The following is a 114,124-nucleotide window of genomic DNA, read 5'->3' on the forward strand; positions in this document are numbered from 1 at the left end:
CCATCGCGGACAGCGTTCCAGGCGATGGCGGACACGTTGCGCGGGTGTCCTGAGTGACGCTCAAATCGTAGCCGAAGTGTCCGCCATCAGCGTGGAATGGCGGTCGGCGCGGCCGGCTCAGACGGCCTTGGTGAGCTTGCGCATCGACTCGCCCTTGAGGGCTATCTTGTGCGAGCCGTGCACGATGCGGTCCAGGATGGCGTCGGCCAGCGTGGGCTCGTCCAGCCAGGCGTGCCAGGCCGTCACCGGCAACTGGCTGGTGATGAGCGTCGAGCGCGTGCCCACCCGGTCGTCCAGCAATTCCAGCAGGTCGTTTCGCTCGTGCGCGGCAATCGGCGCGATGCCGAAGTCGTCCAGGATGAGCAGGTCCAGCCGCGCCAGTTGCGCCAGCCGTTTGCCCAGGCTGCCATCGCCGTGGGCCACGTGCAGCTCCTGCAGCAGCCGTGGCGCGCGGGTGTAGAGCACCGAGAAGCCCAGGCGCGCGGCCTGCTGCCCCAGTGCGCAGGCGAGCCACGTCTTGCCGCACCCGGTGGCGCCGGTGAGCAGCACGTTGTGGCCATGGCGCAGCCAGTCCCCGCCGGCCAGGCTGGTGATGACCTCTCGGCTCAGGCCCCGGCTGGCGCGCCAGTCGATGTCCTCCAGGCAGGCACTGGAGACCTTCAGGCGGGCCGCCTTCAACAGGCGCTCCAGGCGCTTGCTGTCACGCCAGTCCACCTCGCGCTGCACCAGCAGCGCCAGGCGTTGTTCAAAGGGCAGCTCGCTGGCCGTGATGTGGGTGGCCGCGTCGCTGAGGGCGGCCACCATGCCGTCCAGGCGCAGGGCGCGCAGTTGGTTCAAGGTCTGTTCGTTGAGCATGGTTCTTCCTTGTTAGGTTTGCTTGCACGTTGGAGTTCAGTGGTAGTAGCCCGGCCCGCGCACGTTCTCGTGCAGCGGCAGGCTCGCCTGTGCGGCCATCGGCGCATCCAGCGGCCGCTGGTCCAGGCCGCAGCCCAGGATGGAGGCGATGCTCTTGTAGGACGGTGAGCGAATCGACTGCGCCCGCGCACAGGCGGCCTCCAGCCGGTCAGCCCCGTACTCACGGCCCAGGCGCATGAGGCCCAGACAGGAGCGGTAACCCTGCTCGGGATGCTGGCGGTGCTCCATCTGCCAGCGCACCACGGCGGCGGTGGCCGCGCCCACGCGCTCACCCCAGGCGATGAGCTTGGCCGGCGTCCACTGCAGGTGCGCCCGGTGCGAGGCCGGCATGTGCTCGGGCGTGGTGGTGTGTGCACCCCGTCGGGGATTGAGGGCGTGGGCGGCCACGCGTTTGCTGCCGTGCAGGACTTCGAGCGTGCCGGCCGTGATGCGCAACTCCACCGGCTCACCCACCAGGGCGTGGGGCACCGAGTAGTAGTGGCCATCGAGCTCAACGTGGTAATCGATGTTGACGCGGGCGGGTTTGAAGCGCGCGATGGGCATGCGCACCGGCGGCAGGGGGCGCAGGGCTGGCCGGTCGAGTTCGGCGAAGGCGCTAGTGCGGTTGCCCGGCAGCTTCTTGAACGCGCGCTGGTTCAAGTCCACCAGCAAGGCGGCAATCGCCCGGTTGAGCTCGGCCAGGCTGAAGAAGGTCTGGTGGCGCAGCCTGGCCAGAATCCAGCGCTCGACCACCTGCACAGCGACCTCCACCTTGGGTTTGTCGCGTGGCTTGGCCGGGCGCGCGGGCATCACGGCCAGGCTGTAGTGCGCACAGAGCTCTTCGAGCAGGCGGTGCGCGGTGGGCTCGTAACGGTCGGGTCGGGCCATGAGGGCGCGCGGCTGGTCAGGCACCAGCAGGCGGGGCACGCCGCCGATGAACTCCAGCGCGCTAATGATGCTGGCCACCCAGTCGGTGGCCTTCTGGCTGGCGGTGGCGCAGGCGTAGGTGTAGTTCGATGCGCCCAGCACGGCCACGAAGACCTGGGCCTGGCGTATCTCGCCAGTGTCAGCATCCACCACGGGAACGGTCTGGCCGGCGTAGTCCACAAAGAGCTTGTCACCGCCCGTGTGGGTCTGGCGCATGGAGCGCTGCAGGCGCCGGGCCCAGGCCTTGTACTTCTCGCAGAAGGCGCTGTACTTGTACGCCTGCCCGCTGTGCTGTTGCTGGTATTCCTCCCAAAGCAACTGCAGCGTCACGCCAGGTCGGCGCAGTTCGCGGTGGATGTGGGCGTGGTCGGGTTCAAGGTGCCGGGACTCGCGCGCCACGGGTGGCTTGTAGAGCCGGGCCTGGAGTTCGTCGTCGTTCAGGCTCTGGGCCAGTGCCCAGTCCACGCCGGCCACGCGCGCGTAGCTGGCTATCTCGCTGACAGTGGATTTGGAGATGCCGAGAGCGGCACCGATTTGACGGGTGCTCAAGGCCCCGCGGTGCAGCAGTTGCAGTGTGTGTCGTAGTTTGCTCATGGTGACCCTGGGTGTGGGCATCGCTGGTTCCGGTCAAAAAACCGGGCAGCGTATGCCGCGTTCGGGTCACTCGGAACACCCCGCAGGTGTCCGCCATCAGTTTGGAATGCTGTCCGCCTTCAGCGTGGAACGGTGTCCGCCATCACGCTGGAACACTGTCCGCCATCAGCATGGAATCGTGTCCGCCATCGCGTGGAATACGCAGCTGGGGGAAACCGTGCGCGGCACCTGCACCCTGCCGGATGCGCCCGTCCTGGCCCTGCCGCACCCCAGCCCGCGCAACAACGGTTGGCTCAAGCGCCACCCGTGGTTCGAGTCCGAGTTGCTGCCGCTGGTGCGGGCACGCGTGGCGACCGTGCTGGCGGTTTAGAGCAAAACAGGGCTCTAGCGCTTACCCCATAAGCGCTAGCAGCTATCGAAACAGAAGCATCTACTGCGAGAGCACATCCGCCCCCGCGGGCGGCTTGAACTGGAAGGTGCCTGCCGGCAGCGCCGGGTTGAGCTGCATGCCGGTGAAGCGGATCAGCGAGCGCTGCCCAAAGCTGTCCAGGATGTCCAGCGCCGCCAGTTGCTCCCCCGCGAAGCCCACGCGCACGCTCTTGAGCTGGCCGTCCTTGGCCTTGGGCGTAGCCAGCACCCACTGCAGGCCGTCCTGCTCGGGCGCCGACTCCAGCGCGAAGTCGGCGCGCAGCGCCGCCAGGTCGGGCGCGGACGCGAGCAGCGCCGCGGGCGTGCTGCCCAGCGCCTTGGATTGCGTGCGCTGGGTCACCTGGTTCAAGTCAGCGTCGTACAGCCACAGGGTCTGCCCATCGGCCACGATGAGCTGCTCGAACGGCTTGCGGTAATGGAATTTGAAGCGCCCTGGACGCTGGAACTCAAAACTGCCGCTGGAGGTCTTGGTGCGGCCCGCCTGGCCGTCCTTGGGCGGCGAGGTCACGGTCTGCGTGAACTCGGACCGGCCGCTCTGTGCGGACTTCATGAAGGTTTCAAGGCTTTTCAGGCCGTCAGCCCAGGCGCAACCAGCGCCAGCAGCTATCAGAATCGCAGCAATTATTTTCTTCAACACCATTTCTCCATGCAAGCGGTTGCGTGGACAGCGGGCCAGGGAGCGTGCCCAGGCAGCTTTACTCGCTGCGCGCGGGCACCAGCACCTCGCGCTGGCCGCTGGCGGTGAGTGCGCTCACCAGGCCGGCCTTCTCCATGTCTTCGAGCAGGCGCGCGGAGCGGTTGTAGCCAATGCGCAGCTTGCGCTGCACGTAGGAGATGCTGGCCTTGCGGTCTTTCAGCACCACCTCCACGGCCTGGTCGTACATGGGGTCCTTCTCGCCGCCGCCTTCGCTGTCGCCAAAGCCGAAGCCGCTGTCGTCGCCCTCGACGGTACCGCCTTCCAACACCCCTTCGATGTAGTCCGGCTCCCCTTGTTCCTTCAAGTAGCTGACGACGCGGTGCACCTCGTCATCGGAGACGAAGGCGCCGTGCACGCGGATGGGCAGGCCCGTGCCGCTGGCCATGTAGAGCATGTCGCCCATGCCCAGCAAGGCCTCGGCGCCCATCTGGTCCAGGATGGTGCGGCTGTCGATCTTGCTGCTGACCTGGAAAGCTATACGCGTGGGGATGTTGGCCTTGATCAGGCCGGTGATCACGTCCACGCTGGGGCGCTGCGTGGCCAGAATCAAATGGATGCCGGCAGCGCGCGCCTTCTGCGCCAGGCGGGCGATGAGCTCCTCGATCTTCTTGCCCACGACCATCATCAGGTCGGCCAGCTCGTCGATCACCACCACGATGTGCGGCAGCCGCTCCAGCGGTTCCGGGCTCTCCGGTGTGAGGCTGAAGGGGTTGGGGATGTGCTCCTCGCGCGCCTTGGCGTCGTCTATTTTCGTGTTGTAGCCCGCGAGGTTGCGCACGCCCAGCTTGCTCATGAGCTTGTAGCGGCGCTCCATTTCGGCAACGCACCAGTTCAGGCCATGGGCGGCCTGCTTCATGTCGGTGACCACCGGCGCGAGCAGGTGCGGAATGCCCTCGTAAACCGACATTTCCAGCATCTTGGGGTCGATCATCAGCAGGCGCACGTCGCGCGCCTCGGCCTTGTAGAGCAGCGACAGGATCATGGCGTTGATCCCCACCGACTTGCCCGAGCCCGTCGTGCCCGCCACCAGCACGTGCGGCATCTTGGCCAGGTCCGCCACCACGGGCGCGCCCACGATGTCCTTGCCCAGGCCCATGGTCAGCAGGCTCTTGGCGTCGTGGTAGACCTGCGAGCCCAGGATCTCCGACAGGCGGATGGTCTGGCGTTTGGCGTTGGGCAGTTCCAGCGCCATGAAGTTCTTGCCAGGAATGGTCTCGATCACGCGGATGGACACCAGCGACAGCGAACGCGCCAGGTCCTTGGCCAGATTCACGATCTGCGAGCCCTTCACGCCCGTGGCGGGCTCGATCTCGTAGCGCGTGATCACCGGGCCGGGCATGGCGGCCACCACGGTGACGTCCACGCCGAAGTCCTTGAGCTTCTTCTCGATCAGGCGGCTGGTCATCTCCAGCGTCTCGGGCGACACCGTCTCCTGGCGCGCCTGCGCGGCGTCCAGCAGGTCCACCTGCGGCAGGTTGCTGTCGGGCATCTCGCTGAACAGGGGTTTCTGGCGCTCCTTCACCACGCGGGTGCTCTGCACCACATCGGACAGCACGGGCTCGATGATGGTGACAGGCTGCGGGTGCTGCACCTCAATCTCGTGGCGCTCTTCCTGCACCACTTCCTCGCGCTCGCGCGCGGCGCGCCGTCCCACGGCCACGTCCTTGGCCTTCTCGCGCCGCGCCCGGCCGCGCTGCACCAGCGCATCGATGCGCCCACCCAGGCGCTCGGCCAGATGTCCCCAGGAGAAACGGAACACCAGCGCCGCGCCCAGCACGACCACCACCACGCCGGCCAGGCCCGAGCCCGTGAACCCGAGCCAGCGCACGGCCAGCGGCCCCGTCATATAGCCCAGCATGCCGCCCGCATGGCCGGGCAGCAGGGCTTCGAACCGGTACAGCCGCGACCATTCCAGTGCCGTGCTGGCGCACAGCAGCAGCGCCAGGCCGCCCCAGAATACGCCGCGGCGCTGCCACGGCGCGTGGCCTGCGGCGCCATCGCCGCGCATCCAGCGCGCCAGCGACGCAAACCAGGCGCGCACGCCCGCGGCGACGCACCACCAGACGGAAAAGCCCAGCACGAAGTAGCTGCCGTCGGCGAGCCACGCCCCGAGCCTGCCCACCCAATTGGACAGCGGCTGTCCATTGCCCGCACCCGATGTGGACCAGGCCGCATCCTGCGCGGAATAGCTCACGAGGGCCAGCAGCCAGAACACCAGGCCCAGCAGGCCCAGCACCAGGCCGATCTCATGGCCGAAGCGCGCCGCGCCGGTGCGTGGCGCCGACTTGCTGGAGGAAGAAGCGTTCAGGGTGTTGAGGGAGTACGTCATGGGATAAGAGCGCGCAAGCTTACCCCATGCCGACGACGCGTCTGTGCGCCGTGCGCTGCGTGCGGCAGCCCGCCCCAGGCCTGCCGGCTGCGCGCCTTTTTGTCACTGCGCTGCGCCAGCGCAAAGGCCGATACGCCCGCCCCGGCCGTGTTATTCATGGCTTCTTACAATGGCCGCGATTGAAAACCCGACCGCAGGCGCCCGCGCGGACCGGTTGATACTGGGGGGCCCGGCCCCAGGTTCTTACGGGGCACGCCGGTCGCCCGGCATAACAAAACCTTACTTTTCAGCCATGTCCACTACCCAACACGCCAAAGTCATGATCCTCGGCTCCGGCCCGGCGGGCTACACCGCCGCGGTGTACGCCGCGCGCGCCAACCTCAACCCCGTGCTCATCACGGGCCTGGCCCAGGGCGGCCAGCTCATGACCACGACCGAGGTGGACAACTGGCCCGCCGACGTGCACGGCGTGCAGGGCCCCGAGCTGATGCAGCGCTTCCAGGAACATGCCGAGCGCTTCAAAACGCAGATCGTGTTCGACCACATCAGCCAGGTGGACCTGTCCAAGCGCCCCTTCACCCTTACGGGCGACAGTGGCACCTACACCTGCGACTCCCTCATCATCGCCACGGGTGCATCGGCCAAGTACCTGGGCCTGCCCTCCGAGGAAGCCTTCATGGGCAAGGGCGTGTCCGCCTGCGCCACCTGCGACGGCTTCTTCTATCGCGAACAGGACGTGTGCGTGGTCGGCGGCGGCAACACCGCCGTGGAGGAAGCGCTGTACCTGTCCAACATCGCTCGCAAGGTGACGCTGGTGCACCGCCGCGACAAGTTCCGCGCCGAGCCCATCCTGATCGACAAGCTCATGGAGAAGGTGGCGGCCGGCAAGATCGAGCTCAAGACCTTCTTCACGCTGGACGAAGTGCTGGGCGACGCCACCGGCGTGACCGGCATCCGCCTCAAGCACACCGAAGACGGCCATACCGAGGACATCGCGCTGCAAGGCTGCTTCATCGCCATCGGCCATGCGCCCAACACCGACATCTTCCAGGGCCAGCTGGCGATGGAAAACGGCTACATCGTGACGCAGGGCGGCCTCAAGGGCTTTGCCACGCAGACCAGCGTGCCGGGCGTGTTCGCCGCCGGCGACGTGCAGGACCATGTGTACCGCCAGGCCATCACCAGCGCCGGCACGGGCTGCATGGCCGCGCTGGACGCGCAGCGCTTCCTGGAACAGCAGGAATAACGCACTAAGCCCTGCCCACCCGGCTCCTGCAGGTTTCGGCATGCAGGGGCTTTTTGATATTCGGGCTATAATGCGCGGCTTTGCCAAATCCTGCGCCTGCAAATTGCAGCGCAAAGGCTGCGGCGACCGGGTTACCGCCACCCGTTCAAACTGGCGAGGTGAGGCTGACCGGCACGCTCCTGCTCTCGCGGGACTTCAGCGCCGGCAGCCGTTGCAACTATCGGAGTGTCCTGATGGCACGCGTATGTGAAGTAACGGGCAAGAAGCCCATGGTGGGAAACAACGTCTCCCACGCCAACAACAAGACCAAGCGCCGTTTCCTGCCCAACCTGCAGTACCGCCGTTTCTGGGTGGAAAGCGAGAACCGTTGGGTGCGCCTGCGCGTGTCCAGCGCCGCTCTGCGCCTGATCGACAAGAACGGTATCGACTCCGTGCTCGCAGACATGCGTGCCCGTGGCCAAGCCTAATTTCCTCAAGGAGAACAACCATGGCTTCCAAAGGCGGACGCGAAAAGATCAAGCTGGTGTCCACGGCCGAAACCGGTCACTTCTACACCACCACCAAGAACAAGAAGACGATGCCTGAGAAGATGTCGATCATCAAGTTCGACCCCAAGGCTCGCAAGCACGTCGAGTACAAGGAAGCCAAGCTGAAGTAATTCGGCCCGGCTCCTGTCAAAAAGCCGCCCGGCGTTGCGCCCGGCGGCTTTTTTCATGTCCAGCGTGGGCATAAAAAACCGCGGCACCCTTTCGGGTCGCCGCGGTACTGCGGTCAGAAGAGCCAGCCGCCGCGTCGCTCAGGCGTGGGCCGCGCGCAGCTTCAGCGAAAACTCCTTGAGCGCCGCGATGCCGCTGGCCTCGGCCCGCTGGCACCAGGCTTGCAGGTCTGCGGTCAGCTGATCGCGCGACTGCGAGGTGTTGAGCCAGAGCTGGCGCAGCTCCTCGCGCATGGTGACCATCTTGTCGAGTACGGGGTGCGCCGCACGCACTTCGGCCAGCGTCGGCTGTGCCTGCGCAGGGACCTTCTCGGCGTCGCGGTGCAGCCAGCGCTTGGCGCGCTTGAGGGCCGACACGTCGGCCTTGCGCGCCTTGAGCGCGGCGATCTCGTCCTTGCAGGCCTGGCGCACGCCGCGTGCATAGCCAGCCATGACCTCGTAGCGGTTGGCGATGAGCGCCTCCAGCGTCTTTTCGTCGGCCACCGGCTTCACGGCGCCCAGGCGCAGCTTGGGCGGCACCTTCTTGACCTTGGCCCAGCCCAGGCGCTGCAACGCGCTGATGTAGAGCCACCCCACGTCGAACTCGTACGGCTTGACCGAGAACTTCGCGGCCGTCGGATAGGTGTGGTGGTTGTTGTGCAGTTCTTCACCGCCAATCACAAGGCCCCAGGGCACGAGGTTGGTGGAGGCGTCCTGCGCCTCGAAGTTGCGGTAACCCCAATAGTGGCCCACGCCGTTGACCACGCCCGCGGCCCAGAACGGGATCCACGCCATCTGCACGGCCCACACGGCGGCGCCCACGGCGCCGAACAGCACCAGGTTGATGACCAGCATCAGCCCCACGCCCTGCCAGGTGAAGCGGCTGTAGACGTTGCGCTCCATCCAGTCGTCCGGCGTGCCATGGCCGAACTTCTTCAGCGTCTCGGCGTTGGCCGCCTCGGCACGGTACAGCTCGGCCCCGCGCCACATCACGGCGCGCAGGCCGCGCGTCTGCGGGCTGTGGGGGTCGTCGGGCGTCTCGCACTTGGCGTGGTGCTTGCGGTGGATGGCCACCCATTCCTTGGTGACCATGCCCGTGCCCAGCCACAACCAGAAGCGGAAGAAATGCGCAGGCACAGGCCCCAGGTCCAGCGCACGGTGCGCCTGCGAGCGGTGCAGGAAGATCGTCACCGCCGCGATCGTGATGTGGGTGGTGGCCAGGGTGTAGAGCACGATCTGCCACCAGGCCAGGTCCCACACGCCATGCGCCAGCCAGTCGAGCGCGGTATTCCACGCGGCGCTATCAAACAACATACAAACCTCGATCCACTATCCAATACCGCCGCACAGCCGGCGGCGTTCCACATTGTCGGGAGCCGTCCCCGCGGACCGGAACATGCCCGGCCGCCAGGATGGCTTCGCGTTGCGTGCCAACGCGTAGGAAAGTTACGCGCGGCGGGTCCAGACGGCAGCGAAGAAACCGTCCGTCTGGTGCAGATGAGGCCACAGCCGCAGATATCCAGTGCCGCTGGCGCCGCCATGGCACAGGCGTGCGGCATCGGGCACCTTCAGCTGCGTGAGCAGCGCGCCGGCGTCCTGCGGCTCGAAATCGGCATGCGCCGCGCCGAAGGCTTCGGCAATGGCCTCGTTTTCCTGCGGCAGCACGCTGCACGTGGCATAGACCAGCCGCCCGCCAGGTTTGACCAGGCGCGCCGCGCTTTCCAGGATGGCGGTCTGCTTGCCGGCCAGCTCCCGCAGCGCCTCGGGCGATTGGCGCCACTTCAGGTCGGGGTTGCGGCGCAGCGTGCCCAGGCCCGAACAGGGGGCGTCCACCAGCACGCGGTCGATCTTGCCGGCCAGGCGTTTGACGCGCTCGTCGCGCTCGTGGGCGATGGCCGCGGGGTGCACGTTGGACAGGCCCGAGCGCGCCAGGCGGGGCTTGAGCGCCTCCAGCCGGTGGGCCGACACGTCGAAGGCGTACAGCCGCCCCGTGCTGCGCATGGCCGCGCCGATGGCCAGCGTCTTGCCGCCGGCACCGGCGCAGAAGTCCACCACCATCTCGCCGCGCTTGGCGTCCAGCAGCAGCGCGAGCAACTGCGAGCCCTCGTCCTGCACCTCGATGGCGCCGCGCGTGAACGCGTCCAGCTTGGTGAGCGCAGGCTTGCCGGCGATGCGCAGTCCCCAGGGAGAGTAGGGTGTCACTACCGATTTGATAGCTGCTTGCGCAAGCTCCTTCTGCACCTGGTCGCGTTTTTCCTTCAAGGCATTGACGCGCAGGTCCAATGGCGCAGGCTGCGCCAGGCTGTCGGCCAGGGCCCAGAAGCCGCTCTCGCCCAGCTGCTCCTTGAGCGGCGCCACCAGCCATTCGGGCAGGTTGTGGCGGTGCGGCGCCAGCAGGTCTTCAGGACGCACGGCGTCGCACTGGTCCAGCCAGGACTTTTCCTGCTCTGTCAGCGCGCTCTTGACGAAGTCGCGCGGGCCGTGAAAGCCCAGGATGGCCAGGCGCCGCTCCTTGGGGCCCGCGCCCGAGCGCGCCAGCTGCTCGAACAGCAGCTTCTTGCGCAGGACGTTGTAGACGGTTTCGGCCAGCGTGGCGCGCTCGCGCGGGCCCAGGCCGCGGTGCTCGCGGAAGTAGCGCGAGACCACGGCGTCGGCCGGGTGTTCAAAAGTAAGGACCAGCCTGACGAGTTCCGCGCAGGCGTCCACAAGGGCTTTGGGATGCATGGCGTGATTGTCCCATCTCGCGCCCGCATCATCCGCCGCCGCCTCAAGCCCCTCCGGGCCCGGCGTGCACGGGCTCAAACGCCTGGCGCTCGATGTCCTCCAGCGCCGCCGTGTCACCGGCCGCGAGCACCAGCAGCTGTCCCGGCAGTTCCAGCTCGCTCTCCAGACGGCGGCACAGGGCAAAGCGCGCCTGCGCATCCAGACCGTGCAATTGCACGAACAGCAGGTAGGTGCGCCGCTGGGGCATGGCGCGCAGTTGCTTGCACACCAGCCAGGCGCGCGCCACCGCGCGGTGCAGGGCCAGTTCGGCCTGCAACTCGCCGAGCTCGAACGCGCTCAGATCGTGGCGCGTCACGCGCTGGAAGAAGGGCGTGTCGTACAGCTCCTCCAGGGCGGCATCCTCCACCTCCTCCGCCTGGCGCACGCGCTCGCGCCAGCGCTTGAGGGCCTCGGCGTCATAGTCCCCACCGGCCTCGGTACGCTGCTCCAGCGCCTGCACCGCGCCCCGGGCCGCACCCCAGCGATGGGTGGGACTGCCGTCCCACAATGCCTCGCAACAGCGCAGGCGCGCCGCGGCGTCCTGTGGCGGCAGACTGTCGGCCAGCCCGAGCAGCGCACCCACATGGGCGGGTTCGCGCGCCAGCACGCGCTCGTACAGCGGCTGCACGGCGGCCTGCGGGTCCAGCCGGCGCATCAACCGCGCCAGCTCCACGGTCTCGGTGGCGCTGTTGCCGGCCTGGGTGGACTGCAGGGTGCGCACGCGCTCCTGCGCCCGCTGCAGGCGGGCGTGGTGCTGCTTCCACACCGTGGCGTTGGCCTTGCACCACTGGTCATCGAAGTGCGCCATCCAGCCGCGCGCCTGCGCCCCCAGCAGCGACAGCGCCCCGCGCTGCGACCACGGCGGCAGCGTGGGGCGCCCACCCGTGAGCGCCTGCACCCGGTCGCGCAGCACGGGATGGGTGTCGTCCACGCCACTCAGGCGCCGTACCGCTTCGCGCAGCGCCATCTGGGCGAAGGCCGGCTCCGGCGGCAGTGCCAGCAGGCGCTGCATGGCGCCGTAGGGCCCGGCGGGCAACGGCTGGGACAGCGCGCCCTGCCAGTGCTGGCGCCAGAACTGCTCGCCCAGCCAGGCGCCCTTGATCTCGACCTCGGTGAGCGCGGCGGCCACCTCATCCTGGCCCAGCAGGCGCGCGGCGATGCGGTCGGCCTCGTATTCGTCCTGGCGGGCCAGGGCGAAGGTCTTGGCGGCAAAGCGCGGCCAGTACCAGTCCAGGAACGCCCGCGTGGCCACGGCCATGGGGCCCTCATCGTCCTGCATGCCCTCATGCAGGCGGCGCCAGCTCAGGCGGGTGCGGTAGATCCAGGCCGCAAATCGCCCGTGGTCGCCACGCAGGTGGCCGTACTCGTGGGCCAGCACCGCCAGCAGGCGCTTTTTGTCCAGCGCCATGAGCAGCGGCAGACCGAGCGTGAGCTGATTGCGCGCACCGCCCAGCACACCCCAGCGGGGCTCCTGGCGGATGCTGGCGTTGAAGTCATCGTCCAGATACACCTCGTGGATGGGCGGCCCCTTGATCTTGCGGCGGATGCGCTCCAGCGCATCGAACAGCGCCGGCGCCTCACGCGCGGTGATCTGTACGCCCTGGGGCGGGCTGCGCGGCACCCACAGTGCACGCAGGCTCAGCCATAACAGGCCGCACGCGGCCATCACAATCCATACCCAGGCGAAGCGGAACTTGCCGTGGAGGAGTTGGGGCACCACCCACACCAGCATGCCCACGGCCAGCGCCAGGCAGCCCAGCACCCAGGCGTAGCCCAGCGCCGCAAAGGCGGCCACGCCGCGGCGGTAGGCACGGCTGTCGTCGGCGCTGGCCATCTCGCTCATGCGCACCATGTGTATGAAGTCCGCCTTCTCCATCAACCGCCCTCCCGTTGTGATGCGTATTTTTTCCACCGCGAATGCTATCCATGAACGATGAACTGCCACCCCTGGTTTGCACACCCCCCGGCCGCTATCGCCACTACAAAGGCGGGCTGTACGAGGTGCTCGGCACGGTACGCCACAGCGAGACGCTGGAGCCCATGACCCTGTACCGCGCGCTGTACGGCGAGCAGGGTCTGTGGGTGCGCCCGGCCGCCATGTTCAACGGGACGGTGGTGGTCGATGGCCGCGAGCAGCCGCGCTTCGCCGCGTGCGTGGGCACACCCGAGGATTGAAGACAAATACGGCCCTTGCGCTTATCCATCAAGCGGCAGCAGCTCCTCTTTCAATAGCAAACACCACCTACTGGCTGCGCGCGCGGCCCGGCACCCCGGCCCTCCCTTGTCCTACGCCGGCGCCCAAAGGCGGGCACTACGGTGTAGTCAGGACGACAAGCGGCGGCGTGCGCAGGCGAGCCCCGTGCGCCGCGGAAAGGAGCCTTCCATGGACTATCTGCTGCAGGGAATGTTTGGCGAGCGGTCGCTGACCAAGGTGGCCGCCGTGTTCAACGACCGCGCCGACGCGCAGGCGATGGTGGCGCGGCTGCAAAGCCTGCCCGGTATGGCGCCCGGCCAGGTGCGCATGCTGGGGCCGGAGGATGCGCGGGAAGACCATGCCGAGCACTTCGGCCGCACGCTGGAGCCGGAGCAGCGCGGTATCTTCCGCACGATGATCCGCGCCCACGTGGTGACCGGTTTCGCGGGCGGCGTGCTCGGCCTGCTGCTCTACGCGTGGCTGCTGCGCTCGGGCACCCCGCTGATCGCCAGCAGCCCACTGCTGGCCTGCATCACGGTGGTGGGCTTTTGCACCACCTTCGGCCTGTTGGCCGGCGGCCTCGTCACCATGCGCCCCGACCACGTGGGGCTGATCGCCGAGGTGCGTGAAGCCCTGGAGCAGGGCCACTGGGCGGTGGTGGTGCACCCGACCGACACCGCACAGACACGGCAGGCGCGTGCGTTGCTGCAGGATGGCGGCGGCGCGCAGGTGGCGCGCACGCTGTGAGCGTGCCGCCCGGGCGGCTTGCAAGCAAATCACGCTCCAGCGCACGCCCCATCAGCGCTAAAAGCTATCGATTTGCGAGCAAATGCGCCAGCACGGCGCGTGGATAGATCAGGTGTTCCTGCGTGAGCACGCGGGCGGCCAGCGCGTCGGCCGTATCACCCGGCAACACGGGCACCACCGCCTGGTCCAGGATGGGGCCCACGTCCAGTTCTGCCGTGACCTCGTGCACCGTGCAGCCGGCGAACCTGCATCCAGCGTCGATGGCGCGCTGGTGCGTGTGCAGGCCCGTGAAGGCCGGCAGCAGCGAGGGGTGGATGTTGACCAGCCGGCCCGCGAAGTGGTCCACGAACCCGGGGGTGAGGATGCGCATGAAGCCGGCAAGCACCACCAGGGACGGCTCGTAAGCGTCGATGGCCTGGGCCAGCGCGGTGTCGAACGCCTCGCGCGAGGGATAGGCCTTGTGGTCCAGCACCTGGGTGGCAATGCCCTGCTCGCGCGCCAGCGCCAGGCCCTTGGCATCGGCCTTGTTGCTCAGCACCGCGGCCACACGGATGCCGTGGCGGCCCGCCCAGTCCTGCTGCTGCGCGGTGCGCACGATGGCCGCCATGTTGGAGCCGCCGCCGGAGATCAAAATCACGATGTTCTTCATTTGCCGGAAATTATCCCCTGCCCATGCCCTTTGACGCCCGCACCCGCCCCCTGACCGCGCCGCAAGCGCGCGTGCTTGCCACGCTGCTGGAAAAGTCCCGCACCGTGCCCGACAGCTATCCCCTCACCCTCAACAGCCTGCTGGCCGGCTGCAACCAAAAGAGCAGCCGCGATCCGGTCATGCAACTCACCGAGAGCGAGGTGCAGCAGGCGCTGGATGATCTGCGCCAGCAGACGCTGGTGCTGGAGATCGGCGGCGCGCGCGTGGCGCGCTGGGAGCACAACTTCACCCGCGGCGTGGGCGTGCCCGACCAGTCCGCCGCGCTGCTGGGCCTGCTGATGCTGCGCGGCCCGCAAACCGCGGGCGAGCTGCGCATCAATGCCGAGCGCTGGCACCGGTTTGCCGATATCTCCTCGGTCGAGGCCTTCCTGGACGAGCTGCAGTCGCGCTCCGATGACAAGGGCGGGCCGCTGGTCACGCTGCTGCCGCGCGCACCGGGCGCGCGCGAGCCGCGCTGGGCTCACCTGCTGTGCGGCCCTGTGGATGCCAGCCTCGTGCAGACAGCCAGCCTGCCCGCCACGCGCAATGAGGAAGACGGCGCACTGGCCCCGCGCGTACAGGCCCTGGAGGAAGAAGTCGCCACGCTGCGCGCCACGGTGCAGCGCCTGTGCGAGCAACTGGGCGTGGCCGAGCACTGACCTCGCCAAGACCCCGCCCCTGTCACGGTTCGGACAGGGCTGAAAAGCACGCCCGTGCTACAACGGCGGCTTCACAGGAGACAGCACATGGACCTTGCATTCACCCCCGAAGAGCAGGCATTCCGCGAGGAAATTCGCGCCTGGGTGCGCACCCACCTGCCCCAGGACATCGCACACAAGGTGCACAACGCCCTGCGCCTGACCAAGGACGACATGCAGCGCTGGGCCAAGATCCTCGGCGCCAAGGGCTGGCTGGGCTACGGCTGGCCCCGGGAGTTCGGCGGACCCGGCTGGAACGCCGTGCAAAAGCACTTGTTCGAAGAGGAATGCGCTCTCGCCGGCGCGCCGCGCATCGTGCCCTTCGGGCCGGTGATGGTGGCGCCCGTGATCATGGCCTTTGGCAGCAAGGAGCAGCAACAGCGCTTCCTGCCCGGCATCGCCAGCGGCGAGGTGTGGTGGAGCCAGGGCTACAGCGAGCCGGGCTCGGGCTCGGACCTGGCCAGCCTCAAGACCCGCGCCGAGCGCGTGGGCGACAAGTACATCGTCAACGGCCAGAAGACATGGACCACGCTCGGCCAGTACGGCGACTGGATGTTCAACCTGGTGCGCACCAGCACGGAGGGCAAGCCGCAGACGGGCATCAGCTTCCTGCTGCTGGACATGAAGTCGCCCGGCGTCACCGTGCGGCCCATCAAGCTGCTGGATGGCGAGTGCGAGGTCAACGAGGTGTTCTTCGACAACGTCGAGGTGCCTGCCGACCAGCTCATCGGCGAGGAGAACAAGGGTTGGACCTACGCCAAGCACCTGCTCAGCCATGAGCGCACCAACATCGCCGACGTGAACCGCGCCAAGCGCGAGCTGGAGCGTTTGAAGCGCATCGCCAAGGCCGAGGGCGTGTGGGACGACATGCGCTTTCGCGACCAGATCGCGCTGCTGGAGGTGGACATCGTCGCGCTGGAGATGCTGGTGCTGCGCGTGCTGTCGATGGAAAAGAGCGGCAAGAACCCGCTGGACATCGCCGGCCTGCTGAAGATCCGCGGCAGCGAGATCCAGCAGCGCTATGCAGAGCTGATGATGCTGGCCGCCGGCCCGTTCGCCCTGCCCTTCATCGAGGAAGCCATGGAAGCCGGCTGGCAGGGCGACTTCCCTGGCGGCGTGGCCGCCAACGCCCCGCTCGCCTCCACCTACTTCAACCTGCGCAAGACCACCATCTACGGCGGCAGCAATGAAGTGCAACGCAATATCGTCGCTCAGACCGTGCTGGGTTAAGGAGATAACCATGGATTTCAATTTCTCCGACGACCAGCAGCAACTGCGCGACGCCGTACGCCGCTGGGTGGACAAGGGTTACAGTTTCGAGCGCCGCCGCGCCATCGTGGCCGCGGGCGGATTTGACCGCGCCGCTTACAACGAGCTGGCCGAACTGGGCCTCACGGCCCTCACCGTGCCCGAGGCCCACGGCGGCCTGGGCCAGGGCGCCGTGGATGCCATGGTGGCCATGGAAGAGCTGGGCCGCGGCATCGTGCTGGAGCCGCTGGCGCATGCGTTCATTGCGGCCCGCGTGCTCAGCGAGTGCGCCGACGACAACGTGCAGTCCGCCTGGCTGCCGCGCATCGCCAGCGGCGAAGCCCTGGTGGTGCTGGCCCACCAGGAGCGCAAGGCCCGCTACCGCCTCGATGTTTGCGAGGCAAAAGCGGCTGCAGCGCCCGGTGGATATGCGCTCACAGCTATCAAAAGCGTAGTTCCAGCGGGCGACCAGGCGGACGCCTTCCTCGTGCCCGCACAGCTCGATGGCCGCATCGCGCTGTTCCTGGTGGAACGCAGCGCCGCCGGCGTGGCCACGCGCGGCTACCTCACGCAGGACGGCAGCCGCGCCGCCGAACTGTCGCTGACCCAGGCGCCCGCCACACTCGCCACCGCCGACGGCCTGGCCGCGCTGGAGCTGGCCGTGGACACCGGCATTGCCGCCGCCTGCGCCTACGCCGTGGGCGCCATGGAGCAGACCCTGGCCATCACCGCCGACTACATGAACCAGCGCAAGCAGTTCGGCGTGCCCATCGCCAGCTTCCAGGCGCTGCGCCACCGCATCGCCGACATGAAGATGCAGCTGGAACTGGCGCGCTCCATGAGCTACTACGCCAGCCTGAAGCTGGGCGAGGAAGCCGGCGAGCGCCGCCGCGCCCTGGCCCGCGCCAAGGTGCAACTGGGCCAGTCCATGCGCTTCGTCGGCCAGCAGGCGGTGCAGTTGCACGGCGGCATCGGCGTGACAGACGAGTACATCATCAGCCACTACTTCAAGACGCTCACGCAGCTGGAGATGTCGTGGGGCGACACGCTGCACCACCTGGGCGAGGTGAGCGCGCGCATGCAGGACACGGCGGGGGTGTTTGCCTAAGGGCCCGTCCTCAACCCAAAACGCGGCCCCTGGCCGCGTTTTTTCGGATGCTGCCTGCGTCAGCTCAACAGCCGCGACGACTTGGGCACGTGGGCCATGAGGAACTCCATCTGGTCGGCCAGGATGCGCCGGTTGCGCAGGATGAAGTCTTCCCACAGGCTGGGTACGTAAGGCGTGTACAGCAGCGGCATATGCGCCTGCTCGGGCGTACGCGGGCCCTTGCGGTGGTTGCAGGGGCGGCACGAGGTGACCACGTTCATCCAGTGGTCCACGCCGTTCCTGGCAAACGGCACGATGTGCTCGCGGGTCAGGTCCTGTTCCTGGAAATGCCCTCCGCAGTAAGCGCACACGTTGCGGTCGCGTGCGAACAGCTTGGCGTTGGTGAGGCTGGGGTAGAGGTCGAAGGGGTTGATGTTCGGCACGCCACGCGTACCGATGATGCTGCTCACCGCGATCTGTGACTGCTCGCCGGTGATGGCGTTATGGCCACCGCGAAACAGCGCGACCTGCGCGCCGATCTCCCAGCGCACCTCGCCCGCGGCGTAGTGCGTGACCGCCTGCTCCAGCGTTATCCAGGATTGCGGCAGCCCCTGGGCCGACAGCTTCAAGACCTTCACAACACGCCTCCTGCCATGGAACACAAGAATCGGAACGTTGATGTCTCGCCGGTCGCACTGTGCAGCGCAGCCGGTAGCGCACAATATACTCTTTTTCATGACAAATTGGCGTCAAGCGCTTGATGGACTTGCGCCAGCCGCTATCAAAAGAAAAGCACTGCGATGAAGATCTTCCGCGGCTTCCATCACCCGGAGGTGGCACCGGCCTGCGCCCTCACCATCGGCAATTTCGACGGCGTGCACCGCGGCCACCAGGCCATGCTGGCCCTGCTGAACAGCGAGGCGCAGCACCGCGGCGTGCAAAGCTGCGTGCTGACCTTCGAGCCGCATCCGCGCGACTACTTCGCCGGGGTGCACAAGCGCCCGGATCTCGCGCCCGCGCGCATCGGCACGCTGCGCGACAAGCTGTCCGAGCTGGCGCGCTGCGGCGTGCAGCAGACCATCGTGCTGCCGTTCAACGAAAAGCTGGCACGCCAGGCACCCCAGGCCTTCATCGACGATGTGGTGGTGGGCGGCCTGGGTGCGCGCTACCTGCTGGTGGGCGACGATTTCCGCTTCGGCGCCCAGCGCGCGGGGGACTACGCCATGCTGGACACCGCCGGCCGCGAGCGCGGCTTCGAGGTGGCGCGCATGAACAGCTACGAGGTGCACGGGCTGCGTGTTTCCAGCTCTGCCGTGCGCGACGCCCTGGGCGCCGGCGACATGGAGGAAGCCACTCGCCTGCTGGGGCGCCCGTACGCGATCTCTGGCCACGTGGTGCATGGACGCAAGCTGGGCCGGTCGCTGGGCCGCTCCGCCGCCAGCGGGCCCCACCAGGACGGCTTTCGCACGCTGAACCTGCGCTTTGCGCACTGGAAACCGGCCGCCAGCGGCATCTTCGCGGTACTGGTGCACGGGCTGGACGCCGAGCCCCTGCCCGGTGTGGCCAACCTGGGCGTGCGCCCGTCGCTGGACCCGAGCGACGTGAACGGCGGGCGCGTGCTGCTGGAGACGCATTGCCTGCAGTGGCCCGCTCACCTGGGGGCCGAGGGGGCCTACGGTAAAATCGTGCGCGTGGAACTCCTGCACAAACTGCACGACGAGCTGAAGTACGACAGCCTGGGCGCCCTCACAACCGGCATCGCCAAGGACTGCGATGACGCCCGCGCGTACTTCGCATCCTCCCACGCAGAGACCCGTCGCCAGACCACCCGCGACCGAATTTGACGGGGCCGCCTTCGCCCCGCCAGCGCTTGGCGGGCCGCGCCAGCCCCGCCCTTGTCCTGCCCCCGTGTTTGCCTTTCGGGCCACGCCCGGAACGCCCTTGACCTGAAGGTTCCCATGTCCGACTCCAACCCCAAGAACGCCCCCGCCAGTGCCTACCGCGGCACGCTGAACATGCCCGACACGCCCTTCCCCATGCGCGGCGACCTGCCCAAGCGCGAGCCGGGCTGGGTCAAGGAATGGGACGACAAGGGCATCTACAAGAAGCTGCGCGACGCGCGAAGCGGCGCGCCGAAGTTCATCCTGCACGACGGCCCGCCGTACGCCAACGGCCAGCTGCACATCGGCCACGCGGTAAACAAGATCCTGAAGGACATGATCATCAAGGCGCGCCAGCTCGAGGGCTTTGACGCGATCTACGTGCCGGGCTGGGACTGCCACGGCCTGCCGATCGAGAACGCCATCGAAAAGCTGCACGGCCGCAACCTGCCGCGCGACGAGATGCAGGCCAAGGGCCGCGCGTTTGCCACCGAGCAGATCGCGCAGCAGATGGTGGACTTCAAGCGCCTGGGCGTGCTGGGCGACTGGGACAACCCGTACAAGACCATGAATTTTGCGAGCGAGGCCGGCGAGATCCGCGCGCTCAAGAAGGTCATGGAGCGCGGTTTCGTGTACCGTGGCTTGAAGCCCGTGTACTGGTGCTTCGACTGCGCCTCGTCGCTGGCGGAGTTCGAGATCGAATACCAGGACAAGAAGAGCCAGACGCTGGACGTGGCGTTCAAGGCACATGAGCCGGCCAAGCTGGCCGCTGCCTTCGGCCTGCCCGCCCTGTCCAAGGACGCCTTCGCGGTCATTTGGACCACCACCGCCTGGACCATTCCCGCCAACCAGGCACTGAACCTCAATCCCGAGCTGCCGTACGCACTGGTGGACACCGAGCGCGGCCTGTTCATCGTGGCCGAATCGCTGGTCGAGGCCTGCATGACGCGCTGGGGCCTCACGGGCCAGGTGCTGGCCGTGGTGCCCGGCGAAAAGCTCGCGGGCCTGGAGTTCGAGCATCCGCTGTACGACATGGACGCGGGCTACCGGCGTCTGTCGCCTGTGTACCTGGCCGACTACGCCACTGCCAGCGATGGCACGGGCCTGGTGCACTCCTCGCCCGCCTATGGCGTGGACGACTTCAACTCCTGCGTCGCCCACGGCATGGCCTACGACCAGATCCTGAACCCCGTGCAGGGCAACGGCACCTACGCGGCGGACTTTCCGCTGTTCGGCGGCCAGCACATCTGGAAGGCCGTGCCCGTCATCATCGACGCACTCAAGGTCGCCGGCCGTCTGCTGAACACCACCACCATCACCCACAGCTACCCGCACTGCTGGCGCCACAAGACGCCCGTGATCTACCGCGCCGCGGCGCAGTGGTTCGTGCGCATGGACGAGGGCGAGGGCGTATTCACCGACCCGGCGCAGAAACCCGCACAGACCCTGCGCCAGATCGCGCTGGAGGCCATCGAGCACACGGCCTTCTACCCGGACAACGGCAAGGCCCGCCTGCGCGACATGATTGCCGGGCGGCCCGACTGGTGCATCTCGCGCCAGCGCAGCTGGGGCGTGCCGATCCCGTTCTTCCTGCACCAGGACTCGGGCGAGCTGCACCCGCGCACCATGGAGATCATCGACCGGGCCGCAGAGATCGTCGAGCAGGGCGGCATCGAAGCCTGGAGCCGTGTGACGGCCGAGGAGATCCTGGGCGCGGAGGACGCCAAGCACTACACCAAGAGCACCGACATCCTGGAAGTGTGGTTCGACTCCGGCTCCACCTTCTGGCATGTGATGCGCGGCACCCACCCCACCATGCACCATGACGAGGGTCCCGAGGCCGACCTGTACCTCGAAGGCCATGACCAGCACCGCGGCTGGTTCCACAGCTCGCTGCTGCTGGCCAGCGCCATCTTCGGGCGCGCACCTTACCGCGGCCTGCTCACGCACGGCTTCACGGTGGACGGCCAGGGCAAGAAGATGAGCAAGTCGCTGGGCAACACCGTCTCGCCGCAGGAGGTGAGCGGCAAGCTGGGCGCCGAAATCATCCGCCTGTGGTGTGCCGCCACCGACTACTCGGGCGACCTGGCGATCGACGACAAGATCCTGGCACGTGTGGTGGACGCCTACCGCCGCATTCGCAACACGCTGCGCTTCTTGCTCGCCAACGTGAGCGACTTCGACCCGGCCCAGGACGCCGTGCCGTTCGAGCAGCTGCTGGAGATCGACCGCTACGCCCTCTCGCGCGCGGCGCAGCTGCAGCAGGACATCCTGGCGCACTACAAGGTGTATGAGTTCCACCCCGTGGTCGCCAAGCTGCAGCTGTACTGCTCGGAAGACCTGGGGGGCTTTTACCTCGACGTGCTCAAGGACCGCCTGTACACCACGGCGCCCAAGAGCCTGGCGCGCCGCAGCGCGCAGACCGCCCTCTACCAGATCACCCATGCCATGCTGCGCTGGATGGCGCCGTTCCTGTCCTTCACGGCCGAAGAGGCATGGAAGGTGTTCGGCCAGTCCGAGACCATCTACCTGGAGACCTACCAGACCATTCCCACGGCCGACGAGGGCCTGGCCGCCAAGTGGGAACGCCTGCGTGAGATCCGCGACGCGGTGAACAAGGAGATCGAGACCGTGCGCGCTGCCGGAACCGTGGGCTCGTCGCTGCAGGCTGTGGTCACGCTCACTGCCGCGCCCGAAGACCATGCGCTGCTGGCCAGCCTGGGCGACGACCTGAAGTTCGTGTTCATCGTTTCAGCTACACATTTGGTAGCTGGAAGCGCCCTGCAGATCAGCGTTGCGCCCAGTTTCGATGCCAAGTGCGAGCGCTGCTGGCACTACCGTGCCGACGTGGGCCAGAATCCCGAGCACCCCACGCTCTGCGGGCGCTGCGACAGCAACTTGCATGGCGCCGGTGAAAACCGGGTGCACGCCTGATGGCGCGCGCCGCCGTATCCCGCAGCGCCAGCCTGTGGCCCTGGCTGGCCTGGGCCGTGCTGCTCGTCATTGCCGACCAGTTCACCAAGACGCTGATCCTGGGCTACTACCGCCTGGGCGATGCGACCTACGTGACCAGCTTCTTCAACATCGTGCGGGCGCACAACACCGGGGCGGCGTTCTCCTTCCTGGCCGATGCCGGGGGATGGCAGCGCTGGCTGTTCACGGGCATTGCGCTGGCAACGGCGGTCTTCATCCTGTGGCAGCTGCGCGCCCACCCGGGGCAGAAGCTGTTCTGCTTCGCGCTGTCCAGCATCCTGGGTGGTGCCATCGGCAACGTGGTGGACCGCTTGCAGCATGGCTACGTCGTGGACTTCCTGGACTTTCACCTGCGCGGCTGGCACTTCCCCGCGTTCAACGTGGCCGACTGCGCCATCACCGTGGGCGCGGCCTGCCTGATCCTGGACGAGCTGCTGCGCGTGCGCCGCACCGGCTGACACCCGCCTGGGCGCCACCACGGCGCCCGTTCGCGGGTATGCTGCGCTGTTTCATGGTCGCACGACGACCCGTTGGAAGAGCCCAAGCCCACCCATGAAACACCTGCTGAATCTGCTGGCCGCCATTGCCCTGCTGGTCTGGGGCACGCACCTCGTGCGCACCGGCGTGCTGCGCGTGTTTGGCGCCAATCTGCGCACCATGCTGGCGCGCAGCATGGGCAACCGCTTTTCCGCCGCGCTCTCGGGCATGGGTGTGACGGCCCTGGTGCAGTCCAGCACCGCCACCTCGCTCATGACCTCGTCCTTCGTGGGCCAGGGGCTGATCACGCTGCCCGCGGCGCTGGCCGTGATGCGCGGCGCCGACGTGGGCACCGCGCTCATGTCCGTGCTGTTCTCGCTGGACCTGTCGTGGCTGTCGCCGCTGTTCATCTTCGTGGGCGTGGTGCTGTTCATTGCACGCCAGGCCGGCACCGCCGGGCGTGTGGGGCGCGTGCTGATCGGGCTGGGGCTGATGCTGCTGGCGCTGGAGATGGTGATGCAGGCCAGCGGCCCCATGCTGGCCTCGCCCGTCATCAAGATGGTGCTGGGCTCGGTGCGCAGCGACATTGCGCTGGAGATCATCCTGGGCACGGTGCTGGCCGTGCTGGCCTACTCCAGCCTCGCCATCGTGCTGCTGATCGCGGCCATGGCCGCCTCGCACGTGGTGCCGCTGGACGTGGCCCTGGGCCTGGTGTTGGGCGCCAACCTGGGCAGCGGCCTGGTGGCGGTACTGACCACCGCCAAGTCGGCCGTGGAGGTGCGCCAGGTCACCGTGGGCAACCTGGTGTTCAAGGTCATGGGCGTGCTGCTGGTGGCCCCGTTCATCGGGCTGTGGCTGCGGCACCTGCAGCCGCACATGCCGGGTACGGCCCAGGGCGTGGTGCTGTTCCACCTGGCCTACAACATCCTCATCAGCGTGGGCTTCATCGGCTTCACGCAATGGGTGGCGCGCGCTGTGGCGTGGCTGCTGCCCAAGCCCGAAAGCGCGCAGCGCCGCCGCCCGCAGCACCTGGACCCGTCCGCGCTGTCCACGCCCTCGCTGGCCATCTCCTGCGCGGCGCGCGAGGCGCTGTACCAGGCCGACGTGGTGGAGACCATGTTGCTGGGCGTGCTGCAGGTCATACGCCACAACGACCAGGACCTGGCCGAACGCCTGCGCAAGATGGACGACGAGGTGGACGAGCTGTACTCCGCCATCAAGTACTACCTGACGAAGATCTCGCGCGAGGCCCTGGGCGAGGAGGAAAGCCGCCGCTGGGCCGACATCATCAGCTTCACCATCAACATGGAGCAGGTGGGCGACATCATCGAGCGCGTGCTGCAGGACATCGAGGACAAGAAGATCCGCAAGGGCCGCGACTTCTCCGAGGCCGGCATGGCCGAGATCACCGAACTGCACCAGCGCCTGGTGGACAACCTGCGCCTGGGCATGAGCGTGTTCCTGAACGGCAACCTGCGCGACGCGCAGCGCCTGCTGGAGGAGAAGGTGCGCTTTCGCGACCTGGAGCGCGCCTACGCCGCCAGCCACCTACTACGACTGTCGGACGGCACGGTGCCGGCCATGGAGACCAGCTCGCTGCACATCGACCTGATCAGCGACCTCAAGCGCATCAACTCGCACATCTGCTCCATCGCCTACCCCATCCTGGAGTCGGCCGGCGCGCTGGCCCCCAGCCGCCTCAAGGCCCTGCGCGCGGCGCCCGCGCCGCAGAACGATCACCCCTGAGGCGCTGCCGCCTGGGGACGGCGCGCATAGCGCTGCGCCAGCACCGCGCACACCATGAGCTGCATCTGGTGGAACACCATCAGCGGCAGCACGATGGCGCCCGCGGCCTCCGAGGGGAACAGCACCTTGGCCATGGGTACGCCGCTCACCAGGCTCTTCTTGGAGCCACAGAACACGATGGTGATCTCATCCTCCTTGGAAAAACCCAGGCGCCGCGCCAGCCAGGTGGTGGCGGTGAGCGCCAGGCCCAAGATCACCGCGCACACCACCAGCAGGCCGGCCAGCGCGGGCAGCGGCAACTCGCGCCACAGGCCGCCCACCACGGCTGCGCTGAATGCGGTGTAGACCACCAGCAGCACCGAGCCCTGGTCCACGTACTTGAGCGTCGCCGCGTGGCGGCCAATGAAACCGCCGATCCACGGCCGCAGCAGGTGCCCCGCAACGAAGGGCAGCATCAGCTGCAGCATGATGCGACCGATGCTGCCCAGCACATCCTGCTGCACCGCGCCCGAGGCCTGCGGCAGCACCACGCCCACCAACAGCGGCGTGATCACGATACCCAGCAGGGTGGAGGCGGAAGCGCTGCAGATGGCCGCCGCCATGTTGCCACGCGCCACCGCCGTGAACGCGATGGCCGACTGCACCGTGGCCGGCAGCACACACAGGAACAGCACGCCGGTGTACAGCTCTGGCGTCACCAGCGGCTGCAGCACCGGCCGCAGCACTAGGCCCAGCACCGGAAACAGCATGAAGGTGCTGGCCACCACCAGCAGGTGCAATCGCCAGTGGCCGATGCCTGCGATCACGGCCTCGCGCGACAGCTTGGCGCCATGCATGAAGAACAGCAGCGCCACCACGCCCACGGTGGCCTTCTCGAAAAACGCGCCCACGGCGCCGGATGCAGGCAGCAGGCTGGCCAGCGTGACGGTGGCCACGAGGGCAAGGGTGAAGTTGTCGGGCAGCAGACGGGAACGGGCCATGGTGTGCGAGGAGCGGTGGAGAAAGCGTGCCGTAGTGCGGCGAGCCTGCCGGCGCAGGCATGAGGCCTGGATTGTCGGGCATGTGCCCCTAGGGCGTCGGCGCGCCGCATGTTCTCCAGTCCGCTGCACAGGCAACCGCCGCGGCGGCGCTTCACTAACGAATGAAATCGCTGTCTAACGCTTGTCCATTATGCGGTAACAGCTATTGTTTTAATAGCAAATCACCACCCATAGAAACCGGCCAGCACCAGCGCCGCCTCCGGCGTGAACGCCCCTTGAGCCAGGCGGTCGTGCACCTCGCCATGGGTCAGGCATTCGAAGTGCGCCACTTCGCCATCCTGGTTCACCGGCACCACGCCCTCGGGCACGGTGGCGTGGAACCAGTCGATGCGCTCCACCATGTAGCCGGTGCCACCCGCCTCGCTGCTGGGCTGCGCAAACTGCACATGGCCGCCGGCTGCCAGGGCCTGCAGTTGCTCCAGGCGCAGCCCGGCCTCCTCCCATGTCTCGCGCGCCAGGGCTTCATGCAGGCTGTCGGCCGCGGACACCATGCCGCCCATCAGCGTGTCCCACTGGCCGGGGTTGTTGGGCTTGGTGAAGGAGCGCTGCTGCACCCACAGGGCGCCCCCCGCCGTGCAGCCCACCAGGTGCACGGCCTGCGTGGCCAAACCCAGCACGCGCACGGCCCCGCGCTCCACGGTCGCCAGGCGCCGGCCATTGGGCGTGCACACGGCCAGTTGCTCGTCGCGCCAGGGGCCGCAGCGGCCCGCCGTGCGCAGCGCATGGGCCAGCGCATTCAGCGCCGCCGTGGCCTCCTGCGCCGGCAGGGCCCAGGCGGGTTGCCCTTGATGCTCTACTTGTGATAGCTGCCAGCGCTTGTCCAGCAATCTCTGAATGCCAATCTGATCAAAAACCGCGGCATCCACCGACCCCACGCACTCGCGCCCCAACAGCAGCGGCACGCGCGGTGCCACTGGCGGGCACTGCGCCTGTCGGCGTGCGGCGGCCACCCAGGCGGGCGCCGGCTGGCTGGGCGCCGTCATTCCAGCGTGAGGATGGTGGAGCCCGTGGTCTTGCGCGCCTCCAGGTCGCGGTGCGCCTGCTGCACGTCGCGCAGCGCATAGCGCTGGGCAATGTGGATCTTCACCTGGCCGCTGGCCACCACGGCGAACAGGTCGTCCGCCATGGCCTGCGTGGCCTCGCGCGTGGTGATGTGGCTGAACAGCGTCTGGCGCGTGACGTACAGCGAGCCCTTGGCGCCCAGCATACCGGGTGCGAACGGCGCCACGGGGCCCGACGCGTTGCCGAAGCTGGCCATCAACCCGAAGGGACGCAGGCAATCCAGCGACTTGTCCCAGGTGTCCTTGCCCACGGAGTCGTACACCACCTTCACGCCGCGCCCGCCGGTGATCTCCTTGACCCGGGCGGCGAAGTCTTCCTTGGCATAGTTGATGGCGTAGGCCGCGCCGTTGTCCAGCGCCAGCTGGCACTTGGCGTCCGATCCTGCGGTGCCGATGAGCTGCAGGCCCAGGGCCTTGGCCCACTGGCAGGCGATCAGGCCCACGCCCCCCGCGGCCGCGTGGAACAGCACGAAGTCGCCGGGCTCCAGCCCTTCGACGGGGCGGGTTTTCTTCAGCAGGTACTGGGCGGTCAGGCCCTTGAGCATCATGGCCGCACCGGTCTCGAAGCTGATCGCATCGGGCAGCTTGCACACGCACTTGGCGGGCATCACGCGCACTTCGCAGTAGCTGCCGGGCGGCTGGCTGGCGTAGGCCGCGCGGTCGCCAACACGCAGGTGCGTGACGCCCTCGCCCACCGCCTCGATCACACCCGCGCCCTCCATGCCGATGCTGGCCGGCATGTTCAAGGGGTACAGGCCGGTGCGGTGGTACACGTCGATGAAGTTCAGGCCCACCGCGCGGTGGCGGATGCGCACCTCGCCCGGGCCGGGCTCGCCGACCTGCACGTCAACGATCTGGAGTTCTTCGGGGCCACCGTGCTGGCGGATCTGAACGGCGAGGGTCATGGGAATGGGTCTCCTGGAATGATTGCAAGCGAACGCCGCAGATGCTGCCATGATTTGCCAGCCCTTGCCGTGCGCGGGACACACACGGGAGGACGCCGACTGTCACGTCTTTCGCTTACAGTTGCTGCCCCTATGACCCAACGACTCTCACCGGGCACGATTGCGATGCTCGTGGCCGCGCCGCTGCTATGGGCCGGCAATGCCGTGGTTGGCCGCGCGCTGAACACGCTGATCCCGCCCATCACCCTGAACTTCGTGCGCTGGCTGCTGGCGTTTGCGTTGCTGCTGCCGCTGGCCTGGCAGGTGCTGCGCCCCGGCAGCCCGCTGTGGCCGCACTGGCGCCGCTATGCGCTGCTGGGCCTGCTGGGCATCGGCAGCTACAACGCGCTGCAGTACCTGGCACTGCAGACCTCCACGCCGCTGAACGTGACGCTGGTGGGCTCGGGCATGCCGGTATGGATGCTCATCATCGGCGCGCTGTGCTTCGGCGTGCCGGCCTCGCGCAGGCAAATAGCGGGGGTGCTGCTGTCGGTGGCCGGCGTGGTGCTGGTGCTCAGCCGCGGCAGCTGGGAGCAGTTGCTGGCACTGCGCCTGGTGCCGGGCGACCTGTACATGGTGGCGGCCACCATCTCCTGGTCGTTCTACAGCTGGCTGCTGGTGCGCACCAGCGAGCCGCGCGAACTGCGCGGCGACTGGGCGGCCTTCCTCATGGCGCAGATGATCTTCGGACTGGGCTGGTCGGGCGCCTTTGCGGGCGTGGAATGGTCACTGGGCGCCACGCAGATCACCTGGGGCTGGCCGCTGGCTGCTGGCCTGGCCTTCATCGCCGTGGGCCCGGCCATCCTGGCCTATCGCTTTTGGGGCGTGGCGGCGCAACGCGCGGGGCCGGTGGTGGGGGGATTCTTCATCAACCTCACACCGCTGTTCGCGGCAGTGCTGTCCACGGTCTTCCTCGGCGAAGCGCCGCACCTGTACCACGCCCTGGCGTTCGCACTGATCGTCGGCGGCATCGTGGTGTCGTCGCGCAGGGCCTGATCGGCTAGGGCCGCGCACAGGCGTCAGTGCGCTGCTGCGGGCTGCGCCTGCGGCGCGTCGCCGAAGCGGGCCTGCAGCACCTCCACCGGCATGGGGTGCGCCAGCAAGTAGCCCTGGTACACGTCGCAGCCATGCAGCGCGAGAAAGCTGCGCTGCTCCTCTGTCTCTACCCCCTCGACCACCACTTCCAGCTCCAGGTTGCGCGCCATGCCCAGGATGGTCTGCACCACCACATCGTCGCTGCGACTCTCGCCCAGGTGGTGCACGAAAGTGCGGTCGATCTTCAGCCGATGCAATGGCAGCCGCGTGAGGTAGGCCAGTGAAGAGTAGCCCGTGCCGAAGTCGTCCACGGCGAAGCGCACGCCCTTGGTGCGCAACTGGTGCATCTTGGCGATGGAGTCCTCCACGTCCTCCAGCACCAGGGATTCGGTGAGCTCCAGCTCCAGCCGGTGGGCCGGTGCGCCGCTGTGCTGCAGGAGCTGCGCCAGCTGCTCCACGAAGTCGGGGCTGCGGAACTGGCGCGCGCTCACATTCACGCTCAGCGACAGGTCGCGCAGCCGCGGCGATGCCTGCCAGCGCGCCAGCAGCTCGCAGGCGCTGGCCAGCACCCAGCGGCCCAGGAGCACGATGAGCTCGCTGTCCTCCGCCACGCTGATGAACTCCGCAGGCAGCACCAGGCCGCGCTCCGGGTGCTGCCAGCGCAGCAGCGCCTCGACCCCCACCACGGCGCCGTCGCGCGTGAACTGGGGCTGCAGGTGCAGCAGGAACTGCCCTTCGCGCAGCGCAGCCTGCAGGTCCGACTCCAGCCGCGCACGCGCGCTCAGCGCCACCTGCATGCGAGGGTCGAAGAAGCACACCGCGTTGCCGCGCTGCGCCTTGACCTGGTACATGGCGATGTCCGCCTGCTTGAGTACTTCGGCCGCGGTCTGCAGCACGCTGCCGAACAGCGCGGCGCCCACGCTGCAGCTGCCGTGGTAGCTCTGTCCCGCGATCGGATAGGGCTGCGCCAGCAGTTGCACGACCTTCTCGGCCACAGCGCGCACCTGCTCGCGGGCGCGTTCCGCCTCGGTCGCCAGGCCGGCCAGCAGCACCACGAATTCGTCCCCGCCCAGGCGCGCCACGATGTCGCCCACGCGCACGCCGCTTTCCAGGCGGCGGGCGACCTGCTGCAACAGGTAGTCCCCGATCTCGTGGCCCAGGGTGTCGTTAAGGGTCTTGAAATGGTCCAGGTCGATGAACAGCACCGCGCCATGCGTGCCCGTACGCACCGCCGATGCGCTGGCGTCGCCCAGCTGATCCAGCAGCAGGCGCCGGTTGGGCAGGCCGGTGAGCTGGTCGTAGAACGCCAGGTGTTCCACTTCGGCCGTGGCCAGCCGCAGATCGGTCACGTCGTGGTAGATGATGACCACGCCGCCATCGGCCGTGGCGCGCTCGGTGATCTGCACGTAATGGCCATTGGGCAAAAGCTGCTCCACCCCGCCTCGCGGCGTGCACTGCTGCTGCAGGCGCTCCTCCACCCACGCGCGCTTTTCCTCCGCGCTGGCGCCGGGCAGGTGGTAGTGCACAGTCGTCTCCAGTACGCGGCGAAACGGCACGCCCTCCCCGATGGTGCTGACGAGCCAGGGGAACATCTCCTCGAAGCGCAGGTTCCACTGCACCACGCAGCGCTGTGCGTCCAGCAACACGAAGCCGCTCACCATGGCTTCGAGCGCCTGGTCCAGCGTGGCCTTGGAGCGCGCCACCACCCGCCGCGCACTGTGCATGCGCCGCAGGTACAGGGCGACCACGCTTCCCGCGGCCACCACCGTGGCCGCAAACAGCAGCGCGCCGAACAGCACCGTCAGCGCCTCCTGCCGCCAGCCCGCCAGCGCCGCGTCGCGCGGCAGGCTGACGGTGGCCCACAGATCGGGGTAGATGAGCGGACGCGCCACCACCATGGCCGGCTTGCCCGACAGCCGTGCGCTGGCCTGCCATGCGTGCACGCCATCGTCCGCGCCGCCTTCCTGCAGGGCCGGCGCTGCGCGCTCCTGGCGCTCCACGGTCCCCTGTGGCGCCTCCACGCCCAGCAGCAGCACGCCTTGCGTGCGCTCCAGCGTCACTTCCATGTCGGGAACCTCCAGCCCCTGCATCAGCACCGCCACCAGTGCTTCCGTCGGCACCTGCGCGACGACCAGCAGCGGCGTGCCGTCGCCCATGCGCAACTGGCGCGCCATGTACAGCACCCGCTCGGAACTGGTAGGACTCACCACGGGTTGGCTGACGGACAGCGTGGCCACCGCAGGCGCGAGGGCGGCCGCCAGGAAGCCTTCGGGCAGCTCCACGCCGCCCAGTTCGCCGGTGGACGCCGAAGATGCCAGCACGGCGCCCCGCGCATCGAGCAGCGCCACGTAGCGCAGCAGGAGGTTCTGCCGCGCCACGCCGCGCAGCAGCGTGTCGGCCCCCGCCACGTCAAGGCCTGCACGGTCGCGTGCGCGCAGGTCCAGCAGCTCTTCCGTATGCGCCAACAGCACGTCGAAAGAGAGCAGCGTGCGGTTCATGCCCGCCTCCGCCCCCGCGGCGAAACGGGTGACGCGCGCCTCGGCAACGTCCAGCGCGTCCGCGCGCGTATGCCACAGCAGCACGGCCACCGCCACCGCCAGCCCCGCGAGCAGCGCAGCCACCACCCCCCAGGTGATCAGGTGCAGGCGCCTGCCGGGCATGGGCTTCATGGCTGCACCGGCGCACTCATGCGGCGCGCAGGACCGATGGTGCGATCCCAGATATCGCGGCAGCGGGCTCCGCAGCGCCGGACCCAGCGCGGCAGCACCACGGTGTTGAAGATGGTCTCGCGCCGCGCCTCGTCCTGCGCGCGCACCGGCACCAGCGCCATGGCGCCCTGGCGCCCAGTGGTGCAGCTAGGGCTCCCGACATTGCAGGCCAGGCCCTGCTCGGTCTCGCCCAGGGCACTGAGCCACACGGCCGTCTCCAGCTTGGGCAGCTCGGCCTGCAGCAGCTGGCGCAGATCGGCGGGCAGCGCCTGCCAGGCCGCGCGATTGGCCGCAAACACCGCCATGCCCCAGCTGATGGGCATGGGGTAGAGATAGGCCGCATGTGCGTGCAGACCGAGGATGTTGCCCGACATGCTGGCGGTGACGGCGCATTCGCTGGCGCCCGTCTCCATGCTCTTGACCACTTGCGCGAAGGGCACGCGCTGGGGCTTGGCGCCCAGCGCCGCAAAAAAATCGCCCTGCGCGGCCGAGGACACCCGCACATGCCGCCCGCGCAGGTCATCCAGGCCCAGCAGCGGGTCCTTGCAGAACAGCACCTGCGCCGGGTAAACGTAAACCGCCAGCAGCTCCACGCCATGCTCCTCGCGCAGGGCTTTCTCCAGGTACGGACGGAAGGCCGCGAGCGAAGCGCGCAGCGTCGCCAGGTCCGGATTCAGCCCCGGCAGGTCCACGGCGGTGTACTGGGGGTACTGTGCCGACAGGGAGCTCATGAGCACCGTGCCGAAGGGCACCACGCCCAGTTGCAAGAGGCGCAGCATCTCCATGCCCGGAACACCGGCACGGTCGAAGGGCACGATATCGGCGCGGTAGCGGCCCTCGCTCAGGCGCGGCAAATCGCGCGTCCAGAAGGGCGCCTCCAGTTGCGTGTACTGCGTGACGCCGGCCAGCCCTCCCACCACGCGCAGGCGCAACGGCGCGGCATCGGCCGCGGGCGTGTCCGGCGCGCCGGCGTGCGCGGCCGCGCACAGCAGCGCCGCGCCCCACAAGGCCAGCCGCCCGCGCAGTGCGGGGCAGCGCATCCGTCGTCCCAGCAGTTGCATGCAACACCCTTTCGGCACCTGAGCCCTGCAGCCGCCCGCCCCCATCGCGGCGCGGGGCATGGCGGTCGGTCGGAGCGTTCTCGCCCGTTGTGGTCTGGCGCGTTCCTCAGAAGGTGCCGGGATAGGCACCGCCGTCGGCCAATACGTTCTGCCCCGTCATATAGCCCGCGTGCACGCTGCACAGGAAGGCGCAGATGGCGCCGAACTCCTGCGGCGTACCAAAACGGCGCGCCGGGATGGCGCCTTGCTGGGCGCGGCGCACTTCATCGAGGCTCTTGCCGGTCTTGCCGGCCGCGGCCTGGAGGGTGCCCGCGAGCCGGTCGGTATCGAACTTGCCCGGCAGCAGGTTGTTGATGGTGACGCCCTGCGCGGCAATGGTGCTGCGCGCCGCGCCGGCCACAAAGCCGGTCAAGCCGCTGCGCGCGCCATTGGACAGGCCCAGGATGTCGATGGGGGCCTTCACTGCGCTGGAGGTGATGTTGACGATGCGGCCAAAGCCCCGCTGCGCCATGCCGTCCACCGTGGCGCGGATCAGTTCGATGGGCGTGAGCATGTTGGCATCCACCGCGCGCATCCAGGCATCGCGGTCCCACTCGCGGAAATCGCCGGGCGGGGGGCCGCCGGCGTTGGTGACCACGATGTCGAAGTCCCGGCCTGGCCCGCCGGCTATGGAAAAAACGGCTGCGCGCCCCTCTGGGGTGGTGATGTCGGCCGCCGCAGCCAGCACCGTGGGTTGGCTGCCATTTTGGCCTCCAACGCCCGATGCATCTGCGCCAATAGCTATCAAATCAGAAGCGGTGCGCTGCAATTCGCCGGCATTGCGGGCGTTGATCACCACGTTCACGCCCTCGCGCACCAGCGCTTCGGCGCAGCCGCGGCCCAACCCCTTGCTGGCCCCGCAGACCAGCGCCCATTTACCCGCGATACCCAGATCCATACCGTGCTCCATCGCCGCCGGAGGCGGTTCCTGTAAAACAATTTGAAACGATCATAGTGGACCCTGCCCACACCCGCATCAGGACCACCGCCCGCGTCGAACACCGCGCGGGGCACGAAAACCCGTCCTCCGTCCCAGGGAATGACCATCAACCGAACCGTCAGACGCGCGCGGCCATGACGGGTGTTGCACCGATCATGCTCCTGTGTGCCGCCATGCCAGGGCCCGTGTGCTGGAAGGCGATTCTCTGCGGTGCGCCTGAGCAGCGGCTGCAGCGCCGTCGGGTGCCGCCCAGGCAGCCGGCGCTGGCGTCCAGTACCTGCTCCTTCTGCGTTTTCACCCGATGCGTCGCCGCACCAGCCCGCCACTGTAGACGAGATACACCGCACCGCCCGCCAGGAAGACCGGCGACCGCGGCATCGCAGCGGGCCGGCACCGCGCGGCGGTTGTCGGCGCGACACGCGGCTGCGTAGCCGGCAGCTACGTTGGAGGCAGGCCGGAACGCGCCTCCCACCAAAGCATCCCTCACCCTTTCAACGCTTGTCGTCCAAGCGCCACCAGCGCCCCTTTCAGGAGCATCTGCGCCATTACCCCGTCGCCGCCACGCATAAAAAAAGCGCCCCGGAAAGGGGCGCCTTGCAGGGGGTGCCCTGGCACATGCCAGGGCGGCCATCTGCGTCAGTCCTCGACGAACGCTTCCTCGCGCTTCTTGCTCACCGCGGGCAGCAGCACGATGACCAGCAGCAGGGCCGCGGCCGCCAGCAGGCCGGCAGAGATGGGGCGCGAGACGAACACGCTCCAGTCGCCACGCGACAGCAGCAGCGCACGGCGCAGGTTTTCTTCCATCATCGGGCCCAGGATGAAGCCCAGCAGCAAGGGAGCGGGTTCCACCCCCAGCTTGTAGAACAGGTAGCCGATGACACCGAATCCGCCCACCATCCACACGTCGAACGTGTTGTTGTTGGTGGAGTACACCCCCACCGCGCAGAACAGCACGATGGACGGGAACAGCCAGCGATAAGGCACGGAGAGCAGCTTGATCCACATGCCGATCAGCGGCAGGTTCAGGATCACCAGCATGGCGTTGCCGATCCACATCGAGGCGATCAGGCCCCAGAACAGCTCGGGGTTGCTGGTCATCACCTGCGGGCCGGGCTGGATGTTGTGGATGGTCATGGCACCCACCATCAGCGCCATCACGGCGTTGGGCGGAATGCCCAGCGTCAGCAGCGGGATGAAAGAGGTCTGCGAACCCGCGTTGTTGGCCGACTCGGGAGCCGCCACGCCGCGGATGTTGCCCTTGCCGAACGGAACCTCACCGGGATGGAGCTTGGTCTTCTTCTCGATCGTGTAGGCCGCGAAGGCCGACAGCAGCGCGCCGCCGCCGGGCAGGATGCCCAGGGACGACCCCAGGGCCGTGCCGCGCAGCATGGCGGGGAGCATGCGCTTGAAGTCCTGTGCCGTGGGGAACAGGCCGTGCACCTTGGCGGCAAACACTTCGCGCTCGTCGTCGGGCTTGGACAGGTTGGCGATGATTTCGCCGTAGCCGAACACGCCCATGGCGATCACGGTGAAACTGATGCCGTCGGTCAGCTCGGGGATGTCAAAGCTGTAGCGGGCCACGCCGGAGTTCACGTCCGTGCCCACCAGGCCCATCAACAGGCCCAGCACGATCATGGCGACGGCCTTGAGCAGCGAGCCCGAAGCCAGCACCACGGCACCGATCAGGCCCAGCACCATCAGCGAGAAGTACTCGGCGGGGCCGAACTTGAAGGCCACTTCCGTCAGCGGGGGCGCAAAGGCCGCCAGGATCAACGTACCCACGCAGCCCGCGAAGAACGAGCCAATGCCGGCAGCCGCCAGTGCCGGGCCTGCACGGCCCGCGCGCGCCATCTGGTAGCCGTCGATCACGGTCACCACGGAGGACGACTCGCCCGGCAGGTTCACCAGGATGGCGGTGGTGGAGCCGCCGTACTGCGCGCCGTAATAGATGCCAGCGAGCATGATCAGCGCGGCCACGGGCGGCAGCGCATAGGTGGCGGGCAGCAGCATGGCGATGGTGGCCACGGGGCCCACGCCGGGCAGCACGCCGATCAGCGTGCCCAGCAGACAGCCGATAAAGCAATAGATCAGGTTCTGGAACGTAAACGCGACGCCAAAACCCATCGAGAGGTGTTCAAACAATTCCATGGTCTAGATCTCCGAATCAACCCACGATGAAGCTAGGCCAGACGGGGAACTGCAGAGCCAGCCCCCAGATGAATGCCACGTAGCTGCCCACGGCCAGGATGGTGGCCAGGATGAACACTTCCTTGAAGTGGAACTGGTTGCCCGCCAGGCTGGCCACGAAAGTCAGGCCGTAGATGGCAACGATCAGGCCCATGGCCGGCACGCCGAAGCTGGGCAGGCCCGCCAGCAGCACGCCGAACAACAGGTTGGCGGAAATGATGAAGAAGATCTGCTTCCACGCCCACTTGCCGATCTTGTCGCCGTCCACCGTCTCAACCACGGCGGCCTTGAACATGATGGCCGCGCCGATGATGCCCAGCAGAATGCCCAGCAGCAGGGGGAAGTAGCCCGGGCCCATGCGGGCGCCGGTTCCTACGCTGTAGGTGGTGGCGCCCCAGGCAAAACCACCGCCGACGACGAGGAACATGAGGCCGGAAAAGAAATCTTTCTGACTCTTGATTTTCACGAATGTCTCCCAAAAGGAACGCGACGGGCGATTGTGGAGTGTCGGGCAGCGTTTCTCGATGTGGATTCCACCTACCGGTAGATACAAGTTTTCCCTAGAGGCAACACCCCCGGAACTGCCCTTAGCACGGCACCGACCGCTGCGCGGCGTCGAAGGTGGCGCGAGGGCCCTGGTCAGGCCGGGCCTGCGCCGCAGGAGCGCGGACATACCGCCTTCCACCGCGTTGTGAAGGATGGACGCGCGCCTGATGAATGCGGCGGAACGACGCATCTGCTGCGCCGCGATGGCAGAGATCGAGGCGCTACTCCAGCGGCGGGGTGGCGGCGATGACTTCCTCGAACGTGGTCACGCCTTCGGCCGCGCGCAGCGCGCCCGCCAGGCGCAGCGGGCGCATGCCGTCCTGCACGGCCTGGCGGCGCAGCGCGTCGATGGAGGGCGATTGGTTCACCTGGGTCTTGAGCGCCTCGCTCACGGTGAGCAGTTCATAAAGCCCCATGCGGCCGCGAAATCCCGTCATACGGCACTCCACGCACCCCACGGGCCTATAGGCGCGATAGCCCCCGTTGATCTTCCAGGGGCGGATCATGTCGGCCAGCGCCTCGGGGTCGGCTGCCTCGTCCACCTGCCGGCAGTGCCGGCACAGCGTGCGCACCAGGCGCTGCGCCAGTACCCCCAGCAGCGTGGCGTTGATGAGGTACGGCGGCACGCCCAGCTCCATGAGTCGCGTGACGGCGCTGGGCGCGTCGTTGGTGTGCAGGGTGGAGAACACCAGGTGACCGGTGAGCGCGGCCTGCACGGCCATGTCCGCGGTGGCCAGGTCACGGATCTCGCCCACCATGATCACGTCCGGGTCCTGGCGCATGAGGGCACGCAGCCCTTCGGCGAAGGTGAAGTCCAGCTGCGGCTGCACCTGCGTCTGGTTGAAGCTGGGTTCGATCATCTCGATCGGGTCCTCCACCGTGCTCACGTTCACCTCCTCGGTGGCCACGCGCTTCAGGGTGGAGTACAGCGTGGTGGTCTTGCCCGAGCCCGTGGGTCCGGTCACCAGGATGATGCCGTGCGGGCGCTTGACGAGCTGCTCCCAGCGCTGCGCATCGTGCGCGGTGAAACCCAGCGCGTCCAGGTCCTTCACGGCGTTGTCGGGGTCGAAGATGCGCATCACCATCTTCTCGCCGAAAGCGGTGGGTAGCGTGGACAGGCGCATTTCCACCTCGTCGCCACGCGGGTTGCGCGTCTTGATGCGGCCGTCCTGCGGGCGGCGCTTTTCCACCACGTCCATGCGGCCCAGCAGCTTCACGCGCGCCACCATGGCATTGAGCACGCCCATGGGCATCTGGTAGACGGCATGCAACACGCCGTCGATGCGAAAGCGGATCACGCCCTGCTCGCGGCGCGGCTCCAGGTGGATGTCGCTCGCGCGCTGGTCGAAGGCGTACTGCCACAGCCAGTCCACCACGCGCACCACCCCCTGGTCGTTGGCGTCCAGTTGCTTGTTGGTCTTGCCCAACTCCACGAGCTGCTCGAAGCTGCTGCCCGCGGCGCCGCCGCCGGCCTTCTGCGCCTCGCGCACCGACTTGGCCAGCGCGTAGAACTCCGCCGTGTAGCGCGTGATGTGCTGGGGGTTGGCCAGCACGCGCCGCACCGTGCGCCGGGACTGGCGCTCCACCTCGGCCACCCAGTCATGCAGGAAGGGCTCGGCCGTGGCCACCACCACCTCCTTGGAGGTCACCTGCACCGGCAGCACCTTGTGGCGCTCGGCGTAGCTGGCACTCATGGCGTCGGCCACACGGCCCACGTCCACCTTCAGCGGGTCGATGCGCAGAAACGCCAGGCCGCAGCGCTGGGCCACGTATTCGGTGAGGATGTCCACGTCCAGCGGCTTGCCGTCGCTCGCGCGCAGCATGGCCACGTTGCCCAGCCGCACCAGCGGGTGCTGGCTGCTTTCGGCCTGCGAGCAGCGTGCAATGGTGCGCTGCGCCTGCTCGGCGGTGATCACGCCATCGGCACGCAGCCAATCGACGATGAGCCGCCACTGCAAGGGGCCGGTGGGCCCGCCGGCGGCCGTGGGGGGGGATGCGGGCAATGCTTCGGCAGTCATGGTGCGAGTGGCGGCAGAGGTCAGGCGACCGGTTTGAATACGCGCAGCCACTTGGTGGCCGGCAGGTCCCAGCGGGCCTGCACGCTTTCGGCGCGGGCCAGCAGCTCGGCACGTTTGGGCCGCGTGGGCGTGCGCTGGGCCAGCACCACGGTATTGCCCTCGCGCGTGGGCTTGAAGGCCCAGAGCGCGTCGGCGCCAAAGGCCTCGGCGAGCTTGTCCAGGCTGCGCTCGTAGCTGGAGGCGCGGCCGAACAGGTTCACCGTGAGGCAGCCGTCCAGCGTCAGCAGCGCGCGGCAGTCGGCATAGAACTCCGCGCTGTCCAGCACCGGCGCGGCGGCCTCATGGTCGTACAGGTCCACCGCCAGCGCGTCCACCGTGCCGTGCCATTCGGGTTTCTTGATTTCCTGGGCCGCGTCGGCCAGCACCACACGCTGCATGGGGCCGTCGGGTGGCAGCTTGAACCAGGCGCGGCAGACGGCCTCCACGCGCGGGTTCAGCTCGACCACGGTGCAGCACATGCGCAGCTTCTTGCGGCAGAACTTGGTGATGGCGCCGGCCCCCAGGCCCAGTTGCATCGCGTGGCGCTTGGCCACGCTGGCGGGCTCCACGAACAGCAGCCAGGCCATCATGCGTTGCACGTATTCCAGTTCGATCTCGAACGGCTGCGCGATGCGCATGGAGCCCTGAATCCACGGCGTGCCCAGGTGCAGGTGGCGCACTTCACCATCATCGGAGACGCTCACCTCGGGCAGTTCGGTGGCGGCGGTTTTCTTGCGGGTCAAATCGTTATACCAATCCAAAAGTCGCCAGGGCCTCGCCCCAGGCGTGCAGTTTTTTCTCGAAGCTCCACGACGCGTTGGCCGGGCTGGTGGACGGCAGGCGCAGCGATGGCATCGGCGCATCTGCCTTCAGCCCCAGGCTGGCGCGCACGGCCTTGGCGTGGCGGAAGCTTTCCCCGCCATTGTGGGCGATGGCGGCCAGCCCCGGCGCGCGGGCATGCAGGCCGGCGAAGTCGTTGACCTGCGCGTTGCGGATGCTGGTATCCAGGCTGCCCTCGCGCTCGCAGGCGGCATACACGTCCCACAGGCCCAGTCCGCGGGCCAGCAGCCAGTCGCAGCGCGCGGCGTACTGGTCGCGGCCCGGCAGCGGATGCTGCGGCCACAGCGCCGCCAGGATGCGCCAGAAGTGGTTCTGCGGATGGCCGTAATACTGCTGCGCGGCGAGCGATGCCACACCGGGGAAGCTGCCCAGCACCAGCACCCGCGTGCCGGAGCCCACCACGGGCGGCAGGCCGACCAGACGACCGGCAGACAGCACTACCGTTTTTTTCTGCGCAGCCACAGGCCCTCCATTACTATTGTTTATATAGCTGCTAGCGCTTTCTGCATAAGCCTTTGAGCCCGAAAGCACTCAAACCTATGCCAACAGTTCAGCCAGCCGTGGCAACGCTGCGCAAGCGTTGGCGCGCGTGGCATGGGCCAGTTCTGTGCTGGAGATGCCGCGCAGCTGCGCCACCACCGCACCGATGCGCGGTAGCTGTGCAGGCGTGTTGCGTGCGGGCGGGCGGCCAGCGGCGCGCTCGGCCGCGGTCACGTAGAGCCAGTGCGGCGGAATGTCGGGCGCATCGGTCTCCACCACCAGCGCGTCCAGCGGCAGTTCGGTGGCCAGGCGGCGCAACTGCAGCGCACGGTCGAAGGTGACCGCGCCGCCAAAGCCCAGCTTGAAGCCCAGATCGATGAAGGCCTGCGCCTGCTGCAGGCTGCCATTGAAGGCATGGGCAATGCCGCCGCGCACCGGCAGCTCGCGCAGCGCCTTGAGCAACTGGTCCGCCGAGCGGCGCACATGCAGGATCACGGGCAGGTCGAACCGGCGCGCCAACTGCAGCTGCGCCCGGTAAAAGTGCTGCTGGCGCCCCGTGTCCAGATGGGGCACGAAGAGGTCCAACCCGATTTCGCCGACGGCCACCAGGCGCGGGTCATCCTGGTACTGCTCCAGCGCGCGCGCCAGGGCGGGCAAGTCTTCGTCGCCGGCGACGGGAGTGAACAGGGGATGGATGCCCAGCGCATAGCTGTCGCCGTGGCGGTGCGCCAGGTCCCGCACGGCTTGCAGATTGGCGAGTTCCACCGCGGGCAGCACGCAGTGGGCCACGCCGGCCTGCGCGGCGCGTGCACGCTCGGCATCTGCGAGCGCTGCGCCGCCGTGATCTGCAAATTCATCCAGGTGGCAATGGGTGTCGATCCAGACGTCCATGCGCCGGATCATGCCACCGCACGCCCCCAGCGCCGGCCCGCAGTGTCTCAGTGCGTTTCAGCGCCAATACTCTGCGGATCGGTCGGCGGCGCATCGGCGCCGCAGGAGCTGCTGTGCCCCATCAGCCCTTCTTGCTCAGCGGGCAGGTGTTCATGCCCAGCAGCGAGTACGCAGGGCAGGTGCCCGCCAGGCCGGTCAGCAGTGGCACCACGCCCAGCCAGCCCCACCAGCCCACGGTGCCCGTGGCCGCCAGGCCGATGAGCACCAGACCCACCGCGATGCGCAGCCCGCGGTCCCAACCCCCAACGTTGTGTTTCATGACACTTCTCCTAGTTGACGAAAAAACGGTACCTCTGCGCAGCGACGCGGCCGCTCAGGGGCAGAAGATGTCCTTGAGCGCAGCCACGAGCTTTTCCGCCGCCGGGTCGGCAATGCGGTAGTACAGAGTCTGCGCGTCGCGGCGGAAGGTCACCAGCCCCTCGTCGCGCATGCGCGCCAGGTGCTGCGACAGCGCGGACTGGCTCAGGCGCACTTGCTCCAGCAGCGTGCCCACGGAGGCCTCGCCCTGCTCGATCAGCAGGCACAGCACGAGCAACCGGTGCTCGTTGCCCACCGCGCGCAGCAGCGCGGCAGCGCGCGCGGCGCCCTGCTGCATGAATTCCAGGTCGGCGGTAGTGGCCACCTGCGCTCCTTGTTGATAAATATCTAAATTAACGTATTCTAATTTAGTAGATACTAATAAACGTGTCAACAGCGCCGAGCAGGCGCATTCCTTTCACCACCAGGAGTTCCACCATGACCTCGTCCACCGACTACAAGGCCCTCACGCGCGAAATCTCTAGCAACGTCAGCGAGCTGCGCAACAGCGTTCCGCAGGTGATGCAAGGTTTCAACGCGCTGGGCAAGGCGGCTCTCGCGGGCGGCGCCATCGACGCCAAGACCAAGGAGCTGATCGCGCTGGGCATTGGCGTGGCCGCGCGCTGCGATGGCTGCATCGGCTTTCACACCCAAGCGCTGGCACGCCTGGGCGCCACGCGCGCCGAGGTGCACGAGGTGCTGGGCATTGCGGTGTACATGGGCGGCGGCCCCGCCCTGATGTACGCAGCCAATGCCGTGGCCGCGTTCGACGAGTGCGCACCCGCGCAGGCGCCCGCCGCGACGGCCTGATTTACTATTGAAAATATAGCTGCCAGCGCTTGTCCAGCAAGCGCTGGAGGCCGTTTTAGCTCAAAGCACCGGAGACCAAGCGCACGACGCGGTCGCACCGCGCGGCCAGCGATTCATCGTGCGTGACCATCACGAAGGCGGTGCCCTGCTCGCGCGCAAGCTGCAGCATGAGGGCGAACACGGCATCGGCGGTCGCGCGGTCCAGGTTGCCAGTGGGCTCGTCGGCCAGCACGCAGGCCGGCTGCGTGACCAGCGCCCGGGCAATGGCCACGCGCTGGCGCTCGCCACCCGACAGTTCCGCCGGGCGATGGTGCACACGCTCGCCCAGGCCCACGGCCTGGAGCATGCGCACCGCCCGCTCGATGCACTGCGCGTACGGCTCGCGGCGGATGCGCAGCGGCATGGCCACGTTGTCCTGGGCGCTGAACTCGGGCAACAGGTGGTGGAACTGGTAGATGAAGCCCAGGTGCGCATTGCGCAGGCGCCCCTGTTGCGCGGGCGATAGCGCCTGCAGCGCCTGCCCCTGGAGCGTGACGGTGCCGGCGCTGGGCGCGTCCAGCCCCCCCAGCAGATGCAGCAGCGTGCTCTTGCCCGAGCCCGACGCCCCAACGATGGCCAGCGTCTCGCCGGCGTGCACTGCCAGGTCCACGCCCTTGAGCACGGTGACGTCCAGCCGGCCCTCGGTAAAGCGCTTGGTCAGGCCTTGCGCCTGCAGCACCACTTGCCCATTACTCATAGCGCAGCGCCTCCGCGGGGTTCACGCGGCTGGCGCGCCAGCTCGGGTACAGGGTGGCCACGAAGGCCAGGATCAGGGAAATGACGGCAATGGGCGCGATGTCGCTGCTTTGCGGGTCGCTGGGCATCTTGCTGATGAGGTAGATGTCCTTGGGCAGGAAGCTGGCGTTCAGCGCCCGCTCGATGGCGGGCACGATCACGTCGATGTTGAAGGCCACGCCCAGGCCCAGCAGCAGGCCGGCCAGCGTGCCGATCACGCCCACCATGGCGCCCTGCACCATGAACACACCCATGATGCTGGCGGGGCTGGCGCCCAGCGTGCGCAGGATGGCGATGTCCGCACGCTTGTCGGTCACGGTCATCACCAGCGTGGACACCAGGTTGAATGCCGCCACCGCAACGATCAGCGTGAGGATGATGAACATCATGCGCTTTTCCAGCTGCACGGCCGCGAACCAGGTGCGGTTCTGCTGCGTCCAGTCGCGGATCAACAGGTTGCCCGAGAGGCTGTGCGCCAGCTGCTGCGTGACTTCGGGTGCGTCATGCAGGTTCTTGAGCTTCAGGCGCACGCCGGTCGGCCCTTCCAGGCGGAAGATGCGCTCGGCATCCTCGTGGTGCAGCATCACCAGCGCAGAGTCGTATTCATAGTGGCCCGAATTGAAGGTGCCCGCCACCGTCATCTGCTTGAGGCGCGGCACCACGCCCGCAGGCGTGACCTGGCCGGCCGGGGCAATCAGCGTGACCGCATCACCCGCGCGCACGCCCAGCTGGCGCGCCAGCTCACTGCCCAGGATCACGCGGAACTCGCCCGGCACCAGGGCCTTCAGGCCCTCCAGATTCTCGGCGGCCAGGTCGGTCACCTCGGCCTCGTGCGCGGGGTCGATGCCGCGCACCAGCGCGCCCTTCATGTCCTCGCCACGCGCCAGCAGCGCCTGGGCGGCGACGAAGGGCGCGGCGCCCACCACGTTCGGATTGGCCCGCGCCTCGGCCAGCGTGCGCGGCATGTCGGGCAGCGCTGCACCGCCCGGCGCGAAGATCTCGATGTGCGAGACCACGCTGAGCATGCGGTCGCGCACCTCTTTCTGAAAGCCGTTCATCACGGACAGAACGATGATGAGTGCCGCCACCCCCAGCGAGATGCCCAGCATGGACACGCCCGAGATGAAGGAGATGAAGCCGTTGCGCCGCGTGGCCCGGCCTGCCCGGGTGTAGCGCCAGCCCAGGGCCAGTTCGTAGGGAATTTGCATGGAATCGCGATTGTGTCATCGACCCGGGCCCGCGGCGCGGGCCCAGGGCAGCAACGCGCGGCGGCCTCAGCGCAAGCCGGGTGCAGCAGGGGCTGACGCGCCAAGGCCGCCTGCCCTGCGCGGCGCCGGCCCGCGGCTCAGCGGCCCGTTTCCGTCAGATAGGCCTTGCGCGCAGCCACCGCGGTGTCGGCGAAGTCGGAGAACACACCATCCACGCCCAGGCGGTAGAACTGCAGGTACTCGGCCTGGGGGTCGCCCTTGTAGTCGAAGGCCAGGCGGCGGTTTTCGTTGCGCATGGTCCAGGTGTGGACCATCAGGCCCAGCTTGTGTGCGTCGGCCACCAGGCTGGTGGGGGTGCTGCTGGAAGCGTCGGCGTAGTTGACCACGCCATCCTTGTTCACGTCGACCATCTTGCCGTCGGCGCCAAAGGTGCCCTTGACCGGCACGATGTAGGGCTTCCAGGGGCCCACGCCGTCGGCGTACTTGGCGATCTCGGCCAGGCCCGCCGGCGTGACCATGGAAGCGAACAGGTCCTTGCGGCCCGCGCGTGTCCAGTCGTAGGGGCGGTCATATGGCGCCTCGAAGGTGACCGCGCCGGTCTTGAAGTCGTAGTCGTTGCCATCCACCAGTTGGATGAGGCGCAGCTGGGTCTTGGTGCGCAGGTACTTGAGGTTGGCCGTCTCGAACGACTGCAGGATGACCGGCGAATCCTTCTTGGTGTAGCCGTACTCGGCCAGGATGGCCAGCAGGCGGTCTTCGAGCTTGAGGCCCGCATCTTCATGGTAGGTGGGGTGCTTGGTCTCGGGATAGACGCCGATCACGCGGCCCACCTTGCCGCCCTCGGTCTTGGCCAGGTCCAGCACCTCGCGCAGCGTGGGGATCTGGAACTTGCCGTTATAGGACTGGTCGCGCTCGGCCAGCGGCTGGATGGCGCGCAGGGTCTTCAGTTCCGCCAGCGTGAAGTCGGTGGCGAACCAGCCTTCTTCTTCCACGCCGTCGACCATGCGCTTGGTCTTGCGGCTGGCGAACTCGGGGCGGCTGGCCACATCGGTGGTGCTGGTGATGTTGGGTTCATGGCGCGCCACCAGGTGGCCGTCCTTGGTGGCTACCAGATCGGGCTCGATGAAATCCGCCCCCATCTGGATGGCCAGCGCATAGCTCTCCAGCGTGTGGTCCGGGCGGTAGCCCGAGGCGCCGCGATGCCCCACCACCAGCGGAGCCTGGCCGCTCAGCGTCGGCAGCGGTGCGGGGTCGTCGCCGCCGCCACAGGCGGTCGCCAGCAGGGAGGCACTCATCGCAATGATCAAGGGAAGACGGTGAGAAGACATGGGCATCCTTGGCCGTAAAAGTGAGCGATCCAGTCTCTGTTGCACTTGTGACGCTTGCATGACGCTGTGGGTTTTGCGCCCACCGTCATCGGGTGCATCCGGGACAATACACCCCTATGTCGGACATGCCCCATTTACTCATCCCGCTGGCCGCCAGCCCGGCCCAGGGATGCCAGCAGGCGCTTGAAGGCCTGGAACTGCCCCAGTTGGACCGGCTGTTGGCCCGCCTGTCCAGCACCGGCCTGGACGCCGGCGCCGAGACGGACTTCGCCCCGCCCCACGAACGCGCCCTGGCCCGCCACCACGGCCTGCCCGCCACCAGCGAGGGCACCACGCCCTGGGCCGCGTGGCACCAGCACCAGCAGTTCAGTGCGCCCGGCACAACCACCAGCGCCTGGGCCTTCATCACCCCTTGCCACTGGCAGGTCGGTGCCGACCATGTCACGCTGGGCGACCCGGCGCGGCTGCAGCTGGACGAGGCCGCCTCGCGCGCGCTGCTCGCCATCGTGGCGCCCTGGTTTGCCGAGGACGGCATCACGCTCGCCTACGACCAGCCGACGCGCTGGATCGCGCAAGGCGCAGTGTTCGACAACCTGCCCACCGCGTCGCTGGACCGCGTGATCCAGCGCGACGTGCGCGCCTGGATGCCCGACCCCGCTCGCGCGCGCCTGCTGCACCGCCTGCACAGCGAGATGCAGATGCTGCTGTACACCCACCCCTTCAACGACGCACGCGCGGCCCAGGGCCTGCCGCCGGTCAATGCCTTCTGGGTGCACGGCGCAGGCGCCCTGCCCCAGCCACCCGCCCCCGTGCCAGCGCCCGAGATGCCCACCACCCTGCTGGACGCTGCGCTGCGCGAGGACTGGCACGCCTGGCGCCAGGCCTGGGCCGCGCTGGACGCCGGCCCCGTGGCGCGCCTGGCCGCGCATGTGGCGGGCGGCGGCGCGGCGCGCCTCACGCTGTGCGGCGAACGCGGCGCACAGTCCTGGCACACGGCGCCGCGCAGCCTGGGCCAGCGCATTCAGAGTCTTTTCAAGCCCCAGCGCTTTTCCAGCGTGCGCGAGCAGCTATGAAAATAGTAGCTAGAGACATCCCGCCGCGCGTGGTCTGGGCGCTGGAGCAGGCCGGCGTGCACCCGCTGCTGGCACGCCTGTACGCGGCGCGCGGCATCCGCGCCAAGGAGGAGCTGGACGACGCTCTCGCCCGCCTGCTGCCGCCAGACACGCTCATGGGCGTGCGGCAGGCCGCGGCGCTGCTAGCCGACGCCATCAGCCAGGAACGGCGCCTGCTCATCGTGGCCGACTACGACTGCGACGGCGCCACCGCCTGCGCGGTGGGGGTGCGCGGCCTGCGCCTGCTGGGCGCACGCCATGTTCAGTATTTGGTGCCCGACCGCGTGGTGGACGGCTACGGCCTCACCGCCTCCATCGCGCAGCGCGTGCACGAGCGCGGCGCCGACGTGCTCATCACCGTGGACAACGGCATCGCCAGCATCGAGGGCGTGGCGCGCGCCAAGGCGCTGGGGCTGACCGTGCTCATCACCGACCACCACCTGCCCGGCCCCGAACTTCCCGCGGCCGACGCCATCGTCAACCCCAACCAGCCGGGCTGCGGCTTCGAGAGCAAATCCATCGCCGGCGTGGGCGTGATGTTCTACGTGCTCATGGCGCTGCGCGCCGAGCTGCGCGCGCGCGGCGTGTTCGACAAGGCCACGCAACCCAAGCTGGAGCCGCTGCTGCCGCTGGTGGCCCTGGGCACCGTGGCCGACGTGGTGCGCCTGGACAACAACAACCGCCGCCTGGTGGCGCAGGGCTTGAAGCGCATCCGCGCCGGCCAGATGCAGCCCGGCATCCAGGCCCTGTTCGACGCGGCCGGGCGCAAGGCCCCCGTCGCCACCACCTTCGACTTCGGCTTTGCCCTTGGGCCCCGCATCAATGCCGCGGGGCGCCTGGCCGACATGACGCTGGGCATCGAATGCCTGCTGACCGACGACCCGGCGCGCGCCGCCGACCTGGCCCGGCAACTAGATGCCATTAACCGCGAACGGCGCGAGCTGGAGGGCGGCATGCGCGAGCAGGCCCTGCTGCTGGCGGAGAGCCTGTTCGACGAAGGCGAGGAGCCGCCGCCCGCCATCAGCGTGTTCGACCCCGACTTCCACGAGGGCGTGGTGGGCATCGTGGCCTCGCGCCTCAAGGACAAGCTGCACCGCCCCACCTTCGTGTTCGCTGCCAGCAGCGCGCCGGGCAAGGAGCATGAGCTGAAGGGTTCGGGGCGGTCCATCCCCGGTTTTCACCTGCGCGACGCGCTGGACCTGGTAGCCAAGCGCCACCCCGGCGTGATCCTGAAGTTCGGCGGCCACGCCATGGCGGCCGGCTGCACCGTGGCCGAGGAGCATTTCGACCTCTTCGAGCAGGCCTTCGCCCAGGTCGCACAGGAATGGCTGGATGCCGCGACGCTCACGCGCCGGCTGGAGACCGACGGCCCGCTGGCCCCGGAATACTGTCGTGCGGAACTGGTGGACACGCTGCACCGCGAGGTCTGGGGCCAGGGCTTTGCCCCGCCCACCTTCAGCGAGGAGGTGCAGGTGCTCAGCCAGCGCCTGGTGGGCGAGGCGCGCAACCACCTGTCTATCAAGCTGCTGCACCAGGGCCAGCCCGTGGACGCCATCTGGTTCGGCCACACCGACCCGCTGCCCGAACGGGCGTTGCTGGCCTTCCGGCTGGACGTGAACGAGTGGCGGGGCGAGCGGCGGGTGCAGTTTCTGGTGGAGGGACTGGAGTCGCCTGCAATGTGACGCTCGGAGCAGCCTAAACGCAACAAAATGTGAATTTTGTATGCATTAAGCCGTATGATCCAGCGCCATTCCTGGACTCTTATTGGTTTTCCCCATGAATGGTTCTCTCTGGCGTTGCCACGCCCTCGTCATTGCAGTCGCCGCCCTGACTGCCGGCTGCGTGACCACCGAGCAATCGCGCACCCTCGAAACCCCCAAGCCCACGGCGTCCGCGCGCGCGTACCAGGGGGTGCGCAGCCCCATTTCCATTGGCAAGTTCGCCAACCGGTCCAACTTCCAACGCGGAATCTTTTCCGATGGTGTGGACCGTCTCGGCGGTCAGGCGCAAACCATTTTGATGACGCACCTGCAGCAAAGCGGACGCTTTAACGTGCTCGACCGCACCAATATGTCGGAAACGCAGCAAGAGGCCGCCCTCCTCAAGCAAGCCCAGACACTCAAGGGGGCGCAGTTCGTCATCACGGGCGATGTCACCGAATTCGGTCGCAAGGAAGTCGGGGACCGGCAGCTGTTCGGGGTGCTGGGGCGCGGCAAGGAACAGGTGGCCTACGCCAAAGTCAGCCTGAACGTGGTGCGCGTACAGACCGGTGAAGTCGTCTTTGCGACCCAGGGGGCCGGCGAATACAGCCTGTCCAGCCGCGAGGTCGTAGGTTTTGGCAGCCGCGCAGGGTATGACTCCACCCTGAACGGCAAAGTGCTTGACCTGGCCATCCGCGAAGCCGTGGACAAGCTCGTGAGTGGTGTCGAATCTGGCGCATGGGTGCCCGCACAATGAGCCAACACACCACCACCCGCTTGGCGCTTCCCATCGCAGCTGCGTTGGTCATGACGGGCTGCGCCACCACATCCCATCAGCCGCTGTACGGCTGGGACGGCTATCAGCCTCAGGTGTACGAATACCTCAAAAGCAGCGGCAATGCCGATGCTGAACAGCAAGTGGCCAAGCTGGAAGAAGCGCAGCAGAAAATAGAACAGCGCGGCCAAGCCTTGCCCCCCGGCTATCGCGCCCATATGGGCATGCTGTACGCCAAGGCGGGGCAGGACGAAAAAAGCGTCGCAGCCCTTACCGCGGAAAAGGCCACCTTCCCCGAATCGGCGTCTTTCATGGACTTCCTTTTGCGCACACTCACCGGAAAGGCCCCGCAATGATTTCCCGTATTGGCGTTCGCACTGCCGTGGCAGCCGGCGCCGCCGCCATCCTGCTTTTGAGTGGTTGCGCGACCCCTCAGCCCTACGACTATTCAGCGTTGCGTCAAGCCAAGCCCCAGTCCATTCTGGTACTGCCTCCATTGAACCAAACGCCCGAAGTGACCGCGCCGGCGGGCGTCCTCTCACGCGCCACGCTCCCCCTGGCGGAGTCCGGCTATTACGTGCTGCCAGTGGCCGTGACCGAAGAGACCTTCAGGAACAACGGCATCATTTCGGCCCAAGACGCACAGGAATTGCCCGTGGCCAAGTTGCGGGAAATTTTTGGTGCGGATGCGGCGCTCTACCTGGACGTGCGGCAGTACGGCTCGGTGTACGCCGTCGTGAGCAGTGAAACCCGGGTAACGCTGGCCGCCCGCCTCATGGATCTGCGCACGGGCGAGCAACTGTGGTCGGGCGAGGCAACAGCCTCGAGTGCAGAAAACAAGCGTTCAAGCGGTGGCTTGGTGGGCATGCTGGTGTCTGCGCTCATTGACCAGATTGTGGAAACCTTGTCAGACCGCAGCGTGCAGATCGCCGAGGTCGCAAACGGCCGACTGCTGTATGCCGGCCGTCCGGGAGGACTATTGCATGGGCCTCGCTCTCCCAAGTACGGAGCAGACAGCAAGCCATGACCACGTAACGTCCAAAGCGGCGTATAGATGGCGAAAAGCGCGGCACAGGCCGCGCTTTTTTTGTCCCGACTGGGGACGGGCCGTACCAATGACGCTATTTTTTAGAGCTTAGAAGCTCTCCCATTCGCCATCCGCATCCGATGCCGCAGGCGTCTTGGCCGGCGCGATCTGGGGGGTGGACACCTTGGCGGCAGCCTTTGTCGGTGTGGGCTTGGCCAGCGTCGCGCGCGCCGGCGTTGCGGCCGGTGTCTTGACCGGGGCGGGCGCTACCGCTGGCGGCGCCACGCGGGCCGGGCTGCGGGGCGCCGCGACGGCGCCATTGCCCACATTGAACACGGCCACTACCTGCGCCAGGCGCTGCGCCTGTTCATGCAGGGCGGCGGCGGCGGCGCTGGACTCTTCCACCAGCGCGGCATTTTGCTGCGTCATCTGGTCCAGGTTCGCCACGGCCTGGTTCACCTGGCCGATGCCGTCGCGCTGCTCGGTGGACGAAGCGGTGATCTCGCCGATCAGGTCGCTCACGCGGCGCACGCTGTGCACGATGTCCTGCATGCTCTGGCCGGCCTGCTCCACCTGGGCTGAGCCCGATTGCACGTTGTCCACGCTGGTGGTGATGAGCTGCTTGATCTCCTTGGCGGCCTCGGCGCTGCGCTGCGCCAGGCTGCGCACTTCGCCCGCCACCACGGCAAAGCCGCGGCCCTGCTCGCCCGCGCGTGCGGCTTCCACGGCGGCGTTCAGCGCCAGGATGTTGGTCTGGAAGGCAATGCCATCGATCACACCGATGATGTCGGCGATCTTGCGGCTGGATTCGGTGATCTGCTGCATGCTGGTGACCACCTGGCCCACCACTTCGCCGCCACGCTCTGCGGCCTGCGCGGCGTTGGCGGCGAGTTGGTTGGCCTGGCGCGCGGTGTCGGCCGACTGGGTGACGGTGGCGGTGAGCTCTTCCATGCTGGCGGCCGTCTCTTCGAGGTTGGCCGCGGTCTGCTCGGTTCGCGCAGACAGGTCGTGGTTGCCCGTGGCGATCTGGCTGGACGCCGCCGAGACCGATTCCACGCCCGAGCGCACTTCGCCCACCACGCCGCGCAGACGTGCTCCCATGGCCGACAGCGAGCGCAGCAAGTGGCCCAGTTCGTCACGACGGTCATCGTGCACGTCTTGCGTCAAGTCGCCACCGGCAATCGCGTTAGCCAGCCCCACGGCCCGCTCCAGGGGATGCGTGATGGAGCGCACGAGCAGATTCGCCAGCACCAGGCCCAAGACCACCACCACCGCGGCGATGCCCGCGCCCATCCACATGGCGCGCTGGCGCAAGGCCTGGGCCTCTTGCTTGGCGGCGTCGCGCTGGCGTTCTTGCAGTTGGACGAAGGCGTCCTGTTCGCCCACATAGCGCTCCACGGCGGGCAGCAGTTTGCTGTCCACCAGGGTCAGCGTGCGGGCGAAGTCGCCTTCGGCCCGGGCCTTGGTGGCCTCCGCCAGCGCGTCCAGCACCACCTTGCGGGCGGCGGCCACGCGTTCCATCTGGGCCTTGTCCTCCGCAGAGAAGGCCACAGCCTCCACCTGTTTTTGCAGGGCATTGATGGCCTCGATCCCCTGCTTGGCTTTCTTCTGCAGGCCCGACGCCAGGGTCTCGTCGGCCGAGGCCAGCGCGCTCACGGACTGGTCCACGGCCAGCGTGGTCAGCCCTTTCCAGCGCAGGGCCAGGCTGATGCGGTCTTCGTTGGCCTGCACGATGCGCGCCGCCTCATCATCGAGCTGGGCGGTGTAGGCCAACAGGCCCGCCAGCAAAAGCAGCATGGAGACCAGCAGCCCCAGGACGAGTCCCCACAGTTTGCGGGCGACGGGCAAATGGTTGAAATTCATGTTCTACGCAATCAAGGGCGCCAGGCGCCGTGGGCTGTTGAGGGCCGTGCTGCGATTGGTCGGCAGCAAGGGTAAACCCCCATATTGTCTCATTTACACACATTTAATTACAAACTATCGATCACCGACGCCTCACAACGCCTTTGTCACCCGGTTGTAACCACCACGACAACATGCCCTGCTGGCTCCCCCTAAAATGAAATCGTGTCCATCCTCCTCAATGCCGACCTCCACTGCCACTCCGTGGTGTCTGACGGCACCCTCACCCCCGAAGCGCTGGCAGCCCGTGCGCATGCCAACGGTGTAGCGCTGTGGGCGCTGACGGATCATGACGAGATCGGCGGCCAGCACCGCGCCGCCGCCGCCGCGCACGCGCTGGGCATGGACTACCTCACGGGCACAGAGATCTCGGTCACCTTCGCCGACACCACGGTGCATATCGTGGGACTGGGGTTCGACCCGGACAATGCACAACTCGCCCAGGGCCTCGCGGCCACGCGCGGCGGGCGCGGCGAACGGGCACAGGAGATGGCGCAGCAACTCGCGCACGTGGGTATCCGCGGCGCATTCGAAGGGGCGTTGCGCTACGCGGGCAACCCTGAACTGGTCTCGCGCACGCACTTTGCCCGCTTCCTCGTGGAGACCGGCGTGTGCCATGACACCTCCGAAGTGTTCCGGCGCTTTCTCACCGAGGGCAACCCCGGCTACGTACCCCACCGCTGGGCCACGCTGGGCAATGCGGTGCGCTGGATCCGCGAGGCCGGCGGCATGGCCGTGATCGCCCATCCTGCACGCTACCGATTCACGGCGAATGAGGAATACGCCTTGTTTTCCGAGTTCAAGCAGCACGGCGGCCAGGGCGTGGAAGTGGTGACCGGCAGCCATACGCCATCCGAATATCCCGTGTACGCCGCCATGGCGCAGGAGTTCGGCATGGCCGCCTCGCGCGGCAGCGACTTCCACAGCCCGAACGAATCACACACCGATCTGGGCGCCCTGCCGGATTTGCCAGGCCAGCTCACCCCCGTGTGGGAGCTGTTGTCCGATCGCATCCTGCGCGCCCCCCGCACCACTGCCGGCTGACCGCCGCGCCCCTCCATGGCCCAATATTTCGAGATCTACGCCGACAACCCGCAGCCGCGCCTGCTCAAGCAGGCCGCCACGCTGCTGTCGAGCGGCGGCATCCTGGCCGTGCCCACCGACTCCAGCTACGCGCTGGTCTGCCGCCTGGACGACAAGGACGCCGTGGACCGGATTCGTCGTATTCGACAGATCAACGACAAGCACCACCTCACCCTGCTGTGCCGCGACCTGTCGGAGCTGGCCAATTACGCGCATGTGGACAACCGCCAATATCGCCTGCTGAAGTTGGCCACGCCGGGGCCTTACGCCTTCATCCTGGACGCCACCAAGGAAGTGCCGCGCCGCGTGAGCCATCCGCAGCGCAAGACCATCGGTCTGCGCGTGCCCGACCGCAAGGGCCTGCAGATGCTGCTGGAGCTGCACGGCGCGCCGCTGCTGGCCACCACACTGATCCCAGCGGGCGAAAGCGAGCCGCTGAACGACCCGCAGGAGATCCGCGAGCGCTTTGAAAAGCAGCTCGATGGCATCCTCGACGCGGGCGGCTGCCCGCTGGAGCCCACCACGGTACTGGACCTCACGCCCATGAATACCGGCGGCGACCCCATCGTGGTGCGCGAAGGTGGTGGCAGCCTGGCCAAGCTGGGGCTTTAAGGGCACGCGCCCGGGCTTGGTGCGTGCCACGGCGGCGCAATGCGCCGACGGAAGATTCAGAACGTTTAAGGCCTCTAGCGCCCATCCAGCAAGCGCCAATAGCTACTAAAACAGTAGCAATCAGTCACACCACCACCAGCCGGCGCAGCCATTGCAGCAGCACCTGCGGCAGTTCCTCGGGCCGGGGCAGCAGCGCGTAGTGATGGGCACCGAACACCGTGGGCAGATAGCGGGCCGCCTGGCGATCGATGGTCAGGCAAAACGGCGCAATGCCTTGCAGCCGCGCCTCGGTCACGGCCTGGCGCATGTCCTCCAGTCCATAGCGGCCTTCATAGGCGTCGATGTCGTTGGGCTTGCCATCGGACAGCAGCAACAGCAGGCGGTGCGCGGCCGGCTGGCGCATCAGCGTGCTGGTGGCATGGCGCAGCGCGGCGCCGGCGCGCGTGTAGTGCTCGGGCTCCAGACCGGCGATGCGCAGCGCAGCGTCCCGCCCGTAGGGCTGGTCAAAACGCTTGACGTTGCGCACCACCACCCCCTGCGGCCCCTCACCGGAGAACGCCTGCACCGCAAACGGCGCGCCCATGCCGTCCAGCGCCATGCTCACCAGCAGCAGCGCCTCACGCGCTACGTCAACCACCCGCCGGCCCGGCGCCACCCAGGCGTCGGTGGAGCCGCTCACATCCATGAGCACCAGCACCGCCAGGTCGCGGTGCAGGCGGCGCTCGCTGCGGTACAGGCGCTGGGGCAGCGGCAGGCCCGCGGCAAAGTCTGCGCGCGCCTCGATGCAAGCCTCCAGATCGATCTCGTCGCCGTCGAGCTGGCGGCGCACGGCCACGCGGCGGCTGCGCAATAGCTCGAACCGCCTGCGCACGGCGTGCAGCATGGCCCGGCGCTCATGCAGCGTGGCTTCCAACCAATCGGGCGCGCCCAGGGCTGCGTCGTGCACCCACACGGCGGCGCCGGGGCGGCGGTAGCTGCCGCTGGCGCCGTCCCACTCGGGGTAGTACAGAACGTCGACGCCCGGCGCGGCGGCCGCACCACCGCCCGCCCGCGCCTGGCGCGCCAGATGCTCCGGCGGGTCATCGGACAGCAGCACCTCCTTCGGACGGCCGGGCGTGGCCACGAGGCGCGCCTCGGGCAGTTCGGACAGCGCATCGGCGAACTCCTCGGCCGCCGTGTTGGCGTCGCGGTCGCTCGGGCGCTGCATGCCCATGGGGTCCGCGGCCTGTTCGTGCGGCTGGGCGGTCTGCACCATCCAAGCGCCGGGACCGTTCGCATCGTCCTCATCGGGAAGCGCCTGGCGCACCTGCGGACGCCGCGCCAGACGGGCAGCATGGGTCGTCCCAGAGGCATCCTCTGCGCCGTCCGCCGTGGCGTGCGCAGGCGCGGGGGTAGCCGGCGTGCGCAGCTCGCCCAGCCACGCGTCGGCCATGCACCAGCGCTGCTGGCGCGCGGGGGCCGCGGCCGGGCGCAGGCGCGAAGCGAGGGCACGTGCATGCGCCAGCACCTGTGGCGCCGGGGCCGGCAGCGATGGCATCAGGCCGGGAGGCCCGGCGCCCGCGGGTGGGCCGGCCAGCAGGGCGTGCGCCAGCGACTCCAGCGGTTGCAGGTGCGGCGGCAGCGCCGCCACGGCCGGGCGCGCTGCCAGCATGGCCTGCCGCAGGCGCGCCAGTGGCGCGGCCATGCCCGGCAGGCGCAGGGCCAGCGCGTGGTCGGCGGCATGGGCTTCAAGCAGTGCAAACAACGCCCGCTCGAAACCGTCCACCGCCTGGGCAGCGTATGCCGGCGCCCCCCGCACTGCGCGCATACCGTGCACCAGCGCGAGCGTGCGGTAGCGCTCGTCGGCGGGGAGCGCGCCTTCCTTCCCCGCTTGCGCGCCGGGTATATCCGTCAGCGCGGGGGGCAGCCACAGGTTGGCGCCGTCGGTGGCGGGCACGGCGTCGCGCTGGCTGGGGGCCTCTGCTCGCTGCATCCAGCGCGAGAGGAAGGTGGGCGGCGCAGGCGGTTGCGCCGCGCGCAGCTGCAGGCGGATGCCCAGCGCGGCGCTTACCAGCAGGTCCAGGCGTGGCGCCACATCGGCCAGATGCAGCCGGGGTGGGCCGGCCGGCGATGGGCGGTGGCGGCGCCACAGCGCCTGGGCATAGATCGTGGCATGCCGCGCCGCGTCGGTGATGACGTCCTCGGCCTCGGCCATGGTCAGACGAAGGTGGCGTCGACAAGGTCGCGCATGGCGCCCACCAGCGATGCCTCGTCCGACAGCGGCGCCACGATGGCGTGCAGGCAGGCGCGGCGCAGGTCCACGCCGCGCACCGCCAGCTGCGCGGCCGCCACCAGCAGCCGCGTACTGGGCACCTCGGCCAAGCCACGGTCCTGCAGTGCGCGCAGCCGCGTGGCGAGCTGCACCAGCGCGCGCGCCTCGGGCTCGGCAATGCCGCTTTCCTGCGCAACGATGCGCGCCTCTACCTCAGGCGCGGGAAAGCCGAAGTCCAGCGCCACGAAGCGCTGGCGCGTGCTGGGCTTCAGGTCCTTGAGCATGCGCTGGTAGCCGGGGTTGTATGACACGATGAGCCCGAAGCCGGGCGCGGCCTCGACCACCTCGCCCGTCTTGTCGATGGGCAGGATGCGCCGGTGGTCGGTGAGCGGGTGCAATACGACCACCGTGTCCTGCCGCGCCTCCACCACTTCGTCCAGGTAGCACAGCGCGCCCTCGCGCACAGCGCGGGTCAGCGGCCCGTCGTGCCACACGGTGCCGCTGCCCTGGATGAGGAAGCGGCCGATCAGGTCGCTGGCGCTCAGGTCGTCATGGCAGGCGATGGTGATGAGCGGGCGCTTCAGGCGCCAGGCCATGTGCTCTACGAAGCGCGTCTTGCCGCAACCTGTGGGCCCCTTGAGCATGACGGCCAGGCCCTGTGCGTGGCACTGCGCGAAGACCTCGATCTCGTCGCCGCTGGGCAGGTAATAGGGGGGCTCCGGCGCAGGGGACGTTGCCGGGCGGGCCATCCCCGCCCCGCCCTGTAGATCAAATCGCTGCAGCACGGTGCGTATCGAGGGGACGGTCCACCGGATCGCTGGCGTTGACCTCCAGCCGCAGCGGGTGGCGGAAGAAATCGATGATGAACAACGCAACGCCAATCGCGAAGATGGACGCAGTGATGACCAGCATGACAAAGTGCACCTGGATCTTGAGTTGCGCATCCAGGTAGCCCATGCCCATGATGCGCTCCAGGTACACCTGCCCAATGCCCGCGGTGGCGAACGACAGCGTCATGCCGAACATGCCCGCCAGCTGCATCCAGAACGACAGGTAGCCCATGGCGGTGCCTTCCTCGGGCCTGCGTGTGAGGGCCGGCTGCGCATAGCTGATCATGGCCATCACGATCATCGCGTAGGCTCCGTAGAACGCCGCGTGCCCGTGCATGGCGGTAATGAGGGTGCCGTGCGTCCACTTGTTCACGCTGGGGAAAGTGTGGGCCAGGCCCAGCAGGCCGGCACCGAACAGCGTGAACACGGCGCTGCCCACCGTCCAGTGCAGCGCCAGCTTGTTGGGGTGGGCCATGCCCGAGCGGCGCATGGCGAAGTAGGCATACATGGCCATGCCCACCAGGGCCACGGGCTCCAGTGCGCTGAAGAAACCCCCGATGGGCAGCCAGTACTGCGGCACGCCCACCCAGTAATAGTGGTGCGCCGTACCCAGGATGCCGGCAATGAACACCAGCCCCACGATGACATAGAGCCACTTTTCCATCACCTCGCGGTCTGCGCCCGACAGGCGGATCAGCAGGTACGCGAGGAAGCCGCCCTGGATCATCTCCCACACGCCCTCCACCCACAGGTGAATGGTCCACCACCGGTAGAAGATGGCCACGGTGTAGTTGTGAAACTCCAGCAACGCCGGCAGGTACAGCACCGCCGCCAGGCCCAGGCCGCCCAGCAGCACACCCTCCGGTGTCGTGAAACGGCCGGACTTGCGGATCGTCATGCCGACGTTGTAGAGGAACATGAGCATCACGATCACGATCACGATCTTGGAGGGCAGCGGCTGCTCCAGCAGCTTGTTGCCCGTGCCCCAGCGAAACAGGTAGCCCACTACCGTGGCCACGCCCATCACCGTCCACAGCACGAGCTGGATGTAGGCCAGCCGTGTGCTGTGCAGTTCGGTGCGCGACTCGTCGGGCACCATCCAGTACGTGGCCCCCATGAAGCCACACAACACCCAGACGATCAGGATGTTGGTATGGATCATCTTGGTCACGTCGAACGGCAGGATGTACAGCAACGGGTCCGGCCCCAGGTACTTGGTGGCCGACAGCAGGCCGAACACCAGCTGCAGCCCGAACAGGGCCACGGCCACGGCGAAATACCAGTAGGCGACGGATTGGGACTTGTATCTCATGGCGGACTCCGGCGATGGCTGCGGGCGTGCTTACTTCATGGACATCAGGTAGGCCACGAGCTGGTCGATCTGCTCGGCCGTGAGGTCCTTGGCGTAGGTCGTGGGCATGAAAGAGGTCCCATCAGCCGAGTACATGGGCCCGGGCACCAGGTGCGCGCTGGGCGAAACGATGGACTCATGCAAGTAGGCCGCCACATCCTTGGCCTGGCCCTTGTAGTCGGCCGAGCCCAGCAGTGCCTCGGTGCGGCCCTTCACACCTGCGAGGGACGGCCCGGCCATATTCACGCCAGGCGCGGTGGAGTGGCAGGCGGTGCAGGCGGGCGTGGCCGTGCGGAATACCCGCTCGCCCAGGGCAATCGGGTCTTCGTTGCCCGACAGCGGGCGCGCACCGGGGGGCGCAGCGATGCCGCCCCGTTCGATCTTCGCGTCGTCCGCCTGCTGCGCGGCGCTGCGGTCAGCCCCCGGCAGTGTGGAGCCCGTCACGAGGATGGGCCGCGGCGGCCATCCCTGGTTGTCCACGTTGCTGACCCAGTCGAAGAAGGCGATGAGTCCGGCAATGTCCTCGTCGCTCAGGTCTTGCTTGGGCATCAGGCGACGGTGGCGCTGCTCGTCGTAGAACTTGGAAGGATCCTTCAGGTAAGCCTTCAGATAAGCCTCGCCGCGCAGCTTGGTGATCTTGGTCAGATCGGGCGCGTAGTAGGCGCCTTCGCCAAAGATGGTGTGGCAGTTGATGCAGTTGTTCTTGTGCCAGACATCCTTGCCGTGCACAACCGCAGGAGTAATGGACTCGGCATTGGTCAGCGCATCGAACTTGCGGTGGCTGTCAAAAGTGAGGAGGAGGAACACCGCCGCCGAGATGCCCGTGGCGACGATGGCGAAAAGACGCGTCTGGCGCTTGTTCATGGGGCCCTCCCTTTCACACGCCGATGCCAGACCAGTACATGACGGCCATGGTGCCGGCGTAGGCCATGGCCACGACCATCAGCAGCACCACAACGAGCGCAAACACCTTCACAGGCAGATACCAGGCATGCATGGGGTGGCCTCCTCTAGCTTGTTGTTTGCGCGCCGTGGGAGCGCGCGCCACTGCCGTGCATGGTGACGGCTTGTCCAGCATGCGGCTGTCGGACAACTGCCCGTGCGCTGTCAGACAGGAAGCCGCAGCGCGCATGGGCGACAATCGGCGGGTGCCCATGACCGACCTTATCCAGACCGTCCTCATCTACGCCCTGCCGGTGCTGTTTGCCATCACCGTGCACGAAGCCGCGCACGGCTATGCCGCCCGGCACTTTGGCGACAACACCGCGCTGATGATGGGCCGTATCACGCTCAACCCCCTCAAACACATCGACCCCGTGGGCACCGTGCTCATGCCGCTGCTGCTGTATTTCGCCACCTCGGGGGCGTTTCTGTTTGGCTATGCCAAGCCCGTGCCGGTGAACTTCAGCCAACTGCGCCACCCCAAGCGCGACATGATCTGGGTGGCGCTGGCGGGCCCCGCATCCAACTTCATCCAGGCCATCGGTTGGGCGCTGCTGCTGGTCGCGCTGGTCGCCGCCGGCACACAGGAGCGCTTCTTCCTGGAGATGGCGCGCGCCGGCATTGCCGTCAACCTCGTAATGTGGGCGTTCAACCTGTTTCCGCTGCCGCCGCTGGACGGAGGCCGCATCCTCGTCGGCCTGCTGCCGTGGAAGCAAGCCCATTTGCTCTCGCGCATCGAACCCTACGGCTTCTTCATCGTGCTCGCACTGGTGGTGGCGGGCATCGTGGGTGCGCTGTGGCTGCGTCCCCTGATGGCGCTGGGCTACAGCGCCATCAACCTCATGCTGTCGCCACTGGTCGCGTTGCTGCGCTGACCGGCTCCTTCTCTGATCCCCCTCATGCCAAAGACCATCCGCTTCCTCACCGGCATCACCCCCTCGGGCACGCCGCACCTGGGCAACTTCGTGGGCTCCATCCGCCCCTCCGTGGCCGCCAGCCGCAACGCAGGCGTAGAGAGTTTTTACTTCCTGGCCGACTACCACGCCCTCATCAAGTGCCAGGAGCCCGAGCGCGTACACCGCTCCACGCTGGAGATCGCCGCCAGCTGGCTCGCCGCTGGACTGGACCCGCAGCAGGTCACCTTCTACCGTCAGTCCGATATCCCTGAAATTCCTGAGCTGCACTGGTTGCTGACCTGCGTGACTGGCAAGGGGTTGCTCAACCGCGCCCACGCCTACAAGGCCGCACAGGACAAGAACCAGGAAGCCGGCCGCGACCTGGACGACGGCGTGAGCGCAGGGCTGTTCATGTACCCCGTGCTGATGGCGGCCGACATCCTGATGTTCAACGCCCACAAGGTGCCCGTGGGCCGCGACCAGATCCAGCACATCGAGATGGCCCGCGACATGGCGGCCAGCTTCAACCACCTCTACGGCGAACACTTCACGCTGCCCGAGGCGGCCGTCGAGGACAACGTGGCGCTGCTGCTGGGCCTGGACGGGCGCAAGATGAGCAAGAGCTACGACAACACCATTCCGCTGTTCTCGACGCGCGAGCAGTTGAGGAAGCTCATCGGCTCCATCGTCACCGACTCGCGCGCCCCTGGCGAGCCCAAGCAGGTGGAGGGCTCGGCTCTGTTCCAGATCTACCAGGCCTTCGCCACACCCGAAGAGACCGCCGCCATGCGGCGCGCCTATGCGGACGGCATCGCCTGGGGCGACGCCAAGCAGATGCTGTTCGAGCGGATCGACCGCGAAATCGCGCCCATGCGCGCGCGCTATGACGACCTGATGGCCCATCCCGAGAAGGTGGAGGCCGCCCTGCAAATCGGCGCCAAGCGTGCCCGCGCCATCGCTGCCCCCTTCCTGCAGCGCCTGCGCGCCGCCGTAGGCCTGCGCGGCCTGAGTGCCGTCGCACACCCCGCACCGGCCACGCAGAAGACCAGCAAGGCCACCCTGCCCGCGTTCAAGCAATACCGCGAGGCCGACGGCAAGTTCTACTTCAAGCTGGTGGCTGCCGACGGCCGCTTGCTGCTGCAAAGCACGGGTTTCGACGCCCCGCGCGACGCCGGCCAGTCCATCGCTCGGCTGCAAAAGGAAGCCGGCGCACTGCAGGCCCTAGCCCCCCTGTTGACGCCGGTGGACGGCGTGCCAGCATCAGAGGTGGAGGCAGCGCTGCTGGCTCTGGCAGCTGCGCAGGAATGAATCCCGGCGCCCGTTGCTATTATTTAAATAGCTACTGGCGCTAGCTCAGCAAGGCCCCGGGGGCAAAATCGCTCGAAATTTGGTCACAAGAGCTGGCCCCAGAAGGGACGCACCAAGAAAAAAGCCTTGCAGGCGACTGGCTTGCAAGGCTTTTTAGTTTGGCGGAGAGGGAGGGATTCGAACCCTCGGTGATGTTGCCACCACGCCTGATTTCGAGTCAGGTACATTCGACCACTCTGCCACCTCTCCTGTGTGTCGAAGCCCGCGATTCTAGCAGGAAATTTCAGACCGACAGCGTGGCTTGGCCGCCCATGTAGGGGCGCAGCACCTCGGGAATGGTCACGCTGCCGTCCTCGTTCTGGTAGTTCTCCAGCACCGCTACCAGCGTGCGGCCCACTGCCAATCCCGAGCCGTTGAGGGTGTGCACCAGCTCGTTCTTGCCCTGCGCGTTCTTGAAACGCGCCTGCAGGCGGCGGGCCTGGAAGGCTTCGCAGTTGCTCACCGAACTGATCTCACGGTAGGTGTTCTGGGCGGGCAGCCACACTTCCAGGTCGTAGGTCTTGGCGGCGCCAAAGCCCATGTCGCCGGTACACAGGCTCATCACGCGGTAGGGCAGGCCCAGCTTCTGCAGTACAGCCTCAGCATGGCGGGTCATTTCCTCCAGCGCCTCGTAGCTCTTGTCGGGATGCACGATCTGCACCATCTCGACCTTGTCGAACTGGTGCTGGCGGATCATGCCGCGCGTGTCCCGGCCGTAGCTGCCGGCTTCCGACCGAAAGCAGGGCGTATGGGCCGTGAGCTTGAGCGGCAGCTGGGCCTCGGCCAAGACTTCGTCGCGCACGAAGTTGGTCAGGGGCACCTCGCTCGTGGGGATGAGGTACAGCTGCGCGTTGTCGGGTACGGGCTCAGCGTCCTGACCGCCCTTCTGGGCCGCGAAGAGGTCGCCCTCGAACTTGGGCAATTGGCCCGTGCCCTTGAGCGAGTCCGCATTGACGACGTAGGGCACGTAGCACTCGGTGTAGCCGTGCTCCTGGGTCTGCACATCCAGCATGAACTGCGCCAGGGCCCGGTGCAGGCGCGCGATGCCCCCCTTCATCACCGTGAAGCGCGATCCCGAGAGCTTCACGCCCATGTCGAAGTCCAGGCCCAGCGGCTCGCCCAGGTCCACATGGTCCTTGGGGGTGAAGCCCAGGCTGCGCGGCTGTGGGCCATCGGGGCTCCAGCGGCGCACCTCCACATTGGCGCTCTCGTCCGAGCCCACGGGCACGCTCTCGTGCGGCAGATTCGGGACGGCGGCCAGCATCGTTTGCAGTTCGCCCTGGATCTGATCCAGCCGGGTGGCAGAACCGTCCAGTTCCGCCTTGATCGCGGCCACCTGGGCTTTCGCAGCCTCGGCGGCGTCCTTCTCACCCTTGCCCATGAGCATGCCGATCTGCTTGGACAGCTGGTTGCGCTGCGACTGCAACTCCTCGGTGCGCATCTGGATGGTCTTGCGCTCGGACTCCAGGGCCTGGAACGCCTCCACATTCAGGAAGGCCTGGGGCTTCTTGCGGGTTTCCAGCCGTGCGACGGCCGATGCGAGGTCTTTGCGAAGGAGGAGGATGTCTAGCATAGGCGGCGATTTTAGTGGCGCAGCCCGGCATGCTAAGAGCGTACTGGGGCGAAAGCCGCGGCGTTTCGCGCCGATAACATTGCAATGCACCACCAATGCGGGTGCATTGGCCAGGGGTCAGGAGGCAAAGCCATGTTTTTCGTGTTCGGCCCTTCGGGGCAAATCTACCGGGGTGGACCGGACAAGCTGGCGCAGGTGGCGCCGGTGCGGCGCGTGCACCGCCCCCAGGCCTTGCGCACACGCGCCCTGGACAGCGACGCGGCACCTGTTGCGACCGCAGCACCTCACGCCACGGCGCAGACGGCGACGCCCAAGCCCCTGCGCCTGCTGGAGGCCGTATCGGCCTATGTACAGACCGAGCAGGGGCCCGTCCAACCGCGTCAGCCGTTGTCGCGCGTGGGCGACGTGATGACCAGGGGCGCGCTCACGGTGGCCCCCGATCAGCGCGTGAACGATGCATGGCAGACGCTGGCCGAGCACGAAATCGCACAGGCCCCCGTGGTGAATGATCAGGGCCAAGTGGTGGGCCTGCTGCTGCGCGCCGACATGGCGCCCCTGGACCTGCTGCCCGAGCCCGGCGCGGTCAAGCAGGCCATTGAGCTCGCGCGCCGGCCGGTCTCCGAAGTGATGGTGAGTCCCGTGCCCACGGTGGCTGCGGACACGGAACTGCGCCGCGTGGCGGGCGTGCTGCTGGACACCGGCCTGCCCGGCCTGCCGGTGACGGATGAGCGCGGGTTGCTCGCGGGTTTCATCTCGCGCACCGACATCCTGCGCGCGGTGGCGGCGGACCCGCCGCTGGACCTGTGGAGTTGAGCCTCAGTCGCCGCTCGCAGGATCGGCGCTGACTTCCTCATCGGGCAGGCGGGAGGCCAGCACCTTGTCGATGGTCTTGCCATCCATGTCCACCACCTCGAAGCGCCAGCGCTCCCATTGCACCGTGTCGGTGACCTTGGGCAGCTTGCCGGTCAGCAACATGACCATGCCGCTCAGGGTCTGGTAGCGGCCGCGGTCCTCTTCGGGAACGGTGGACAGTTGCAGGCGGTCCTTGAGTTCGGGCACGGGAATGTGGCCATCCAGCAGCCAGCTGCCGTCCTCGCGCTCCACGGCCCAAGAGGTTTCAGGGTCGCGCGGCTGGAACTCGCCCGTGATGGCCTCGATGATGTCCTGCACGGTCACGATGCCCTGCACCTCGCCGTACTCGTCAATGACAAAGGCCATCTGCACGTCCGACAGGCGAAAGTTGTCCAGCAGCTCCCGGGCGTTGATGGTCTCGGGCACGTACAGCGCCGTCTGCAGCGGCTGGGTCGTCAGGTCGCGCGCCTGGGCATCGCGCACCGTGCGCGACAGCCACTGGCGCGCGTTGAGCACGCCCAGGATGTTCTCCATGCCGCCGCGCACCACGGGAAAGCGCGCATGGTCGGACTCCTCGATGCGCCGCAGGTTCTCCTCGAAAGGCTCCTCCACATCGAGGAACACCACGTCCGCGCGCGGCACCATGAGCGAGCCGATCTGCCGATCATCCAGGCGGAACACGTTGCGCACCATCTGGTGCTCGTGCGACTCGATCACGCCGGCACTCGTGCCCTCGGCCAGCACGGCGTGGATTTCGTCCTCCGTCACGGCACTGGCGGAATACTCCTTCACCCCCAGGGCGCGCAGCAGCCCCTCGGTGGAGATCGACAGCAGGCGCACGAAGGGCTTGGTGGCGAGTGCCAGCCAGTTGATGGGGCGCGCCACGACGCGCGCCACCGTCTCGGGGTAGCTCTGGCCCAGCCGCTTGGGTACCAGCTCGCCGACGACGATCGAGAAGTAGGTGATCAGCACCACCACCAGGCCCGTGGCCAGGTAGCCGGCCAGTTGCGGCTCCACCCCCAGGCCCAGCAGCCACTCGCCCAGCGGCTTGGCCAGGGCCGACTCGCCCACGATGCCGTTGAGCACGCCGATCGAAGTGATGCCGATCTGGATGGTGGAGAGAAAGCGCGTGGGGTTCTCACCCAGCTTGGCCGCGGCGATCGCCCCGCTATCGCCCTCATCGATCAGCTTCTGCAGGCGCGTCTTGCGCGCGGAGACCAAAGCCAGCTCGGACATGGCGAACACGCCATTGAGCAGGATGAGGGCGAACAGTATTGCTATTTCCATATGCAGGGGGCCCAGCGTGCCCCCACGGTGTGAAGAAGCGGAAATTGTAAAGAGGCCCACATTCTGCGGGGGATTGGCCATCCGGTGCCACATGCCCCACCCACGCGCAGGCATTGCCACATAGATGCCAAATATGCCTCCAGCGCTTATCCATCAAGCGCGAGTAGCTATCAATAATGAAGCAAAGCTGTCGCAGACAGGGTTTGTGCAGCCCCGCGACGCCCGGCTTTAGCGGGCGAAGAAGTGCGTTCAGTGTCCGCCCGGTCCGGTTTCGGGCGGGCGCTCGGTGATCTCCAGGCCCGTCGCGGTGTCCAGCTTCAGGCCCTTGGGCAGCGGGAATTTCACGGTTTCCTCGATGCCGTCCAGCTTGCGCACGGCCACCGCACCCAGTTCCTTGATCCGCGTGATCACGGCCTGCACCAGCACCTCGGGTGCCGACGCACCGGCCGTGAGGCCCACGCGGGAGATGCCGTCAAACCACTCGTGGCGCAGCTCGTCCACGCTGTCGATCATGTAGGCCGGCGTGCCCAGGCGCGCTGCCAGCTCGCGCAGGCGGTTGCTGTTGGAGCTGGTGGGGCTGCCCACCACGATCACCAGGTCCACCTGCGGGCTGAGCAGCTTCACCGCGTCCTGGCGGTTCTGCGTGGCGTAGCAGATGTCCTGCTGCTTGGGCTCGCGGATGGAGGGAAAGCGCGCGCGCACGGCGGCGGTGATTTCGGCCGCGTCGTCCACGCTGAGCGTGGTCTGCGTGACCACGGCCAGCTTCTCGGTCTGCGCGGGCTGCACACGGGCCACGTCGGCCACGTCTTCCACCAGGTGGATGCCATGGTCCAACTGGCCCATGGTGCCCTCTACCTCTGGGTGCCCCTTGTGGCCGATCATGATGAACTCGTAGCCTTCCTTGGCCAGCTTGGCCACCTCGACATGCACCTTGGTCACCAGCGGACAGGTGGCGTCGAAGATGGTGAAACCCCGCGCGCGCGCCTCGTCCTGAACAGCGCGGCTCACGCCGTGGGCCGAGAAGATCAGCGTGGCGCCGGGCGGCACCTCGTCCAGGTCCTCGATGAAGATCGCGCCCTTGGCCTTCAGGTCGTTCACCACGTAGGTGTTGTGCACGATCTCGTGGCGCACGTAGATGGGCGCGCCGAACTTGGCGATGGCGCGCTCGACGATCTCGATGGCCCGGTCCACCCCCGCGCAAAAGCCGCGCGGCTCGGCCAGAACGATTTCCTGGGGTTTTTGCATGGCGGCGTCCCGTTCAGAGCACGCCGATGAGCAGCACTTCGAAGGTGACGGGCACGCCCGCCAACGGGTGGTTGAAGTCAAAGCGCACGGCGCCGTCTTCGCGCACCTCCAGCACCACGCCGGCGTACTGGCCCGTGCCGTCGGGCGTGGGGAACTGCACCACGTCGCCCACGGTGTATTCCTCGTGGGGGTCGCCCAGCTCGTTCAGCAGCTTCTTGGCCACCCATTGCTGCATGTCGGGGTTGCGCTCGCCGAAAGCCTCGCCCGCGGCCAGCTCGAACGTGGCGCGAGCACCCTCGGGCAGGTCGATCAGGCGCTGCTCCAGCGCGGGCGAAAGCTCGCCCGTGCCGACCGACAGCGTGGCGGGCTTGTCCTCGAAGGTATTGATCACGTCACCCGCCGGGCCGGCCAGGCGGTAGTGCAGCGTGAGGAACGAGCCCTGTTGCACTGTGGGCACGGAGGACGAGGATGCGAAGGCGTCTGCGGTCATGAAAGCTCTCGATAAACTGCCGGCATTGTAGAAAACCGGGCAAGCCCCCACGGCCGTATGCCGGGGCGGCGCCCACCGCGCCATGCCCCTCAAAGACCTGCCGCTGGATGCCCAGCCCCGCGAAAAGCTGCTCGCACGCGGCCCCGCAGCACTGTCCGACGCCGAACTGCTGGCCATCCTGCTGCGCACGGGCCTGGCGGGCAAGGGCGTGCTGCAGCTGGCCCAGGAGCTGCTGGATGATCCCGTGCGCGATCCCGCCACGGGCCGCAGCGCCGGCGGCGGCTTTGGCGGCATTGCCGGGCTGCTGCACGCCAGCAGCCAGGACCTGCAGCGCATCAAGGGCCTGGGCCCCGCCAAGCGCGCCGAGCTGATGGCCGTGCTGGAACTCGCCCGCCGCGCCATGGCCCAGCAGCTGCGCGAGCGCGAGGTGTTCGACTCGCCGCAGGCCGTCCAGCACTACCTGCAGCTGCACCTGGCGGGGCGCACGCACGAGGTGTTCGCCGTGCTGTTCCTGGACAGCGGCAACCGCCTGATCGCCATGGAAGAGCTGTTCCGGGGCACGCTCACGCAGACCTCGGTCTACCCTCGTGAAGTGGTGCTGCGCGCCCTGCACCACCATGCCGCCGCCGTGGTGCTGGCGCACAACCACCCCAGCGGCAGCGTGCAGCCCAGCCGCGCCGACGAGGCGCTGACCCAGACCTTGAAGGCCGCGCTGGCGCTGGTGGACGTGCGCGTGCTCGACCATGTGATCGTGGCGCCAGGCGCGGCCCTGTCCATGGCCGAGCAAGGGCTGGTGTGAGGGCACCGGGGCGCGCGCGGCGCGTACTGGCCCAGGCGCTGCTGCTGGCCATGGCGGGTTGCGCCCCGCTGGCCACGCGCCTGCCGCCCCCGCAGCCGCCGGCCCAGGCCCCGCTGCTGCGGCTCATCGGCACCGCCACCGTGCCGCCGCTCACCCGCTATGGCGGCACCACGGTGGGCGGCCTCTCCGGCATCGACTACAACGCCGCGCAAGACACCTACCTGCTCATCAGCGACGACCGCTCCAGCCATGACCCGGCGCGCATCTACACCGCCCGGCTGCGCTACGACGCCACCGCCCTCGCCCCGCCCGAATTCACCGGCGTGCATACGCTGCTGCATGCCGGCGGCCGGCCCTACGCGCCGTGGCTGAGGGCGCACCCCGGCATGGACGTGCCCGACGCGGAAGCCGTGCGCTGGCTGCCTGGCGGCGCGCAGTTCGTGTGGACCAGCGAGGGCGACTTCAGCCGCGGCTTCGGCCCGCAACTGCGCGTAAGCCGCGCCGACGGCGCGGCCGTGCGCGATGTCGCCCTGCCCGCCCGCTTCGCGCCCCAGGCCGGCAGCGGACCGCGCAGCAACGGCACGCTGGAGGGCCTCGCCCTGGCGCCCGATGGCCGCACCGCATGGCTGTCCATGGAACTGCCCTGGCGCCAGGACGGCCCCCCGGCCACGCCCGCATCGGGCGGTGCGCCGGTGCGCATCACGGCCATCGACCTGGTCAGCGGCCAAGCGCTGCGCCAGATCGCCTACCCGCCCGACGCCGTGCCCCAGGCCCGCCGCCTGCCCTGGGGACCGCAGATGAACGGCGTGAGCGAGATCCTGGCCGATGGTGCGCACCACCTGCTGGTGCTGGAGCGCGCCTACAGCGCCGGCGCCGGCTTTGCCGCGCGGCTGTACCGCATCGACACGCGCGCGGGCAGCGACACGCTGGCGCTGGATGCGCTCACCCCCGTCAACCACCACAGCCCCCCCAAGACCCTGGTGGCCGACTTCGCCGCCCTGGGCCTGGATGTGGACAACCTGGAGGGCATGACCTGGGGCCCGTCCCTGCCCGGCGGTGGCGCAGGCGGCAGCACGGCGGGCAGCTGCGTGCTGGTCTTCGTGAGCGACGACAACTTCAACCCCGCGCAGGTCACGCAGTTCATTGCCGCCGAATACCTGGACCCCCAGGGCGGACATGGACGATGCGGTACAACCGCCCCCAGCCCATGAACGCTGCCCTCACCGCCCGTTCCTTCGCCGACCTCAAGCCCCTGCGCCGTGCGTTGCAGGAGGCCGCGCAGCAGCGGGCCGAGCGCGAGCGCCTGCGCCGCGAGGCCGAGCGGCGCGCCCGCGCCGAGCGCCACCTGTTCGCCGATGCGGTGGGCCCCGTGCAGCCGCTCAAGCGGGGACACGAGCGGCGCTGGTCCACGCCCGAGCCGCCCGAGCCCCTGCCCGTGCAGCGCGCGCTGGACGAAGAGCGCGTGCTGCGCGAGTCGCTGAGCGACGAGTTCGACGTGACCACGCTGCTGGACGTGGACGACCAGCTCAGCTTTCGCCGCCCGGGCATCGGGCTGGACGTGACGCGCAAGCTGCGCGGAGGGCATTGGAGCATCCAGCGCCAGTTGGACCTGCACGGCCTGCGCACCGACGAGGCGCGCGAGGCGCTGGGCGAGTTCATCCGACTGGCCCATCGCACGGGCCTGCGCTGCGTGCGCGTGGTGCATGGCAAGGGGTTGGGGTCGCCCGGCCGCACACCGGTGCTCAAGGGCCGGGTGCAACGCTGGCTGGTGCAAAAGAAAGAGGTGCTGGCCTTCGTGCAGGCGCGGCCGCTGGACGGCGGCGCGGGCGCGCTGGTGGTGCTGCTGCAGCCCGGGCGGCGCAGGCCGGGCGGCTGACGACCAGCACTACAAGCCAAAACAGCCTCCAGCGCTTATCCATCAAGCGCCAGCAGCTATTGTTTTAGAAGCAAAAGGCCCACGAGGGCGTGCACCACCGTGGGCCCGCCCCCGTGCGGGGGGACGCGCAGCGCTTACTTGGACAGGTCGATCTTGTACTTGGCCATGCCCTTGCCCGAGCCGTCATCGGCCGCGAGCAGCGACACGCCGGCCAGCCCCGCGGCCTGGGCCACGGGCAGCGCGTCCGCGCCGGAGCTGAACACCACGTCGCCCGCGGTCGACACCTGGGTGAAGCGCCAGCTCTTGGCCGCGCCGTTGGCCACGCGCGTGACCTGCGGGTTCTTGCGCACGTACTCGATGACCACGTCACGGTTGGCATCCGGCGAGGCCCAGATGGTGGCCGAACCGTCCAGCTTCGGGATGAAGCTCTTGCCGCTGGTGGCGCGGTAGTTGTTGGTGGCGATCACGAACTCCTGCGCCGGATCGATGGGCTGGCCCTTGTAGGTCAGGCCCTTGATGCGGCTGCCCACGGGCTGCGTCACGTCGATCTCGTACTGCACGTCCGCGGTGGTGAACATGTCGAAGTTGTAGCCGGGGAAGGTGCTGATGAGCGCCTGCTCGCCGGCCTTGGCGGGGTCGATCTGGTTGAAGCGCTTGGCGGCGGCCTCCAGCCAGTCCTTGATGTCGGCGCCGTTCACCTTCACCGCGTACACGGTGTTGGGGTACAGGTACAGGTCGGCCGCGTTGTAGATGGCCAGCGGGCCGGCCGCGACGTCGGTGAAGTCCTTGCCGCCCTGGAAGCCCGACTTGAACGGCGCGCTCACCGACAGCACGGGCAATTGCGCGTACTGCGGCAGGTTGGCCTGGATGTAGGCCGCCACGTAGGCCTGCTGCGCCTGGTTGACGATCTGGATCGCGCCGGGGTCGCCCACGTCGGCAAACAGCGTGCTCATGCGGAAGTCGGTGTTGCCGATCGGCGTCTTCACGTAGTTGATGGCGGCCTGGTGCTGGCTCTCGATCAGCGGTGCCACGGCGGGGTCGGCGGCCACGAATACGTTGGCGCCTGCGGCGTCCTTGGTCTGGATGTTGCGCAGCTCGCTCTTGCTGGCCGCCTTGTCCACGCTCCAGGCCTTGCCGTCCCACTTCAGCGCAAGCTGGATCACGCCCAGCGACTTGCCCCAGGAGCTGGCCATCACGGCAGGCACGCCATTGATGGTGCCGGCCTTGTTGTCCACGCCAGCCTGCGTGAAGGCGGGCTTGGCCGACAGGTCCGGGAACACGCTGTGCTGGTGGCCCATGACCATGGCGTCGATGCCCGGCACCTTGGACAGGTGCAGGCCCGGGTTCTCCATGGTGGGCGAATAGCTGCTGGCGTCCAGGCCGCCGTGCAGCAGCGCGACGACCAGCTGGGCACCCTTGGCACGCAGCTCGGGCACGTACTTCTGCGCGGCCTCCACGGCGCCTTCGGTGTAGACCTTGCCCTCCAGGAAGCGCTTGTCCCAGTTCATGATGCCCGGCGTGGTGAAACCGATCACGCCGATCTTGATGGGCAGCTGGACCTCCTTGCCGTCGCCGGACTTGGCCACCAGCGTGCGCTCCAGCACCGTGTAGGGCTGCACCAGGGGCTTCTTGGTCTTGCTGCTGTACACGTTGGCCAGCACGGCGGGATAGCCGTTGCCCGCACATTTCTTGGTGGCGTCCACGCCGTCCACCTCCAGGCCGCCGCCCAGCACCTGGTTCAGGAACGGCAGGCCGTAGTTGAACTCATGGTTGCCCAGCGTGCCCGCGTCAAAGCCTAAAGCGCCCATGGCCTTGTACATGGACAGCTGCTGCGTGCACGGGATGGGGCTGACCGTGGCCTCGTAGTCGGCCAGAGCCGTGCCCTGGATGGTGTCGCCGTTGTCCACCAGCAGGGTGTTGGCGAACTCCTTGCGCGCGGCGCGCACCAGCGTGGCCGTGCGCTCGAAGCCGTAGGTCTTGTCCTCAGCCAGCTTGAAGTAGTCGAAGCTGCGCACGTTGAAGTGCAGATCGGTGGTTTCCAGCACGGCCAGCGTGGCCGTGGCGGGCGTGGCGGCGGAGCTGTCGCCATCGTCGTCGTTGCCGCCGCAGGCTGCCAGCAGCGCGGCACAGGCCAGCGCGCCCAGCGCATGGCGACGGGGGAAAACAAAGGCAAGGCGCGTGGCAAATGGCTGGCCGCGCAAGAAAGTGTCCTGCATGGAAGACCCTGGTGGTGGATAAAACGCCAGAGTCTGTAGGGCGGGTTTGACAGGCATGTGACGCCGCGGGTCCACATGTCGCATCCGTCTTCACCGCCCTTGCCACCAGCGCCAATAGCTATTGAATCAATAGCTATTTCAACCGCCGCGGTTGCGCATCCAGTCGGCCGTGCCCATGAAGCTCTCGTTCAGGCGCGCGCGCAGGTCGTCGGGCACGTCCACTTCCCCCATGGCCTGGTCCATGCAGGCGACCCACTGGTCCCGCTCCAGGATGCCGATGGAAAACGGCATGTGGCGCGCGCGCAAACGCGGGTGGCCGAAGCGGCTCTGGTAATGGTCGGGCCCGCCCAGCCAACCGCAGAGGAACCAGAACAGCTTGTCGCGCGCGTCATCCAGCGTAGTGCCGTGGCTGGCACGCAGCTCGGCGTAGCCGGGCTCCAGGTCCATGAGGTCGTAGAAACGGTCCACCAGTTGACGGATGCGCGGCTCGCCGCCGATCCGCTCGAACGGTGTGGCAGGCGTGGGGGCGGACGGCGCGGGATCAGGTGCTGACATACGCGCCATTGTAGAAAGCGGGCCGGCGCCGGCGCCGCTTCCTCAGGGCTGTCAACGCTCGCCGCGCGCCTCGGCCTTGGACTGGCAGGCAATGCAGCGCGCCGCCGCGGGCTGGGCCAGCAGGCGGGCCACGCCCACGGGCTGGCCGCAGTCAGTGCACTCGCCATAGCTGCCGTCGGCCAGGCGTGCGAGCGCAGCGCGCACCGCCACCAGCTCGTCGTGGTCGCGCGTGGCCTCGGCGTCGCGCACGGTGGCTTGCGCCATGCGGTCGGCCTGGTCCTTGCGGTCGTCCAGCCGCTCGGCATCGGCGCGGTTGGTGGCCACGGCCAGCGTGTCGCGCTGGGCCTCGCCCAGTTCGGCCAGCAATTGCTGCTTGCGCTGCTCCAGCGCACCGCGCAGCTGTTCGCGTTGGGAATCGGAGAGAGGGGTGGTGTTCATGGTTTCAGCATGCCACTGGCGATACGGGACATGTTGACACACATCAAGCACCACCCTCCGCGCCACGGCCCGCCGCCTGCCAATGGCGCCACAGCGCCACCGCATCCCATGCCCGGTCGGTGGCCAGGTCCAGCACCTGTGCCTGCTCGTCGGGCGCCAGTGGCTCGGCGCTGTCCTGCTGGCGCGCGAGCACGGCCAGGCTAGCTTCCGACGGGTCGGTGCCGGCCGCGCTGCGGCGCAGCACGCGCTCGCGCAGTTGCTGTGGGTCCGCATGGCAATGCAGGATGGTGAACGGAACGCCCAATTCGCTTGCCAGCGCGCGAAAGGCGTCGCGCTCGCGCCGGTGCAGGAAGGCCGCGTCCACGATCACCGGGTAGCCTGCCTGCAGCACGGCGCGGGCCTGCTGGCGCAGGTGCGCGAAGGTGCGCTGCGAGGCCTCGGGGGTATAGATGTCCACGCCCCGCGCGGCGGAGCGGTCCAGCGCCGCCAGGCCATACAGGCGCTTGCGCTCTACATCCGAGCGCAGGCGCACGGCACCTTGCTCCAGCAGCGCGGCGGCGACGGTGGACTTGCCAGACCCCGACAGTCCGTAGGTGATCAGCAGGCGGGGGGCCAGCGGCGCGGCCAGGCGTTCGGCGCAAGCCAGATAGTCCGGCCCCGATGTCCCCGCCAGACCCTGCGCGGCACGCAGACGCGCGGCCATGGCCCGCACCAGCGCGCGGTAGATCTCGTAGGGGCGCAGCACGGCCAGGCCGGCATAGTCGCCCGTGACCGCCAGGTAGCCGTCCAGGAAGCGCCAGGCCAGGTCCGACCGGCCATGGGCATGCAGGTCCATGCTGAAGAAACCCGCGTCGGCCAGCGTGTCGATCCAGCGCAGCGGCGGGCTGAACTCGATGCAGTCGAAGGCGGTGAGCGCACCCGCCAGCAGCACCACGTTGCCCAGGTGCAGGTCCCCATGGCCTTCGCGCACATGGCCCGTGGCGTGGCGCACGGCCCAGCACTGGGCCAGCGTGGGCTGGCGCGCGCTGAACCACATGCGCAGCGCCGCCAGCCGCGCGCTCTCGGCTTCGCCGAGCAGCGGCGCCAGCGTGTCCAGCACGCCGGTGATGGCCTGCTCCACCTGCACGGCCGTGCCCCAGCCGCCATCCGGCGGTGCCACCGGCGCGCCGACGTGAAAGCGCGCGAGATGCACGGCAAACGCGTCCACCTGCGCGGGCAGCAGCGCGCCGGCGCGCACCAGGGCGTCGGCCTCGCTGCCCGCGGGAAAGCGGCGCATGCGCAGCACCCAGTCGATAGCGTTGCCGGCTTGCTCCACGCTCCCCAGGCGCGGCGCCTTGGCGCTGCCCACCACCGGCAGTATGTCCCGGTAGAGCATGGGCGCCAGGCGCTGGTTCAGGCGCAGTTCCTCGCCGCAGAAATGGCGCCGCGCCTGCAGCGTGCGGAAATCCGCAAAGGGCAGGTGCAGCGGCTTCTTGAGCTTGTAGGCATGCGTAGGGGTCAGCAGCAGATGCGACAGGTGCGTCTGCACATGCTCCACCGGCCCCCCCTCGGCCACGCCCAGGGCCCGACACAGCGCGGCAGCCAGATCGGCACTCTCGTCTGCGTCAATAACCAAATTGGCCTCCAGTGCAATACCAGCAAGCGCTGGCAGCTATTAAAATCATTGTTGACGAAGGCGCAGCGAGGCGTCCCAGGCCGGGTTGGGCAGGCCCTGGCCGGCGTACTGCTGGTTGCGCGAGTTGGAGCGCCACACGCCGCCGCCCACACCCACCTGCGGCTGCGTGCGGTACCAGTACCAGCGCCCGTCTTCGTCCTGCGCCAGCCAATCCCAGCCCTCGGGCGCCTGCGACCAGTCGGGTTCCCAATGCGGCGTGTCGTGTTGCGGCATGGCCCTCCTCACTCCTGCGCTGCGCTGCGCAACGTCTGTACCACGGGGCGGCGCAGCACCTCGCGCAAACCCCACCAACCCGCCGCCAGCGCCAGCAGCGCACCCGCCAGCGCACCGGCGATCGGCACCCAGAACTGGGCCGTCCAGCTGAAGTCGAACACATAGCGCGCCAGCGCCCAGCCCACGGCCACGGCCACACAGCTGGCCAGGAAGCCCGCCAGCAGGCCCACGCCGGCCAGTTCGGCACGCTGCACCTGTCGCAGCAGGCTGGCACGCGCGCCCACGGCTCGCATGATGGCGAATTCGCGTGCGCGCTCCTCGCGCGTGGCGGTGACGGCCGCGAACAGCACCACCAGCCCTGCCGCCAGCGTGAAGGCAAACAGAAACTCCACCGCGCGGATCACCTGCGCCAGCACCCCTTGCACCTGGGCCAGCGTGGCGCTCATGTCCACGTTGGTGATGTTGGGGAAGGCATGCACCAGCGCGTTGTCAAAGCCCGGCTGCTGCGGTGCGCGGTAGGCGGCCAGGTAGGTGTAGGGCACGTCGGGCATCTGCGCCACCGGGTACATCACGAAGAAATTGGCACGCATGGAACTCCAGTCCACCTGACGCAGGCTGGTGATGCGCGCCTCGCTCTGCACGCCGGCGATGTCAAAGCGCAGTCGATCGCCCAGCTTGAGGCCCAGCGTCTTGGCGATACCCTCCTCCACGCTCACGGCGCCGTGCTCGTCAGGGGTCCAGCGCCCGCCCACGATGGGGTTGTGCTCCGGCGCGTCGTGGGCGTTGGAGAGGTTGAACTCACGGTCCACCAGGCGCTTGGCGCGGTCGTCCTCATAGTCGTCCATGCCCACCGGGCGGTCGTTGATGGCCACCAGGCGGCCGCGGAACATGGGGTACCAGTCGTACTGCGCCACGCCCGCCCGCTGCAGCATCTGGCGAAAGGCCTCGGCCTGGTCCGGCAGGATGTTGATCACGAAACGGTTGGGCGCCGTGGCCGGCGTGGCACGCTGCCAGCTGGCGATGAGGTCCGTGCGCAACAGCACCAGCAGCACCAGCGCCAGCAGCCCCACCGCCAGACTGCTGACCTGCACCACGGCATAGGCGGGGCGCGCGGCGATCTGGCGCGTGGCCAGCACCAGCCAGCGCGGCGCCGTGGTCTCGCGCACACTCTTGCGCAGCAGCCCCACAGCCGCCCAGGCCAGCGCGGCAAACAGCAGCGCGGCTGCGGCAAAACCACCCACGGCGATCGCGCCCAGCTTCCAGTCGCGGCTGACCACCAGCAGCAGCGCCGCAAACCCCGCCACGCCCAGGCCCAGCACAGCCAGGGACGTGGGCCGCACATTCCCCAGGTCACGCCGGATCACGCGCAGCGGCGGCACCTGCGCCAGCTGCAGCACCGGCGGCAGGCCGAAGGCGCACATCAGCGTGAGGCCCACGCCCACGCCGAAGGCCACGGGCCAGAGGCTGGCCGCAGGCAGTGCCGATTCCACCAGCCCCGCAAGCAGCAACACGAACACATGGTGCACCGCAAAGCCCAGCAGCACACCCAGCGCGCTGGCGAACAGGCCGACCAGCGCGAACTCCATCACGTAGGCGCCGGCGATCGTGCGCTGGCTCTGGCCCAGCACGCGCAGCAGCGCGGCGGCGTCCAGATGCTCGTTGGCGAAGCCGCGGGCGGCCAGCGCCACGGCCACGGCCGAGAGCAACGCCGCCAGCAACGCCACGAGGTTCAGGAACTTCTGCGCGCGGTCCAGCGTCTGGCGCATCTCAGGCCTGCCGCTGTCCAGCGACTCCACACGCACGCCGCGCATGCCCGGCTCGGCCGCCGCCGCACTGGCCCAGGCGGTGAAGCGCTTGACGGCGTCCGGTGTGCCGGCCACCGCAAAGCGGTAAGTGATGCGGCTGGCGGGCTGCACCAGCCCGGTAGCGGGCAGATCCATCGCATTGAGCATCACGCGCGGGGCAAAGTTCATGAAGCCCGCCCCGCGGTCGGGCTCCAGCGTGATGATGCGCGTGATGCGCAGTTGCGTGTCCCCCAGCAGCAGGAAGTCACCCAACTGGAGCGCCAACGACTCCAATAGCGGAGCGTCCACCCAAACCTCGCCCTGCGCCGGAATGCTCTGTGTGGGAATGCCGGGGCGCTGCGGGGCGTCCGCCACCTGCAGGCGGCCGCGCAACGGGTAGCCCGGCTCCACGCTCTTGAGCGCCACCAGCCGGCTGGCGCCGCCCTGCAGGTCGGGCGCGCGCCCCATGGTGGGAAAGCTCAGGGTGGTCACGCCCGTCAAACCCAGCGCCCGTGCCTGCTCCACAAACGCGACGGGCGTGGGGTTGTCGCTGGCCACCACTGCGTCGCCGCCCAGCAGTTGCAGTGCGTCGCGCGCCAGGCCACCCTGAATTCGATCCGCAAAGAAACCCACCGAGGTGAGCGCTGCCACGGCCAGCGTCACGGCGACCATGAGCAGGCGCAACTCGCCAGCGCGCAGATCACGCCAGAGCGTGCGCCAGCCCAGGCGAGCCCATGGCACAGCGATGCGGCCGGTTGGCGAGTCTTGCGAAGATGCGGAGGCGGGGGATGCGGGCATGGCGTGCATCATGCCACCGGCACTATGTGTGCCTCAATGACCGCCATTGGCCACATAGGGCCCCTTGCGCCGCTACGCAGCGGGTACAGGCGGCGCCTGTGCCAGCTCTGGCTGCAGCACCAGCCGATCCGCCCCGCTGTAGCAGAGAAAGCGCCGATTGGTCGCACGTCCGATGGCGCACAGCCCCAGTTGGCTGGCCATGGCATGCCCCATTTGCGTCATGCCGCTGCGCGACACCACGATGGGCACCCCCATCTGGGCGGATTTGATGACCATCTCGCTCGTGAGGCGACCCGTGGTGTAGAACACTTTGTCGCTGCCCTGCATGGCCTCGGCAGGCTGCTGCATCCACATCCAGCCCGCAATGGTGTCAATGGCATTGTGGCGTCCCACGTCCTCCACAAAGACGAGCATCTGCGGCCCCTGGAACAGGGCGCAGCCGTGCACCGAGCCGGCGGATTTGTAGGTGGATTCCTGAAGTCGGATGGCGTTGACGATGCCATACAGCTCGGCCTGCGTCAGTTGCGCGGGAGGCAGGCGTATGCCGGCCACCTCGTCCATCAAGCCGCCGAACACGCTGCCCTGGCCACAGCCGGTAGTGACGACCTTGCGCGCGGTGCGCTCTTCGATGCGTGCGATGCCGCGGCGCGTGGCGACGGCGGCGGCGTTGACCTCCCAGTCCACGGTGATGGACTCGATCTCCTCCACGGAATCCACCAACCGCTGGTTGCGCAGGTATCCCAACACCAGCAGCTCGGGGTGTGCGCCCAGCGTCATCAGCGTGACCAGTTCGCGCCGATCCACGTACACCGTGAGCGGGCGTTCGGCGGGAATGTGCAGCTCTTCGCGCTCGCCTCTTTCGTTGATGGCTTGCACCGCATGGGTGAGCGGCGCAACCGCCTGCGTGAGCCGCGGCACACTGGCATGGCGAGAGAGGGTCTGTGGTTGGGACGTTGGCGTCATGGGTGCAGCGTACACGTAACGACGCCCCGGCGCGCAGAGCGCGGCGGGGCGTGCAGGACAGAGGCCACGGTCACCGGCCCACGGGCCTCCAGGCACCGCGGACTGGCGGCTCGGTCAGCTCTTGGGGGCAGACGCGGCGGCGGCCGGCACGGCCGTGTTGGGGGGGCTGGTGGCAGTGCCCGCAGGCGAGTGAGCACCCGCGGCCTCTAGCGGCTTGGCCTCCGGCGGTGTGTAGCTGAAAGGACCCGGATCAAGGCACGCGGGGGCAGAAACCGCAGGCGCGGCGTTCGGCGCGGTGCGGCGGTAGTGCGCCACCACGCGGTCCTGTGCCTGACACAGCTTATAGGCGTCCACCTTGCCGGACCATGCGGCCTTGGCGGCGGTCTCTGCCGCCTTGGCCTGTGCCTCGGGCGACAGGGGTGGTAGCTTGGCGGCTGCCACGCCGGCCAACGACGCCAGCGCCAGACCCGCTGTGCAGCGGCGCACGAGAGTTGCTGCAAAAATCATGAGGTTCCTCCTACGGCGGGGTGGGAAGGCGTGGTTTGCGCGGCGGGAGCCGCACCACTGCGCTGTGCGGGAATCTTGCCGCTGCGGACATCGTCGGCCCACAGCTCATGGTGCTCGCGCGCCCAGGCCTCGCTCACGTAACCGGTCTTCATGGCCTTGTAGGCCCCGCGCATGCCGATCGTGCCCATGTAGATGTGACCCAGCAGCAGCGCCATCATCCAGAGGGCCAGCGTGGCGTGCACCATGTGGGCGATCTGCATCTCTCCGCGCAGCAGGCCCCAGCCGGGGATCAACTTGTCAAGCACCAGGCCCGACAGCACAACAAACACGCCGGGAATAGTGATGCCCCACCAGAACATGCCCTTCTCGCCTGCGTTGAAGCGGTGCGATGGCACTTCCTTGTTGGTGAACATGCCACCTGCCTTGGACAGCCAGACGAAGTCCGCGCGGTTGGCGATGTTGTCCTTGATGAAAGTGATGATGATCACCGTGAGCGACACGGCGAACAGCGGGCCCATGAAGTTGTGCACGTTCTTCGCCGCGTACGCCAACCAGCCGAAGAGCTGTGCACCCAGCACGGGCAGCAGGAAGAACTTGCCGAACGCCATCAGGATGCCCGTGATGGCCAGCGTGACGAAGGCGATCGCATTGGACCAGTGCGCCGCGCGCTCGAAGGGCGTGAAGCGCTCGATCCGGCGACCGCCAGCCTCGGCATCCGCGTGGCCGAGGGTGCCCTTGGTCACAAAGAAGATGGCCAGCGCCAGCACGGTGATGCCCAGCAAGGCCGCGCCGTAGGGAATGATCCAGTTATTGCGCACCTCGCGCCACGCCTGGCCTGCCGTGGTGTAGCGCGAGCCGGGGTATTGCGCGAACGGCTGGATCAGGTTGCCGGCCTCAGGGGCCTGGCTCGCCGGCAGGCTGCTGTAGCCCGTCACCCCATCTCGCACCTGCCGCCACATGGGCGCGTTGTTGCCCGGCTGAACCTTGGCACGCTCACCGTTGGTCTGCTGGGCGTAGCCCGGCTCCTCACTGGCATCGGGCTTCACGTCGAAGATGTTCTGGCTTTTGACGGCACCAACCGCCGCCGGCACAGGGGCAGCGTCTGCCGCCGCGGGCGCTGCCGCGTCGCTGGCGGGCGCCGCCGGGGCCTGCGCCCACGCGGCACCGCTGGCAAGCAGCAATGCACACAAGAGGTGTTTCATGGCAGACCTCGCATCACCGCACGCGGTTGTATTCGTTTTGGCCGTACTGCATGCGGGCCTTGAGCTTTTGCTCCCAGCTGCCCGCATCGCCCGCCTTCCAGTCGGGAGAAGTGAAGTTGCTGCCCGTGCCCGCGTAGGGCGGTGCGTCGTACTTCACACCGCCGCCGGTCTGCGGTTTCTCGCCGCAGGCCGTCAGGGCCACGGCTGCGCCCAAGGCGCCCAGAACATGCCATGCACGCGTCTTCATGACTTTGCTCCCGCCGGCGGCTGGCCGGCCTGCTTGGAACCATAGGCCGTGCCCCAGCCCCACACCTCGGCACCCTTGCCCCGCTGGACCACGCGGGTGCGGAAGATGTCGGCGACCACGTCGCCGTCACCGGCCAGCAGCGCCTTGGTGGAGCACATTTCGGCACAGGCGGGCAGCTTGCCCTCGGCCAGGCGGTTGCGTCCGTACTTCTCGAACTCGGCCTGGCTGCCGTGCTCCTCGGGACCACCGGCACAGAAGGTGCACTTGTCCATCTTGCCGCGCACACCAAAAGTGCCCTGCGAGGGGAACTGCGGCGCACCGAACGGGCAGGCGTAGCTGCAATAGCCGCAGCCAATGCATACGTCCTTGTCATGCAGCACCACACCCTCTTCCGTGCGGTAGAAGCAGTTGACGGGGCAGACGGCCATGCAAGGGGCATCGCTGCAGTGCATGCAGGCCACCGAGATGGACTTCTCGCCGGGCACGCCGTCGTTGAGCGTGACCACGCGGCGGCGGTTCACGCCCCAGGGCACCTCGTGCTCGTTCTTGCACGCCGTCACGCAGCTGTTGCACTCGATGCAACGCTCCGCGTCGCAAATGAATTTCATCCGTGCCATCGCTGCCTCCTTATGCGCGTTCCACGTTGCAGATCGTGGTCTTGGATTCTTGCATCATGGTCACGCTGTCGTAGCCATACGTTGTCGCGGTGTTCACGGCCTCGCCACGCACCAAAGGCGCTGCCCCCTTGGGGTAGTACGCCAGCATGTCAGCGCCTTGCCAGCGGCCGGAGAAGTGGAATGGCATCCACACGGTGTCGGGCGCTACGCGCTCGGTGACCAGGGCCTGCACATTCAGGCGTGCGCCGGTGGGCGAGCTGAGCCACACGCGGCTGCCGTTGCGAATGCCACGGTCGGCAGCGGTCTTGGGGTTGATTTCCACGAACGCTTCCTGCTGCAACTCGGCCAGCCAGGGGTTGGAGCGGGTTTCTTCACCACCGCCTTCGTACTCGACCAGGCGGCCCGACGTCAGGATGAGCGGGAACTTCTCGTACACCTTGTCCGCCATGTTCTTGTCCTGCACCGTCTTGTACAGCGTGGGCAGGCGCCAGAAAGCCTTCTTGTCCTCGTGCGTGGGGTACTTGGCCACCAGATCGGGACGCGTGCCATAGATGGGCTCGCGGTGCTGGGGAATCGCATCGGGGAAGTTCCACACCACGGCCCGCGCCTTGGCGTTGCCAAAGGGATGGCAACCATGGTTCTTCATGACCACGCGGATGATGCCACCCGAGGGGTCGGTCTTCCAGTTCTTGCCTTCGGCCGCCGTCTTCTCGGCGTCGGTCAACTCGTCCCACCAGCCCAGCTTCTTGAGCAGCACGTGGTCAAACTCGGGGTAGCCGGTGGTGATGTCTGCGCCCAGTGAGTGCGATCCATCCTCGGCCAGCAGGTTCTCGCCATTGCGCTCCACGCCGAAGTTGGCGCGGAAGTTACCGCCACCGTCCATGACGTGCTTGGATGTGTCGTACAGGTTGGCCGTGCCTGGGTGCTTGAGCTCGGGCGTGCCGTAGCAGGGCCATGGCAGGCCGAAGTAGTCACCCGCGAAGTCGTAGCCGGTTTCCTTGTCCTTGCCGCCCTTGGCCTTGAGGGTCTTCACGTCGAACACATGCATGTTCTTCATGTGGGCCTTCAGGCGCTCCGGACTCTGGCCGGTGTAGCCAATGGTCCAGACACAGCGGTTGATCTCGCGCAGGATGTCCTCGGGCACGGGTTCGTCCATGCCCTTGACCTTCTGCATCTTGTAGTTCTTGACCAGCTCCTTGTCGAAGCCAAGCTTCTGTGCAAACTGGTACATGATCATGTGGTCGGAGCGGCTTTCCCACAGAGGCTCGATGACCTTCTCGCGCCACTGCAGCGAGCGGTTGGACGCCGTGCAAGAACCACTGGTTTCGAACTGCGTGGCTGCGGGCAGCAGGTACACAGCGCGGTTGGGGTTCAGGTCTTCGGGCTTGCCGGGCATGGCGGCCATGGCAGCAGTGGCCGATGGGTAGGGGTCTACCACCACCAGCAGGTCCAGCTTGTCCATGGCGCGCTTCATTTCGAGGCCACGGGTCTGCGAGTTGGGGGCATGGCCCCAATAGAACACGCCGCGCAGATTGCTGTCCTGGTCGATCAGCTCGTTCTTCTCCAGCACGCCGTCGATCCAGCGCGACACGGTGATGCCGTTCTTGGTCATCATCGCGGGCGTGGCGTACTGCTTCTTGATCCACTCAAAGTCCACACCCCACACGTTGGCGAAGTGCTTCCACGCACCTTCGGCCAGGCCGTAGTAGCCGGGCAGCGAGTCAGGGTTGGGGCCAACGTCAGTCGCGCCTTGCACGTTGTCGTGGCCGCGGAAGATGTTGGTACCACCACCGCTCTTGCCCACGTTGCCCAGGGCCAGCTGCAAGATGCAGGAGGCACGCACCATAGCGTTGCCGATGGAGTGCTGCGTCTGGCCCATGCACCATACGATGGTGCCAGGGCGGCTGTCGGCCAGCATCTTGGCAACCTTGAACATCTGTTCTTCTTTGACGCCGCAGGCCTCTTCCACCTTGTCGGGTGTCCACTTGGCCATGACCTCGTCGCGCACCTTTTCCATGCCGTAGACACGGTCGTGGATGTACTTCTTGTCTTCCCAGCCGTTCTTGAAGATGTGATAGACCAGACCGAACAGGAAGGGAATGTCGGTGCCCGAGCGGATGCGCACGTACTCGTCGGCCTTGGCAGCGGTGCGGGTGAAGCGTGGGTCTACCACGATCATCTTGCAGCCGGTTTCCTTGGCATGCAGCATGTGCAACATGCTCACGGGGTGGGCTTCAGCCGCGTTGGAGCCGATGTACAGAGCGACCTTGCTATTTTGCATGTCGTTGTACGAATTGGTCATGGCGCCGTAGCCCCAGGTGTTGGCCACACCCGCCACGGTGGTCGAGTGGCAAATGCGCGCCTGGTGATCGCAGTTGTTGGTGCCCCAGAAGCTCACGAACTTGCGCAGCAGGTAGGCCTGTTCGTTGCTGTGCTTGGAAGAGCCGATGAAGTACACGCTGTCAGGGCCACTGGCCTTGCGCAGTTCCAGCATCTTGGCGGAGATTTCGGTCAGGGCCGTATCCCAGCTGATGCGCTCGTACTTGCCGTTGACCAGCTTCATGGGGTAGCGCAGGCGGTACTCGCCGTGGCCGTGCTCGCGCACTGACGCCCCCTTGGCGCAGTGGGCGCCCAGGTTGATGGGCGAGTCAAACACCGGTTCCTGGCGCACCCAGATGCCGTTCTCGACCACGGCATCCACAGCACAGCCCACCGAGCAATGGGTGCACACGGTGCGGCGCACTTCGATCTTGCTGTCGCCCAGGCCCACCTTGGCACCTTCAGCCGCTTGCGACTTCTTGACCAGGGTAAGTTGCGAGGCTGCAATGCCAACGCCTACCCCCAGGCCCGAGCGGCGCAGGAACGCGCGGCGGTCCATGGTGGGCAGCGCCTGCGAGAGTCCGCGCCGCAAGCTGTGCACGAAAGAGGAAGAGGCCTGTGCACCTTGCGGCGCATGGGAAGATTTTTTAGTCAGCAACATGGCGAACCCCGCTGTGCCGCATCAGATGCGGGTGGTGTTGTAGTAGTGGCGGACATGGTCCGATTCATGGTAGCCGCCGCCCCGCTCGGGGGTAGGGCGCTGGGCCTGTTCCACCACAGCCTGCGGGGTGGTCACCATGCGCGCAAGCACGGCCACGGAAGCGGCTGCGGCACCGACGGTGGCAGCACCTGCAAAGAAACGACGACGGGAAGGGGTGGGCTGGCGGTCCTGCATTTTTGTCTCCAGGAATGCTGGCAAGAAAACGGAAAAAATCGCGGCGTATGAAGCCGCATGCATACAGTCTATGACATTGGTCACAATGCGGCAACGTCACCCGAGGACCGGGCTCGCCTTTGGCGATGGGCCTGCTGCACCGTTGCACGTTCCGCGCTAGGTGCGGCGCCGCGCTTACTCGAGCATGTCGAAGCCCTGCGACTCCACTGCCACGAAGGCGCGCGTGAACCGCGCCAGGACGGCGTAAAAGCGCGCCCGCGGCTGCTGCTCCAGCACATCACACAACTGCAGCACCCAGGGCTGGATATGCGCGGCAAAGAAGGTGCGCTGCGACTCCAGGTGGCACACGCCCCCATCGTCACCAGCGATCAGGTAGCGCATCACCTCGCACAGGTAGGCGATGTGGTCCTCGGTATCGGGCATGTCCTCCGGGGCGGCCAGGCCCAGGCGCTGCAGGTCGGTGCGCAGCCGCGCCAGGGGCTTTTCGTTCAGAAAGCCGCTCAGGTAGTGCGAGCCGTACAGGAATACCTCGGGCTTGCCCACGCCGCCAAAGAGCGCGTCGTACTCGTCGGCCACCGCGCCGTCCGTCAGCTCACGCGCCACGGCAACGAGCTGCTGCCAAGGCTCCTGCAAAAAGGCGCCGCTGGCGGGCGCCTCGGTCACGGCGACGCGCAACGCATCCAGCAGCGCCGGATCGGGCGAGGCGTAGTACAGCTGGGCCAACAGGCCGTACAACTCTGCGCGCGCGGTTTCCTCATCCAGCGCGGAGGTGGTGGCCGGGGCGGTGAGGTGGGCTGTGGTGGGGCTGCTCACAGGTCGGTCACTTTCGCTTCGTTCTGGGCGGAGTACAGGTCAATCACGCGGCAGTCGCCGCACATCTTGAGGCGTTCCAGCGCCTCGCCCTGGAACATCGGGTGGTCGGCCAGCCTGCCCAGCATGGCCTCGATGGCCTGCAGCGTGCCGAAAGGCTTGCCGCAGCGGATGCAGCCATAGGGCTGGGTCTCGTTCAGCACGCGCGGCTGGCCGCGCTCCGGCGTGAGCAGCATGCGCGGCTGCAGCGCGATGGCGTTCTCGGGGCAAGTGCGCTCGCATAGGCCGCATTGCACGCAATTCTGCTCAGTGAAGCGCAGCTGCGGTGCCTGCGGATTGTCCTGCAGCGCGCCGGCGGGGCAGGCGCTCACGCAGCTCAGGCACAACGTACAGCGGTCCTTGTCCACGACCACCGTACCCCACGGAGATGGCCCTTTGGGTAGCGCAATGGCCTCGGGCAACTCGCGCGCGGGGGCATTGGTCACCAGATGATCCAGCGCCAGCTCCAGCGTGGCGCGCTTGTCATTGGTCGGCGTGAAGCGGGCGGCCTGCGCCGGTACGCTGCCACACGCGCCGCCGATCGCGCGCAGCCCCGCATCCAGATCGGTCGCGGAGCGCGCATGCACGCAATGCAGATGCGTGCCCGTATAGCCCAGGCCGTGCAACAACGCCTGCGCCACCGCCATCTGCGACTGCAGGCCTTCCACGTACTGCGGTGCCTCGTCCCCCGTGAACAGCACCGCCACCTGTGTCGCCCCCTGCGCGATGGCACTGAGCCACAGATCGATACCGACACTGGCTGTATGCCACAGCGCCACGGGGATCATGTGCGCGGGCACGCCCTGGGCCACGCCCAGTTGGGCCGCGCGCCCCAGTTCATGCACGAGCTGCTGCCCGCTCTCCTGGCTGTGCAGCAGCAGGCTGGGCTGGCGGCCGCCGGCCTGGGCATAAGTGGACAGCAGGGTACGGATGCGCGTGCCCATGTCCTGCGCGGACGGGTAGGCATAGCCCATGGCGCCCGTGGGGCAGACCGTGGTGCAGGCGCCGCAGCCCACGCACAGGTGTGGATTGACCACCACCTGCTGGCGCACGGGGTCGCTGCTGATGGCCTCGGCCGAGCAGATGTCCACGCAGGCATTGCAGCCCACCCCACGGTTGCGGCTGTGGGCGCAGAGCTTCTGGCGGTAGCTGAAAAACTTGGGCTTCTCGAATTCACCCACCAGGTCGCGCAGGCGCAGCAGCGCCTGCAGGTCCTGCCCGTCCCAGCGGAAGTACCCCTGCGGCAGCGCGTGCTGCAAAAAGGTGGGCCCGGCGCCGGCAGGGCGCAGGTCCAGCACCAGATCAAAGTCCTGCGACTGCACCTCGGCCTCGCGCTCGAAGCGGATGGCACCCGCCACCGCGCAGGCCTTCACGCAATCGCGGTGGCCGGTACAGGCCGTCATGTCGATCTGGTAATCGAGCCCGATGGCGTTCTCGGGGCAGGCGGTCACGCAGGCATTGCAGCGCGTGCACAGGTCCAGGTCGATGGGGTTGTCCGCCGTCCATTGCAGCGCAAATCGCCCCAGCCAACCCTTGAGTGACACAACGCGCCCGCCCAGCACGGGAAAGCGCCGCTCTTGCCGGCCACCGGCATCACCGGGGCCTTGCGCGAACAGCGTCACGTCCAGCACGTCGGCCAGCAGCGTGGCCGCACGCTCGGCGGCATCCAGCGCGCCGATGATCAGCAGACGTCCACCACTGCGAAAGCTCACGGTGGGCACAGGCTCGGGCTCTGGCAGATGGGCCGCCGCCAGCAACGCAGCGATCTTGGGGCCGGCCTGGCGCGCATCGCGGCTCCAGCCGCCAGTCTCGCGAATGTTGACGAAGCGCAGGGGCGAAGTGGCCCCTTCGGTCTGCTCGGCCAGTTCGGTGAACAGGCGTTGTTCCTGGGTGCAGGCGACAAGCACCGTCTCGCCGCTGCGCACGGCCTGTTGGAAGGCGCCGGCCTCGCGGCGGCACAGGGTGGAGTGGAGCGTCAGCTCCTCATGCAGAGCCGTTCCCAGTGCCCTGGGGTCCAGAGGCATGGTCCGGTTGCAATCGCATATCAGCGTCTTGGGCATCGGGTAGGTGGCTGGCGGGCGCGGTCTGCTGCGGTGCAGCATCCGGCGCCTGCGGGCTAGGAATGGCGTTGCATACGCCGGACTGTGCCACATCGAGGTCGCCCGCGGCCTGCGGCGTCGCGATCACCCCAGCACCCTGGCTGGCCTTTGCCGCGCTGGCGCGCTCCTGCGGCGCGTCCTCCTGCACCAGTCCCAGCACCTTGGCGCTGGCGAGCTGGCGCAGCGTGCTCAAAGGCAGCGGCGTGGGCTGGGTGTAGTCGTCAATATAGACATCCAGCCCATCCATCACATTGAAGTGCGGGTCGCTGAACAGCTTCTTCATGGCGGCGTTGCGAACCTCCGGCGCCACGCCGCGCGTCACGAAACTGGAGAAGTCGGACTCTGGCGTGAGCGCCTGCACGTCCTGCAGCGTGGGCAACGGCCGCGCTGCGGCTGCCGGTTGCGCTGCTGGCTGTGCGGTGAGTTGCTGCGCGGGTGCCACAGGTGCTTCACGCTGCGGCGGCAGATCGGGCGCCGCAGCAACCTCCACCTCGGTCTGGGAAGCGGTTTCGGGGTCTCGCGCCTCCTGCTTGCGCCGCGACCAGCGGCCCAGGAAGCCCTCAGCCATGACCGCCCTCGCCTTCTGCCGGCGCACCACCGCCACCGCCGCCTCCGCGCGTCTTGCCCGTGGAGATGGAAGCGGGGTTGCCGAACCGGTCGGTCAGTGGGCGGAAGCTCTCGGGCCGGCGGCGGCGCTTGGGCTCGGGCTGGTAGTGCTCCGTCACGAAGGCCTGAAGCCATTCGCGCACCGGGCCGGGCGCGGGCACCTGGTCCACGTTTTCCTGCGCATCCAGCCATCGGCCCGCGTCGTGGTAGCTCAGGCTCACATCGACCGGGCGCGCCAGCTGGTGCCCGTCCGCGCCGGGCTCCTCGTCCATGCGCCAGTGCACGAACCAACAGGGCTCGGGCGCGCTCAGATTGAGGTGGTAGCCCTCGACATCGTCGCGGAACAGCTCCACGGCGAAGCCGGGGAACAGCCAGTGCTCCTCGGCCTCGCTCTGGCGCAACAGGCGGGGCATGGTGCCAAACACGTCTTCATGCGGCACGACCTCGCCCAGGGACCAGCGCCAGGGCTGCCAGCGGTTGTTCAGGTGCTCGCGGCGCATGACCACAGCAACGGAGATAAAGGGGCGGGACGACATGCGCGCCACTGTACGCCGGAGTCAGCCGCCCTGTCCCTGCGGCGGCGCAATGCCCCGCACGGCCACGGCGCAATACTTGAACTCGGGAATCTTCCCGAACGGGTCCAGCGCCGCATTGGTGAGCAGGTTGGCCGCCGCTTCCACATAGGCAAACGGCATGAACACCGCACCGCGCGGCGTGCCGTCGTCGCGGCGCACACGCACCTGCACGGCACCGCGGCGCGAGCGGATCGCCGCCCAGTCGCCCGGCGCCAGCCCTAGGCGCGCCAGTTCGTCGCCGTGCAGCGAGGCCGTGGCGTGCGGCTCGATGGCGTCCAGCACGGCCGATCGCCGCGTCATGCTGCCCGTGTGCCAGTGCTCCAGCTGGCGGCCCGTGATGAGCACCAGCGGGTAGTCGGCATCAGGCCGCTCGTCGGCCGGGATGATGTCGGCCGGCACCAGCGTCACACGGCCCGTGGGCGTGGGAAAGCGCTCGGTGAATACGATGGGCTGGCCCGGGTCCTCGGCCGAGAGGCAGGGGTAGGTCACGCTGGACTCGCGCTCCAGCCGGTCCCAACTGATACCCGCGATGGCGCCGGCCATGGCCTGGCGCATTTCCTCGTAGACGGCAGCCACGCCAGCTTCTGCGCCCTCGTAGTCCCAGGCCAGGCCCATGCCCTTCGCCATCTGCTGCACGATCCACAGGTCGGGCCGCGCCTCACCCGGTGGCGTGAGCGCGCGCCGGCCCAGCTGCACCATGCGGTCGGTGTTGCTCACGCTGCCGGTCTTCTCGGGCCAGGCGCTGGCGGGCAGCACCACGTCGGCCAGCCAGGCGGTTTCGGTCAAGAAGATGTCCTGCACCACGAGGTGCGACAGGCGCGCGAGCGCCTGGCGCGCATGGTTCAGGTCAGGGTCGCTCATGGCCGGGTTCTCGCCCATGATGTACATGCCGCGCACTTTGTGCGGGTCGGCCTCATCGGCCAGGGCCTTGTGCATGATCTCGACCACGGTGTAACCCGGCGCGTCGTCCAGCGGCAAGCCCCAGAACTGCTCGAACCACGCGCGCGCCTCGGCGTTGTCCACGCGCTGGTAGTTGGGGAACATCATCGGGATCAGGCCCGCGTCGCTTGCGCCCTGCACGTTGTTCTGGCCGCGCAGCGGATGCAAGCCCGTGCCGGGCCGGCCGATTTGCCCGGTGACGGTGGCGAGGGCAATCAGGCAGCGCACGTTGTCGGTGCCATGCACATGCTGGCTCACGCCCATGCCCCAGAGGACCATCGACGCCTTGGCCGTGGCGAACGCGCGTGCCACCTCGCGCAGCGTGTCCGCGGGAATGCCGCAGAGCGGCGCCATGGCCTCAGGGCTGTAGGCGCGCACGTTCTCTCGCAGGGCCTCGTAGTTGAGCGCACGGTCACGGATGAAGGCCTCGTCGGCCAGGCCCTCTTCGATCACCGTGTGGATCAGCGCGTTGAGCACGGCCACATCGGTGTCGGGCCGGAACTGCAGCACGCGCCAGGCGTGGCGCCCGATGTCGGTCACGCGCGGGTCGGCCAGCACGATCTTTGCACCCCGCCGGGCGGCATTCTTGATCCATGTGGCGGCCACGGGGTGGTTGGATGTGGGGTTGGAGCCGATCACCAGAATAACCTCGGCATGCGCCACGTCGCTCACCGGGTTGCTCACCGCGCCCGAGCCCACGCCCTCCAGCAGCGCCGCCACGCTGGAGGCGTGGCACAGGCGCGTGCAATGGTCCACGTTGTTGCTGCCAAAGCCGGTGCGCACCAGCTTCTGAAACAGGTAGGCCTCTTCGTTGCTGCCCTTGGCCGAGCCAAACCCCGCCAGCGCCTTGGGGCCGTGCGCATCGCGCAGCGCACGCAGTCCGCCTGCGGCGCGCTGCAGCGCCTCGTCCCAGGACGCCTCGCGGAAGACCTCGCGCCAGTCCTCGGGCCTCACCGCGCCCTGCCAGTCCTTGGGGACGCCAGGTTTGCGCACCAGCGGCACCGTGAGGCGCTGCGGGTGGTGCGCGTAGTCAAAGCCAAAGCGCCCCTTCACGCACAGGCGGCCCCGGTTGGCCGGGCCGTCACGGCCGTCCACGCGCACGATTTTTTCGTCCTTCACGTGGTAGGTGACGAGGCAGCCCACGCCGCAGAACGGGCAGACCGAGTCCACCGTGCGGTCCACCTTCTGCGGGCCGATGTGGGTCTTGGGACTCAGCGCGCCCGTGGGGCAGGCCTGCACGCATTCGCCGCAGGCCACACAGGTGCTGGCGCCCATGGGGTCGTCCAGGTCGAAGACGATCTTGCTGTCGGCTCCGCGCAGCGCATAGCCGATCACGTCGTTGACCTGTTCCTCGCGGCAGGCGCGCACGCAGCGGTTGCACTGGATGCACGCGTCCAGGTGCACGGCCATGGCCGGGTGGCTCAGTTCGGGCGCGGGCTGCGCGCGGCGCAGTGCGGCCAGCGCGGGGCGCACGGCCACGCCCAGAGCCTCGGCCCAGGCGCTCAACTCGCCGTGCTGCCCTGGGGGCGTTAGTACTTGGTCAAATTGTGCTCCAGCGCTCTCCTGGCAAGCGCTAACAGCTATTGTTTTTGTAGCGTCGTTCCACTTGTAGCCGGTCTCTGGCATGTCGGACAGCAGCAGTTCCAGCACCATCTGCTGGCTCTTGAGCGCGCGGGGGCTCTGGGCGTGCACGCGCATGCCGGGCGTGGGCGCGCGGCAGCAGCTGGGCGCCAGCGTGCGCTCGCCCTCGATCTCCACCACGCAGGCGCGGCAGTTACCGTCGGGCCGCAGGCCATCGGTGTGGCACAGGTGGGGGATCTGCACGCCGTAGCGGCGCGCGGCCTGCCACAGGGTTTCGCCCGGAAGGGCCTGCAAGAGTTCGCCGTCGAGCTCGAACGGCACGGCGCCTGCGCCGGTGTGCGGTGCGGCGCTCATGGGCGATCCTCCGGCACTGCGGCGGGCGGGATGCGCTCGGTGCGCACGCCGCCGCGCGGCAGCGGCAGGTCGCCGGGCCAGGGGCCCTCGCCCACCTCATGCGCAAAGTACTTGTGGATGCAGCGGATCGGGTTGGGTGCCGCCTGCCCCAGCCCGCAGATGGAAGCGTCGGCCATCACCTGCGCCAGGTCGTCCAGCGTGTCCTCGTCCCACAGCGGTGCCTGCATGAGCTGCGCCGCCTTGGCCGTGCCCACGCGGCACGGCGTGCACTGGCCGCAGCTCTCGTGCGCAAAAAAACGCATCATGTTCAGCGCCGCATCGCGCGCGCGGTCGTGCTGGCTGAGCACGATCACGGCCGCCGATCCGATGAAGCAGCCGTGCGGCTGCAGCGTGTCGAAGTCCAGCGGCACATCGGCCAGCCGCGCCGGCAGGATGCCGCCCGACGCGCCACCGGGCAGGTAGGCATACAGCACGTGCCCTTCGGCCATGCCGCCGCAGTATTCATCCACCAGCTCACGCAGCGTGATGCCCGCGGGCGCCAGCTTCACGCCGGGTTCCTTCACCCGCCCGCTCACGCTGAAGCTGCGCAGCCCCCTGCGTCCATGGCGGCCGAAGCTGGCAAACCACTGGGGGCCCTTTTCCACGATGTCGCGCACCCAGTACAGCGTCTCGAAGTTGTGCTCCAGCGTGGGCCGGCCGAACAGCCCCACCTGGGCGATATAGGGCGGGCGCATACGCGGCTCGCCGCGCTTGCCTTCGATGCTCTCGATCATCGCGGACTCCTCGCCGCAGATGTAGGCGCCTGCCCCGCGGCGCAGCTCGATGCGCGGCAAGGCGCACGGCGGGTCGGCCTGCAGTTCGGCAATCGCTGTCTGCAGGAGGGCGCGGCAGCCGTGGTATTCGTCGCGCAGGTAGATGTACACCTCTGCGGTGCCCACCACCTGTGCAGCCACCAGCACACCCTCCAGGAAGCGGTGCGGGTCGCGCTCCAGGTAAGTGCGGTCCTTGAACGTGCCGGGCTCACCCTCGTCGATGTTCACCGCCATGAGGGCCACGCCCCCACGCTCCCCCGCTTCGCGTGGTCCGCTGCCCGCCGAGGGGGCCGTTGCCTCGCTCGGGGCGGCCTGGCGCCCGGCAAGGGCCGCCTGCTCGCGCACGATGCGCCACTTGCGCCCCGCCGGAAAACCCGCACCGCCCAGGCCGCGCAGGCCCGAGTCCTCCATGGCCGCAAGCACGCCGTCGGCCGGCACGCGCCCCTGCGCCAGGCCGGCGGCCAACGCATAGCCGCCGCGCGCCCGATAAGCGGCCAACCCCACCCACGGCGGCGCGACCACCTCCGGTCCGCGCGTGATGGCCGTTTGCGGCAGCGCTTCAAAATCAGGAGCTGTTGACGCTTGAGGGTGCTGGGCCTGAGCCCGATTCGGCATCAAATCGACCTGCTCCAGCACCGCGCCCACCGTGGCACGCGGTACCGGGCACTGGTGCACCACGGCCACGGGCGCCTGCTCACAGCGGCCCACGCACGGCGCGGCCTGCACACGCACGTCGCCATGGCCCGCGGCGCTCAGCCGCCCGGGCAGTTCGGCCAGCAACGCGTCGGCCCCCGCCATGCAGCAGGACAGCCCGTTGCACACGCGCAGCACCAGGCGTGGCGGCCCGTCGGCGTCGCGCAGCACCTCGAAGTGGTGGTAGAAGCTTGCCACCTCGTACACCTCGGCCATGGGCAGGTTCATCAGGCGCGCCAGCGCCACCAGGTGCCGCTCGTACAGCGCGCCGTGGCGATCGTTGATCAGGTGCAGGTGCTCGATAAGCCGGTCGCGCGCATAGCCCTCGGGCGGGCGCGCGCCGATCAGCGCCTGCACCTCGGCCAAGGCAGAGGCCTCGGGCTGACGACCCTTGAGGTGGGCCTTGCGGCGCAGGCGCTCGCGCAGATCGTCTGCCGTGGCCACGGGCACGGCGGTGAATTCGGGTCGGGAGATCATGGAATCGCGGGGAAAAGGAAGCGCAGGCAGTGTGCGCCGCGCCCCCCGCGGCGTCAATGCACGCCGTCCCACCGGGCAGGACTAAGGCCGGGCCCTGCTGTCCGGCACACCGCCCCGCGCTTGCCTGCGCGCACTTCGCTTGCCCTTGGCACCTTGGCCCCATACCGCTCCCGCTGCATGGCATTTCACCCAGCCGTCCTGCCTCCTTGCAAAGGCCGGTAAGATGCGCGCCCTTCAAAGCCGCGCTCCGCTCCTGGCTCCCGCCCGGCCCTGCAGGCCCCCGCCGCCGCACCCCTGGATTGCGGCACATGCGGGCCCTGCCCTACCACTCTTTCCGACGCTTTCTCGCTATGCAAACGACTTTCCGATCGCGTATCGCGCTGATCGCCGCCCCCGCGCTGGTCAGCCTCGGCCTGGCCGCACCCGCACTGGCCCAAGACATCACCCTGCGTGGCGCGGGCGCTTCCTTTCCTGCCAAGGTGTATGCCCAGTGGGCCAGCCACTATGCGCAGGAGCGCGGCACCAAGGTCCAGTACGCAGCCGTCGGCTCTACCCAAGGCGTGCAGCAGATCAAGGCGCAGCAGGTCGACTTCGGCGCCACCGACATTCCCCTGTCGCAGCAGGAGCTGGCCCAGCATCACCTGATCCAGTTCCCCACGCTGGTGGGCGGTGTGGTGCCGGTCGTGAACCTGCCGGGCGTAGCCAGCGGGCGGCTGCGCCTGGACGCGCAGGTGCTGGCCGCCATCTTCGCCGCACGCATCGACCACTGGAACGACAAGGCGATTGCCGCGCTGAACCCTGAATTGAAGCTGCCCAACCTGCCGATCACGCGCGTCGTGCGGGCCGACGGCTCGGGCACCACGCAAGTGCTGCTCGCCTACCTGCGGCAGGCCGCGGCCGCGGACGACAGCGCCATCCCCCTCAAGGAAGGACGTGCGAATTGGCCCGCCGGCGGCGCGATCCAGACCGTGGAGGGTTCCAGCAAGATGGTGGCGGCGGTGCAGGCCACCGCCGGTGCCCTGGGCTACGTCTCATCGGACTATGTGGTGGGCGACGGCCCCGCCGCCGTCGCGCTGCGCAACCGGCGCGGTGAATGGGTGACCCCTTCGGTGGCGAGTTACCGCGCCGCCGTGCGCGGCGCCAACCTGTTTCGTGACGGCCTGAACGCGCCGCCGCTGGTGGACGTGGACAGCCCCATGGCCTGGCCCATCGTGTCGGCCACCTACATCGTGATCAACAGCAAGCCCGCCGCGCCCGAGCGCACGGCACGCGCGCTCAACTTCTTCTATCGCTCGTTCCTGATGGGCGACCGCGCGGTGGCCGGCACCGGCTTTGCGCCACTGCCCGCCGAGACGCAGGCCCGCGTGGTGGCGCTGCTGAGCACGGTGCGCGCACCGGACGGCAAGCCGCTGCCCGTGATGGGCGGAGCAGAGGAAGGCGCGGGCGCGCGGCTCGCGCTGCGCTGAGCCGCGCGCCCTGGCAGATCAGGTGTTCTTGCTGATCGAGATGGTGGGGAACTTGCTGGAGAAGTCCTTGGCCTGCTGCGCGATCTTCACGGCTACATCGCGCGCCACCTTCTTGTAGATCTGCGCGACCTCGCCGTCAGGGTCGGCCACCACGGTGGGCTTGCCGCTGTCGGCCTGCAGGCGGATGTGCATGTCCAGCGGCAGCGCGCCCAGGTAGTCCATGCCATAGTCGGCGGCCATCTTCTTGCCGCCGTCGGCGCCGAAGATGTGCTCCACATGGCCGCAGTTGCTGCACACGTGCACGGCCATGTTCTCCACAATGCCCAGGATGGGCACGCCCACCTTCTCGAACATCTTGATGCCCTTCTTGGCGTCCAGCAGCGCAATGTCCTGCGGCGTGGTGACGATCACCGCGCCGGTCATGGGCACGCGCTGGGAGAGCGTGAGCTGGATGTCGCCCGTACCCGGCGGCATGTCGATGATGAGGTAATCCAGGTCTTTCCAGTTGGTCTGGCGCAGCAGCTGCTCCAGCGCCTGCGTGGCCATGGGGCCGCGCCAGATCATGGCCTCGTCCTGGTCCACCAGGAAGCCGATGGACATGACCTGCACGCCGTAGTTCTCGAGCGGCTCCATGGTCTTGCCGTCCTCGCTCTCCGGGCGGCGGCTGATGCCCAGCATCATGGGCTGGCTGGGACCGTAGATGTCGGCATCCAGCACGCCCACGCGGGCGCCTTCGGCGGCCAGCGCCAGGGCCAGGTTGGCGGCCGTGGTGCTCTTGCCCACGCCGCCCTTGCCCGAGGCCACGGCGATGATGTTCTTCACCTGCGGTAGCAGCTGTACGCCCCGCTGCACCGCGTGCGCGATCACCTTGGTGTTGATGTTGACCGACACGTTCTCCACGCCCGCCACTGCCTTGGCAGCGGCGATGAACTGGCGGCGCAACTCGGGCACCAGGCTCTTGGCGGGGTAGCCCAGCTCCACGTCGAAGGCGACATCGCCGCCGTTGATCTGCACATTGCGCACCGCGCGCGTGCTCACGAAGTCCTTGCCCGTGTGCGGATCCTGGACGCCGGCGATCGCCGCCAACAATGCCTGTTCTGTGAGTGCCATGGTTGTGTGGTTTGCTGAAGAGAAAGCCGGAGTCTAGCCAAGCGGCCTTGGCACTGGCGCGCCTGTGCCTTTGTTTGCCTACAGCCCACGCAGCTGGCGCGCCACGCTGCGCAGCATGCCGATGAACGCCAGCAGCCAGGCCAGCAGCGCCACGGCAAAGAACAGCCGGGGCAGCGCATCCAGAAAGCCAAAGGCCATGGCCTGGTCCATCTGCCAGGTGCAGGCCGCGTACATGCCCAGCGGAAACACCGCGCCCCAGTACAGTGGGTCGTAGCGCAGCGGAAAGCGGCGCACGCCGTGGCGCCAGATGCCCAGCAGCACCAGCATGGGAATCCACCAGGTGCCCGCGGCCCAGTAGAACACCGTGAAGCCCTTGAGGAACGGCAGCAGCGACACCAGGAACGGCGCCTGCGGCGCGTTCAGGATCAGCAGCGAGCCGGCCAGCGTGGAAATGGCCATCGCCCCCATGTTGATCCAGTACGGCGGCGACAAGTCGCCCGGTGAGAAGGGAAAGAACAGGTAGCGGTAGAAGATCAGCGCCATCATCCAGATGTAGAGCATGCCGCCCCACAGCCACATGGACAGCGCCAGCAGGTTGAGTTCCAGCCGCAGCGGCTGGCCGATGCGCGCGGCCAGCAGGGCGCTGGACACGGCCAGCGCCTGCGTGGACACCACGGCCAGCAGCCAGGCACCGCTGATGCCCCGGTCCAGCTGGGGCTTGTCCCGGCGGATGGTGAAGGCCGTGAAGATGGTGTAGGTCAACACCAGCCACAGCAGCGCCGCCAGCGCCCATAGCGCGAAGCCCAGCGGCACATGGCCCAGCAGCACGATGCACTGGCTGGCCAGGATGCCCGTGGCAGCCACCATGGTGAAGTAGCCGGTCCCGCGCGCGTGGTCCACCATGTCGCCAAAGAAACGCCGCGGATAGCGCCAGGCCCGCAGTACATACAAGGCCCACAGCACCACGTACTGCACGGCATTCAGGGCCAGCAACGCGCGCGCCAGCAGGGGATGGCCCAGCATGTCCGCAGCCAGTGAAACGATGCCTGTGGCCATGACCAGGCCGAAGTAGGCAGGCGACAGCTCGCGCAATCCCCCCTGCCCCGCCGGAGTAGCCAGCTGCGGCGGCGACCCCGGCGGCGTGTTCAACGCAGCTCCAGCCGTGCCGGCCCCGCCTGCACGCTGCCAATCACCGCCGCCTGCGCGAAGCCCTCGCGCGCGAACACCGCGAGCACGTCCTGCACGCTGTCCGGCGCGCAGGCCACCAGCAGGCCGCCCGAGGTCTGCGGGTCCGTCACCAACGCCTGTGCGGTGGCTGGCAGGCCGGCGGACAGCGCCACGCCGTCGCCATAGCCGGCCCAGTTGCGGCCGCTGGCACCGGTCACGAAGCCCGCCGCGGCCAGGTCCGCCACGCCGGGCAGCAGCGGCACGCGCGACCAGTCGATCTGCACCGTGACGCCCGCGCCGCGCGCCACCTCCAGCGCATGGCCAGCCAGGCCGAAACCCGTCACGTCGGTGATGGCGTGCACGCCGGGCAGCTCGGCCAGCAGCGGGCCGGGGGTGTTCAGGCGCGTGGTGGCGGCAATCATCTCGCGGTAGTGGGCGTCGGCCAGTTGCTCCTTCTTCAGCGCGGCCGAATACACGCCCACGCCCAGCGGTTTGCCCAGCACCAGCACGTCGCCCGGCTGGGCGCCGGCGTTGCGGCGCACCCGGTCCGGGTGCACCAGGCCCATGGCCACCAGGCCGTAGATGGGCTCGACCGAGTCGATGGTGTGGCCGCCCGCGATCGGGATGCCCGCCGCGCGGCACACGTCCTGCCCGCCGCGCACGATGGCGCCGATCACGTCCAGCGGCAGCGTGTTCACCGGCATGGCCACCAGCGCCAGCGCCATGATGGGCTTGCCGCCCATGGCGTACACGTCGGACAGCGCGTTGGTGGCAGCGATGCGGCCGAACTCGTATGGGTCGTCCACGATGGGCATGAAGAAGTCCGTGGTAGCCACCAGCGCCTGGCTCTCGTTCAGGCGGTACACGGCCGCGTCGTCCGAGGTCTCGATGCCCACCATCAATTCGGGCGGCATGACGGCGCCCGCGCCGCTTTGCTGCAGGATCTGCGACAGCACGCCCGGCGCGATCTTGCAGCCGCAGCCGCCGCCATGCGACAGCGAGGTCAGGCGCGGATGGGAAGGGGCGGCGGTGGGGGCGGAAGCATTCATGGCAAACAGGGAAAAAGCGCGGTGACGGACAATGGCGCCTGCCCCGACGCAAAAAAGTGTGCCGCGGGCGCGCCGCGCGCATCATCCCAGATTCGCACCTGCCCGGCTTTGTTCAGCACTGCATTCCCGTGTCCCACCACCGCCCCACCCGTCCCGAAGACCGCCACCAGTTCGACGCCCTCATCGACGCGCGCTCGCCCGCCGAATACGCCGAGGACCACATCCCCGGCGCGATCAACTGCCCGGTGCTGAACGACGAGGAGCGCGCCATCGTCGGCACCATCTACGTGCAGCAAAGCGCCTTCGAGGCGCGCCGCGTGGGCGGGGCCATGGTGGCGGCCAACCTGGCGCACCACCTGCGCACGCATTTCGCCGACAAGCCTGCGCACTGGCGCCCGCTGGTCTACTGCTGGCGCGGCGGCATGCGCAGCGGCTCCATGGTGCAGTGGATGCGCCTGGTGGGCTGGGACGCGCAGCAGCTCGCCGGCGGCTACAAGTCCTTTCGCCGCCATGTGATGACGCAGATCGAGACCTTGGTGCCGCAGCTGGAGCTGCGCGTGCTGGTGGGCGCCACCGGCAGCGCCAAGACGCGCGTGCTGCAGCAGCTGGCCGGCATGGGCGCGCAGGTGCTGGACCTGGAGCACTGCGCCCGCCACAAGGGCTCACTGCTCGGCGCGCTGCCGGGCGTACCCCAGCCGTCGCAAAAGAATTTCGAGACACAGATCGCCACCGCACTGGAGGCGCTGGACCTGTCCCGCCCCGTGTATGTGGAGGGTGAGAGCGCGCGCATCGGCCGCCTCACGGTACCCGTGCCGCTGGTGCAACGCCTGCGCGCCGCCGCGTGCATCGAGATCGAAGCCACGCCCGAAGAGCGCCTGGCCTACCTGCTGCGCGACTACGCTTACCTGGGCGACGACCCCGATGCACTGGCCAAGCGCCTGGGCACGCTCACCGAGCTGCAGGGCAAGGAAGTCGTGCAGCGCTGGCAGGCCTGGGCCCGGGCGGGGGAGCTGTCCGCGCTGTTCGCCGAGCTGATGCTGCTGCACTACGACCCGCACTACGGACGCTCGCAGGCGCGCAACTTCACGCACTGGGAGACACGCCAGCGCGTGGGCGCGCCGGACCTGTCGCCCGAGGGCATCGCCAGCGTGGCGCAGGCCGTGCTGGCGCTGGAATAGTTCGGCGTCAAATCAGGCTGCAGCGCTTTATGGATAAGCGCAAGCAGCTATCATTTTTGAAACCCTCTCGCGCACATGAAATCCCGGCGATTCGTGCGGGAACACGCCGCCTTCGGCTAGGCTCAAACCCACCTCATTCCTCAAGGACTCCTTTGTGAAATTGAAGATGGCCCCGAACTCGGGCTTCGCAATCCTGCTGCGCTCGCCCTGGTGGGTGAGCTTTGCCATCGCCGCCGCCATCGTGCTCGTCTGCGGCGCACTGCTGCCGAGGGACATCGCCCCGTTCGCCGCCATGGGCGCGCTGCCGATCGCCGTGATCGGCTGCATCGCCGCGTGGCGCCAGTGGCGCGCCCCCAGCGCCGCGCGCGTTCAGGGTGCCCTGCAGGCCGCTGCCGCCATGCCGTGGAAGGATTTCGCCAACACGCTGGAGCGCGCATGGCGCACCGAGGGGCACGAGGTGCAGCGCCTGGCCGGCCTGCACGCGGACCTGCGCATCACGCGGGGCGACCGCGCGGTGCTGGTGGCCGCACGCCGCTGGAAGGCCGCCACCCATGGCGTGGAACCCCTGCGTGAACTGCACGCCCAAGCGCAGCAGCAAGGCGCGCAGGCCGTGTACGTGGCGCTGACCGGCACCGTGAGCGAGACCGCACGCAGCTTTGCGCGCGAGCATGGCGTGGTGCTGCTGGAGGGCGATGCCCTGGCTGCCCTGCTGCTCAAGGCCACGCCCGCAGGTTAAAAAAAACGCAACCCAAGCCGCGTGGCTCCATGACCCACTCCCCTGCCCCTGCGCACACCGGCCTGGTGCTGATGGGCGGCGGCGCGCGCGCCGCCTACCAGGTGGGCGTGCTGCAGGCGATTGCCGACCTGCGGCTGGCTTGCGGCGAGCGGCGCGGGCCGGGGCCATTCGGCATCCTCACCGGCACCTCGGCCGGCGCCATCAACGCGGCGGCCCTGGCCTGTGGCGCGGACCAGTTCGACCGCACGGTGCGGCGCCTGGCGCGCGTGTGGACCCAGTTCCATGCCCGACAGGTGTACCGCGCCGACTCCCTGAGCGTGATGCGCAGCGGCGCGCGCTGGCTCACGCTGCTGTCGCTGGGCTGGGCTCTCACCCGCTGGAGCCGCATGCGCCCGCACTCGCTGCTGGACAACGCGCCGCTCGCGCAGCTGCTGGACCAGTTGGTGCCGCTGGCGCGCGTGCCGCGGCTGATCCGCGCGGGCCATCTGCGCGCCCTGGCGGTGACCGCGTCCAGCTACAGCTCGGGCCAGCACGTGGCGTTCTTTGACGCCGGAGACGCCCAGGAGCCCTGGGTACGCTCATTGCGCAAATCCGCGCGCGGCCCCATCACGCGCAACCACCTGCTCGCCTCGTCGGCCATTCCGTTCATGTTCCCGGCAGCGCCACTGGCCATCGACGGGCACACCGAATACTTCGGCGACGGCTCCATGCGCCAGACCGCGCCGCTGGCGCCCGCCATCCACCTGGGTGCGCGGCGCCTGCTGGTGGTGGGCACCAGCCGCACCTATGAGCCGCCGCGCCCCTGCATGGATGGCACGCAGCAGCCCTACCCCGCGCTGGCCCAGGTGGCGGGCCACACGCTGTCCAACATCTTTCTGGATGCGCTGTCGGTGGATATCGAGCGCGCCCAGCGCATCAACCAGACGCTGGCGCTGATTCCGCCCGAGGCGCGCAGCCACAGCCCGCTGCGGCCGCTGGAGCTGCTGGTGTTCGCCCCCTCGCGCAACCTGGACGAGATGGCGGCGCGGCATGTGTGCGACCTGCCGGGGACCATCCGCACCCTGCTCAGCGCGCTGGGCGTGCGTGCCGACCGGCCCGACGCGGGCACCGGCGCGCTGGCCAGCTACCTGCTGTTCGAGCGCGGCTACACGCAAGAGCTCATGGCACTGGGCCACGGGGACGCGATGGCGCGGCGCAGCGAGATCTGCGCCTTCTTCGGCTGGCAGGACCACGGCAATCCCGTGCGGGCGCCGCGGAACTGACACGCCCTAAAATCGAGGGTTGCGCCTCGAAACCCGAGGCGACTGGAGAGCCGCCCCCGATGACCGCACGCAAGATCTTCGTCACCACCGCCCTGCCGTATGCCAACGGCAATTTCCACATCGGCCACATCATGGAGTACATCCAGGCCGACACCTGGGTGCGCGCGCAGCGCATGCAGGGCAACGCGGTCAATTTCGTTGGCGCGGACGACGCCCATGGCGCGCCCATCATGATTGCCGCCGAGAAGGCGGGTAAGACGCCCCAGCAGTTCGTGGCCGACATCGCCGCCGGGCGCAAGCAATACCTGGATGGCTTTCACATCGCCTTCGACAACTGGAGCAACACCGACAGCCCGGAGAACCACGAGCTGTCCCAGCAGATCTACCTGGACCTGAAGGCCGCCGGCTTCATCGAGACGCGCACCATCGAGCAGTTCTTCGACCCCGAGAAGAACATGTTCCTGCCCGACCGCTTCATCAAGGGCGAGTGCCCGCGCTGCCATGCCAAGGACCAGTACGGCGACAACTGCGAGGTCTGCAGCTCGGTCTACGCGCCCACCGACCTGATCAACCCCTACTCGGCGCTGTCGGGCGCCAAGCCGGTGCTCAAGACCTCCGAGCACTTCTTCTTCAAGCTCTCCGACCCGCGCGCGGTGGAGTTCCTGACCGAGTGGACGCAGAACGGCCAGCATGTGCAGCCCGAGGTGGCCGCCAAGATCAAGGAATGGTTCGGCACGCGCACCAATCCCGACGGCACGACCAGCGAAGGTCTGGACGACTGGGACATCTCCCGCGACGCCCCCTATTTCGGCATCGAGATCCCCGATGCGCCGGGCAAGTACTTCTACGTGTGGCTGGACGCCCCCGTGGGCTACCTGGCCTCGCTCAAGAACCTCTTGAACAAGCGCGGCGAGGACTACGACGCCTACATGGCCGACCCGCAGCTGGAGCAGTACCACTTCATCGGCAAGGACATCATCACCTTCCACACGCTGTTCTGGCCCGCCATGCTGAAGTTCAGCGGCCGCAAGACGCCCACGAAGATCTGCGTGCACGGCTTCATGACCGTGAACAACGGCGAGAAGATGAGCAAAAGCCGCGGCACGGGGCTGGACCCGCTCAAATACCTGGCCCTGGGCATGAACCCCGAGTGGCTGCGCTACTACCTGGGCGCCAAGCTCAACGGCAAGAACGAAGACATCGACTTCAACCCCGAAGACTTCATGGCCCGCGTGAATTCCGACCTGATCGGCAAGTACGTGAACATCGCCAGCCGTGCCGCGGGCTTCATCTACAAGCGCTTCGGCGGCAAGCTGGGCGAAGTCAGCGCCGATGGCCAGGCGCTGCTGGCGCAGCTGCGCGAACAGGCCGGTCCCATCGTTGCGGCCTACGAGGCGCGCGACACGGCCCGTGCCGTGCGCGAGACCATGCTGCTGTGCGACCGCGTGAACAGCTACGTGGACGCCAACAAGCCCTGGGAGCTGGCCAAGCAGGAGGGCATGGAGGCGCGCCTGCAGGACGTCTGCACCACCTGCATCGAGGCCTTCCGCATCCTGACGATCTACCTCAAGCCCATCCTGCCGCAGGTGGCGGCCGAGGTGGCGCGCTTTCTCATCGTGCCGCCCGAGCAGTTTGCCGAAGTGGCCCAGCCCCTGGGCGCCGGCCACCAGATCGGCCAGTACCAGCACCTGATGCAGCGCGTGACGCAGGAGCAACTGGACGCGCTGTTCGAGCCGCCGGCTCCCGCAGTCGAAAAGGTCATCCCTGGCGGAGAGGAAATCGCCCCGACGATCACCATCGACGACTTCGCCAAGGTGGATCTGCGCATCGCGAAGATCGTGAAATGCGAGGCCGTGGAAGGCTCCACCAAGCTGCTGCGCCTGACCCTGGACGTGGGCGAAGGGCAGACACGCAACGTCTTCAGCGGCATCGCCAGCATGTACAAGCCCGAGGACCTGCAGGGCAAGCTCACGGTGATGGTGGCCAATCTGGCGCCGCGCAAGATGAAGTTCGGCCTGAGCGAGGGCATGGTGCTGGCCGCCAGCCACGCCGACGAGAAGGCGCACCCCGGCATCTTCGTACTGGAGCCCTTCCCCGGTGCGCAGCCGGGCATGCGCATCCACTGATGCCCCAGCCTCGGCGATCGCGCCAGCCCCTGCGCCTTGCGGCTGCAGGGGTTTTTTTGTGCGCCTTGCTTTCGGGGTGCACGGTGGTGGCGGTGGGTGCAGCCGCCGTCAGTGTCACGGCGACCGCCGTGGGGCTGGCGGCCGACGCCGCCGTGGGCACGGCCAAGGTTGTCGGTAAAGGCGTGGGCAAGGCCTATGACGCGATGACCGAAGACGAAGAAGACCACAGCGGCATCACCATCCGCTACCGCGAAGGCGGCGCACCGCAGCCGCTGCCGGATGCCCCGCCGCAGGAGCAGGCGGCACCCACGCCTGAGGCGCTGCCGTAGCCGCTGCGCGCGTTGCCTGGCGGCACCCGCCACAGGACGTACGCATGGTCACGCCGAGGGCTCGCCCGGTGGCCGCGCGGCCTGCCGCCACTGCCCCGGTGTGCAGCCTGTCCAGCGGCGAAAGGCCCGGTTGAACACGCTGGGCTCCGCGAACCCCAGCGACTGGCTGATCTCGCCCAGCGGGCGGTCCGCCTGCGCCAGCGCGTGCAGTGCGGCCTGGTGCCGCGCCGCGTCCAGTACGGCGGTGTAGCTCAAGCCCAGCGCCTGCATGCGTCGCGCCAGGGTGCGCTCGCTCAGTCCCAGCGCTGCCGCGGCCTGGGCGCGTTCGGGCGCCTTGCCGTGCAGCGGCGCTTGCAATTGATCGGCCATCCACGCGCGCAGCGCCTGCGCCAGGTCGGCCGGCGCTGACAGCGCCGCCAGCCGTGTCGTCGCATGTTCGCGGTGCAGGCGCGCGAGCTGCTCGTCGGCCTGGGGCAGCGGCGCGTCCAGCAGCGCGTTGTCCAGCAGCACGCCGCTGAAGGCCTGCTCGAATTCCACGGCGCAGCCGAAGGCCTCGCGGTAGCCCGCCAGCGGCCCGATGCGTGCCTGGCTGAACTGCACCTGCCGCGGACGCACCACCTGTCCCGTGACCCAGCGCGCAAACGCCACGACCGCGGCCAGCACCGCCTCGATCTGGTGCGGGCTGAATGCCAGCGCGCCCTGGCGCGGGTGGTACACCACCCAGCTGGCGGTTTCGCCCGCGATCATCTGGAAACGCCCGCCGTCGCTGATGAGGCGCTGGTACTGCTGCACCGCGGCAATGGCCGCGCGCAGGCTGGGCGCGGACTGCAGCAGGTAGCTCACCACGTTGAAACTGCCCGGCCCCACCTGTGCCCCCACCTTGAGGCCAAAACCCGAATCCTGCGTGCAGTGCACGGCTGCGCGCCACAGCCGCGTGATGTGGTCAATGGGCCAGCGCTCGTGCGCCAGCTCGGCCGGTGCGATGCCCGCCTGCGCCAGCAGGCGCTCGCGCGCCACGCCCGCGCGCTCGGCGGCGGCCAGCACGGTGTTCACCCAACTCATCGAAACGCTGGCCTGCAAGGTCAATTTCCATGGCCTCCAAAGTCTATGCCGCGCCATGATATGCCGCTATCTTGGCCGGCAGTGCGCCACACAGAGCGCGCAAGGAGACAGCCGCATGGCAACCCAACATTCCGACACCGTCGTCATTGGCGGCGGTCTGGCCGGCATCGTGGCCGCGCTGGAGCTGCTGCGCGCGGGCCAGCGCGTCACGCTGGTGGACCGCGACACGCCTGAACGCTTCGGCGGCCTGGCGCTGTGGGCCTTCGGCGGCATGGCCCTGGTGGGCACGCCGCTGCAGGCAAAGATGAAGATCCCCGACACGCCCGAGCGTGCGCTGGCCGACTGGCTGCGCTTTGGCGAGCTGGACGCTGACGACCACTGGCCCCGCGCCTGGGCGCGCCACTACGTGGAGCATTCGCGCGCGCAGGTGCACGACTGGCTGCTGCAGGAGGGCGTGAAGTTCATGCCCGCGGTGAACTGGGTGGAACGCGGCCTGCAGGGCGACGGCAACAGCCTGCCGCGTTACCACATCGTCTGGGGCACCTCGCGCGAACTCACGCGGTGCCTGATCGCGGCGCTGCGGCGTGCGGGTGAAGGCAGCAGGCTCACACTGCTGCACGGCCACCGCGTCACGGCACTGGACCACCAGGACGGACGGATCGCCGGCGCCGTGGCGGTGAACGAAGCCACGGGCGAGGAAGTACGCCTGCAAGCCCCCGTGGTGGTGCTGGCCATGGGCGGCATCAACGGCGGGCATGAGGAGACCCGCGCCAACTGGCCCCAGGGCCGGCCGCGACCCGCCGCCATGCTCAACGGTGCGCACCCCTTCGCCGATGGCAAATTGCACCGCCACGCCGCCCGCCTGGGCGCGCAGATCACGCACGCGGGCGAGATGTGGAACTACGCGGCGGGCTTTCCACACCCGTTCCCGCATTTCGACGGGCACGGCCTGTCGGCCATTCCCTGCAAGTCGGCGCTGTGGCTGAACCACCGGGGCGAGCGCATCGGCCCCGCGCCGCTGGTCACCGGCTTCGACACGCACTGGCTGTGCCAGCGTGTGGCCGCGCAGGAAAAGCCCTGGACCTGGCACCTGCTCAACTGGCGCATCGCGGCCAAGGAGTTCGCCATCTCCGGCGCCGAGCACAACCAGCGCATCCGCGACAGGCAGTTCCCGCAGTTCCTCAAGGAAACGCTGTTGGGCAACCACCGCCTGGTGCGCCAGATGCAGCGGCAAAGCCCGCATTTCCTGGTGGACGACACCCTGGCGGGGCTGGCCGCGAAGATGAACGCACTCACCGCCTCGCTCGATGTGCGCCCCGAGGTACTGCAGGCCACGGCCGACGCCTTCGACGCCAACTTTGCCCACGGCGCCAAGCTGCACAACGACGACCAGATCCGCCGCATCCTGCACGCGCGCCAGTGGGGGCCAGACCGGCTGCGCACCTGCGCGCCCGCGCCGCTGCAACAACCCGGCGCGGGGCCGTTCATCGCCATCCAGATGCAGCTCATTACGCGCAAAAGCCTGGGCGGGCTGCAAACGGACCTGCACAGCCGCGTTCTCGACGGCGCAGGCCAGCCCATCGACGGCCTGTACTGCGTGGGCGAGGCGGCGGGCTTCGGCGGCGGCGGTGCGAACGGCAAGCGCTCGCTGGAAGGCACGTTTTTGCCCGGCTGCATCCTCACCGCGCGCGCAGCGGCGCGCGCCATCACCGGGAGGGCCGGCGCATGAGGGGCTACCCCGCATCGGTCGCCGACTGGCGCCGCCTCGCAGCGCAGCGCCTGCCACGCTTTCTGTTCGACTACATCGACGGCGGCGCCAGCGACGAGCGCACACTGACCGCCAACGTGCAGGACCTCGCCGCCCTACGCCTGCGCCAGCGCGTGCTGGTGGACGTGGCCCAGGTGGACACGCGCGCCACCCTGGCCGGCCAGCCCTGCGCGCTGCCGCTGGCGCTGGCGCCCATCGGCCTGGCGGGCATGGCCGCGCGCCGGGGCGAAGCGCAGGCCGCGCGCGCGGCGCACGCGGCGGGCGTGCCGTTCACGCTCTCCACCGTGGGCATCTGCCCCATCTCCGAGGTGGCGGCCGCCGCCGGCGCGCCGCCCTGGTTCCAGCTCTACATGCTGCGCGACCGCGGCGCGGTGCGCGCGCTGCTGGACGGTGCCTGGGCCGCCGGCTGCCGCACGCTGGTCTTCACGGTGGACCTGCCGCTGCCCGGCATGCGCCTGCGCGACATCCGCCACGGCATGGCCGCGAGCGGCGTGCGCCCGGCGCTCATCCGCGCCGCACAGGTGCTGGCGCGCCCCGGCTGGGTGCAGGACGTGGCGCTGCGCGGCCAGCCGCTGCGCTTTGGCAACCTGACCGCGCAGGTGCCCGGCGCGCGCGACCTAAACGCCTTCAAGGCCTGGGTGGACGCGCAGTTCGACCCCAGCGTGACGTGGCAGGACATCGACTGGCTGCGCGGCCAATGGAAGGGCCGCCTGCTGCTCAAGGGCATCCTGGACGTGCAGGACGCCCAGGCCGCCGTGCAGGTGGGCGCGGACGGCATCGTCGTCTCCAACCACGGCGGGCGCCAGCTCGACAGCGTGGCCTCCACCGCCGCCAAGCTGCCCGCCATCGCCCAGGCCGTGGGCGCGCAGACCGAGGTGCTGGTGGACGGCGGCGTGCGCAGCGGCGTGGATGTGTTCAAGGCCCTGGCCCTGGGGGCGCGCGGTGTGCTCATCGGCCGCCCCTGGGTGTGGGCGCTGGCGGCGCAGGGCGAGGCGGGCGTGCGCACCCTGCTGGCCCAGTGGCAGCGCGAGCTGCTGCTGGCAATGACGCTGGCGGGCGTGACGCGCGTGGCCGACATCGGCCCCCAGCACCTCGACACGGATTGGTAATGAAAAACGGCTCCAGCGCTTACCCATCAAGCGCTAACAGCTATGAATAAAGAAGCAAGGAGATTCCCATGAACGGCGCACAAGCCCTGCTCAAGACCCTGGCCGATGCCGGCATCGAGGTCTGCTTCACCAACCCTGGCACGAGCGAGATGCACTTCGTCGCCGCGCTGGACAGCGAGCCGCGCATGCGCGCCGTGCTGGCGCTGTTCGAGGGCGTGGCCACCGGCGCGGCCGACGGCTACGCACGCATGGCGGACAAGCCCGCCGCCACGCTGCTGCACCTGGGCTGCGGCCTGGGCAACGGCCTGGCCAACCTGCACAACGCACGCAAGGGCAAGGTGCCGGTGGTCAACATCGTGGGCGACCACGCCACGTACCACACGCAGTACGACGCGCAGCTGCAGTCCGACATCGAGACCGTGGCGCGCAACGTCTCGCCCGGCTTCGTGCGCACCGCGCAGCGCACCGCCACGCTGGGCCAGGACGCAGTAGACGCCATTGCCGCAGCACGCGGCCTGCCGGGCCAGGTGGCCACGCTGGTCCTGCCCGCCGACGTGTCGTGGGGCGAGGGCGGCCAGCCTTGCCCGCCCCCAGCGCCGCCGACGCCCACCGCTGCCAGCGACGAAGCCGTGCAGGCCATCGCACAGGCCATCCGCGCGGGCGAAAAGACCATCGTGCTGCTGGGCGGCCACGCGCTGCGCGAGGGGGCGCTGCGCAGCGCCGCGCGCATTGCGGCCCACAGCGGCGTGCAGTTGCTCGCCGAGGTGTTCCCCACCCGCATGGAGCGCGGCGCGGGCCTGCCCGCCGTAGAGCGCGTGGCCTACCTGGCCGAGCTGGCCGGCGTGCAACTGGCGGGCGCGCGGCACCTGGTGCTGGTCGATGCGAAGTCGCCCGTCTCGTTCTTCGCCTACCCCGGCAAGGCCAGCGACCTGGTGCCCACGGGCTGCACGGTGCACACCCTGTGCAGCCCGGCGCAGGACGCAGCGGCGAGCCTGGACAAGCTGGCCGCCGCGCTGGGCGCCAGCGCCACGCAGCCGCCCCTGGCCCTGGCGCAGCGCCCCGGCCGCCCGCGCGGGCCGCTCACCGCGCCCAAAGTGTGCAAGGCCGTGGGCCACCTGCTGCCCGAGAACGCCATCCTCATCGACGAGGCCATCACCTCCGGCCTGATGCTGGGCGTGATGACGGCGGGCTGCCCGCGCCACGACCTGATCACACTGACCGGCGGCGCCATCGGCCAGGGCCTGCCCAATGCCGTGGGCGCGGCCATCGCCTGCCCCAACCGCCCGGTGATCGCACTGATCGGCGACGGCACGGCGATGTACACCCTCCAGGCGCTGTGGAGCATGGCGCGTGAGAACCTGCATGTGGTGTCCGTGATCTTCAACAACGCCAGCTACTCGGTGCTGAATGTGGAGCTGGAGCGCGTGGGCGCTGAGAAAGCGGGCCCCAAGGCCAAGTCGCAGCTCGACCTGAAGGGCCCGGTGCTGAACTTCGCCCAGCTCGCGCAGGGCATGGGCGTGCATGCGGTGCGCGCCAGCACGGCCGAGGACTTTTGCCAGGCGCTGGAATACGCGCTGGCGCACCCCGGGCCGCACCTGATCGAGGCGCTGGTGCCCGAATCGCTCGCGGGCGCCAAGCGCAAGGTGCTGCCGTGGCTGCTCAAGTCGCTGCCCAGCCTGCCTGCGCCGGTGGCGCGCGCGCTCAAGCGCAAGATCGCGCCGTGACTCCGCCGCCCGCCGTGGCGTATCAACCGCCCTGGTAGCGGCCGGGGCGGTGGCTCACCGCCAGGAACACGCCCATGACCACGGCGGCCAGCACCGACCAGGCCACGCGGTCCCACGGCACGACCCACAGCGCCAGCAACACCACCGCGCAATCGATGGTCATCTGCACCTTGCCGGCACGCAGGCCATGGCGCTCCTGCAGGTACAGCGACACGATGGTGGCCCCGCCCAGGCTGGACTTGTGGCGCGCCAGGAACAGCACGCCGGTGCCCATCAGCAGGCCGCCGGCGATGGCGGCGAAGGCCGGGTGCAGGTAGTCGATGTGGATGAGGCGCGGCCCCAGCTCGGCGATCAGCGACAGGATGCCCACGCTGACGAAGGTCTTGATGGTGAAGGCGCGCCCGATGTGCTTCCAGGCGAACCAGTAGAACGGCAGGTTGATGGCGAAATAGATGGCGCCGAACGGCCAGCCCGTGGCGTAGTGCAGCACGAAGGCCAGCCCCGCGGTGCTGCCCGTGAGCAGGCCCGCCTGGGCGTACATCATCATGGTCAGGCCCACGAACAGCGAACCGGTGAAAAGCGCCTGGACATCCTCGAACACGCCATGGCGCGGCGCGGCGTGCGGGGATGGGACACCCGGTGCGGCGGCGCCAGGCAGGGAGACGGAAGCGGACGATGGGACGGTGCGGCTGGCCATGGTGAGGTTTCTCTGCAACGCGGGCCCGGCGCGGGTAGCGCCGGCGCGCGATCATCGCATGCAAAACTTACGCCCGTTTGGCAATAGGGTTTGCCCCAGGCTTTCACCACCCTGGTGCGGGAGCCACGCGTCAGGGCCCGTCAGGGATTTTTTCGGCGCTGCCCGAGCGGCGCACCGTGCCGTCCGGGCCGAACACCACGGTGAAGATCATGTGGCGCGGGCCGTCGCCCCAATTCCAGTCCCACTCGGTTTCCTGCTTCAGGTCATAGGTAATCCGCTTGGCGGGCTTGCCCAGCAGGCGGCGCACCTGCTCCTGCGCCATGCCCGGCTGCACTTTCTCGAAATGGTGCGGAGCCAGCACCTGGCGCAACGCGCTCATCTTGCCGTCGGCGCCGATGGTGATCATGTAGTTGCGCTGCCCGGCGGGCTGGCGGTTGTATTCCAGCGTGCGCGCGCCGCCCTCCTCGGGCCAGATGCGCTCGGGCTCGCCGAAGCGCTCGCGCACCTGTGCCTCGGTGGAGACGCCCTCCTCCAGCTCCTTGATGCGCTGGTCGTCGCAGCCGACCAGCGCCAGCAAGACAGCTAGCGCCATCCCACCCCTCCGAAAACTAAAAAGCGGCATGTCGGCCTACCCACTGTGGTTGCGTAGGCTGGCACTTTAACGTGACCGACAGATCATTCGAGCCGGATCGACGCGGCCTTGACAACGTCTGCATAGCGGCCCAGATCGGCCTCGATCTCAGCGCGAAATTCCGCCGGCGTGTTGCCGGATGCGGAGATACCCAAGTTAGCGAGTCGCTCCTTGACATCCGGCGTGTGCACGACTGCGTTCAACTCACGCTGCAGGCGCTCGATGATGGGTGCTGGCGTCTTGGCAGGTGCCAGGATTCCGATCCACGAATTGACCACGAAGTCAGGCACGCCCGACTCAGCCACGGTGGGCACATTAGGCAGCGATGGCAGGCGCTGTGCGCTCGATACCGCGATAGCCTGCACTTGGCCGCGCTGGATGAAGGGATAGGCGCCGGCTACGGCCGTGTACAGCATGGGGAGTGAGCCACCCACAACGTCCGCCAGTGCCTGGCCGCCACCCTTGTAGGGCACGTGCACGAAGTCAGCGCCGGTGCGTACGCGCAGCAGTTCACCGGCCAAATGAGGGGTGCTGCCCGTGCCCGCGCTCCCGTATGACACGCCGCCGGTCACGGCCTTGGAATAGGCGACCAACTGGCTGAAGTTCTTGGCTGGCACCGAGGGATGAGTCACGATGACCAGGGCGGCGTCACCGATCTTGCTCACAGGAGAGAAATCCTTGAGCGTGTCGAACGGCACCTTGGCGAAGACATGGGGGTTGATGACCATCGTGCCGTCGAAGCCCACCACGAGGGTGTAGCCGTCGGGCGCAGCCGTAGCAGCCTGCTGGGTTCCGATGTTGCCGGACGCGCCAGGGCGGTTATCCACCACCACCTGCTGCCCCAGGCGCTGACCCAGGCGTTCAGCCACCACGCGTGCTCCGGTGTCCGTCACACCGCCGGGTGCAAAGGGCACGATCAGTCGGATCGGTTTGTTGGGATAGTCGGCTTGGGCTGGCGCGCTGGCTGCTGCCATGCACAGGGTCGCACCCAGGCCCAGGGCCAGGCGGCGGGGCAACGTGGATACGGCGGCCCGGTAAGAAATACGTGTCATGGTTTGTCTCCTGTCGTGGTTGTTCTGCTTGCCAAGGGGAAAAACTGCTGGGGCGGCACGGTGCCGCCCCAGCACGGGGGATCACTCGGGCTGGATGCCGCCGCGCTGGGCCACCTGGGCCCACTTCTGGGTCTCGGTTTCGAGGAAGCGGCGGAACTGTGCGGGCGGGGTGAGTACGATATCGGCGCCCTGGTCGTGCATCTGCCTGGTGACGGCCGGGTCGGACGTGACCTTGCGCAGATCGGCATTGATGCGCGCGACCACGGTATCGGGCAGGCCAACGGGGCCGAACATGCCATACCAGTTGAGCGACTCCACACCCACCAGGCCCGCTTCCTTGAAGGTCATGGCGTCTGGGAAGATGCCCATGCGCTGGTCGGCGGCCACGCCCAACGCGCGCAGCTTGCCCGACTGGATGTGCGGCAGCGCAGTGAGCACGCTGGTCACGCCGCCCGGCAGGTGGCCGCCGATGATGTCGACCATGATGGGCGCGCCACCCTTGTAGGGCACGCCGGTGAGCTTGAGCTTGCCCGACTGGCGGATCAGCTCGCCCGTCAGGCGGGTCTGGCCTTCGGAATAGCCCACGGCCACTTCTTCCTTGCGCGCGGCTTCCAGCAGGTCGGGCAGCTTCTTGTACGAGCCGTTGGCGGCCACCACCAGCACCATGGGCGAAGTGGCGATGTTGGTCACCGGGGTGAAAGCCTTCATGGTGTCGTAGGGGAGGCTCCTCATTAGCACGGGGTTGATGGCGTGCGAGCCCACCACCATCAGCAGGGTGTAGCCGTCGGGTGCGGCCTTGGCCACGTAGCTGGAGCCGATCACCCCGTTGGCGCCGGTGCGGTTGTCCACCACCACCGACTGGCCCCACAGCTCGGACAGGCGCTGGGCCATCAGGCGGCCCACGATGTCGGTGCCGCCACCGGCCGAGTACGGCACGACGATGGTCACGGGCTTGGTCGGGAAGGGCTTGTCCTGTGCGAAGGCCAGGGGTGCGGCACCCCAGGCGGCGAGGGCCGCCAGGGCCGAACGGCGGCCGGGCGAATGCAGGGTGGAGTAGTCGGACATGGTGTGTCTCCTGATGTGAAAGGCAAAAACGGGTTTCGGGCCGGGCTGCGATGGTCCGGCGGCGTGGGGGCGGGTCGGCGGGCGTGCTCAGGCGGGTTGCAGCTCGGCGGCGAGCCGCTTGTCACGCTGGCGCCGCAGCCAGGCGCTGGAGCGACCGCCCAGCGGGCGCCGCAGTTGCTGCTCAGCGAAGTCCACGGCGTCCAGTAGCGCGTCCAGCGACAGGCCGGTGGTGAAACCGCTGGTCTCGGCCATCAGCACCAGGTCTTCGGTGGCCAGGTTGCCGGCCGCGCCGGGCGCGAACGGGCAGCCGCCGATGCCGCCCACGCTGGCATCGAAACGGCGCACACCGGCCTCCAGCGCCGCCCAGGCGTTGGCGGCTCCCAGGCCGCGCGTGTCGTGCAGGTGCACGGCCAGGCGGTCCATGGGTACTACGTCGCGCAGCGCGGCGAACAGAGCGCGCACCTTCTGCGGCGAGGCAGCGCCGATGGTGTCGGCGATGACGATCTCGCCCGCGCCAGTGGCATGCATGCGCGTGGCCAGGCGCACCACCTCGGCCAGCGGGGTCTTGCCCTCGAAAGGGCATTCGAACGCCACGGCCACGTAGGCGCGCGTGCGCAGGCCCTTGTCATGCGCGGCCAGCACGGTCTGTGCGCTCACCTCGGTGGCTTCGTCCAGGCCCATGTTGATGTTCTTGCGGTTCATGGTCTCGGTGGCCGAGAGCACGACCGCGACCTCCTGCGCCCCGGCGGCATGCGCGCGCTCCAGCCCCTTGAGGTTGGGCACCAGCACCGAAGTGCGCAGTTGCGGGAAGCGTGCGCTGATGCGCGGAACCAGCTCGCCCGCGTCGGCCATCTGCGGCACAGCCTTGGGTGAGACGAAGCTGGTCGCCTCGACGCTGTTCACGCCGGCGGCCACCAGGCGCGCGATCAGTTCCAGCTTGTCTTCAGTGGATAGGTGGACGGCCTGGTTCTGCAGGCCGTCGCGCGGCGATACGTCGGTGATGGAGATGGTTTCGGCCATGGCGGCGCCCTTCCCGATCAGGCCACCGCGCCGTCGCGGCGCAGGGCTTCGAGGCGTTCGTCCGAATAGCCCAGCCAGCCGCCCAGCACCGCGGCGGTCTGCTCGCCCAGGCGCGGCGGCGGCGTGTAGCCGCGCGCGGCGGCGGCCGACAGCTTGACCGGGTTGCCGGGCATGCGCAGGCGTTCGCCGTCGGCCAGGGGCACTTCGACCACCATGTCGCGCGCCAGCACCTGCGGGTCGCTCAGCGCCCGGGCGAAGTTGTTCACCGGGCCGCAGGGGATGCGCGCGGCACGCAGCTGCTCCAGCCAGTATTCGGTCGGCTGCTTGCGCAGCACCTCGGCCACCAGGGCATCGATCTCGGCCTTGGCGGCGAAGCGCACGGGCTGCTGCTTGTACTCGGGCTTGCGCAGCGCGGGCAGGTCGATGCATTCGACGAAACGCTCGAAGAACGCGTCGCCGATGCAGGCGATGATGATGTGGCCGTCGGCCGTGGGGTAGCTGTTGTAGGGCACGTGCACGAAGTGGCCATTGCCGATGCCGGCCGGCACCTCGCCCGACATGAAGTACATGGTAGCCATGTAGTTCAGCAGCGAGATCTGCGCGTCCAGCATGGAGATGTCCACGTGCTGGCCGCGGCCGGTGTGGTCGCGCTCGACGAGCGCGGCCAGCACGCCCATGGCGCCGAACATACCGCCGCCCAGGTCGCCGATGGGAATGCCGCTGCGCATGGGGCCAGTCTCGGGCGTGCCGGTGATCGACATGCCGCCGCCCATGGCCTGCACCACCTGGTCGAAGGCGGGGCGCTGGGTCTGCGGGCCGGTCTGGCCGAAGCCGGTGACCGAGCAGGTAACGATGCGCGGGTTGACCTGCGACAGCGCGGCGTAGTCGACGCCCAGGCGCTGGGTCACGCCCACGCTGAAGTTGTCGAACACCACGTCGGCCTGGCGCACCAGGTCCAAGAAGACTTCACGGCCCGCAGAACTCTTGAGGTCGACGCAGACGCTTTCCTTGTTGCGGTTGAGCGTGAGGTAGTACGCGCCCATGCCGTTGCGCGAATAGGCGGGGTCGTTCTCCAGCAGGCGGCGCGTGCCTTCGCCGGCGCCCGGGGGTTCGACCTTGATGGTGCGCGCGCCGAGGTCGGCGAGCAGCATGGTGCCATAAGGGCCGGACAGCATGTGGGTGAGATCCAGCACGGTGATGTGTTCGAGCGCCAAGACAATGTCTCCTTTGTTGCGTAGCTTGCCCCGGTATTGCATAGGGCGTGCCAGCCCGCCAGGCGCGTACAAGTCATTGATTCGTAATGGTTCGGTGCCAACGACGTTGCACAAAAACGTTTCATGAAACATCAGCAAGGCGTATCATTCGTTGCACGCAACTGTTGCACCACCATGCTGAACGCCCCCACCAACTACCCGCCCGGCCTGCCGCGGCTGTGCTTCCTGAGCTACCGGCAGATCCGCGAGTTCGCCGTGCCCGTGGTGGCCGAATACGCGGGACGCGCCATCGTCGAGGTGGTGGACGGCACCTTCAGCGGCGCGCTCACCATCGCGCAGGACCGGCTGGAGCGCGGCGTGGTGGACGTGTTCGTGAGT

The 114,124-nt window shown here is 68.3% G+C and carries 101 protein-coding genes, 1 tRNA gene and 1 pseudogene (1 of these 103 cut by a window edge); 38 read left to right on the top strand and 65 right to left on the bottom strand.

The window, feature by feature from the left end; all coding sequences use genetic code 11:
• Positions 1-117: 117 nt before the first annotated feature.
• The gene (istB, locus tag BV908_RS01915; RefSeq protein ID WP_011805003.1) at positions 118-855 is read right to left on the bottom strand and encodes an IS21-like element helper ATPase IstB; all 738 of its coding nucleotides are present in this window, start codon (positions 853-855) and stop codon (positions 118-120) included.
• Positions 856-891: 36 nt separating this feature from the next.
• On the bottom strand, positions 892-2,436 hold the full coding sequence (gene istA, locus BV908_RS01920) for an IS21 family transposase (protein ID WP_086250723.1): 1,545 nt from the start codon (positions 2,434-2,436) through the stop codon (positions 892-894).
• Positions 2,437-2,656: 220 nt separating this feature from the next.
• Between istA and BV908_RS01925 the strand changes: the two are divergent.
• Positions 2,657-2,785: pseudogene (locus BV908_RS01925) on the top strand (uracil-DNA glycosylase family protein); the annotation flags it as partial.
• A gap of 60 nt (positions 2,786-2,845) precedes the next feature.
• Here BV908_RS01925 and lolA read toward each other — a convergent pair.
• Entirely contained in the window at positions 2,846-3,478 is a 633-nt protein-coding gene (gene lolA, locus BV908_RS01930; protein WP_011806492.1) for an outer membrane lipoprotein chaperone LolA, read from the bottom strand.
• Between the two features lie 61 nt (positions 3,479-3,539).
• Positions 3,540-5,870 (bottom strand): DNA translocase FtsK, encoded by a 2,331-nt coding sequence (locus BV908_RS01935; RefSeq protein ID WP_015914048.1) that lies wholly within the window; start codon positions 5,868-5,870, stop codon positions 3,540-3,542.
• 292 nt (positions 5,871-6,162) lie between these two features.
• Here BV908_RS01935 and trxB point away from each other — a divergent pair, with 292 nt between their 5' ends.
• From trxB to rpmG, 3 genes are all read left to right on the top strand, one after another.
• A complete protein-coding gene (gene trxB, locus BV908_RS01940; protein WP_011806494.1) occupies positions 6,163-7,116 on the top strand; it encodes a thioredoxin-disulfide reductase in 954 nt (317 codons plus the stop codon).
• Between the two features lie 233 nt (positions 7,117-7,349).
• Positions 7,350-7,583: a 50S ribosomal protein L28 gene (gene rpmB / locus BV908_RS01945; protein ID WP_003058229.1), complete on the top strand. Its 234-nt coding sequence runs from the start codon at positions 7,350-7,352 to the stop codon at positions 7,581-7,583.
• Positions 7,584-7,603: 20 nt separating this feature from the next.
• A complete protein-coding gene (gene rpmG, locus BV908_RS01950) occupies positions 7,604-7,774 on the top strand; it encodes a 50S ribosomal protein L33 (protein WP_011806495.1) in 171 nt (56 codons plus the stop codon).
• Positions 7,775-7,912: 138 nt separating this feature from the next.
• On the opposite strand, the gene BV908_RS01955 is transcribed toward rpmG, so the two are convergent.
• The 3 genes from BV908_RS01955 to BV908_RS01965 form a co-directional block, all read right to left on the bottom strand.
• Positions 7,913-9,124 (bottom strand): fatty acid desaturase, encoded by a 1,212-nt coding sequence (locus BV908_RS01955; RefSeq protein ID WP_103737059.1) that lies wholly within the window; start codon positions 9,122-9,124, stop codon positions 7,913-7,915.
• 132 nt (positions 9,125-9,256) lie between these two features.
• Complete coding sequence (locus BV908_RS01960; protein ID WP_015914051.1) at positions 9,257-10,534, bottom strand: RsmB/NOP family class I SAM-dependent RNA methyltransferase; 1,278 nt, start codon at positions 10,532-10,534, stop codon at positions 9,257-9,259.
• Between the two features lie 43 nt (positions 10,535-10,577).
• A complete protein-coding gene (locus tag BV908_RS01965) occupies positions 10,578-12,449 on the bottom strand; it encodes a M48 family metallopeptidase (protein WP_103737060.1) in 1,872 nt (623 codons plus the stop codon).
• 50 nt (positions 12,450-12,499) lie between these two features.
• Between BV908_RS01965 and BV908_RS01970 the strand changes: the two genes are divergently transcribed.
• Positions 12,500-12,748: a DUF1653 domain-containing protein gene (locus tag BV908_RS01970; protein WP_103737201.1), complete on the top strand. Its 249-nt coding sequence runs from the start codon at positions 12,500-12,502 to the stop codon at positions 12,746-12,748.
• 208 nt (positions 12,749-12,956) lie between these two features.
• The gene (locus BV908_RS01975; protein ID WP_103737061.1) at positions 12,957-13,514 is read left to right on the top strand and encodes a hypothetical protein; all 558 of its coding nucleotides are present in this window, start codon (positions 12,957-12,959) and stop codon (positions 13,512-13,514) included.
• Between the two features lie 64 nt (positions 13,515-13,578).
• On the opposite strand, the gene purN is transcribed toward BV908_RS01975, so the two are convergent.
• Positions 13,579-14,163: a phosphoribosylglycinamide formyltransferase gene (gene purN / locus BV908_RS01980; protein WP_015914055.1), complete on the bottom strand. Its 585-nt coding sequence runs from the start codon at positions 14,161-14,163 to the stop codon at positions 13,579-13,581.
• A 23-nt stretch (positions 14,164-14,186) separates the two neighbouring features.
• Between purN and BV908_RS01985 the strand changes: the two genes are divergently transcribed.
• The 3 genes from BV908_RS01985 to BV908_RS01995 all read left to right on the top strand — a co-directional run bounded on the left by BV908_RS01985 (position 14,187) and on the right by BV908_RS01995 (position 17,256).
• The gene (locus BV908_RS01985; protein WP_103737062.1) at positions 14,187-14,861 is read left to right on the top strand and encodes a YceH family protein; all 675 of its coding nucleotides are present in this window, start codon (positions 14,187-14,189) and stop codon (positions 14,859-14,861) included.
• An 87-nt stretch (positions 14,862-14,948) separates the two neighbouring features.
• Positions 14,949-16,130 carry an acyl-CoA dehydrogenase family protein gene (locus BV908_RS01990; protein WP_015914057.1) on the top strand — a complete coding sequence of 394 codons (1,182 nt, stop codon included), beginning with the start codon at positions 14,949-14,951 and terminating at the stop codon, positions 16,128-16,130.
• Positions 16,131-16,140: 10 nt separating this feature from the next.
• Positions 16,141-17,256 (top strand): acyl-CoA dehydrogenase family protein, encoded by a 1,116-nt coding sequence (locus tag BV908_RS01995; RefSeq protein WP_047349860.1) that lies wholly within the window; start codon positions 16,141-16,143, stop codon positions 17,254-17,256.
• A 59-nt stretch (positions 17,257-17,315) separates the two neighbouring features.
• Here BV908_RS01995 and BV908_RS02000 read toward each other — a convergent pair whose 3' ends face one another.
• Complete coding sequence (locus BV908_RS02000) at positions 17,316-17,873, bottom strand: HNH endonuclease (protein WP_011806507.1); 558 nt, start codon at positions 17,871-17,873, stop codon at positions 17,316-17,318.
• Between the two features lie 162 nt (positions 17,874-18,035).
• Between BV908_RS02000 and BV908_RS02005 the strand changes: the two genes are divergently transcribed.
• The 4 genes from BV908_RS02005 (at position 18,036) to BV908_RS02020 (ending at position 24,311) form a co-directional block, all read left to right on the top strand.
• Positions 18,036-19,079 (top strand): bifunctional riboflavin kinase/FAD synthetase, encoded by a 1,044-nt coding sequence (locus tag BV908_RS02005; protein WP_011806508.1) that lies wholly within the window; start codon positions 18,036-18,038, stop codon positions 19,077-19,079.
• Between the two features lie 114 nt (positions 19,080-19,193).
• Positions 19,194-22,049, top strand: coding sequence for an isoleucine--tRNA ligase (gene ileS / locus BV908_RS02010; protein WP_103737063.1), 2,856 nt, complete (start codon positions 19,194-19,196; stop codon positions 22,047-22,049).
• A complete protein-coding gene (gene lspA / locus BV908_RS02015; RefSeq protein WP_103737064.1) occupies positions 22,049-22,546 on the top strand; it encodes a signal peptidase II in 498 nt (165 codons plus the stop codon). Before ileS ends, lspA begins: the two co-directional genes overlap by 1 nt.
• A 94-nt stretch (positions 22,547-22,640) precedes the next feature.
• Positions 22,641-24,311, top strand: a complete 1,671-nt coding sequence (locus tag BV908_RS02020; RefSeq protein WP_103737065.1) for a Na/Pi cotransporter family protein — start codon at positions 22,641-22,643, stop codon at positions 24,309-24,311.
• On the opposite strand, the gene BV908_RS02025 is transcribed toward BV908_RS02020, so the two are convergent.
• From BV908_RS02025 to BV908_RS02035, 3 genes are all read right to left on the bottom strand, one after another.
• Positions 24,302-25,291 carry a bile acid:sodium symporter family protein gene (locus BV908_RS02025; protein WP_103737066.1) on the bottom strand — a complete coding sequence of 330 codons (990 nt, stop codon included), beginning with the start codon at positions 25,289-25,291 and terminating at the stop codon, positions 24,302-24,304. The two genes, BV908_RS02020 and BV908_RS02025, sit on opposite strands and share 10 nt — an antisense overlap.
• 221 nt (positions 25,292-25,512) lie before the next feature.
• Entirely contained in the window at positions 25,513-26,334 is an 822-nt protein-coding gene (locus BV908_RS02030; protein WP_103737067.1) for an NUDIX domain-containing protein, read from the bottom strand.
• Positions 26,331-27,317, bottom strand: coding sequence for a quinone oxidoreductase (locus BV908_RS02035; protein WP_103737068.1), 987 nt, complete (start codon positions 27,315-27,317; stop codon positions 26,331-26,333). Before BV908_RS02035 ends, BV908_RS02030 begins: the two co-directional genes overlap by 4 nt.
• Before the next feature lie 132 nt (positions 27,318-27,449).
• On the opposite strand from BV908_RS02035, the gene BV908_RS02040 reads away from it, so the two are divergent.
• Complete coding sequence (locus tag BV908_RS02040; RefSeq protein ID WP_041838882.1) at positions 27,450-28,352, top strand: DMT family transporter; 903 nt, start codon at positions 27,450-27,452, stop codon at positions 28,350-28,352.
• A 23-nt stretch (positions 28,353-28,375) separates the two neighbouring features.
• Here BV908_RS02040 and BV908_RS02045 read toward each other — a convergent pair whose 3' ends face one another.
• The 11 genes from BV908_RS02045 to BV908_RS02095 form a co-directional block, all read right to left on the bottom strand.
• On the bottom strand, positions 28,376-31,060 hold the full coding sequence (locus BV908_RS02045) for an EAL domain-containing protein (protein ID WP_103737069.1): 2,685 nt from the start codon (positions 31,058-31,060) through the stop codon (positions 28,376-28,378).
• A complete protein-coding gene (locus BV908_RS02050; RefSeq protein WP_103737070.1) occupies positions 31,057-32,139 on the bottom strand; it encodes a TRAP transporter substrate-binding protein in 1,083 nt (360 codons plus the stop codon). The genes BV908_RS02045 and BV908_RS02050 overlap by 4 nt, the downstream gene beginning before the upstream one ends.
• Before the next feature lie 127 nt (positions 32,140-32,266).
• Positions 32,267-33,097, bottom strand: a complete 831-nt coding sequence (locus BV908_RS02055; protein ID WP_103737202.1) for an SDR family oxidoreductase — start codon at positions 33,095-33,097, stop codon at positions 32,267-32,269.
• Between the two features lie 678 nt (positions 33,098-33,775).
• Positions 33,776-35,287 (bottom strand): tripartite tricarboxylate transporter permease, encoded by a 1,512-nt coding sequence (locus tag BV908_RS02060; protein ID WP_103737071.1) that lies wholly within the window; start codon positions 35,285-35,287, stop codon positions 33,776-33,778.
• A gap of 16 nt (positions 35,288-35,303) precedes the next feature.
• Positions 35,304-35,792: a tripartite tricarboxylate transporter TctB family protein gene (locus tag BV908_RS02065; protein WP_103737072.1), complete on the bottom strand. Its 489-nt coding sequence runs from the start codon at positions 35,790-35,792 to the stop codon at positions 35,304-35,306.
• A gap of 301 nt (positions 35,793-36,093) precedes the next feature.
• Positions 36,094-37,890 carry a GspE/PulE family protein gene (locus BV908_RS02070; protein WP_047349871.1) on the bottom strand — a complete coding sequence of 599 codons (1,797 nt, stop codon included), beginning with the start codon at positions 37,888-37,890 and terminating at the stop codon, positions 36,094-36,096.
• A gap of 20 nt (positions 37,891-37,910) precedes the next feature.
• Positions 37,911-38,672: a hypothetical protein gene (locus BV908_RS02075; RefSeq protein WP_011806519.1), complete on the bottom strand. Its 762-nt coding sequence runs from the start codon at positions 38,670-38,672 to the stop codon at positions 37,911-37,913.
• 4 nt (positions 38,673-38,676) lie between these two features.
• Entirely contained in the window at positions 38,677-39,231 is a 555-nt protein-coding gene (locus tag BV908_RS02080; RefSeq protein ID WP_015914073.1) for a DNA-deoxyinosine glycosylase, read from the bottom strand.
• 75 nt (positions 39,232-39,306) lie between these two features.
• Entirely contained in the window at positions 39,307-40,140 is an 834-nt protein-coding gene (locus BV908_RS02085) for a TatD family hydrolase (RefSeq protein WP_210433981.1), read from the bottom strand.
• Between the two features lie 121 nt (positions 40,141-40,261).
• Positions 40,262-40,459, bottom strand: a complete 198-nt coding sequence (locus tag BV908_RS02090; protein WP_011806522.1) for a DUF2892 domain-containing protein — start codon at positions 40,457-40,459, stop codon at positions 40,262-40,264.
• A gap of 54 nt (positions 40,460-40,513) precedes the next feature.
• A complete protein-coding gene (locus BV908_RS02095) occupies positions 40,514-40,795 on the bottom strand; it encodes a metalloregulator ArsR/SmtB family transcription factor (RefSeq protein WP_172209352.1) in 282 nt (93 codons plus the stop codon).
• A gap of 140 nt (positions 40,796-40,935) precedes the next feature.
• On the opposite strand from BV908_RS02095, the gene BV908_RS02100 reads away from it, so the two are divergent.
• Positions 40,936-41,307, top strand: coding sequence for a carboxymuconolactone decarboxylase family protein (locus BV908_RS02100; protein WP_011806524.1), 372 nt, complete (start codon positions 40,936-40,938; stop codon positions 41,305-41,307).
• A 55-nt stretch (positions 41,308-41,362) separates the two neighbouring features.
• On the opposite strand, the gene lolD is transcribed toward BV908_RS02100, so the two are convergent.
• From lolD to BV908_RS02115, 3 genes are all read right to left on the bottom strand, one after another.
• Positions 41,363-42,043, bottom strand: a complete 681-nt coding sequence (gene lolD / locus BV908_RS02105) for a lipoprotein-releasing ABC transporter ATP-binding protein LolD (protein WP_047349873.1) — start codon at positions 42,041-42,043, stop codon at positions 41,363-41,365.
• Positions 42,036-43,289: a lipoprotein-releasing ABC transporter permease subunit gene (locus BV908_RS02110; RefSeq protein WP_011806526.1), complete on the bottom strand. Its 1,254-nt coding sequence runs from the start codon at positions 43,287-43,289 to the stop codon at positions 42,036-42,038. Before BV908_RS02110 ends, lolD begins: the two co-directional genes overlap by 8 nt.
• A 137-nt stretch (positions 43,290-43,426) precedes the next feature.
• Complete coding sequence (locus tag BV908_RS02115) at positions 43,427-44,617, bottom strand: glycerophosphodiester phosphodiesterase (RefSeq protein WP_103737204.1); 1,191 nt, start codon at positions 44,615-44,617, stop codon at positions 43,427-43,429.
• Positions 44,618-44,733: 116 nt separating this feature from the next.
• On the opposite strand from BV908_RS02115, the gene BV908_RS02120 reads away from it, so the two are divergent.
• From BV908_RS02120 to BV908_RS02140, 5 genes are all read left to right on the top strand, one after another.
• Entirely contained in the window at positions 44,734-45,690 is a 957-nt protein-coding gene (locus BV908_RS02120; RefSeq protein WP_103737074.1) for a phosphoglycerate mutase, read from the top strand.
• Positions 45,687-47,411: a single-stranded-DNA-specific exonuclease RecJ gene (gene recJ, locus BV908_RS02125; protein ID WP_103737075.1), complete on the top strand. Its 1,725-nt coding sequence runs from the start codon at positions 45,687-45,689 to the stop codon at positions 47,409-47,411. The genes BV908_RS02120 and recJ overlap by 4 nt, the downstream gene beginning before the upstream one ends.
• Before the next feature lie 94 nt (positions 47,412-47,505).
• Positions 47,506-48,186, top strand: a complete 681-nt coding sequence (locus BV908_RS02130; RefSeq protein ID WP_103737076.1) for a CsgG/HfaB family protein — start codon at positions 47,506-47,508, stop codon at positions 48,184-48,186.
• Positions 48,183-48,560: a DUF4810 domain-containing protein gene (locus BV908_RS02135; protein WP_103737077.1), complete on the top strand. Its 378-nt coding sequence runs from the start codon at positions 48,183-48,185 to the stop codon at positions 48,558-48,560. The genes BV908_RS02130 and BV908_RS02135 overlap by 4 nt, the downstream gene beginning before the upstream one ends.
• Complete coding sequence (locus tag BV908_RS02140; protein ID WP_103737078.1) at positions 48,557-49,231, top strand: DUF799 domain-containing protein; 675 nt, start codon at positions 48,557-48,559, stop codon at positions 49,229-49,231. Before BV908_RS02135 ends, BV908_RS02140 begins: the two co-directional genes overlap by 4 nt.
• Positions 49,232-49,339: 108 nt before the next feature.
• Here the strand turns inward: BV908_RS02140 and BV908_RS02145 are convergent, their stop codons facing one another.
• A complete protein-coding gene (locus tag BV908_RS02145) occupies positions 49,340-51,094 on the bottom strand; it encodes a methyl-accepting chemotaxis protein (protein WP_103737079.1) in 1,755 nt (584 codons plus the stop codon).
• A 204-nt stretch (positions 51,095-51,298) separates the two neighbouring features.
• Between BV908_RS02145 and BV908_RS02150 the strand changes: the two genes are divergently transcribed.
• On the top strand, positions 51,299-52,177 hold the full coding sequence (locus tag BV908_RS02150; RefSeq protein WP_047349830.1) for a 3',5'-nucleoside bisphosphate phosphatase: 879 nt from the start codon (positions 51,299-51,301) through the stop codon (positions 52,175-52,177).
• A 15-nt stretch (positions 52,178-52,192) separates the two neighbouring features.
• Positions 52,193-52,828, top strand: coding sequence for an L-threonylcarbamoyladenylate synthase (locus tag BV908_RS02155; RefSeq protein ID WP_047349829.1), 636 nt, complete (start codon positions 52,193-52,195; stop codon positions 52,826-52,828).
• 124 nt (positions 52,829-52,952) lie between these two features.
• Here BV908_RS02155 and BV908_RS02160 read toward each other — a convergent pair whose 3' ends face one another.
• The 4 genes from BV908_RS02160 to BV908_RS02175 are packed head-to-tail and all read right to left on the bottom strand — an operon-like array spanning position 52,953 to position 58,124.
• The gene (locus BV908_RS02160) at positions 52,953-55,022 is read right to left on the bottom strand and encodes a VWA domain-containing protein (protein WP_103737080.1); all 2,070 of its coding nucleotides are present in this window, start codon (positions 55,020-55,022) and stop codon (positions 52,953-52,955) included.
• Between the two features lie 2 nt (positions 55,023-55,024).
• On the bottom strand, positions 55,025-55,828 hold the full coding sequence (locus tag BV908_RS02165) for a CbbQ/NirQ/NorQ/GpvN family protein (protein ID WP_011806537.1): 804 nt from the start codon (positions 55,826-55,828) through the stop codon (positions 55,025-55,027).
• A 19-nt stretch (positions 55,829-55,847) separates the two neighbouring features.
• Entirely contained in the window at positions 55,848-57,221 is a 1,374-nt protein-coding gene (locus BV908_RS02170) for a cbb3-type cytochrome c oxidase subunit I (protein WP_103737081.1), read from the bottom strand.
• A gap of 30 nt (positions 57,222-57,251) precedes the next feature.
• Positions 57,252-58,124, bottom strand: a complete 873-nt coding sequence (locus tag BV908_RS02175; RefSeq protein ID WP_015914087.1) for a cytochrome c — start codon at positions 58,122-58,124, stop codon at positions 57,252-57,254.
• 284 nt (positions 58,125-58,408) lie between these two features.
• Here BV908_RS02175 and BV908_RS02180 point away from each other — a divergent pair, with 284 nt between their 5' ends.
• Positions 58,409-59,077, top strand: a complete 669-nt coding sequence (locus BV908_RS02180) for a site-2 protease family protein (protein ID WP_103737205.1) — start codon at positions 58,409-58,411, stop codon at positions 59,075-59,077.
• A 24-nt stretch (positions 59,078-59,101) separates the two neighbouring features.
• A complete protein-coding gene (locus BV908_RS02185) occupies positions 59,102-60,406 on the top strand; it encodes a tryptophan--tRNA ligase (RefSeq protein WP_103737082.1) in 1,305 nt (434 codons plus the stop codon).
• Between the two features lie 159 nt (positions 60,407-60,565).
• Here BV908_RS02185 and BV908_RS02190 read toward each other — a convergent pair.
• Together BV908_RS02190 and serS are read right to left on the bottom strand one after the other, a co-directional pair.
• Positions 60,566-60,655, bottom strand: a tRNA-Ser gene (locus BV908_RS02190).
• A gap of 34 nt (positions 60,656-60,689) precedes the next feature.
• Positions 60,690-62,018: a serine--tRNA ligase gene (gene serS / locus BV908_RS02195; RefSeq protein ID WP_103737083.1), complete on the bottom strand. Its 1,329-nt coding sequence runs from the start codon at positions 62,016-62,018 to the stop codon at positions 60,690-60,692.
• Between the two features lie 132 nt (positions 62,019-62,150).
• Here serS and BV908_RS02200 point away from each other — a divergent pair, with 132 nt between their 5' ends.
• Positions 62,151-62,831 (top strand): CBS domain-containing protein, encoded by a 681-nt coding sequence (locus BV908_RS02200; protein WP_103737084.1) that lies wholly within the window; start codon positions 62,151-62,153, stop codon positions 62,829-62,831.
• A 3-nt stretch (positions 62,832-62,834) separates the two neighbouring features.
• Here BV908_RS02200 and BV908_RS02205 read toward each other — a convergent pair whose 3' ends face one another.
• From BV908_RS02205 to BV908_RS02215, 3 genes are all read right to left on the bottom strand, one after another.
• Positions 62,835-64,157, bottom strand: a complete 1,323-nt coding sequence (locus BV908_RS02205) for a hemolysin family protein (protein ID WP_103737085.1) — start codon at positions 64,155-64,157, stop codon at positions 62,835-62,837.
• A gap of 249 nt (positions 64,158-64,406) precedes the next feature.
• Positions 64,407-65,402 carry a 4-hydroxy-3-methylbut-2-enyl diphosphate reductase gene (gene ispH / locus BV908_RS02210; protein ID WP_103737086.1) on the bottom strand — a complete coding sequence of 332 codons (996 nt, stop codon included), beginning with the start codon at positions 65,400-65,402 and terminating at the stop codon, positions 64,407-64,409.
• Positions 65,403-65,415: 13 nt separating this feature from the next.
• Positions 65,416-65,892: an FKBP-type peptidyl-prolyl cis-trans isomerase gene (locus tag BV908_RS02215; protein ID WP_015914095.1), complete on the bottom strand. Its 477-nt coding sequence runs from the start codon at positions 65,890-65,892 to the stop codon at positions 65,416-65,418.
• An 82-nt stretch (positions 65,893-65,974) separates the two neighbouring features.
• On the opposite strand from BV908_RS02215, the gene radC reads away from it, so the two are divergent.
• Genes radC through BV908_RS02230 form a run of 3 tightly spaced genes read left to right on the top strand, consistent with a single transcriptional unit; the run spans position 65,975 to position 68,567 of the window.
• Complete coding sequence (gene radC, locus BV908_RS02220) at positions 65,975-66,691, top strand: DNA repair protein RadC (protein WP_015914096.1); 717 nt, start codon at positions 65,975-65,977, stop codon at positions 66,689-66,691.
• Positions 66,688-67,902, top strand: a complete 1,215-nt coding sequence (locus BV908_RS02225; RefSeq protein WP_103737087.1) for an esterase-like activity of phytase family protein — start codon at positions 66,688-66,690, stop codon at positions 67,900-67,902. The genes radC and BV908_RS02225 overlap by 4 nt, the downstream gene beginning before the upstream one ends.
• A complete protein-coding gene (locus tag BV908_RS02230) occupies positions 67,899-68,567 on the top strand; it encodes a Smr/MutS family protein (protein WP_041838884.1) in 669 nt (222 codons plus the stop codon). Before BV908_RS02225 ends, BV908_RS02230 begins: the two co-directional genes overlap by 4 nt.
• Before the next feature lie 134 nt (positions 68,568-68,701).
• On the opposite strand, the gene BV908_RS02235 is transcribed toward BV908_RS02230, so the two are convergent.
• The 19 genes from BV908_RS02235 to BV908_RS02325 form a co-directional block, all read right to left on the bottom strand.
• Positions 68,702-70,783 (bottom strand): bifunctional 2',3'-cyclic-nucleotide 2'-phosphodiesterase/3'-nucleotidase, encoded by a 2,082-nt coding sequence (locus tag BV908_RS02235; RefSeq protein WP_103737088.1) that lies wholly within the window; start codon positions 70,781-70,783, stop codon positions 68,702-68,704.
• Between the two features lie 138 nt (positions 70,784-70,921).
• A complete protein-coding gene (locus BV908_RS02240) occupies positions 70,922-71,347 on the bottom strand; it encodes a group II truncated hemoglobin (RefSeq protein WP_103737089.1) in 426 nt (141 codons plus the stop codon).
• Between the two features lie 42 nt (positions 71,348-71,389).
• On the bottom strand, positions 71,390-71,776 hold the full coding sequence (locus BV908_RS02245; RefSeq protein WP_015914101.1) for a TraR/DksA family transcriptional regulator: 387 nt from the start codon (positions 71,774-71,776) through the stop codon (positions 71,390-71,392).
• Positions 71,777-71,819: 43 nt separating this feature from the next.
• Positions 71,820-73,391 (bottom strand): bifunctional aminoglycoside phosphotransferase/ATP-binding protein, encoded by a 1,572-nt coding sequence (locus BV908_RS02250; RefSeq protein WP_103737090.1) that lies wholly within the window; start codon positions 73,389-73,391, stop codon positions 71,820-71,822.
• Positions 73,392-73,436: 45 nt separating this feature from the next.
• Entirely contained in the window at positions 73,437-73,664 is a 228-nt protein-coding gene (locus BV908_RS02255) for a hypothetical protein (protein ID WP_103737091.1), read from the bottom strand.
• A gap of 8 nt (positions 73,665-73,672) precedes the next feature.
• Positions 73,673-76,246: an FtsX-like permease family protein gene (locus BV908_RS02260; RefSeq protein ID WP_246867429.1), complete on the bottom strand. Its 2,574-nt coding sequence runs from the start codon at positions 76,244-76,246 to the stop codon at positions 73,673-73,675.
• Between the two features lie 72 nt (positions 76,247-76,318).
• Entirely contained in the window at positions 76,319-77,209 is an 891-nt protein-coding gene (locus BV908_RS02265; protein ID WP_088888448.1) for a formate dehydrogenase accessory sulfurtransferase FdhD, read from the bottom strand.
• A 114-nt stretch (positions 77,210-77,323) separates the two neighbouring features.
• Positions 77,324-77,716 carry a hypothetical protein gene (locus BV908_RS02270; RefSeq protein WP_015914106.1) on the bottom strand — a complete coding sequence of 131 codons (393 nt, stop codon included), beginning with the start codon at positions 77,714-77,716 and terminating at the stop codon, positions 77,324-77,326.
• The gene (locus BV908_RS02275; protein WP_103737092.1) at positions 77,713-78,918 is read right to left on the bottom strand and encodes a formate dehydrogenase subunit gamma; all 1,206 of its coding nucleotides are present in this window, start codon (positions 78,916-78,918) and stop codon (positions 77,713-77,715) included. The genes BV908_RS02270 and BV908_RS02275 overlap by 4 nt, the downstream gene beginning before the upstream one ends.
• A gap of 13 nt (positions 78,919-78,931) precedes the next feature.
• Positions 78,932-79,165, bottom strand: a complete 234-nt coding sequence (locus tag BV908_RS02280) for a hypothetical protein (protein ID WP_011806562.1) — start codon at positions 79,163-79,165, stop codon at positions 78,932-78,934.
• Positions 79,162-79,782, bottom strand: coding sequence for a formate dehydrogenase FDH3 subunit beta (fdh3B, locus tag BV908_RS02285; protein WP_011806563.1), 621 nt, complete (start codon positions 79,780-79,782; stop codon positions 79,162-79,164). Before fdh3B ends, BV908_RS02280 begins: the two co-directional genes overlap by 4 nt.
• A gap of 10 nt (positions 79,783-79,792) precedes the next feature.
• Positions 79,793-82,762 carry a formate dehydrogenase subunit alpha gene (locus BV908_RS02290; RefSeq protein ID WP_103737093.1) on the bottom strand — a complete coding sequence of 990 codons (2,970 nt, stop codon included), beginning with the start codon at positions 82,760-82,762 and terminating at the stop codon, positions 79,793-79,795.
• 21 nt (positions 82,763-82,783) lie between these two features.
• Complete coding sequence (locus BV908_RS02295; protein WP_103737094.1) at positions 82,784-82,996, bottom strand: formate dehydrogenase; 213 nt, start codon at positions 82,994-82,996, stop codon at positions 82,784-82,786.
• A 174-nt stretch (positions 82,997-83,170) separates the two neighbouring features.
• On the bottom strand, positions 83,171-83,809 hold the full coding sequence (locus tag BV908_RS02300; protein ID WP_011806566.1) for a molecular chaperone TorD family protein: 639 nt from the start codon (positions 83,807-83,809) through the stop codon (positions 83,171-83,173).
• Positions 83,806-85,869: a 4Fe-4S dicluster domain-containing protein gene (locus tag BV908_RS02305; protein WP_210433982.1), complete on the bottom strand. Its 2,064-nt coding sequence runs from the start codon at positions 85,867-85,869 to the stop codon at positions 83,806-83,808. Before BV908_RS02305 ends, BV908_RS02300 begins: the two co-directional genes overlap by 4 nt.
• Entirely contained in the window at positions 85,829-86,512 is a 684-nt protein-coding gene (locus BV908_RS02310; RefSeq protein WP_103737207.1) for a DUF3306 domain-containing protein, read from the bottom strand. Before BV908_RS02310 ends, BV908_RS02305 begins: the two co-directional genes overlap by 41 nt.
• Entirely contained in the window at positions 86,505-87,086 is a 582-nt protein-coding gene (locus BV908_RS02315; RefSeq protein ID WP_103737096.1) for a DUF3305 domain-containing protein, read from the bottom strand. Before BV908_RS02315 ends, BV908_RS02310 begins: the two co-directional genes overlap by 8 nt.
• 21 nt (positions 87,087-87,107) lie before the next feature.
• Positions 87,108-89,999 (bottom strand): formate dehydrogenase subunit alpha, encoded by a 2,892-nt coding sequence (gene fdhF / locus BV908_RS02320; protein WP_103737097.1) that lies wholly within the window; start codon positions 89,997-89,999, stop codon positions 87,108-87,110.
• Positions 89,996-91,981, bottom strand: coding sequence for an NADH-ubiquinone oxidoreductase-F iron-sulfur binding region domain-containing protein (locus tag BV908_RS02325; protein ID WP_103737098.1), 1,986 nt, complete (start codon positions 91,979-91,981; stop codon positions 89,996-89,998). Before BV908_RS02325 ends, fdhF begins: the two co-directional genes overlap by 4 nt.
• Before the next feature lie 350 nt (positions 91,982-92,331).
• On the opposite strand from BV908_RS02325, the gene pstS reads away from it, so the two are divergent.
• A complete protein-coding gene (gene pstS, locus BV908_RS02330) occupies positions 92,332-93,447 on the top strand; it encodes a phosphate ABC transporter substrate-binding protein PstS (protein ID WP_103737099.1) in 1,116 nt (371 codons plus the stop codon).
• Positions 93,448-93,465: 18 nt separating this feature from the next.
• Here the strand turns inward: pstS and apbC are convergent, their stop codons facing one another.
• From apbC to selD, 3 genes are all read right to left on the bottom strand, one after another.
• Positions 93,466-94,557 (bottom strand): iron-sulfur cluster carrier protein ApbC, encoded by a 1,092-nt coding sequence (apbC, locus tag BV908_RS02335; RefSeq protein WP_103737100.1) that lies wholly within the window; start codon positions 94,555-94,557, stop codon positions 93,466-93,468.
• A gap of 78 nt (positions 94,558-94,635) precedes the next feature.
• On the bottom strand, positions 94,636-95,706 hold the full coding sequence (locus BV908_RS02340; RefSeq protein ID WP_103737101.1) for a tellurite resistance/C4-dicarboxylate transporter family protein: 1,071 nt from the start codon (positions 95,704-95,706) through the stop codon (positions 94,636-94,638).
• The gene (gene selD, locus BV908_RS02345) at positions 95,703-96,773 is read right to left on the bottom strand and encodes a selenide, water dikinase SelD (protein ID WP_103737102.1); all 1,071 of its coding nucleotides are present in this window, start codon (positions 96,771-96,773) and stop codon (positions 95,703-95,705) included. The genes BV908_RS02340 and selD overlap by 4 nt, the downstream gene beginning before the upstream one ends.
• 128 nt (positions 96,774-96,901) lie before the next feature.
• Here selD and mnmH point away from each other — a divergent pair, with 128 nt between their 5' ends.
• From mnmH to BV908_RS02370, 5 genes are all read left to right on the top strand, one after another.
• Positions 96,902-97,951 carry a tRNA 2-selenouridine(34) synthase MnmH gene (gene mnmH / locus BV908_RS02350; RefSeq protein WP_103737208.1) on the top strand — a complete coding sequence of 350 codons (1,050 nt, stop codon included), beginning with the start codon at positions 96,902-96,904 and terminating at the stop codon, positions 97,949-97,951.
• A 166-nt stretch (positions 97,952-98,117) separates the two neighbouring features.
• The gene (locus BV908_RS02355; RefSeq protein ID WP_103737103.1) at positions 98,118-98,687 is read left to right on the top strand and encodes a restriction endonuclease; all 570 of its coding nucleotides are present in this window, start codon (positions 98,118-98,120) and stop codon (positions 98,685-98,687) included.
• Positions 98,688-98,716: 29 nt separating this feature from the next.
• Positions 98,717-99,949, top strand: a complete 1,233-nt coding sequence (locus BV908_RS02360; protein WP_103737104.1) for a patatin-like phospholipase family protein — start codon at positions 98,717-98,719, stop codon at positions 99,947-99,949.
• Between the two features lie 59 nt (positions 99,950-100,008).
• On the top strand, positions 100,009-102,075 hold the full coding sequence (metG, locus tag BV908_RS02365) for a methionine--tRNA ligase (RefSeq protein ID WP_047349793.1): 2,067 nt from the start codon (positions 100,009-100,011) through the stop codon (positions 102,073-102,075).
• Complete coding sequence (locus BV908_RS02370) at positions 102,075-102,404, top strand: hypothetical protein (protein ID WP_047349792.1); 330 nt, start codon at positions 102,075-102,077, stop codon at positions 102,402-102,404. Before metG ends, BV908_RS02370 begins: the two co-directional genes overlap by 1 nt.
• A 48-nt stretch (positions 102,405-102,452) precedes the next feature.
• Here the strand turns inward: BV908_RS02370 and BV908_RS02375 are convergent, their stop codons facing one another.
• A complete protein-coding gene (locus tag BV908_RS02375; RefSeq protein ID WP_246867430.1) occupies positions 102,453-103,484 on the bottom strand; it encodes an AraC family transcriptional regulator in 1,032 nt (343 codons plus the stop codon).
• 97 nt (positions 103,485-103,581) lie between these two features.
• Here BV908_RS02375 and BV908_RS02380 point away from each other — a divergent pair, with 97 nt between their 5' ends.
• The 3 genes from BV908_RS02380 (at position 103,582) to BV908_RS02390 (ending at position 108,067) form a co-directional block, all read left to right on the top strand.
• Positions 103,582-105,195 carry an FAD-dependent oxidoreductase gene (locus tag BV908_RS02380; protein ID WP_103737106.1) on the top strand — a complete coding sequence of 538 codons (1,614 nt, stop codon included), beginning with the start codon at positions 103,582-103,584 and terminating at the stop codon, positions 105,193-105,195.
• Complete coding sequence (locus tag BV908_RS02385; RefSeq protein WP_103737107.1) at positions 105,192-106,343, top strand: L-lactate dehydrogenase; 1,152 nt, start codon at positions 105,192-105,194, stop codon at positions 106,341-106,343. Before BV908_RS02380 ends, BV908_RS02385 begins: the two co-directional genes overlap by 4 nt.
• Before the next feature lie 68 nt (positions 106,344-106,411).
• Positions 106,412-108,067, top strand: coding sequence for an acetolactate synthase large subunit (locus tag BV908_RS02390; protein WP_103737108.1), 1,656 nt, complete (start codon positions 106,412-106,414; stop codon positions 108,065-108,067).
• 22 nt (positions 108,068-108,089) lie between these two features.
• Here BV908_RS02390 and BV908_RS02395 read toward each other — a convergent pair whose 3' ends face one another.
• From BV908_RS02395 to BV908_RS02420, 6 genes are all read right to left on the bottom strand, one after another.
• On the bottom strand, positions 108,090-108,764 hold the full coding sequence (locus BV908_RS02395) for a YitT family protein (protein ID WP_103737109.1): 675 nt from the start codon (positions 108,762-108,764) through the stop codon (positions 108,090-108,092).
• Between the two features lie 130 nt (positions 108,765-108,894).
• On the bottom strand, positions 108,895-109,386 hold the full coding sequence (locus BV908_RS02400) for an outer membrane protein assembly factor BamE (RefSeq protein ID WP_047349787.1): 492 nt from the start codon (positions 109,384-109,386) through the stop codon (positions 108,895-108,897).
• A gap of 53 nt (positions 109,387-109,439) precedes the next feature.
• Complete coding sequence (locus BV908_RS02405) at positions 109,440-110,447, bottom strand: tripartite tricarboxylate transporter substrate binding protein (protein ID WP_047349786.1); 1,008 nt, start codon at positions 110,445-110,447, stop codon at positions 109,440-109,442.
• An 81-nt stretch (positions 110,448-110,528) separates the two neighbouring features.
• Positions 110,529-111,512: a tripartite tricarboxylate transporter substrate binding protein gene (locus BV908_RS02410; RefSeq protein WP_103737110.1), complete on the bottom strand. Its 984-nt coding sequence runs from the start codon at positions 111,510-111,512 to the stop codon at positions 110,529-110,531.
• Between the two features lie 87 nt (positions 111,513-111,599).
• Positions 111,600-112,532: a hydroxymethylglutaryl-CoA lyase gene (locus BV908_RS02415; protein ID WP_103737111.1), complete on the bottom strand. Its 933-nt coding sequence runs from the start codon at positions 112,530-112,532 to the stop codon at positions 111,600-111,602.
• Positions 112,533-112,549: 17 nt separating this feature from the next.
• Complete coding sequence (locus BV908_RS02420) at positions 112,550-113,746, bottom strand: CoA transferase (RefSeq protein ID WP_047349886.1); 1,197 nt, start codon at positions 113,744-113,746, stop codon at positions 112,550-112,552.
• Between the two features lie 174 nt (positions 113,747-113,920).
• On the opposite strand from BV908_RS02420, the gene prpR reads away from it, so the two are divergent.
• Positions 113,921-114,124, top strand: partial view of a propionate catabolism operon regulatory protein PrpR gene (gene prpR / locus BV908_RS02425; RefSeq protein WP_047349783.1) — the 5' end (the start) only. Its footprint extends 1,806 nt past the window's final position; the window shows 204 of its 2,010 coding nt (coding positions 1-204); the start codon lies at positions 113,921-113,923; its stop codon lies beyond the right edge, outside the window.

The organism is Diaphorobacter sp. LR2014-1, assembly GCF_002916785.1.
GTDB lineage: Bacteria > Pseudomonadota > Gammaproteobacteria > Burkholderiales > Burkholderiaceae_C > Diaphorobacter > Diaphorobacter nitroreducens.

Coding starts and splice junctions, on each gene's coding strand:
- BV908_RS02050 (WP_103737070.1), bottom strand. CDS start 32,139: ATGCGCTGCCCCGCACTGCGCGGGCGGCTGGCCTTGTGGGGCGCGGCG.
- BV908_RS02265 (WP_088888448.1), bottom strand. CDS start 77,209: ATGACGCCAACGTCCCAACCACAGACCCTCTCTCGCCATGCCAGTGTG.
- BV908_RS02135 (WP_103737077.1), top strand. CDS start 48,183: ATGAGCCAACACACCACCACCCGCTTGGCGCTTCCCATCGCAGCTGCG.
- purN (WP_015914055.1), bottom strand. CDS start 14,163: ATGAAGAACATCGTGATTTTGATCTCCGGCGGCGGCTCCAACATGGCG.
- BV908_RS02325 (WP_103737098.1), bottom strand. CDS start 91,981: ATGATCTCCCGACCCGAATTCACCGCCGTGCCCGTGGCCACGGCAGAC.
- BV908_RS02205 (WP_103737085.1), bottom strand. CDS start 64,157: ATGGAAATAGCAATACTGTTCGCCCTCATCCTGCTCAATGGCGTGTTC.
- BV908_RS01935 (WP_015914048.1), bottom strand. CDS start 5,870: ATGACGTACTCCCTCAACACCCTGAACGCTTCTTCCTCCAGCAAGTCG.
- BV908_RS02255 (WP_103737091.1), bottom strand. CDS start 73,664: ATGCCGCAACACGACACGCCGCATTGGGAACCCGACTGGTCGCAGGCG.
- BV908_RS02070 (WP_047349871.1), bottom strand. CDS start 37,890: ATGACTGCCGAAGCATTGCCCGCATCCCCCCCCACGGCCGCCGGCGGG.
- BV908_RS02120 (WP_103737074.1), top strand. CDS start 44,734: ATGTCGGACATGCCCCATTTACTCATCCCGCTGGCCGCCAGCCCGGCC.
- BV908_RS02310 (WP_103737207.1), bottom strand. CDS start 86,512: ATGGCTGAGGGCTTCCTGGGCCGCTGGTCGCGGCGCAAGCAGGAGGCG.
- lolD (WP_047349873.1), bottom strand. CDS start 42,043: ATGAGTAATGGGCAAGTGGTGCTGCAGGCGCAAGGCCTGACCAAGCGC.
- BV908_RS02040 (WP_041838882.1), top strand. CDS start 27,450: ATGACCCAACGACTCTCACCGGGCACGATTGCGATGCTCGTGGCCGCG.
- rpmG (WP_011806495.1), top strand. CDS start 7,604: ATGGCTTCCAAAGGCGGACGCGAAAAGATCAAGCTGGTGTCCACGGCC.
- BV908_RS02360 (WP_103737104.1), top strand. CDS start 98,717: ATGACCCACTCCCCTGCCCCTGCGCACACCGGCCTGGTGCTGATGGGC.
- BV908_RS02305 (WP_210433982.1), bottom strand. CDS start 85,869: ATGCCTCTGGACCCCAGGGCACTGGGAACGGCTCTGCATGAGGAGCTG.
- BV908_RS02090 (WP_011806522.1), bottom strand. CDS start 40,459: ATGAAACACAACGTTGGGGGTTGGGACCGCGGGCTGCGCATCGCGGTG.
- BV908_RS02270 (WP_015914106.1), bottom strand. CDS start 77,716: ATGATTTTTGCAGCAACTCTCGTGCGCCGCTGCACAGCGGGTCTGGCG.
- BV908_RS02415 (WP_103737111.1), bottom strand. CDS start 112,532: ATGGCCGAAACCATCTCCATCACCGACGTATCGCCGCGCGACGGCCTG.
- BV908_RS02400 (WP_047349787.1), bottom strand. CDS start 109,386: ATGCCGCTTTTTAGTTTTCGGAGGGGTGGGATGGCGCTAGCTGTCTTG.
- BV908_RS02100 (WP_011806524.1), top strand. CDS start 40,936: ATGACCTCGTCCACCGACTACAAGGCCCTCACGCGCGAAATCTCTAGC.
- BV908_RS02200 (WP_103737084.1), top strand. CDS start 62,151: ATGTTTTTCGTGTTCGGCCCTTCGGGGCAAATCTACCGGGGTGGACCG.
- apbC (WP_103737100.1), bottom strand. CDS start 94,557: ATGGCACTCACAGAACAGGCATTGTTGGCGGCGATCGCCGGCGTCCAG.
- ispH (WP_103737086.1), bottom strand. CDS start 65,402: ATGCAAAAACCCCAGGAAATCGTTCTGGCCGAGCCGCGCGGCTTTTGC.
- BV908_RS02155 (WP_047349829.1), top strand. CDS start 52,193: ATGGCCCAATATTTCGAGATCTACGCCGACAACCCGCAGCCGCGCCTG.
- radC (WP_015914096.1), top strand. CDS start 65,975: ATGCCCCTCAAAGACCTGCCGCTGGATGCCCAGCCCCGCGAAAAGCTG.
- BV908_RS02275 (WP_103737092.1), bottom strand. CDS start 78,918: ATGAAACACCTCTTGTGTGCATTGCTGCTTGCCAGCGGTGCCGCGTGG.
- BV908_RS02085 (WP_210433981.1), bottom strand. CDS start 40,140: ATGGACGTCTGGATCGACACCCATTGCCACCTGGATGAATTTGCAGAT.
- BV908_RS01955 (WP_103737059.1), bottom strand. CDS start 9,124: ATGTTGTTTGATAGCGCCGCGTGGAATACCGCGCTCGACTGGCTGGCG.
- BV908_RS01995 (WP_047349860.1), top strand. CDS start 16,141: ATGGATTTCAATTTCTCCGACGACCAGCAGCAACTGCGCGACGCCGTA.
- BV908_RS02355 (WP_103737103.1), top strand. CDS start 98,118: ATGGCCCCGAACTCGGGCTTCGCAATCCTGCTGCGCTCGCCCTGGTGG.
- BV908_RS02240 (WP_103737089.1), bottom strand. CDS start 71,347: ATGGCGCGTATGTCAGCACCTGATCCCGCGCCGTCCGCCCCCACGCCT.
- BV908_RS02370 (WP_047349792.1), top strand. CDS start 102,075: ATGCCCCAGCCTCGGCGATCGCGCCAGCCCCTGCGCCTTGCGGCTGCA.
- BV908_RS02115 (WP_103737204.1), bottom strand. CDS start 44,617: ATGTCTTCTCACCGTCTTCCCTTGATCATTGCGATGAGTGCCTCCCTG.
- BV908_RS01975 (WP_103737061.1), top strand. CDS start 12,957: ATGGACTATCTGCTGCAGGGAATGTTTGGCGAGCGGTCGCTGACCAAG.
- BV908_RS01965 (WP_103737060.1), bottom strand. CDS start 12,449: ATGGAGAAGGCGGACTTCATACACATGGTGCGCATGAGCGAGATGGCC.
- BV908_RS02390 (WP_103737108.1), top strand. CDS start 106,412: ATGAACGGCGCACAAGCCCTGCTCAAGACCCTGGCCGATGCCGGCATC.
- lspA (WP_103737064.1), top strand. CDS start 22,049: ATGGCGCGCGCCGCCGTATCCCGCAGCGCCAGCCTGTGGCCCTGGCTG.
- BV908_RS02055 (WP_103737202.1), bottom strand. CDS start 33,097: ATGGATCTGGGTATCGCGGGTAAATGGGCGCTGGTCTGCGGGGCCAGC.
- fdhF (WP_103737097.1), bottom strand. CDS start 89,999: ATGAGCGCCGCACCGCACACCGGCGCAGGCGCCGTGCCGTTCGAGCTC.
- BV908_RS02410 (WP_103737110.1), bottom strand. CDS start 111,512: ATGTCCGACTACTCCACCCTGCATTCGCCCGGCCGCCGTTCGGCCCTG.
- metG (WP_047349793.1), top strand. CDS start 100,009: ATGACCGCACGCAAGATCTTCGTCACCACCGCCCTGCCGTATGCCAAC.
- BV908_RS02295 (WP_103737094.1), bottom strand. CDS start 82,996: ATGCAGGACCGCCAGCCCACCCCTTCCCGTCGTCGTTTCTTTGCAGGT.
- pstS (WP_103737099.1), top strand. CDS start 92,332: ATGCAAACGACTTTCCGATCGCGTATCGCGCTGATCGCCGCCCCCGCG.
- BV908_RS02385 (WP_103737107.1), top strand. CDS start 105,192: ATGAGGGGCTACCCCGCATCGGTCGCCGACTGGCGCCGCCTCGCAGCG.
- BV908_RS02145 (WP_103737079.1), bottom strand. CDS start 51,094: ATGAATTTCAACCATTTGCCCGTCGCCCGCAAACTGTGGGGACTCGTC.
- BV908_RS02095 (WP_172209352.1), bottom strand. CDS start 40,795: ATGCAGCAGGGCGCCGCGCGCGCTGCCGCGCTGCTGCGCGCGGTGGGC.
- BV908_RS02045 (WP_103737069.1), bottom strand. CDS start 31,060: ATGAAGCCCATGCCCGGCAGGCGCCTGCACCTGATCACCTGGGGGGTG.
- BV908_RS02290 (WP_103737093.1), bottom strand. CDS start 82,762: ATGTTGCTGACTAAAAAATCTTCCCATGCGCCGCAAGGTGCACAGGCC.
- BV908_RS02025 (WP_103737066.1), bottom strand. CDS start 25,291: ATGGCCCGTTCCCGTCTGCTGCCCGACAACTTCACCCTTGCCCTCGTG.
- BV908_RS02230 (WP_041838884.1), top strand. CDS start 67,899: ATGAACGCTGCCCTCACCGCCCGTTCCTTCGCCGACCTCAAGCCCCTG.
- BV908_RS01990 (WP_015914057.1), top strand. CDS start 14,949: ATGGACCTTGCATTCACCCCCGAAGAGCAGGCATTCCGCGAGGAAATT.
- istB (WP_011805003.1), bottom strand. CDS start 855: ATGCTCAACGAACAGACCTTGAACCAACTGCGCGCCCTGCGCCTGGAC.
- BV908_RS02160 (WP_103737080.1), bottom strand. CDS start 55,022: ATGGCCGAGGCCGAGGACGTCATCACCGACGCGGCGCGGCATGCCACG.
- BV908_RS02005 (WP_011806508.1), top strand. CDS start 18,036: ATGAAGATCTTCCGCGGCTTCCATCACCCGGAGGTGGCACCGGCCTGC.
- istA (WP_086250723.1), bottom strand. CDS start 2,436: ATGCCCACACCCAGGGTCACCATGAGCAAACTACGACACACACTGCAA.
- BV908_RS02380 (WP_103737106.1), top strand. CDS start 103,582: ATGGCAACCCAACATTCCGACACCGTCGTCATTGGCGGCGGTCTGGCC.
- BV908_RS02175 (WP_015914087.1), bottom strand. CDS start 58,124: ATGAACAAGCGCCAGACGCGTCTTTTCGCCATCGTCGCCACGGGCATC.
- BV908_RS02030 (WP_103737067.1), bottom strand. CDS start 26,334: ATGACGGCGCCCAGCCAGCCGGCGCCCGCCTGGGTGGCCGCCGCACGC.
- selD (WP_103737102.1), bottom strand. CDS start 96,773: ATGAATGCTTCCGCCCCCACCGCCGCCCCTTCCCATCCGCGCCTGACC.
- BV908_RS01985 (WP_103737062.1), top strand. CDS start 14,187: ATGCCCTTTGACGCCCGCACCCGCCCCCTGACCGCGCCGCAAGCGCGC.
- BV908_RS01960 (WP_015914051.1), bottom strand. CDS start 10,534: ATGCATCCCAAAGCCCTTGTGGACGCCTGCGCGGAACTCGTCAGGCTG.
- recJ (WP_103737075.1), top strand. CDS start 45,687: ATGAAAATAGTAGCTAGAGACATCCCGCCGCGCGTGGTCTGGGCGCTG.
- BV908_RS02110 (WP_011806526.1), bottom strand. CDS start 43,289: ATGCAAATTCCCTACGAACTGGCCCTGGGCTGGCGCTACACCCGGGCA.
- BV908_RS02020 (WP_103737065.1), top strand. CDS start 22,641: ATGAAACACCTGCTGAATCTGCTGGCCGCCATTGCCCTGCTGGTCTGG.
- BV908_RS01970 (WP_103737201.1), top strand. CDS start 12,500: ATGAACGATGAACTGCCACCCCTGGTTTGCACACCCCCCGGCCGCTAT.
- BV908_RS02170 (WP_103737081.1), bottom strand. CDS start 57,221: ATGAGATACAAGTCCCAATCCGTCGCCTACTGGTATTTCGCCGTGGCC.
- fdh3B (WP_011806563.1), bottom strand. CDS start 79,782: ATGGCACGGATGAAATTCATTTGCGACGCGGAGCGTTGCATCGAGTGC.
- BV908_RS02395 (WP_103737109.1), bottom strand. CDS start 108,764: ATGGCCAGCCGCACCGTCCCATCGTCCGCTTCCGTCTCCCTGCCTGGC.
- BV908_RS02140 (WP_103737078.1), top strand. CDS start 48,557: ATGATTTCCCGTATTGGCGTTCGCACTGCCGTGGCAGCCGGCGCCGCC.
- BV908_RS02280 (WP_011806562.1), bottom strand. CDS start 79,165: ATGAAGACGCGTGCATGGCATGTTCTGGGCGCCTTGGGCGCAGCCGTG.
- BV908_RS02245 (WP_015914101.1), bottom strand. CDS start 71,776: ATGAACACCACCCCTCTCTCCGATTCCCAACGCGAACAGCTGCGCGGT.
- ileS (WP_103737063.1), top strand. CDS start 19,194: ATGTCCGACTCCAACCCCAAGAACGCCCCCGCCAGTGCCTACCGCGGC.
- BV908_RS02315 (WP_103737096.1), bottom strand. CDS start 87,086: ATGTCGTCCCGCCCCTTTATCTCCGTTGCTGTGGTCATGCGCCGCGAG.
- BV908_RS02215 (WP_015914095.1), bottom strand. CDS start 65,892: ATGACCGCAGACGCCTTCGCATCCTCGTCCTCCGTGCCCACAGTGCAA.
- trxB (WP_011806494.1), top strand. CDS start 6,163: ATGTCCACTACCCAACACGCCAAAGTCATGATCCTCGGCTCCGGCCCG.
- BV908_RS02405 (WP_047349786.1), bottom strand. CDS start 110,447: ATGACACGTATTTCTTACCGGGCCGCCGTATCCACGTTGCCCCGCCGC.
- BV908_RS02185 (WP_103737082.1), top strand. CDS start 59,102: ATGCCAAAGACCATCCGCTTCCTCACCGGCATCACCCCCTCGGGCACG.
- BV908_RS02130 (WP_103737076.1), top strand. CDS start 47,506: ATGAATGGTTCTCTCTGGCGTTGCCACGCCCTCGTCATTGCAGTCGCC.
- serS (WP_103737083.1), bottom strand. CDS start 62,018: ATGCTAGACATCCTCCTCCTTCGCAAAGACCTCGCATCGGCCGTCGCA.
- BV908_RS02035 (WP_103737068.1), bottom strand. CDS start 27,317: ATGACCCTCGCCGTTCAGATCCGCCAGCACGGTGGCCCCGAAGAACTC.
- rpmB (WP_003058229.1), top strand. CDS start 7,350: ATGGCACGCGTATGTGAAGTAACGGGCAAGAAGCCCATGGTGGGAAAC.
- BV908_RS02260 (WP_246867429.1), bottom strand. CDS start 76,246: ATGCCCGCATCCCCCGCCTCCGCATCTTCGCAAGACTCGCCAACCGGC.
- BV908_RS02060 (WP_103737071.1), bottom strand. CDS start 35,287: ATGGAATTGTTTGAACACCTCTCGATGGGTTTTGGCGTCGCGTTTACG.
- BV908_RS02235 (WP_103737088.1), bottom strand. CDS start 70,783: ATGCAGGACACTTTCTTGCGCGGCCAGCCATTTGCCACGCGCCTTGCC.
- BV908_RS02165 (WP_011806537.1), bottom strand. CDS start 55,828: ATGGCCCGCCCGGCAACGTCCCCTGCGCCGGAGCCCCCCTATTACCTG.